This window comes from Tautonia marina, assembly GCF_009177065.1.
Taxonomy (GTDB): domain Bacteria; phylum Planctomycetota; class Planctomycetia; order Isosphaerales; family Isosphaeraceae; genus Tautonia; species Tautonia marina.
Map to the genome: position 1 here is coordinate 1 of NZ_WEZF01000021.1, position 115,343 is coordinate 115,343.

The following is a 115,343-nucleotide window of genomic DNA, read 5'->3' on the forward strand; positions in this document are numbered from 1 at the left end:
GCCAGCGGACCCCGGGCGGATCCGCATGGGCCAGCCATCCCCTGGCCCGGGGTCCGCTGGCGCGGAACCCGGGGCACCCGGCGTAGTCGGGAGATTGAGGAAAGGGATCCCACCGATCGGGATGTGGAATGTGGCACGAGGGTTTGCGTCGGTGCGAGGGTCTGCGTCGGTGCGCTTCCGGGTGCGCGGCTCGATGCGCGGTCGGTGCGCTGCGTAGGCAAGTCGTATCTCGTTTTCCAATCGACGGTTGAGGCCAATGGATCGGTTCGTTTCGGCAATCGGGCGATGGGGATCGGTGTGGTTGGGTCGGGTGGTCGGGCGGAACGTCGTTGCAGGCGGTGCGATTTTGGGTGCGCGGACGGTGCGCCGTCGGGTGCGCTGGCGGTGCGCCTAGGCGAATCAACGCTTCTCACAATGGGATTAGGGTTTACGACAATTCCCTCAATTCGTTTCGTCGATTCGGTGTCCGGGATCGGGTTCGTTTCGCGCCGAGCGATCGTTGGAGAAACGACGCTCGAGGTTAAGTGTGTTTCATTCGGAAGCGTGCTCGAAATCGGATTCGATACGCGCAGGGGTCTGCGGGCCGGGAAGAGGAGCGAGCCCGGGGAAGGGAGCGAGCAAGGGCAGGGGACGGCAGCGAGCATGGTGACCGGTCGTTGGGTGGCTCACAAAGGGGCAGAGCAGGTCCGGTCGGTCGTCGAATCAGACGGGTTCCTCGACAAGATCATCGAGAAATCGGGGGGCCGTAGTCACAAATTCCCCAGGTGGCCACCGATCAGGCAGGGGCCGGGTCAGGCAAGGGGTGATCCGATTGCACGAGCGCGGGCTTCCAAGGGCTGACGGAAGCCCCCGGCTGGCCAGCAACCAGAACGACCCAGGGAATATTGCCCGGGGAATATTGACAAGGAAAAGAATCCGGGTATTATTCGGAGGTGTCGAGAAAAACCCGGGTGTTATTCGGCGAGGATCGAGACGATGGACGAGGAACGCACGTACACAGCGTTTGCTGGAGTGAGGCGGATAGCCACGGCGGATCGGAAAACGATGCTGCTTGAGACGAAGGCGTATCTGGACGGGGGCAATCCGGAGCCGGTCTTGATCTTTGAGGATCAGACCGGCAAGCAGGTCGATTTCGACTTCCGGGGGACACCGGAGGAGGTTCTGGAGCGGGTCGACCCCTCCGGGTCGAAGCGACAGGGGCCGGGGCGGCCGAAGCTCGGCGTGGTCGCGAGGGAGGTCACGCTTCTGCCAAGGCACTGGGAATGGCTCGAACAGCAGCCGAGCGGGGCCTCGGCCGCCCTGCGGCGGCTGGTGGACGAGGCGAGGAAGCGGGAGCCACGAGCCGAGCGGGAGCGGAGGGCCCTGGAGGCGGCAGGCGCGTTCATGTGGTCGATGGCGGGGAACCTGCCGGGGTTCGAGGAGGCGTCTCGGGCGCTCTTTGCCAGGGATCGGGAGTGCTTCGACCAGCTCATCGACGACTGGCCGGCGGACATCCGCGACCACCTGCGGCGGCTGGTGGAGAAGCCGTTCCAGGGTGTCCACGAGGCGCCTCCGTCTGAGGAGCTCTCGGCGGGGACGTGAGATGGTGGACCGAAAAAGGGCGGGCGAGCGCGGATTCCAATGGATCATCCCGTCCCGATCGGGGGACGGAGCCCCCTCCTACGGGAAGAGAAATCTGCGCTCGCCAAGAGGACTTACTGGCTGACGGGACCGGCAGTCCAGAACTCGTCGAGGTGGCGGCGGGAGAGGTCGTGCATCGCGAGCATGGCGGCGCGGATGGCGTCGAGGCTGGAGCCGACGAAGCGCTCGGCGACGGCGGAGGCGATCTCGAAGGCGACGACGGATTCGAGGATGACGCTGGCGGCGGGGACGGCGCAGACGTCGGAGCGCTCGTAGCTGGCGGGGGATTCCCCCTTGGTGGCCATGTTGACCGAGGGGCCGCGGGCGGCGAGGGTGCTGATCGGCTTCTTGGCGGCGCGGACGACGATCGGCTCGCCGTTGGTGGTGCCGCCTTCGATGCCGCCGGCGTTGTTGGTGGGGCGGCGGAAGCCGAAGCGGCGGTCGGAGGGGTCGTGCTCGGGCTCGAAGCGGATCGGGTCCATGACCTTCGAGCCGGGGCGGCGGGCAGCCTCGATGCCGAGGCCGATCTCGACGCCTTTGATCGCCTGGATGCTCATGACGGCCAGGGCGAGGCGGGCGTCGAGCTTGCGGTCCCACTGGGCATGAGAACCGAGGCCGATCGGGCAGCCGGTGACGACGGCCTCGACGACGCCGCCGAGGGTGTCGCCGGCCTCTCGGGCGGCGTCGATGGCGGCGACGATGCGGGGGTCGATCTCGGGGTTGCAGGAGTAGACGGGGCTGGCGTCGCGGAGGGCGGGGTCAAGCGAAACGGGGGGGGCGTCGATGCCGCCGAGTTCCCGGACGTAGCCGAAGACGTCGATCCCGAGGTCGCGGAGCAGGAGCTTGGCCAGGCCGCCGACGGCGACGCGCATGGCCGTTTCGCGGGCCGAGGCCCGTTCGAGGACCTGGCGGATGCCGGTCTGGTAGGCGATCGAGCCGGCAAGGTCGATGTGGCCGCCGCGGGGGGCGGCGGGCTCCTTGAGGCGTTCGAGCTTCGCGTCGTTGTTGATCAGACGCAGCGTGATCGGCCCGCCGGTGGTCACGCCGTGGTAGGTGCCGGAATCGACGATGACGCGGTCGGTTTCGAGGGTCTGCCGCTTGCCCCGGCCGTAGCCCCCCTGGCGGCGCTTGAGGTCGATGTTGATGAACTCGGCGTCGAGCGTGATGCCCGAGGGGAAGCCTTCGACGATGGCCGTCAGGGCCGGGCCGTGCGATTCACCGGCCGTCAGGTAGCGGAGCATGGAGGTGTCGGACCTTCTGGGGTCTGTCGGGGTTGTGTTGGCTTTTTTAGTCGTTGTCGATTCGTGGGTTGAGTCGGGGAGGATCAATCCCTGAGCCGAACGTCGAGGTTGAGCAGGAACCAGCCGAGGAGCGTGAGCGCCCCGGTCATCACCACCAGACTGAGGAGGATCGAAACCAAAGCGCTGATCGACGACCACCCGGAGCGAAGCCAGTCGAACGGGCGGACCTGGCCGAGCGGTTCCCCCGGCGGCCGCTCTCGGAGTGCTTGAATACCGATGCCGATGGTCCAGGCGGCGGCCGGAACGGGTAGGCCGAAAAGAACGACGAACAGAAGGAGGCCAAACCAGGAGGGCAACGCCCCCACCACGGCCAGAATCATGATCGTGGCGGGGAAGATCAGGATGAGAGCGCCGACCCAGAAGGGGAGCGTGGGACCCATCCGAACCTCGATGCCCTGGTGATCCATTGCCGCCTTTCGGGGCGGGTGTTAACGCTTCGGAAACGATTGCCCGGTCAACAGTTCGAAGGCTTGAATGTACTTGGCTCGGGTCTGTTCGACAATTGCGTCGGGCAGGGCAGGGGGTTCGCTTTGCTTGTCCCAGTCGGTCGAATCGAGCCAGTCGCGGACGAATTGCTTGTCGAACGAAGGGGGGACGACGCCGGGCTTGTAGGCGTCGAGCGGCCAGTAGCGAGAGCTGTCGGGCGTGAGCACCTCGTCGATGAGAATGAGTTCGCCGCTGGAGGTGTCGCGGCCGAACTCGAACTTGGTGTCGGCGAGGATCAGGTTGGTGGAGGCGGCGTGTTCGGCCGCCTGGCGGTAGATCTGAACGCTGAGGTCGCGGAGTGTTTCCGCGAGTTCGGGGCCGAGGTCGGTTGAGAGTTCTTCGAAGCTGACGTTCTCGTCGTGCCCCTCGTCGGCCTTGGTGGCGGGGGTGAACAGCGGGGGGTCGAGCTTGGCGGCCTCGACAAGGCTGGTGGGCAGGCGCTCGCCGCAGACGGTCCCTTTGGTCCGGTACTCGCGCCAGGCGCTGCCAAAGAGGTAGCCCCGAACGACGCACTCGAAGGGGATGACCTCGGCCTTGCGGACGAGCATGACCCGGCCGTCGAGCTGGGCGCGGTCGTCGGCCGAGAGGTCGAGCCCGGCGGCGTCGAGATCGGTCGAGATGAAGTGATGGGGCGTGTTGAGCCGACCGAACCAGAAGACGGAGAGGCCGGTCAAGATGCGGCCTTTGTCGGGAATTCCGTTCGGCAAGACCCAGTCGTACGCACTGATGCGGTCGGTCGCGACGATCAAGAGACGATCGCCCAGGTCGTACACGTCGCGGACCTTCCCCGATCGCTTCGGGAGACCCGCGAGATTCGTTTCGAGCAAAGCCGACACGTCAACACACTCCCTATCCGTCTCGATGGCGCATGGAGCAGAACTGGACGATCCACCTTATCGGATCGGCGCACTCCTCGACAACCCGAGCAGTTCGGCCCACCCGGGCAGGGCCGGGCTCACGAGGTTTGACCCGCCATCGCCGGTACGATAGCCTGGAACATCGGTTGAACCGTCACCCGTGCGCCGAGTGGACGCTCCCCCCGACGTTGTCCTGATCCGGAGTTGAGGTCTCTGCCATGTATCGGCTCGATGCTCGCAAACCGGCCCATTTCTGCGACGGACTGACCCGTCGGGATTTCTTGCATGCCGGCTCACTCGCAACCCTGGGGCTCTCCCTGCCCGGCCTGCATGCGCTGGAGGCCCAGGGGGCCGTCAAGCGCGACCAGGACATGAACTGCATCATGCTGTTTCTGGTTGGCGGGCCAAGCCAGCATGACACCTGGGACATGAAGCCCGATGCGCCGAGCGAGATTCGAGGCCCCTTCCGGCCGATCGACACGAACGTGCCGGGCATCCAGATCAGTGAGATCTTCCCGAAGCTGGCCGCCAACATGGACAAGGTGGCCCTTGTCCGGTCGGTCTATCACACGGCGACCGCCGTGCACGACACCGGCCACCAGATGATGCAGACCGGCCGACTCTTCGGCAACGGAGCGATCAAGTACCCGCACATGGGCTCGGTCCTTTCGTACCTGAAAGGCCCCCGAGGAGACGTGCCGCCGCACGTCTTGCTGCCCCGGCCGATCGGCAACACCGGCGGCAACATGCCGCACGGGCAAGACGCCGGATTCCTGGGCAAGAGCTACGATCCGTTCGTACTCGGCGCCGATCCGAACGCCCCGGACTTCAAGGTGCCCGACCTCTTGCCGCCGGAGTACGTAACGCAGGTCCGGGAATCGCGTCGCCGTTCCTTCCGCAACGCCATTGACGGCGCGGTCCGGGACTTCGAAGCGTCGGAAGACGCCCGGTTGCTCGACGAGAACTTCCAGCGCGCCTACGGCTTGATGTCGAGTGCCGAGGCCCGCGAAGCTTTCGCCCTCGACGCCGAGCCCGAGGACCTTCGCAACCGATACGGCCGAACCCGGTTCGGCCAGAGCTGCCTGATGGCCCGCCGCCTGGTCGAGCGTGGCGTGCGGTTCGTCACGGTGAACATGTTCGAAACGGTCTTCAATGAGGTGACCTGGGACATCCACGGCTCGTCGCCGTTCAGCGCGATCGAGTCGTACCAGAACGAGATCGGGCCGAATTTCGACACCGCGTATACCGCCTTGCTCACCGACCTTTATGAGCGAGGAATGCTAGAAAACACGATGATCCTGGCGTTCGGCGAGTTCGGCCGGACCCCGAAGATCAACCCCGCGGGCGGTCGAGATCACCACCCGGCCTGCTGGACCGTCTTGTTTGCCGGTGGCCCGATCCAAGGCGGCAACGTGGTGGGAGCGTCGGACGAAATCGGCCACTCGCCGAAAGATCGGCCCGTTTCCACGGCCGAGATCGCCGCGACCGTCTATCATGGTCTTGGGATCGACCTCGACACGGAACTGCCCGGCCCTCAAGGGCGACCGCTCCGGGTGGTTGATCACGGTGTCGAGCCGATTCACCCCTTGTTCTGATCAACCCGATTGACTTGAGGACGTGATCGGCGGGCCCGAAACCTCCCCCCCCCAGGGCCCGCCGACCTCGACCGAGCGAACACAACCCGTACATGAGCCGACCCGTGCCTTCTTCCCATGACCGGGCCGTTGCCTCCGCGTTCGATGCTCAGGCGGATCAGTTTGAACGGGCTCCCGTGCAGACCGATCCCGCCGCGCTTGCCCGGCTGCTTGAGGTGGCCGATCTGGAACCCGAAAGCCTGGTGCTCGACGTCGGCTGCGGCCCCGGTCTGGTGGCCGAGGCGTTGCTCGAAGCCGGGCACAGCGTGGTCGGCATTGACCTGTCAACCGAGATGATCGCCCGCGCCCGCCGTCGTTGCGAACGATTTGGGGATCGGGTGGTCTTCCTCGTGGGGTCGCTCCAGGACCCTCAGCCAGCCGAGTTCGCCCCGTTCGACGCCTGCCTCTCGCGCTACGTCTTGCATCATATTCATGATCCGATGCTGTTTGTCGCTCGGCAGGCGGCGTTGCTTCGCTCCGGTGGGGTGCTGGTCCTGAGCGATCAAACCACTGATCCGTCTCCGGAGTCGAGGTCGTGGCACCAGGGGGTCGAGCGGCTTCGAGACCATTCGCATACCTCCCACGCCACTCCGGGAGAACTGGCCGACCTGCTGACCGTTTCGGGCATGGAGTCGGTCCACATGCAGGAAGAAACGTTCGTGCTCGACTTCGACGAGTGGTTCGACCGCGGATCGCCTCAGCGGGAGAAGGCGTTCGTCCGTCACGTGGTCCTGTCCGGCCCGCCGACTCACGGCTTCCGTCCCCAGGAACAGACCGACGGTCGCATTCGGATCGAGTGCTGGCGCGCCACGGCCCGAGGCGTCAAGAGCGGCCGATAAATTGATGTGTTTTCGAAGCGAACCGACCCTCCTGGCTTGCCCCCTTTGACGAGACAACCGCATGAGCAACCCTCGACGATTCGGGACGGCTCTGGCTTCGATCCTGGTTTGTTGTGTCACCACCGCCGGGGCAGACGACGCGGTGACGCTCGTGCCCTCGACGTTGACGCTTGACGGGCCGAAGGCATCGCAGCGGGTGATCGTCGAGCGATGGAATGCGCACGGTGTGGCCATCGGCGAGCCGACCGAGGCGGTGTCGTTTGCCATCAGCAACCCGAACATTGCCACCGTCTCGGCCGACGGAACGGTGGTGCCGGTCGCCGACGGTGTGACCACGCTGACGGCGAGCCTGGGGGATCAGACGATCTCGGCTCCGGTGCAGGTTCGCAACGCAGGCCGAGACGAACCCTGGAGCTTTCGCAATCATGTCTTGCCCGTGCTAACCAAGGCGGGCTGCAATCAGGGGTCGTGCCACGGAGCGGCGGCCGGGAAGAACGGTCTGCGGCTCACCTTGCGGGGCTATGGCCCGGAAGTCGATTACGACACCCTGACACGCCAGGCCCTGGCCCGTCGCATCAACAAGACGGCACCTGCCGAGAGCCTGCTGCTGCTGAAAGCAACCGGTGTGATTGAGCATGGGGGCGGTCCGCGATTTGCGCCGGATTCGCTGGATTACCGGATCATCGCCGAGTGGATTGGGGCCGGGATGCCCGCGCCGAGCGAGGAGGACGCCCGGATTGACCGGGTCGAGGTGATGCCCTCGGCCGTGACGCTCGAACCCGGACAATCGCAACAGGTGCTGGTTCGAGCGGTTTCAGAGGATGGCCGGATCGCCGACGTAACCCGTTGGGCGAAGTTCGGGACCACCGACGAAACCGTGGCCACCGTTGATGACTCCGGCCGTCTGACCGTGGTCGGCCACGGCGAAGGGGCGATTACGGTCTGGTTCGATAGTCAGGTGGACCTGGCGACCGTGACGGTCCCCTACGATCGAGCGATTGATCGGGAGTTGTTCGCCTCGGCACCGAGATTCAATGACATTGATACGATCAACCTGGAAAAACTGCAATCGCTGAACATTCCTCCGTCCCCCTTGAGTGACGACGCGACCTTCCTGCGCCGAGCGTTTCTGGACACGACCGGCACCTTGCCGGAGGTGGCTGAAGTCGAGGCGTTTCTGGCGGACGACGATCCGGAGAAGCGGGCAAAGCTGATCGATCGACTTTTGAACAGCGAAGAGTTCGTCGATTACTGGTCGTACAAGTGGTCGGATCTCTTGCTGGTTTCGTCTCGAAACTTGCCGAAGCCGGCAATGTGGAGCTTCTACCGCTTCATTCGAGAGAGCGTGGCCGAGAATCGTCCCTGGGACGAGTTTGCTCGGGAGATTCTGACCGCGAAGGGGAGTACTCTCGATAACGGAGCGGGCAACTACTTCGTGATTCACCGCGATCCGATTGAATTGACCGAGAACGCGAGCATGGCGTTTCTCGGCCTGGCGATGACCTGTGCGCGGTGTCACAATCACCCGTTGGAAAAGTGGACTCAGGACCAGTATTACGGGTTTGCGAACCTGTTTGGCCGGGTGAAACTGAAGGACGGGGATCGCGGGGCCGCGCAAGGAGATGTAGAAATCATTCCGGCCTCGGAGGGAGAGATTCTTCACCCGCGCCGGGGGATTGCGATGGCACCGCAACCGCTCGATGCCCAGGCCATGCCGCTTGAATCTCCCGGCGATCGTCGCGAGGCGTTGGCGGATTGGCTTGAATCGCCTGAGAACCCGTACTTCGCCGCGGCTGTGGTGAACCGGGTCTGGGCGAACTTCTTCGGCCGAGGACTCGTTGATCCCGAAGACGACCTCCGATCGACCAACCCGCCGAGCGACCGAGCCTTGATGGACTGGATCGTCGAGGACTTCCGGGTGCACGGCTACGACGTTCGGCACCTGATCCGGACGATCATGACCTCGGCCGCCTACCAACGCTCCGCGACGCCGGTGCCGGGAAACGAAGGGGACACGAAGTTTCTCAGCCGCTATGTTCCTCGTCGCCTCCCGGCCGAGGTCCTGATCGACCTGATGGCTTCCGTGACGGAGGTTCCAACCCCCTTTCCGGGTTATCCGACCGGCTGGAGGAGTGTACAACTGCCCGACGTTCAGGTGGCGAGCACTTTTCTTGATGCGTTCGGCCGCCCCGAGCGAAACGACACATGCTCGTGCGAGCGATCGTCGGAACCGTCGCTTGCCCAGGCGCTACATCTGGCCAACGGTGACACCTTAAACGAAAAACTGAGGAGCGAGAATTCGGCCGTAGCGCGGGCCGTGGCGTCTGGAGAGTCGTTTGCGGTGCTGCTCGACGGTCTGTTCAAGGCCGCGCTGTCTCGCCCCCCGACCGAGGCCGAGGCGTCTCGGATCCTTCCCGCGCTGGAAGCCGCGGTGGCCGAGGCCGAGACGGAGGAGGAGCGAGCCGCGCTGAAGCGCCAGGTGATCGAAGACCTCTACTGGGCGACCCTCACCGGAAATGAGTTTCTGTTCAACCACTGATTGTTACTCGAAATTCATCACATGCCCGATTCGGGTCGAGTGATCGTCTCGACGCTGGCAGGAGACCCTCGCGCATGACTGTGCTGAGTTGCCTGGCCGCCTTGCCGTGGATAGCCCTGGCGACGGATGCGGAACCGGTTCGGTTTCGAGATCAGGTCGCGCCGATCCTGGTTGCCCGATGCCTGGGATGCCATCAGGATGACGATGCGCAAGGCGGGCTGAACATGAGCACCTTCGCCAAGCTCAGGGAGGGAGGGGCGATCGAGGGGGACCTGATCTTGCTGCCGGGAGAGGCAGAGGAGAGTCACCTCGTTCGGGTCTTGCAACCGGATGCCACGCTCCGCATGCCCTTGAAGCAAGCGCCCTTGACGGACGAGGAGATCGACCTGATTGCGCGATGGGTGGACGAGGGAGCGGTCTTCGATGGTCCTTCGGAAAAGGTGCTCCTGTCGTCGCTGGTTGATCCACTGGCGAATTTGCCCGAGGTGGAGGTGACGGCCGAGGTGGCCGATCCGGTTTCGGCCGTGGCCTATGCGCCGGATGGTGGTCGGCTGGCGGCGGCACGAGGGTCTGCCATTTACCTGTTCGACGCGAATTGCAGCGATCCGACGGCGTTGCTGGAAGGGCACGAGGGAGGGATCAACGCCCTGGCCTTTTCGCCGGATAGCCAACGGCTGGTCGCCGCTGGAGGCCGGCCGGGACTGTTCGGTTCGGTCGCGGTCTGGGACGTGGAAACGGGAGAGCGGCTTCGCTCGTGGAAGGGGCATGCCGACACGATTCTCTCGGCCGTTCTCTCGCCGGACGGAACAACCCTGGCCACGGCAAGCTATGATCGCATGGTCATGCTCTGGAATCTGAATTCCGGAACGGAAATCCGCACGCTTAAGGAGCATACCGACGCGGTCTATGGGCTTGCCTTCTCGCCGGATGGGACCCGGCTGGCGTCGGCGTCGGGAGATCGGACCGTCAAGATCTGGGAACCGGCAACGGGGAGGCGACTGGAATCGCTCGGCGATGCGACCGAGGAACTGTATGCCGTGACATTCGCCGACGAGGGATCGAGCTTGCTGGCCGCGGGAGCCGATCGAACCATTCGGCGATGGCTCCTGGAGGGAACGACGGGGAGGCTCGACCGATCGGCCATTGCTCATGATGGAGCGGTGCTCGATTTACTGGTCACGGGCGATGGAGCTTCGCTCATCTCGACCGGAGAGGATGGGGCCATCAAGCGGTGGTCGTTGCCGGATCTGGCGCCGCTCGACGTGTGGCCCCGACAACCGGACTGGCCCCTGGCGGCGGCCCTGAACCCTTCGGGATCGCAACTGGCGCTGGGCCGGTACGATGGGGCGTTGGTTCTGCTGCCCGGCTGGCCAGACGCCGAGGCTCAGGACACGTTTCAGGTGACGCTGCTGGACGCTCCCGAGGCCGAAGCGGAGCCCCCGACGACGCAGGCTGAACCGGACACGAAGACGCCGGAACTGGTCCGCCGCCCTTCACTCGGGCCTCCCAGCCCCAGGGGGGCCGAACGGGGTCGGACGTTGACCGTGAACCTGTCGGGCACGGGGGTCGGCCAGGCAAACGCGGTGGTGTTCGATGATCCGCACCTGGCGGCCACCATCTTGCCGAGTGAGTCGCCCGATCCGAACAGGCTCCAGATCAATGTTTCGATTGCGGAGGATGCGCCGATCGGTCGTCACCTGATTCGGGTGCAAACACCGCTTGGCGTTCCCCCGGCGCAAGGGTTCGCGGTTTACGAAGGTGCCGAACAGGCCGAGGTGGAGCCGAATGACACGCCAGAGCAGGGGGCAATCGTCTCCTGGCCGACGACTCTTGCCGGAACGATGGCGGCGCCGGGAGACGTGGATCACGTCCGATTTCGCGTGGCTCGGGGTCAGACGATCGTGTGTGCCGATCGTGGTGGAGGGCTCGGCTCGGCGCTTGATCCGGTGCTGGAGCTGAGGAACGACGCGGGGCAGGTGGTCGGACAGGGGCAATCGGTCGTGTCGTATCGGGCCGACTCCGACGAGCAACTCACGCTTCGCATTGCAGATCGGCAATTCAGCGGATCAGGGAATCATTTCTATCGGATCGAACTTGGTGAGATTCCCAGGCTTGAGGATGTGTTTCCGCTGGGAGTTTCGCAAGACGGCTCCGCCGAGGTGACTGTCTCTGGGGCGAACCTGGGAGAATCGGTCGTAACGGTGTCGGCCTCGGCGACCGAAATGCCCGGATCGTTGCGGAACGTTCCGGCCACCGATCGGCACGGCCGAGCCGCGGAGGGGAATGGAAAGGTCGTCGTCGCTGAAGGGCCTCAGGTCGTTGAGCACGAACCGAATGACACCCCACAGGAGGCGATGGTACTGGAGGTGCCCGGCGGCGTTTCGGGGCGGATCGACCACGAGAGGGATCTCGACCAGGTGGCGATCTCCGTGGAAGCTGGTCATCCGTTGGTCGTCGAGGTCTTCGGGGATCGGCTGGGGACCGAGATCGACCCGGTGATCGAGATTCTGGATGCCGAGGGGACCCCGGTTCCCCTGGCGGTGCTGCGCCCGGTTGCTCGATCGTCGGTCGCGTTTCGAGACCATGACGCGAGCCAGGATCGGATTCGCCTGACCCGATGGGATGAACTGGCCCAGAATGATTATTTGCTGATTGGTCGAGAGCTGACCCGCCTGTTCGCCCTGCCTCGCAATCCGGATGACGACGCGGTGTTCTGGTCCTCAGGAGGGCGACGGCTGGCGTACCTCGGCACCACTCCGGAGCAACACCCGCAGGATCAACCGATCGAGAAGGTTGAGATTCATCCCCCCGACACAACCTTCCCGCCAGGAGGAGCCTCTCCGGTCACGCTGGTTTACCGGAACGACGATGCTCCCGGACTGGGCAAGGATGCGGCCCTTCGCTTCGATCCCCCGCAGGACGGGACGTACCTGATTCGGGTAGGGGATGCGCGCGGGCTCGGGGGGCGCGGGTTCGGCTATCATCTGGTCGTCCGGGAACCACGGCCCGACTTCGGCGTGACGCTCCGGACCGAGCATCCCGACATTCCCCGAGGCGGAGCCACGGTCGTCTCGGCCATGGTGCAGCGGATTGACGGGTTCGACGGCCCGATCGACCTGCGGGTGGAAGGACTTCCGCCGGGAATCCGAGCGACCTCGGCGCAGGTGGAAGCGGGGCACTTGACCGCCGATCTGTTGCTGATGGCCGACCGAGACGCGCCGACCTTCTCCTCGACCTCGTGGCGAGTGGTGGCCGAAGCGTCCAAACGCGGGACGAACGGCGAGGTCATTCGGCATGAGATCCGTCCGGGAGGCGACCGATCTTCCTGGATCACCGTGACACCGGAACCCGACCTTCGTGTTTCGACCGACCGGGATCGGGTGGTGATTCGCCCCGGAGATCAGGTCGAGCTGACCTTCCGCGTTGATCGTTCGGCGAGCTTCTCCGGTCGTGTCCCGATTGACGTGCGCAACCTGCCGCACGGGGTTCGCGTGCTGAATATCGGTCTGAACGGTGTGTTGATTACCGAGTCGCAGACCGAGCGAACGGTGTTCCTGTACGCCGAGCCGTGGGTTTCGCCCACCGAACGCCCGTTCTTCGGGGTCGGTCGGGTTGAGGCGGCCGGGACCGAACACAGCACCCCGCCCATCACCCTGGTCATTTCAGACGAATCGACCGAGGGGTCTTCCGCCAAGGACGACCAGCCCTGACGGACACCCTTCGGAAGACAGTTCCGGAGATCGAGCGATACGGCATCACCGTTTGATCCCACTCCGAGCCTCGGCAATGACTCGGAGTGCGGAGGTGAGAACACAGGCGATGCCTCCCAGCTCCAGCAGCCAGTTCATGCGGATTCCCAGGATTTCATCCTTGAGGAACGCATCGACATGATGGAAGGAGGCGGCACGAATCAGGACGAATCCATAAAGAAAGACCAAGCCGATGGCCGCCAACGGCCTTCTCAGCAGGACCGATCGGAACAGAACGGCGAGCAACGCAAGGCCTCCTGCTCCCACAATCGCCACACCGAGGATAAAGGCACGCTGAACGACCTGGCGATCTTGATACCACCCTTGCTCATGAGCAAGGCGGCGACCAACGGCGGTCAGGAGGCTCTGTAGATCGAGCTGTTTGTTGATCCCCAGAACGAGCATGGCCAGCAGCAAGAGCCACCAGAAAGAGGCCCGGCGACCGGGTGATTTTGCTCCGGTCGTCGGTGCGATCCGGAACTGGTCGCTCTTCCAGAAGATGGGGTGAACCGTGGAGCCCCCGACGTGGAGCCGCCGCTCGGCTCGGGCCGCGAATCCGCAGGCAATGGCCGCGGCAAAATACGCCGCGACGGTCAACCACCCCATGATCGAGGGGTCGCCAATCCGAGGGCTCCATCCCAGTTCAACGCGTTCGGCAAACAGGATCAAGCCCATTGGTAACATCTTGTTCTGAACATTGGTGGTGACATTCAAACCGTTCATCCATTGGAGCTACAGTCTGTCAAATGGGGGGCATGCCTGTCAAACTTGCCTCGGTCTGCGGCAATGCCTCTCATCGCGGGGAGGGATCGGCCCTGGATTGCCGTCGTTGCACAAAGCGTTGGGAACGCCCCGCTATCCGGGAGCGTGTGAGTCATGAACACGGATCGCTGGAATCTCTGGCTTGCGATCATCACGTTTCTGGCAACGGTGGTGGTGCTGATCGTGGCCCGGTCGGCCTCGCGTCGCAAGGCGGTCTGGAGGATCGCGGAAGTTGCCCGCGAACTGGGGCTCGCCGAGCAGGCTCCGAACGATCCGGAACTTCGATCGTGGCTGGACCACCCGTATTCTGGAATCCTGGACAACGACCGGTCGCTGGTCTGGGCGCTTCGTGGGTCGTATGAGGACCGCGAGGTGGTCTTGCTCGGCATCCACGAACGTTCCAGCCGAAGCGTTGCCGGGCGATCGAACGACGATCGAGCCCGACGGTTCCCGTGGTTCCGCCGGTATTGGACCAGGGGTCCCGCCGTGGCGAGCGACGTGAATCAGCTTCTGGTTGTCCTGGTCGAAGCGTTGCCGGGTCTGCCCGATTTCCGGATCGGGCCAGACGCGACCGCGGCGCGAGGGGCAGGGAGCCGGTCCCGAGGCTCCGCACCGCGATTCCTCGTCGATCGATCGGCGAGCGTTCTGTTTGAAGGGCTGATGATTGATCCTGAAACGGCTCTTGGAGAGTTGCCGCAAACGTTTCTCGATCGGGCGGCTCGGGTGCTCGTGGGGCGACGACACCCGTGGACGATCGAGGGGTTTGACGAACGCATGAGCGTGCGGATCGCTCGGTGGCGATCGCCTTCCCGAGTGCGATCGTATCGGGCCGTGCTGGATGATGCCCTGTCACTCCGAGCGGCCTGGGAGCTGCGGGCCGACCGCTCGGACGATGCCGAAACGCACCGATCCATCCGGTCGGCTCTTGAGCGCATCCGCCAGGCGTCTGAATCCTCGGAATCGGACGGAGGATCGTTGCAGGAAGACCGAACCTGACAGGGGAGGGACGAACCGTGTTACCGCTTGGGACGGTAGCGTTGGGAGTCGCCTTCAACCGGCTCGATCCAGAGTTCCTTGGCGCAGCGTCCGAGCCATCGCGCGGAATGGCGGAGGGGCAAGCCGACGGCATGGAACATGGATCGGGCGTCATCGCGGTTGAACGGGTCGGGCAGCAAGGCGAGCCCAAGCGGACCGGCCTCGACCCCTTTGCGAAGCCATTCGAGGGCGTCGTTCAGGATCTGGGCATGGTCGAACGCGAGGGGACGATCGGGGGAATCGGCGATGATCCAGGAGGCTTCGGCGGCATCGTCTCCGCCCGAGGGCTCGGGCGGGGGAGGGGGAAGCACGGTGGCATAGGCCAGGCTGATCGTTCGGCCTCTCGGATCGCGACCGGGAGCCGAGTAGAATCCGAGCGGTTCGAAGGGCAGCGAGGGCTGGACCTCGATTCCGGTTTCCTCGAACAGTTCGCGGCGGGCCGCGGGTTCGGCGGCCTCGTCGAGGTCAAGAAAGCCACCAGGCAAGGCCCATTGTCCTTCAAAGGGCGGCTGTCCCCGACGAATCATCAGGACACGAAGCGCCGAGCGATCGACCGCGAAGGCCACCGTATCGACCGTAACGGCGGGTCGGGGAAAGTCGTAACAGTACGATTGCGTCATGAGAGTTGCATCCTGCCCGGAAGTCTCCGGCTCCACTCTGTCTGGCCGAGAAGCTTCCCGTTGTTCATCATAAAAAGACTGGGAAGATCGTCTACTGCCAGTCTTCAAGGTCTCTGAGCCGTTGCGGACCCCTGCTGCGAATTTCGGACCTCAACGTTTAACCCAAGCCAAGCCATGACCGACCTTACCGACGATCCCCTGGCTCGTCTCGACGACCCGGCCGTTACCGAACTGGTGGGCCGCCTGACCACCCTCGACGGCCCGGCCGATGCCTCGGACGAGTGGCCGGAGCCCTTGTGGTCGGCCTTGAGGGAGTGTGGCGTGCCTCGCTGGCCGGTTCCTCGGACCTTTGGAGGAGACGGGCTGGACCGGGTGACGATGGTCCGTCGAGAGGCCGGGCTGGCCGAGGGAAGCCTGACGGCCGCGTTCATCTTTTCGCAGTTCAATGCGGCAACCCGCCGACTGGTCAGTGCGGCCGATCGGGGGCACGAGGGGGCGGCAGATTGGCTTCGGGCGATTGCTTCGGGCCAGGCGTTTCCGACGATCGGCACCTCGCAACTGACCACGTCTCGACGTCGAGGCCGTCGCGCCCTGGTTGCCGAGCCGATTGCGGGAGGCGGCTATCGGCTCCAGGGAGCCATGCCGTGGGTGACCGCGGCCACCAAGGCCGATCTGTTCGTTGTGGGGGCAGTGCTTGACGATGATCGGCAGGTTCTCATCGCCTTACCGAGCGATCGAGCGGGGCTCTCGATCGGAGCGCCGATGCCCCTGGCGGCCTTGCAAGCGTCTTGCACCACGGAAGTGGCGTGCGACGCCGTGCACGTGGAGCCTTCCGAGGTCCTCTTTGGCCCCGAGCCCGACGTGATGGCCGTGGCCAGCGATGGGGGAGGAGCCGGCAGCCTGGAAACCTCGGCCCTGGCGATCGGCCAGGCCCTGGCAGCGCTGCGGGCCTTGCGGGAGCTGGCGCCCTCACGAGACGATCTGGACGAGCCGGTCGAGGCCCTGGAATCGTCGTGGCAAGCGATTGCCGATTCCCTGCTTGCCGCGGCCGAGGGTCGGGCCGACGCTCCCTCGTCGGCCGACCTGCGAGCCGAGGCCAACCGCTTCGTGCTGCGAGCGACGCACGCCTATCTGACCGCTCGACGAGGAACCGGAATGCTGCGGACCGAGCCGGCGCAGCGTTGGGTCCGGCAAGCGATGTTCTTTCTCGTCTGGTCCTGTCCGGGGCCCGTGGCTCAGGCAGCGCTGCGCGATTTCGCGGGGATCTGTCCGGCGTGAGCACCGAACGGCCCGAAGCGATTTCGAACGCTGCTCCCGTCTGGGGAAGCACCTGAAGCGAGGGAGCGTTCACCTTCGATACGCTCCTGGTCCGCAACGACGGACCGAGGAGCGCGGAGGGGAGACTTGACCGTCGATTGACGCGGGCACGCCACGTGGTTCGGTCAGGTTCCGGCCGAGTCGGCTTCGGGCGTTTGCGCGACGGGAGGATCACCGGGGGGGCCAACCTGGGCCGGATCGGCTCCGATCGGTTCTCCTCCGGCAATGGCGGCGAAGCGGGACGGGTCGATGGACGAGGACTTGAGGGCCGAGGGGTCTCGAAGTTCGACGAGCATCTGCACCGAGTCGTCCGTTCCTTCCGAGCCGAGGGCATCGGTCCAGGAGTCGAGGTTCGTCGGCGCGTTGTCGGGAACGGACAGGCCATCGGACGCCGAAACCAGCCAGGAGGCTCCCTGGAGATCGTAGCGGTTTCCCTCTCCCGTCCATTTCAGGCCGGAGGGGAACGGAGCTCCCTCGGTCGGTGGGGACCAGCAGAGCAGGTGATCGGCACGGATGCCTGACTCTCGGACGTGAATTTCGAGCGGCTGATCGGCAAGCAAGCTGGTGGTTTCGAGGAATCCGGTGGCAAGAAACACCGAGCAGCGGTCGATGGTCACTCGGCCGGGTCGGGGCTGGTTGGCAAAGCGACTGGCAACCCGAATCGGCCATCCCGACGGACGACCGGGCGTGCCCTGAGTCCAGACGAAGATGCTGTTCGAGATCTCGTGACGCACCCCGCCGAAGACAACCAGGTCGAGTGGGCGGTCGAAGCCTCGGAACAGGCAACCGTCGATCCGAACCGAGGAGCCGAACGACTGAACGACGCTGGAGCCAAGACTCGGCCCCGACTGGACCAGGAAGGTGCAGCGCCGGAGGGTCAGCTCGCCGTTCGATTCGATGACGGGAGGTCGAGCGGTTTCGGCCGAGGCGGAGCCGCCGTAGCGGACCACCACGGTGAGGTCTTCGAGCGTCAGCCCGCCGACCTGCTGGCGGAGCCAGGACTCCCGGCCCTCCAGGGTGATTTGGACCGGGGCTCGTGAATCGGGATGCGGGCGAATCACGATTCCGGAGCGGGGAATCAGAGAGGCAGAATCTCCCTCGGCCATTACAAACGGCTCGGTGAGATCGCCCAGGTAAAGGACCCCGCCGTTATTCGGAGCCATCATCATGGCATCGTAAAACGTGGGGCAGATGCGCATACCCCGGCCGTCTGAGCTGCCGACCGAGAACTCGGGTACCGACGCCGGCCGATCGACCGGGGGTGGCGTGGCCTCGGGAATGGTCTCGACGATGACATCGCTGTCGTCGGAACGGAGGCTTATCCCGATCAGGACGATCAGCAGGAGGGCCGCGACCGAGCCGATGACCCCCGCCACGATCCAGATCCGTTTTCGACGCTGATCCTCGCGTTCCGCCGATTGCGGCTCGGTGGAGGCGGGGGTGACCTTGTCGGTGTCGGACGAACCGGGATCGCTCGCCGATCGAGACATCGAGGAGCGGGATCGGCTTCGAGACGCCGCCATCTCGGTCAAGGAGGGTTCAGGTCCAAGGTCGATCGGCAGCCCAAGACCACTCGCCATTGGAGACGACGAGACGAGCGGCTCGGGCTCGGTGGTGGGCAGGGCCATTTGAGGCGCAACGGGTTCGCGAGTGCGTTCGTCGTCAGAGGCGTGGTCGGAATCGGCGTCGGAGTGGGATCGAATCGGTTCGATTCCGCTGTCGGCCGGCCCTCGGGGCTCGGGCTTCATGGCCGAGGCAGTGCGGGTGGGTGGGGCCTCGTCCTGATCCGGGCCGGCCTCGGGCTCGGGTCCGGGGCCGGGGCCGAAGCGGTAGCCGTTTGGGTCGGAAGCGTCATCAAACGGGATTGCGCCCGGAACCGGTCGCGCCCCCTGAGCCGGTTCGGCGGCATTGCGAACGGCGGCGATCTGCTCGGCCACCGAGGACGCCCCCTCGGCAAACGGAGCCAGCGCCTCAGCCAGCGCCAGAGGGGTGGGGAAGCGGTCATCGGGAGACTTCGCCATCAGGCGACGGACGATCGCCTCCAGCCCCGGAGGAACCTCGGGAACCAGTTCCGAGAGGGGTTCCGGCTCGTGCAACTGGTGGGCGTAGAGCTTCTGCGGCAGGCTTGCCTCACGAAACGGAACCGAACCGGAAATCATATGGTAGAGCGTGCAACCGAGCGAATACAGGTCGCTCCGAGTGTCAACCGACCGAGGATGGCGGGCTTGTTCGGGGCTGATGTAGTCGAACGTGCCGACGGTTGCGCCGTCTCGGGTGACGACATCATCGGGATCGCCCAGGTCGATGGCCAGGCCGAGGTCGGTGAGCTTCGCGGTGCCATCCTCGGTCACGAGGATGTTCTGCGGGTTGACGTCGCGATGGATCAGACCTTTGAGCCGGGCGTGTTCCAGCCCGAGGGCTACCTGCCGGGCAATGGAGGCGGCCAGGGCGGGGGAGAGCCGGCCGACCTCGGCGAGAATCTGAGAGACGTTGCGTCCCTCGATGTATTCCATGACCAGGTAGCGGAGGTCGCGGTACTCGCCCTCGTCGTAGATGCGGACGAGGTTGTCGTGCTGAAGCTGGGCGCCGACCTTGGCCTCGCGCTCGAAGCGGGCCACGGCGCGAGGGCTGGTCATCCGTTCGCGAGAGAGAATCTTGATGGCGACCAGGCGGCGGAGTCTCGTGTCACGCGCCAGGAAGACCAGGCCCATGCCTCCCTTGCCGATGATGTCGAGGACGATGTACTTGCCCATTTTCAGGGCGGCGGCGCGACCGGCGACGATTTGCTGGCCTTGCCAGAGCGTCAGATGTTGCGACGCGATGGCCTGACGCGCGAGCCGGCGGTCAATCGCGTCGGGGTCCTCACGCTTCTCGGGAGGAATGGCATCCCAGCACGACTGCAGGGTCGCTTCATCGAGCAGTCCATAGCGCAACGTCTCTTTCCAGAATCGAGACGTTCGCGGGTCGATCGACATGGCTCGGGTCAATTCCGGGCGCCCGCATGAGAACGCAAGGCAAAGAGTGGGCGCAGGCGAGGTGGATGTCAGTGCTTGGTCGGACACGCGAGATGCCCCAGTTCACTAGTTTAGCCCCCAGTCCCGGCGGGTCGCAACCCATCGGTTCTCACCGAGACAGTGGCTTGGGTTCTCTCCTGGTTCCGCAAGGGCGAGTCACCCACCCAACAACCCAAACGGACCGATTGTTCGCTAAAATCGTAGTTCGCGTTTGACGATTCGCGCGACGTGGGCAAGGCACGACGGAACCCGACAAGATGAGGGTCAGGTGGGAATCGGGCTCGATCCGACAAAGAACGCTGCGCCCATCCCTCATCAACGCGACCACCCCGGCCCTTCCAGCTTCGTCGCGGCTCACTCCAAAGTTGGGGCCGACCGGGAAGGGGAGGGAGACGTCGTCGCCAGGTTCAACCGCGACCGGGCGACCAGTAACCGATCGCAGCGTTCATCGACCGGGGCCGGTTGAGGGGGAGGTGAGAGTCGAGATCAGGTCCGCCAGCTCGCGGTCGTCGGCTTCGGGCGGGGCTTCGGATCGCTCGTCGGACGACGATCCGGCAAACTTGGCCCGATCGGCGTCGGCGAGGATCGCCACGACCCGCGCCGATCGCTCCGGGCCGAGCCGGGTCAGCAGGGCGGGATCGGCCGCGATTTCCTCGGTCGTCTTCGCGCTCCAGTTCGGGCCGAAGGCGGTGATCAGGGCGTCTCGAAGTCTCTCAGCGCGGCGAATGCGGTGGTCAATGGGAGAAGGGAATGCGGGGGGGCGGTTTTGACCGCGTTCGGATTCTGGGAGTTGAGCGCGACGTCGATTCCTTCGCCATCGCATCCAGAGACCAGAAGCGAGGGCAACCAGCAGGATTAGTCCGAGGAAGACCAGGCCCCACCCGTTGCCTTCGCTCGAATCGAGCCAGGGTTCCGGGCCGAGATTGGGACGGGGCGGCAAGACCGGCTCGGCGGTCGGCGGCGGGGTGGGGCCGGGCGGTGGTTCCGTGATTTGCGTCACTCGCGGGGTCATCGGGGACCCGTCCGCCGTCGAGCTCGTCCTCGGAAGATCCCGAGCAAGGGTCCGATGGGATCGAGTTGGGTCGAGAGGTCGAGCCCTTCGATGGACGTAGCCTCGCACCAGGATCGGAAGGCGCGTTGCCGATCCTCGGCCATGCGGGCGTAGGAGGCTCGAAGCCGGGCCGACCCGGAATCGACGATCCGACGGCGGCCGGTCTCGACATCTTCGAGGGCAAGGATGCCGGCGTTGGGAAGCTGTTCCTCCAGGGGATCGACCAGGCGGAGGGCGACCACGTCTCCTCGGCTCGCCAGCTCTCGCCAGGGGGCAACCGGTTCCGGGTTCAGAAAATCGCTCAGGACAACGACCAGCCCGCGACGGGCAAACCGCTGGGGACGCGTAACCGCCGCCGTGAGGGAAGATCGCCGCGAGGTCGACGGGGAGGTGACGAGCATCCGAAGCAGTCGGGAGAGATGCCTCGGCCCTCCTCCTGGCGGCAACTCGGACTCGATCCGGTCGCTCACGAGGGTCAGGGCGGCCCGATCGCCGTTCTGGATGGCCGAGGCCGCCAGCAGGGCCGCGGCCTGCGAGGCCCGGTCCGACTTTGAGCGTCCGTCGGCGCCGAATCGGAGACTCTGCGAGACATCAAGAATCAGCCAGAGGCTCAGCGATCGCTCCTCGACGTAGCGACGCACGAACGGCCGACCCTGGCGTGCGGTGACGTTCCAGTCAAGATGGCGGACATCGTCACCGGGTTCATAGGCCCGAAGTTCGGCAAAGGTCAGTCCCGAGCCGGGCCGGGCGCTGTGATACGCCCCGGCCAGTTGCGCCACGGCCGTCGGTCGGACCCGGAACCGCAAGCGACGGGCGCGACGGACAATCGCGCCCGGGTCGAGGTCCGGGACCGGCGGCTCGGGGCGTTTGCGGGGGAAGAATCGCATGGAGGACAATCGATCCCGATCAGGCCTGGTGCCTCGTCGACAACTCCGGATCGGGAGAATCAGCCGACCACCGGGGCTCCCGCGACGCGCGAGGAGGGGGCAGGCCGGTGCGTCGATGCGGCCCGATCGGCCTCGGAAGGCTGGTCAGACGGCTCGGGTCGGGCCAGATCGAGCGACCAGGAGAGGCGGACGGTCCAGCGACGGGACTCGTCGGCGGTGATCCGCCAGTGGGGGATGACGGCGGTGCTCTGGTAAATCCCTTCGAAGCCGCCCTCGCTTTGGCTGGCGGTTTCGACCGGGAAGCACCAGAGGCTCGATGGGACCGACCAGCGCATCGAGACGCCCAGGTCGAGCCATTCGTCGGTCAGGTTGACTCCTTCGGCGTGCGGAATGTCGAGCTTTGCGTCGAGCAGGCCAAGCCGGTTGCCGTGGAGGTCGGAGACGAACCGATCCTCGGCGTGACCGGCCATCGCGGCCAGGTTCAGCTCGATGGCAAAGTGGACCGGCTGGCCGACGGGTAGGTCTTCAAGGATGTAGACGACTTCCAGGCCCGGCCGTCCGGCTTCCATGGCGATCGTCTTGTGGATGCGGATCAGGTGGCCGTCGGCCAGGCCCTGGCGTTCCATCATCAGGGCGATCCGCCCTTCCTCGCGGTGGGCCTTCGACAAATAGGTGCCGGTGGCGAAGTCGCCGCGTTCAATGTCGAGGCAGGAGGTCAGGTCGTCGAGCGAGGCGTCGATCGGGAGGAAGTGATCGACGAGGGCCTTGCGGGGGGCCCGGTCGTAGACGAGCAGCTTGTCCATGCCTTCCTGCTTGAGGATCACCCGATCGTGCAGGTTCGATGGGCCTTCGAACGTCTCGCCCGAAGGCTCGGCCACGGCGGCCGAGGCGATGGCGCCGTGATACGACTCGGGACGGCGATCGAGCGTGGCCAGGACGTTGACCCCGGCCTTGCGCACGTCCAGTTCATAGACATGGCCGCCACTGGCCGGGCGAACGTAGGCGATCAGGCGATCGTTTTCGAGCCGGGCCTCTTGGCGGGCGTCGAGATTGTAGTCGGCCACGTCGAGCGCCACGCGGGGGCCGATCTTTCCTTCGGCGCGGTCGAGGGCGTCGTGGCAGGCGATCAGGTGCTTGAAGATGGCGTTGCGAAGATGAGGCAGATACAGGCCGCCGAAGGCCCCGTGCCAGTAGGGGCAGTTGCACTGACCGCGATAGAGTTCTTGACGGGCGAGGTCGAGCGCCTCGGCATCGGCGTCGCCGGACTCTTCGAGGGTGTTGAGCCGATGGGAAAGCTCAAGCATCCGGGCGTACATCTCGTCGGTTTCGATGTACTTGTTCTTGAAATTCCGCCAGAAGCCCCCGGCGCGGACGAAGGGGCGAACGTGATCGACGGCGGTCACTCCCTCGGACCCTTTCACCGCGGCCTCGAAGGCCGAAAGCTGGGTGGGGGGGAGGACCCACTCGGTCATTTCGCGGTAGGAGCAGTCGGGCAGGTAGACCTTGCCCAGCGGGACGGTCGAATCAACGACGGAGGCAAAGGTCGTCGGTTCGAGCCAGTCGCGGTTGCCCCGGATCATGTCGCAGAAGCGACGAAGCCAGCCTTTGGTGAAGATGTGCTCGTGGGTGTCGGGCCAGCCGCCAAACTTCTCACCGTCGTCGGCGCAGACGACCACGGCATCGGGCCGGGACTGGCTCAAGCCGCGGAGGTACTCGTACGAGGCATGGGGCTCTTGCCAGGGGACGAGGTAGCGCATCGACTCGCTATTGGGGAAGACCTTCAAGAGGTGGCCTTCGTCCTCGGTCAGGTAGTAGCCGAACAGGTCGTCGGAGGCGGCCCCGGCGCGCTGGAAGTGGAAGTCGTCGAGCACGGTGAACTCGATCCCCGCCTCGACCAGGGCCGAGACGAGATGCTGCTCCCAGACGCGTTCGGCGATCCAGGCCCCTCGGATCGGCTGTCCGAAGAGGCGTTCGAGGTAGTCGGAGTACGACCGGATCTGCCCGACGCGGTCCCGGTGGGGGATCATCGTGAGGATCGGCTCGTAGAATCCGCCGCCGAGGATCTCGACCCGTCCGGCGGAGACCATCGCCCGCAAACGTTCGATGTACTCGGGACGGTGAGCCACCAGCCATTCCATCAACGGACCGGAACTGTGCAGACTGAAGGGCAGTTCGGGGTACTGCTCCATCAGTTCCAGGAACGGCAAGTAGCTGTCCCGGTAGGCGGCCTCGAAGACGTTCTCGAAGTTTCCGACCGGCTGGTGGTCGTGCAGCGCGAGGATCAGGCGAACGCGCGACATGGTGCGACGGGTCCCAGAGCGGGGGAATGCCCGTCATCATGACGGGCCGGGGCAGGGCAGGACACTCCGATCCGGAGGAACCGACGGCTCGGAACGGTTGGTCAAGATGACCGACGTTGCCATTATCAACAGAATGGGCCGATTCTCCAATGGAGACCGGCCCGAATCGTTCGATCGAGTTGAACGGTCAGACGGATTACACGGCTGGCCGCAGCGGCCGGACTCGGCGTCGCCAGGCCAAGACCCCGACCAAACCCGTGAGCCCCACGGCCAGTTGAATCATGGCGGCCGGTTCGGGAATGGCCCGAATCTCGGGGCCGATCGGATCGACCGGGGGCGGTGTCACGTCGGGACCATCCGGCGATCCCGGAAGTTGCGGCACCTCGGACTCTCCCGGACCCGAAGGAAGCTGATCGAGCGGCGGTGGCACCGTGGGATCCGTGAAGGTTTCAGGAACAATCGGGGGTTGCGTCGGTTCGGGCGTTTGGGGCGAGACAGAGCCGTCGGGAGGAGGCGTGGGGCCACCGTCCTGGCCCAGTCCCGGCCCTTCATCCAACGGATCACCCACGGTTCCCAGCCCCGAATCGGGATCGACGTCCGACAGCAAGTACGCGAGAAACGGATGGTAGAAGTCGAACCGCTCGGGATTCAAGGCCCGACGAGCCTCAAGCCCCTCAAGCCCCAGGCTCAGGGCGGAACCGAGCCGCTGATGATAATGATCGAATCGACGGGGAGCTTCCGATCGCCGATCGACCAGGTCGTGAATCGTCCAATCCTGCCCCTGAAACCGCAGGGCATTCATGTCGTCCTTGCGGGTCAAACGACTCCGAAGACTTTCGGCCTTCGCCGGGGAAGTGATCCCGAACAGGATCAGTCCCAAGAAGCACATCACGATTCGGGAAGACGCGACTGAAGGAGTCATTTGAGGGACATCTCGGGAGGTGCAAGCGGATCAAAACACTTCACACGCCCTTGCAGCGGGTATCAGAATCCGAATGAATGGAACCAGTCAAGGGAGTTCCACAAATTACGGGCCCACTTTTGCTCTCGTGACGGTTCTTTCGAACGTGACGTGAGCGCATTTCCGCTTCGCCCCTCAGGAAAGGTGGCTGCCGGCGCGACGGAGGCGAGCGGTTTCATAGAGCCGAGCGTACTGTTCGGCACTTCGGTGCCAGGTCCAGTCGGCGTGCATCCCGGTCGAAACGAGGCGGGACCGGGCATCGGAGTCTGCGTAGAGGGCCAGGGCGCGATCGACCGCCCGGATCAGGGCCTTCGCGGTGGGATCGGTGAAGCTCACGCCTGTGGCGGTCTGGTTCTGGAGGGTTTCGTCCGTCGCATCGACGACCGTGTCGGCCAGGCCACCGGTGGCCCGGACGACCGGAACCGTCCCATACGCCAGGCTATAGAGCTGATTCAAGCCACACGGTTCGTAGAGACTGGGCATCAGGAACAGGTCGGCAGCCGCTTCGAGTTGGTGAGCCAGCGGTTGCGAGAATTCGAGGTACACGCGCAGATTGTCCGGATACTCCTGAGCGAGTTGCTGAAGGGCCATCTCGTATCGAGGTTCCCCAGTGCCCAGGATGACGATCTGGAGATCTCGCCGAAGCAGCTCTCCGGCGGCGTCGACCACCAGATCCCAGCCTTTCTGAGGATCAAGCCGCGAAATGGCCGCCATCAAGGGGACGTCGGCCCGTTCGGGAAGCCCGGCCAGGCGTTGAAGAGACGCCTTGTTGGCTGCCTTGCCGGCCGGCCAGGTTTTCACGGTGTAACGCGCCGTCAGGTGAGGATCGATCGCCGGGTTCCAGACCGTGACATCAATGCCGTTGACGATCCCGTACAGATCGGCCTGTCGAGCGCGAAGCAGGCCGTCGAGCCCTCGGCCTCCTTCCGGAGCCTGAATTTCTCGGGCGTAGGTCGGGCTCACCGTGCTGATGAGATCCGCGTACACCAGCCCGGCCTTCAGGAAGTTCAACCGGCCGTAGGCTTCGAGTCGATCGGGCGTGAACAGAGACCAATCGAACCCCGTTAAGGGCATGTCGAGATGCCAGAACGATCCCTGATAGGCCAGGTTATGAATCGTCATCACGGTACTGACCTGGCGAAAAACCGAGCCGGGCTGAGGACGATACACTTCCTCCAGGTAGGCGGGGACGAGGCCGGTTTCCCAGTCGTTGCAATGGATGATCTCGGGCTGAAAGTTCAGCATCCGGATTCCTTCCAGCGCAGCGCGCTGAAAGAAAACGAAACGCTCGCAGTTGTCGGGGTAGTCAACCCCCTCTGCGCCGTAGATCCCGGTGCGATCGAAGTACGGGGCGTAATCGATCAGATAGACAGGCACGTCGGAGCCCGGCAAGGAGGAGACGAGAATCCGTCCTTCCAGGGTTCGATGGCCGATCGGCACGCGGACCCGGACACCCGTTTCCCGGATCGGTCGTCCGGCATACAGCGCACGGCGATAGCCGGGCATCATGATGGCGACCTCATGACCCAGATCGTTCAGAGCCTGAGGCAGTGAGGCGGCAACATCAGCCAGGCCGCCGGTTTTGGCAAACGGCTCGACCTCGGCAGAGAGCAGAAGGACCTTCATCAGAGCTTGCTCATTCGAATTCAAGCCGTTTGACGCATCGTGCCGAACCGAGCGACAAGGAATTCTTGGGAATTGAGTGCCGTTCCGGGCACGAATTGTTCCGTGGAGTGAGAGGATTCCGGGATGCTCAACCTCCTTTGTTCCAGAAACCTGTCCACGAACGACGCCCAGGGGGCCACAACGTTCGAAACACGCGTTGTCATCGTGCCGCTGATCCGTCGGTCCTCCTGAGAGGAATTACTCGCTCGCCGATCGAATCTCGGACGCGTTGAAGGTGACTCCGAGCACGGCGGTCGTCTCGGGAGCGGTGCGCAATCGAAGCCGCCAAAGCAATCGGCCGTCGAGGCGATTGGGGGAATCCGTATCACTGAGAACCACGGTCTCGATCTGTTCCCCGGGGCGAAGTTCCTGGAAGGTTTGCCCGGCAATCTCCCACTCGCTGGACACTGGAAGGCGATAGGCATAAATGCGCGTCCCGGAGGCATCCTCAACAAAGGTCTCCGGAAGCCGACGATCCGGCTCTCGCACAAACGCCTCATCCAAGGGGGCAAAGATGACATCGTCCGACGTGTTTCGCAAGCGAAGATGCAGTCGCAAGGCGTCGGAACCGCCGTCTCGACGCTCGGTCCGGCCATCGACCCGCGTCCGTTTCAGCTCAACCGGTCCGACTGAAACCCGAAGGGGCTGAATCTCCAGAGCGTCAACGCTCAGGAGCTCACCCAGGGGAACGATGCGATCCTCGGCGATCGGCTCGGCGGGTTCGACGACGGCCGAGCCTTCCTCTCGGCGACCGGCATCAATTCCCGGTTCCTGACCCGCGTCGAGGCCGGCGGCCCAGACGGGAGCCTGCTGCCGAGGCGGTGGGTTCCGGTGCGAGGTCCACCAGAGCCAACCACAGGCGATCGTCATGGCACTGGCGTAACTGCCGAGCAAGGCCATCGGCCAGGCAGATCGATGGTGGGAGTGGTCCTCCGAGTCGTCGTGATGCGAGTGGGATTCTCCCCCCTCGGCCGGAGAAGACGGCCGGAGGGATGGCCCAGGCGGAGCAGCCTGGTTCGAATCGGCCGAGGCGCCGAGGCCGAGATTGATCCCCAGTGTCGAACTGAGGGTCGAAGCGTGGTCAGGCTTGCTCGGCACGTCGTCGTCGGACGACACAAGAGCCGCCGCGGCGATCGGGTCGGGGCTCGCCAGGACATCGGTCAGGCTTTCCCCGGAGAACGGCATCGGCGCATCGTCATCCCCCTTCTCCCCGGGTGAAGACCGGGACTCGGTGGGCTCGGAACGAGGGACGTTTTCCTGCGATCCGGACTCGGAGGGGGAAGGCGGAAGATCAATGCGCACGCCACAGTGCGGGCAGACGACTGGAGGAACCATCAGCGGCCAATCCTTTCCCGGCCTCGACCACGCCATCGGTGGTTCGAGACCGGGCATCATGCGGAGCATCGACGGAGGCAGACAGAGGGCGTTCCACCACTCCGGCCTCTTGCCCGAGGATCGTTCATCGCACCGGTTCCGCAAGCGAATCGGCGCGATGGGAAGTTCCTCGGGGTCATCGAGGAACCGGCCGCCACGTGTCACCAGAGACGATCCGAGGCGCGGCGGCTCGTCCTTTCCATTTTAGGTCGGGCCGTCCTCCGAGCAAGGCTGTCGGGTCCGATCCATGCGGGACTTCCACCAGCAAAGGGACATCACCGAGCCATCGAGACAGTTCGATCGGGTTGGTTGCCTCGGCCACGGGATCCCCCGTCGGCTCCGATCCGTTCAGGATCACACCGGCCACACGGAGCCCTCGCGAGCGGGCTGCCTCGACGGTCAGAAGGGTGTGGTTCAGCGTCCCCAGGCCTCGGCGAGCCACGATCAGCAGGGGGTAATCCAGCCTGACGGCAAGGTCGGCCAGGGTCGCTCCCTCGGCGATCGGGCAGAGCAGGCCGCCCACGCCTTCGACAATCATCAGTTCCGCCCCTCCGGGACCGGCCCACCAGGCGATGGCCTCGCGGGTTGCCTCCAGGACGCGGTCGAAGGCGAGCGGCTGACCCGCCAGACGGGCGGCAACGGGAGGAGCGAGTGGAGCCTCGAAGGTGATCGGCGTGACCCGATCACGCGGCACGTCTCGACCGAGGGCGGCGATCAGGCGTTCCGTGTCGTCCCAGCGCAGGTGTCCCTCGACCCGATCGGCCCCGCTCGCCAGGGGCTTGAGCACCCCGACACGCTCTCCCTGAGCCACCAGGGTCGCCACGATGGCCGACGAAACGCGCGTTTTGCCCACAGCGGTATCGGTCCCTGTGACCAGGAGCCCGCGAAGTCCGGTCATCGGTGAATGATCCTCACAATTTGCGTGTTGATTTAAAACCACATCTCCATGCGAAGTCCGCGGGAGTCGGTCGGCGGTTTGTCGGGAATTCGGCGTGCGATCCCTTCTGCAATCCGATTCGCCGTCCAGCAGGCGGCCATCGCGTCGAGCAGGTCGTCGTCGGTGGCGTCTTTCGGGGAGATCGCCTGGCGAACACTCGGGAACGCCTCGGGGCCGAACGCGGCGTCGATCACGGCTCGCCGAGCCGCGATCCCCTCGGGCGAGTGCTTTGAGTGAGGCATCGGCCGATCGCCGTTGAGCGCAAGAAACGAAAGCTCGGGATGGACCTCGACACAACGCGTTTGCTCATCCGGGCCGATGAGGCAATCGAGCGACAGCACCCGCCGATACAGGCCCCACGCCTGCGCCCCGACCCCTCGGCCGACGATCGCCCGGCTGATCGCGTCGGCCCCTTGCTGCGTGACCGCCACCAGGCTCGGGCGGATCGGCGCGGGGAAGACGCTCGACCGTCGAGGGCCGAGGAGCGTCCGGGCGATCCGGTCGCAGTCCCGATCGCCCGCGTCGGGCAGGCCGATCGGCATGTCGATCGCCAGCACGGAGGGCTCAGGGCGGATCGTGAGCAATTCTTCGCTCGAGCGGCAGAGCAGTGGAGTCACGGCTGATGTCTCCCGATCGAGCACGATGCAGATCCAGCCCCCCGGGCAGCCATCGGCCCCAGCAACCTGCCCCAGGGGATCGCGAGGACGAGCCTCCATCAATCGGGCCACTCTCCGGAGAAGACCTCGGTGGCCGGGCCGGTCATGAAGACAGAGGCATCGTCGCTCGGCCACTCCAGCTCCAGGTCGCCGCCGGGGAGGTGGGCGAGGATCTTCCGATCGGTGCGCCTCGTCAGGACCCCGGCCACGCAGACGGCACACGCCCCGGTGCCGCAGGCCAGGGTGATCCCCGAGCCGCGTTCCCAGGTCCGCATGCGGACCTCATCGGGCTTCAGGACCTGGGCGACATGGACGTTGACCTTCCTCGGGTAGTGCGGGTCCTTCTCCCAGAGCGGGCCGATCTGCTCCAGGGGGAACCCGATCACGTCGTCGACGAAGGCCACCGCGTGCGGGTTGCCCATCGAGACGGCCGTTTGGGGAAGGACAATTTTGAGGTGTTCGTCGCCGATCTCGACCGGCACATCGACCGGAGGGTCGCCGGGCAAGGTGGTCGGGATGTCGGACCCCTGGAGGATCGGCGTTCCCATATCCACCCGAACGCGCCGGGCCTTGCCCCCTTGGATCTCCAGGTCGAGCGTCAAGACGCCTCGGCCCGTCTCGATCGTGATCTGATCCTTACGGGCGATCCCGTGATCATACACATACTTCGCCACGCATCGGATGCCGTTGCCGCACATCTCCCCCTCGGAGCCGTCGGCGTTGAACATGCGCATTTGCGCGTCGGCGCGTTCCGAGGGGAGGATGAGGATCAGGCCGTCGGAGCCAATGCCGAAGTGCCGGTCGCTCATCGCCTGCGCCAGTGGGGCGATCGCGCCGGGGAGCTTCTGGTCGAACAGAGACACATACACGTAATCGTTGCCGAGTCCGTGCATCTTTGTGAAGCGGAGGGGCATGAGGTCCTCGATTGAGTTGATCCGCGACGCGGGTTTCTTCCCGTCCTTGCGATCCCAGTTATCTCCCGGTGGTCGCCAGGTATGCGCCGACGGTACAGAGCAACGTCCAGCCGAGCATGACGATGAGCACCAGCCAGGCAAGGAGCATTCGCTTCAGGCGGTTCGTGATCCAGAACGTCGCGACGAACGCCGCCGCGGTGATGATCAGGTGGGTGGCCATGAGGACGTAAACGGCCCGGATCGGCCACGGGATCGACGGATCGTCCCAGGGGAGCGGTCCGTCCGGCCAGGGGCAGTTGTTCAGTCCGATCGAACGATCTCGCTTAAACCCTGCTCCGAGAAAGATCAGCAGGACGGAGCACACTGTTAATGCCAGGAACCAAAGGGACCAGGAACGGCGACCATCGAGCCTCCCCCGGCCGGAGTTCCCCGGTCCGGAGGCAGCGAGGTGGCTGAGCGGTGGATCGTAAGGATTCGACGTGTCCATGAGGCATTCCACGCGGAGGAACCGGCAGGCCTACCTACGACACTGGTTACAAATAATGACCCATTGTTCCCATTCCTCCCGCGAGCCAGCACAATGCCGACCAGGCCAGAAGGAATAAGATCAGAAACCAGGCAAAAAGACGCTTCCCCCAACTCCAGGTCATCGGAAAGGTGGCCAGGAACGCCAATCCGGAGAGGACGACATGGAAAATCCCAAGTGCGTCAACGACCCTCGTTGGCAAGGGTTTCGGCTCGGTTTCGAGGGGAATCCACTCCTTTGACTCATATCGAATCCCGACGTAAAGCATCAGCACCCAGCAGAGGTTCAGCGCAACGATCAGGAGTGCCCAGGAAGAAATCGTATCGTACTTCGATCGGGGCCGGTCGTGTGGTACGGTCGGATAATGATCTTCCCGAGGTGCCTCGTAAGGGTTCATCGAATTCATCCCCCCACCGAGAAGACCAATCAGGACGACGCTTCCGCCCGAGCCACATCATACCATTCGACGCCCCCCGGCAGCGGCGCCGAGGCGAATTCGAGATGGATCACGCGCCGATGGTCGGGCGAGGCGGCCGAATTCGAGGCGTGCAAGATCAACGGTCGCATCAGGACAACTCCCCCGCGATCGACGACGCACTCGACCGGCCGGACGCGATCGGTCCACGAACCGACCTCGGTCGGCGCGGTCCCGCCCAGCCGGTGGGAACCGGGCAAGACGCGCAGGGGGCCGTTGTCGGGTCCGGCGGGGTCGAGATGAAGCCGGACGGTCAGCATGGCCTCCAGCACCTCAACCGGGGCGAGGGCGTGGGGAATGCCCGCCTTGACCGTCCAGGAGGAGAAACCGGGGGCATCGACGCGCCTTCGGGCGGCGATGGTCAGGTCGCGGTGCCAGGGGAGGTTCCAGTTCGCCTCGCTCGTCTTGTCGAACCAGAGCCCGCGGACGGCGAAGGCGTCGGGGCCGAGGACCGGCTCAATCAAGGCTCGGATCGGCGGAGAACCGGCAAGGCGGCGGACCTCGGGGACACGCCCGAGAAGATCGCGCAGGCCGTAGGCACTCTGGCCGCGACGGAGGGAGGCGGGATCGGCGTCTTGATTGGCGGCGGCCTGAGCGCGATCGACAGCGAGGATCAAGCACTCGACCTCGGCGGCGTCGAGGACGTTGGGGACGATGGCGAACCCGTCGCGGTCAATTTGATCGGCAAGCGTCTCATGGGCGATCATGCGACCTCCTCGCCGTCGCAGCCGATGGCCTCGACGGGGCATTCGTCCATGGCGGCTCGGCAGGCGGCTTCCTCCTCGTCGTTGCGGGGTTGGAGGGTGACGAACGAGTAGCGGCCGGCATCCCAACGAATGAAATTCTCGGGGGCGGTTTCGCGGCAGAGTTCGCAGTCGATGCAGGTGTCATCGACGTAATAGCGCCCAGCGACGTTCTCGGGGACTTTGTGATTTGGGTCGGCCATGAAACGGTGACACTTCGCAGGAGGTACTGGTTGGAACCATTGAACTTCATTTTAGAAGGAGCAACGGTCGGCGTCATCCTCGATCAGCCGGTGGCGGATCATCCATGACTTCGCCATTGCGGCCGGATAGAATCGCGCGGAGCGATGCAACGGGAAGACTCTCCGCGTCGGGAAATCGACCTTCGTTGCCCCAACCGCTGCCAGGGAGAAGACCGCGATGAGACTCCGATCCACCGTCACCGCCCTGTGCGGAACCGGCCTGTTGGCCCTCGTGTTCGGCCCCCTCTCGGCGACCGCTCAGGACGAACCGACCCCCGAACCCGAACGTGAGCAGCAAAGAGGACAGGCCCGCCCCGGTCGAGGTGGCGGCCGTCCCGCCGAACGGGGAGGTCCGCCGATCGATCGTTTGCGGGACGAACTGAACGAACTGCGGCAGATGCTTGAGCAAGAACGCGCCGCCCGCCGTGAGGCCGAGGAACGGTTCGAACGCTCCCAAACCGAGGAAGGCCGAGGCCGCCCCGGTGATCCCGCCGATCGGGAACGACGCGAGCGCATGGAGCGGGAACGCATCGAGCGTCAGGAACGCGAACGGGTTCGTGATCGAGAACGGGGCGAACGCCGAGAGGCTCCGGGGGTCGTTGCGATCGCCGAGGCCAAGGTCGAGGCAGCCCGCGCCGCCCTGGAAGTCACCGAGATTCGTGCCGAGGCCGCCCGTCGAAAATTTGCGTCGGCCGAACGGAACGAGGGCCGACCGATGACCGACGACGAGGAACTGGTCGGGCGACTCGCCATCGCCGAGACTCAAGCCGCCGTCGCCGAGGCCCGCGCCCGTCTGATCGAGGCCGAGTTCAAGCTCGGCCAGGCCCGACGCGTTTCCGAGGACACCGGGGAAGACGTCGTCGTGAAGGTCGAGTCCGAATTCGGGGTTGAGGATGCCCTGGAAACGGCTGAGCAAGTGATCGACATCCTTCGCCGTTTCGAGTTCGACAAACGCCCTCAATGAGTGCCCGGCACGCTCGAACTCGATCGGATTGACCGTTCGACTCCTCCGAACGAGCCTCGCCTCCGATCGTACGGTCCCAACCTTCTCCCCCGCGAGCGAGCGGGGGAGAAGGTGACCGAAGGTTCGGTGAGAGGGACCTCAACCACGCCTCACCGCAATACCCTCGCGGGAACTGCTTCAGCCGCTCCACTGCGTGATTCGCTTCCTCACCCCTCGTCAGACCGGCTCCGATGGCGCAGCACACGATTCCCGACCTCGGAGCCACATCTCGAAGCCGAAGTGATCCGACCAAACCGTTCGTTCCCGGCTGGCGAGGAACGCCGGGCAGGGTGCCTCCGCTGGCACCGGTGGCGTTGGCGATGGCGTTGGGGATCATCACGGATCGGTTTTTCGAAGGGTTCGAGACTGCAACGTGGGCCGTGATCGCCTTGCTGGCCTCGGTGGTGGCGATGGTTGGCTTGCGATGGCGAGGGGTCTGTTACCCCGCACTCGTGGTGGCATTCGCGGCAGTGGGAGGCGCCTGGCACCATTGGCGGTGGTCGGACCTGGCGGTGGATGATCTGGCCAGGGTCGTTACCGAGGAACCAAGGCCGAGCTGGGTTCGGGGGGTCGTGTTGACCGTTCCTGAGCATCGGGTCAGTCCGATCGCCGAGGAACGCCCGGGAGACGACGGCTACACCCGGTTTGAGTTGCAGATCACCTCCGCCAGCGACGGCCAGAACTGGCACCGCGCCTCGGGTCGGGCCCTGGTGTCGGTGGGTGGCAATGAGAATCGCTTCGGCATGGGAGACGCGATCGAGGCGGCCGGATCGCTGGCGTTGCTACCCGGCCCGCTCAATCCCGGAGAAACCGACCCGAGGCTCGCCCCTCGCGCCCGGGGCATTCGCCTGCGGCTCTCGGTCGAAGGACCGGACGGTGTCAGGCTCGATCCGGAGGGGACACCGTCACTCAGACTCCGATGGCTTGGCTGGGTCCGGTCGTCGAGCGACGCGCGGCTGGCCGAACTCCTCAGCGTTCGGACGGCGCCGGTCGCGGCGGCCCTGCTGCTCGGCAGACGAGGGGGGATCGATGGGGAGACCTCCTCCGCGTTTTCCCGGACGGGAACGGCCCACCTGCTGGCGATCTCGGGGCTACACCTGTCGGCCGTGGCCGGGGTGGTCGGATTGCTCGCGGTCGTGCTCGGATTCAATCATAAAGACGCGGCGAAGATTGTGCTGACGGCGACGATCGCCTATGCCACGCTCGTCGGCTGGACCCCTTCGGTCAGTCGGGCGGCGGCGATGGTGGGGGCCGTCTGCGTGGCCGCGATCATCGATCGCAGTAGCAAGCCGGCGAACACGATCACACTGGCAATCCTGTTCACGATCATCGTCAACCCCACCTCGCTGTTCCGGATCGGCTGGCAACTGTCGTTCCTGGCCATCGCGGCCTTGATCCTCGGCGTGCCGCCGTTGATGCGATGGATCGAGCGCAGGATGATCAATCCCGACCCGGACGGCGACCCGCTCGACCTGCTGGAGCGGAAGCTCGAACCGGCCTGGAAAGGGATCGCCCGGCGCCTGGCCCTGGCGCCGGTGTTGGCCCTGGTGGCCTCGGCGGCCGTCTGGCTGGTGACGATGCCGTTGATTGCCTGGCAATTCAACGTGGTGGCACCCATCGGCATTTTCTTGAACCTGCCGATGATTCCGATGGTCAGCGCCGCCGTCATTCTGGGAGGGCTGGCCCTGATGGGCTCGGTCGTCTGGCAGCCGCTGGCGATGCCCGCGGCCTGGCTCTGCGATTGGCTGCTGGGTGTTTCTCTGACGATCGTCGATTGGGCCGAGTCCATCACCTTCGGTCACGCCTTCGTGCCGACTCCCCCAACCGCCTGGGTCATCGCTGGTTATGCAATGCTGGCGGTGGCCTGTCGAGCGTCGGCGGCGCGATGGCCATTGCCGATTCGACGGGCCTCATGGGGAGGGGTAGTGCTGGTCGGGCTCTTCGGGGCAGGGGTGACAATCACTCCGCAGCGACCGTCGTCGTACGAGGTGGAATTCCTGGCAGTGGGGCATGGCCTGACCACGGTGATCCGGGGACCTGACGGGTCGGCCTCGCTCTATGATTGCGGCCGATCGGGCGACCCGAGCGTCGGCCGACGGATTGCCGCCCCGGCGCTCTGGGCTCGGGGAATCCGACGGATCGACCGTCTGGTGATTTCTCACGCCGACGCAGACCACTACAACGGCGTTCCGGACCTGATCGAGCGGTTCACCATCGGTGCGATGGTCGTTCCCGATGGCTTTGACGAACAGAACAATCCCGGAGCCAGGACACTCCTTGAACACGCCCGCGCCCGGACGATTGCCATTCACGAAGTGGCGAGCGGTGATCGATTCGAGCTGGTTCCTGGGTTGGTTGCGGAGGTACTCCATCCTGCCCGGGGCTGGCTGCCCGACGCGAGCGATAATGACCGCAGCCTCGTCCTGGATCTGACGGTCGGATCGGATCATGTCCTGCTGAGCGGCGATCTCGACGGCGCGGGGCTGGCCGAACTGCTGGCGATGCCTCGTCGGCCGGTTACGGTCATGTTGGCCCCGCATCACGGCGGTCGGTCGGCCAATCCCCCCTGGCTCTACGACTGGGCCAAGCCCGCCGCGGTCGTTTCCAGCCAGCGAGCCCCCCGCCCCGGAGCGTCCGACGCGCTGGTAGGGCTCGCGGATCGAGGGATTCCGGTGCATCGGACCTGGCAAGAGGGGGCCATTCGCGTCTCCTGGGAGGCGGATCGAGGGGGAAATGGTCCAAAGCTGGACGCGATCGGTTCGCCCGGGGTGAGGGGTCAGATGGTTTCGGCCTCAATCGGGCCGAGCCGGTCGTCCTGGCTGCTGCGCGGGGTGGTCGGTGTCGGCGGGGTCTTGCTGGGACTCTGGCTCTGTGGAGCCACCGCGGTGATGCACTGGGGAGCGTGGTCACTTGTGCTTCCGGGTCGAGGGAACGGTCAGGAGGTCGCGTTTCCGGACCCGTGGCAATTAGTCTCGATCGTCGCTCGGGATGGCGTCCGGCTCCGAGCATGGCGGCGAGGACCGGAGGGGAACTCAGGCCCGTGTCGGATCGCCCTCATTGCCCATGGCCTGGCCGAAGCCTCGCCGAGCATGCAAAGCCGGGCCGAGTCCCTTGTCCAAGGGGGCTGGACGGTGTTGCTCCCGGACCTGCGAACCTTCGGGCAGAGCGAAGGCAATCGCGCCTCGTTCGGGGCCCGAGAGGCCGACGATCTGAAGCAGTGGATCGATTTGATGCGTGCCGAATCTCCCGAAGCCCCGGTCGTCGTCTGGGGGCGATCCATGGGGGCAGCCGTCACGTTGAGGGCCGCGGTCGAGGATGACCGCATCGCGGCGATTGTGCTTGAGGCCCCCTATGCCGATCTCCGCGAGGCCCTCGCGGCGCGGTTGACGCGACTCAAATTCCCCGGGGCCGCGCGGCTCAGTGGACTGGTTCTCTGGCAAGCGGCCCGGCTCGCCGGCGATCGGCTCGATCGCCCCCGGCCGGTCGATCTGGCCCCTCAATTCCATCGGCCGGTCTTGATCCTTCAAGGAGAGGCCGATACCGTCACACCCGTCCCGGCCATTCATTGCCTCGTGAACGCCTTCCCGGCCGACCGCCGCCCCGAGGTCGCCAGCATTGCCGAGGCCGAACACAGCGAGGTCTTCGACCGCGGAGGCCCGACCCTGGTCGATCGCATCCTCGGCTTCCTTGACCGAGCCACCAATCGATTCCATCCTCTGGAAGTCGATCAGGAGTCGGTTTCCTCCAGAGACGAGCGGAGCGATCGGATCTGATCGGCCGGCCCTTCACCTTCGAGGTCGGACCACTGGCCGAACACCAGAACCGTGCGTTTCGGAGTCCGGTAGCATCGGATTGAGCAGGAGTTGGTCGCGTCGAGGCTTATAAACTCGACCTCATGGCCAACCGCCTGATGGCCGTCGATCGACTCGATCACGGGGAAGGCATCGAGATCCGGGTACTCCTGTTCCATCGCGTCGAGCGCCTGCCCGGCCACCTCCGACGGCTCGGGGCATGTTTCGTCGAGGGCGACCAGGGCAAAGGCAACGCCGTTCGGCGAGTGAACGGCGACGGTGGTTTTCTCACCGTCGGAATCGACCTCGACACTCCAGTCGGTGGGATAGTCGAATCGAATCCCGTGTTCGTCAAAGCGACCCGTCATGGCCAGGGGCTCCTCACGGGCCCCGGCCCCGAGACGCCCCCTGCGTCCGGATCGATGCGGCCCGAGCGCGATCAATCTCTCGTCCCTATCTTATCGAGGTCGAGCTGGAACCGCGACCTGGCCGACGGTCTTCCGATCTCCTTCGGTTGGCCGATCGGCGGCGACCTTGCTAGAGTGAAAGACCGTGTCGCGTCGGCCGGTGCGGCCGACCCGGTCGGAGTGCGCTTCGGCCGTCGAAGGTCGAATCGTGGATGATTGATCGATCGATCGAAGAGAGCCAAGTACCGATGCGAGTCCTGTCGGGAATCCAGCCATCCGGCCCGTTGCACCTGGGGAATTACTTCGGGGCGATTCGCCAGTTCCGCGAACTGCAACAGGGAAACGAGGTCTTCTACTTCGTTGCCAACTACCACGCCCTGACCAGCACCCGAAACGCGGAAAAACTCCGCGAATACACCGATGACGTGGTGGTCACCTTGCTGAGCCTCGGCATCGACCCCGACACCGTCACGCTCTTTGTGCAGTCGGACGTGCCCGAAACGACCGAGTTGGCCTGGCTCCTGACGAGTGTCACGCCGATGGGGTGGCTAGAGAAGTGCGTCAGCTACAAGGATAAGGTGCAGCAAGGGATTCCCGCCGAGCACGGCCTGTTCGCCTACCCGGTCCTTCAGGCAGCCGACATCTTGCTCTACGACGCCGACCTCGTTCCCGTCGGCCAGGACCAGAAACAGCACCTCGAAATCACCCGAGACATCGCCGAACGCTTTAACCACACCTACGGCGAGACGTTCAAGCTGCCCGAGCCGTACATCCTCAAGGACGTGGCCGTCGTTCCCGGCACCGACGGCCGGAAGATGTCCAAGAGCTATGGCAACACGATCGACCTGTTCGATGATCCAAAACTCATCACCAAGAAATGCAAGCGACTGATTACCGATAGCCGCCCCCCCGAAGAACCGGGCGACCCGAGCAAGCTCGACGAGTTCCCCCTGTTCCTCCTGTTTCGCCTGTTCGCCACGGCCGAGGAATGGGAAGACGTCAAACGTCAGTATCTTGAAGGGGGCCTCGGCTACGGCACGGTCAAGGTTCGGCTAGCGGAGTTGATCATCGATCGCTTTGCCGAGGCCCGCGAACGCCGAGCCGAGCTGCTCGCCCATCCGGAACGAGTCGCCGAGGTCAAGGCCGCCGGAGCCGCTCGGGCTCGTCAGGCAGCCCGGCAGGTCCTCGACCGCGCCCGCCTGGCCTGTGGCGTGGCCTGATTGCCGACCCAATTCGAGGCAGGCGGCACGAACGCTCGGTTGCGCCGCCTGCCCTGATGGTTCGTCAGACGATCCGGCCCCGACGGCGCCGGACGATCGCGACCGCTCCGGCCAGACCGACACCGAACATCGCAATGCTGGCCGGTTCGGGGATGACAGAGAATCGGATCGAGAAGTCATCCATGGCGAAGTACGCCGGCGTGTTCATCCCAAAGGTTCCCACGTCTGAGGAGGTGAGCCGGAACCCGATGCTGCGAGCTCCGATCAAGGTTGACAGGTCCACGGTGGTCCAATCCTGGACAATGGAATCGAGGCTGCTGTCGTCGAACCGGAAGTCGGCCAGGTAGAAATCGACCTCGCCGATAATGTCTCCCGAAGCGCCAAGGCCCGAGTAGCCTACGATCGTCAGCAGGAAGAAATCGGGGTCGTTGCCCGTCGAACCACCGAATTTCTTGCTGAAGGCGTCGCCATTCTGCATTGAAAGGGCCGCATAGGTCGTGTTGGTAAAGCTGGCGGACATGCTGACCGGCGACCGATGCGGGTCCAACTCGGGCAGGTCGAACCGAACCGAGGACGGAGACTGGCCATACGCGACCGCGTAGATGCCATCGCCCGAGGCGTCACCACCGGCAAAGCTGCTGAACTGATTCCCAAACCCTGCGGTGGTGTTATCGGTCTGGTTCGAATACGACCAGCCGGACCAGGTCTGCCAGGTCGGATTGTACGAGTTGCGGAAGAAAACACCGTTGCTCGAAAAGCCACCCGCACCGTCCGATCCATTGTTGAATGACTCGCTTCCCAGGGTCAGGTCGCTGAAATCGACCGACAGGCTCTCGGCTCGCGCCGCCATCGGAGCGAGCACCAGCCAAAGCGCAACGGCGAGCGAGAATCGTGAAACCATCATGTCAAAATTACTCCTTGATTTTTCATTCCAGACAGGGGACCGCGCGTCTCGGAATGATTGCAACGGCACGATGTTAGAATTCGTCGGCCGAGACGATCTCTCCGCCGGCCCGGGTGCAAAGCGCGGCCAGGGGACGCAACGCGATCGTTTCCTTGAGAAATCGCGCCGATCCATCGGCGAACAACGCGTTCGCGCCGCCGGAGTGCTCGCTGCGAATGTCGTTTTCGAACGCGGGGGCCTTGTTGATGGGAAAGGCCTGATCCATCACATTGCGGGCGTGAAGCCACTGGCCATCGCTGAAGGCTGAATCTTCCGAGATGAGCAACGTGCTCGACGTTCCATCCCGAATCATCGAGATCGAAATGGGGGTATCGTAGAGCATCGTTCCCTTCGGCGGGTTGTTCGGACTGGTGATCCGTTCGCCGTACATTCCGCCGTAGTCGCAGCCTCCCCGCCCCTCGATCCGAGGTTCGGGCCTCGACGAGCTGGGACAGAGGTACACGGCAAGCACCGTCGCTCCTCCGGTGGCGTTGGTCGGGTCATCGTAGGGAAGGTCGATATTCAAGCTTTCATAGAGCGATTCTTGCTCGATGTGGGGCAGCAGCAACGCCGACCAGGCGATCCAGCGCAGGTTCGAAGTCGACCCGCGAAGCCAACCGCCCGGCGCAAACGTGCGGTGGACATCGTGATAGCCGTGGAAGGCAATCCCCATCTGGCGAAGGTTGTTCAGGCACTGGGAGCGGCGCGCCGCCTCCCTTGCCGCTTGGACAGCCGGAAGCAACAGCGCAATGAGGACGCCGATGATCGCAATGACCACCAGCAACTCAATGAGCGTGAAGCCACCAGCCTTGACCGGATGCATGCGGGCACCACGGCGAAGGTCGTTTTGATTCATGGGTGGGAAAATCCGGGGGGAACGATTCGCCGGTGCTCCTTCAGAGTCGACCTTGCCCGATTTCCGAAGCCATGCCAGGATGGCGACGAAAACGAGTCACAGGCAAACGCCTTCGGAAGTCCCGGTCATCGTGACCCGGTAGGTCCTCGGAACGGGGGTCGAAACGAACTCTCGACGCATTCCGTCCGGTGGGCTCGTCCCTCGCAGAGCCGGGGCCGGATTCGACACAAGGTAGGTCTTCTGACTCCCGGGCTTGAGGCTCCGAGCCTTCTCATCGAGCTTCGGCGCCGCAACGCCGACACCAACTCGACAATGGCTGAAGGAGGGGTTAGAGCCTCTTGGAACGCCCGGTCACAGCGGCGGGGCCGTCCCGGATTCTCACCGGGTTCCCTGTTCACCGTTCCCGCAGGAAGCAGGATCGGTCACCTTGGGCCTGTCAACGGAGATCGGATGGTAACGCCCATTCTATGCACCCGTCAATCGGTTGACCAAAATCGTGGAGAACTGCAGGAACCATCGGACCATTCGCGATTCTCAAATTCTTCCTCAAAATCCTCAAGCTCGGCCGGTGCTCTTGCCGATTCCAACCGATGATCCTTGAAACTCCCTTCGCTGAGGTCGGGCGAAGGGCGATCCCTCGGGACCCGTCAGGAGAGGAGGCATCATGCGGCGGTCGATCGTGAGCATGGGATGGCTCGTGATCACCGTCTCCGGCTGCGCGGCGATGGGCCCGGGGCCCGGCGCCGGCCCCGATTCCGAAGCCTGGGAACTGCGTCGCGAGCTGAGCCGAGAGGCCCGCCAGGCCACCGAGGCCCGCGATTTTCCTCGCGCGCTCGATCTGCTTGCCGAGTTGGCCGAGACCGACACCCGATCCGCCGATGCTCCTGCCCGAATGGGCCGCATCTATGCGGAACTCGGCCAGCTCGATGAGGCCTCCGAAGCCTTTCAACGGGCCCTGGATCGTGATGTCGATGACATCGATTCCCTGATCGGGCTGGGTCGCGTGAAACTGGCGAGAGGGAAGACGACCGAGGCCATCGCCCGCTTCGACGAGGCCATCGAGATCGACCCGGGACAGGCGACGGCACACATTGGCCGGGGGCAGGCCCTGGAATCTCTCGGCCGAACCGACGAGGCGCTGGCCGCATATTTCCGCGCCTTGCGGCACGAGCCCGATGCCGCACCGGCCCTCAGCCGGGTGGCCTCGATCCAACTCGATCGGAACCAGCCCGAGTCGGCCCTCGCTCGGCTCGATCACCTGGTCGAGTTGTCCTTCGAAGACCCCGAGACGCGCATCCAGCGCGGGCGGGCTCGTCTGGCGCTCGGCCTGACCGACGAGGCGATCGCCGATCTCCGCTTCGCCTCGGAGCACTTGCCCGATCGGGCCGATGTCGCCTACCTGCTCACCCTGGCTTTCGAGCAGGCCGACAAGACGAAGGACGCCCGAACCGCCGCCGATCGGGCCCTCGAACTCGACCCGAACTCGGTCCTTGTCCGGGAACTGGCCGAGCGATTACACCGCTGAGGAATCGACCGAGTCCGCAAACCGACCTGGACCGGAGGCTCTCGTGGGCTGGAAGGCATCTTGCATTCTCATCAACGATCGGGAACCGGGCTACCTCGGCTCGCTCCCTGAGCATGACCCCGAGGCGGCTCGACAACTCATTGACGATCTTCGACTCGGCCCGGTTCTCAGCAAAGGAATCACATCCTTCGATGAAGGGATCTTTCCACGTCACCTGGTGGTCGGGGCCTACGAAGGTGCGGCCGTCCTCGGCGCGCCCACGATTGCAGACGATTGCTTCTCGCTCGGTGATGACCCGGTGATGCGTCGGGTGATCGATCGATTTCCGGAGGCCGAGGTCGCCCGGTTCGGCCTGCATAGCGTGGTGAACTTCTGGAGTTACGAGTTCTTCGATCACGGACGATTGCTGCGTGCCTATGGAGGATCGGCCGACGATGGCGTGGTGGTCGATCTGGGGAACCTTTTACCTGAAGAACGTCCCCACTTCGAGCGATCTATCATCCGAGACGGTGAACGAGTCTTCATCACGGAGTTCAACGGAGTGACCGAAGAGTACGACCCATCTTCGTACGGAGAGGAACTTGTATTTGAACTGATGGGTCGGTTTTTCGGCCGCAACATGGCCCAATGGAGCGGGGAAGACAATCCGTACAGCCTTGTCATGGAAGGCTTCGATCGACTGCAACCCCCGCGCTGGTGGTGGCCGTTCTCGAAACCCTGAACCGCCCGGGATCGCCTTCCTCAACGCGTTTTCGTCACCCGAGGCATCCGGAAGATCCGGTCATGCCCGGTATCGACCACGTAAAGCGAGTCTCCCTCGACACAGACGCCGTGCGGGTGGAGCAAGGTAAGCGACGGGTGGCCAAAGCCTCGTCCCAGCACGGTGGAAACGGTCTTCGTCTCAGGATCATAGCGACGGATCGCGCCATTCACATCATCGGCAAGATAAACCGAATCGTCGGGCGCCACGGCGAGATGCTTCGGTCCATTCAACTGGGCTTCGAGTGCCGGACCATCTCGAAATCCAGCTTCCCCCGTACCGGCGACGGTTCGGATCGACCCATCGGTTTCGACCACGCGCAGGGCATGGCCGCCACGTTCAAGGATATAGACACGCCCTTCAGAATCGACCGCGACCGCTCGGGGATCGACGAGAGGCGATGAGAGCGCGGGTGCTCCATCGGTCGGAACGCCTTTGCGACCGTCTCCCGCCACGTTGGAGACACGACCCGTCGAGAGGTCCACGACCCGAATCCGCCGATTATTCAAATCAGCAAGATAAAGGCGTTCATGATCGGGAGAAAAGGTAATACACATAATAAAGTTGAACGTCGCATCCGATGCCGGCCCGCCATCTCCCGAATCCCCCGATTCACCCGTCCCGACGACTGTGGCGATGGTGCCGTCGTCGGGATCAATCCGGCGCACGCAGTGGTTCCAGCTATCAGAGATGTAGATCGCATCATCCGGACCCACGGCGACATTATGAATGCCGTTGAACGTGGCCGCGCGGGCCGGTCCACCATCGCCGTCGTAACCGGTCGAGCCGTCTCCGGAGATGGTCCGAAAACCCCCATCCGGCGCGAAGGAGTGGACCCGACCGCCTCCCAGTTCGACGATGATCATGGTGCCGTCGGACTGAAAGTCCACCCCGAACGGCTCCTTCAAGGGGCTGGGAGCGGCATCGGCCGCGCCTCCTTCTTCGGGCAAGAGGTGGCCGAGGATTAGCTCAACCTCCGACTCCGAGCCGGTCGGTTCGTCGCTTGCGGAGGCCTGAGGCCCGACGATCACAGTGACACAAACGGCCAGGATTCCGAGCATTCTGAAGCTCATCACGGGTACTCCGGATCGATCAATTCGGGAGTGAGGATCTAGGCACGCGACGACGGGTTGCGGAAGCCGTCACACGTCGCACAGGGCGACAGCCTCGGCCAGACTCGTCAAGGGATCGCGCTTTGGCATGAATTCCTGGGCAAGGTATCCGTCGAAGCCGGTGTCCACAATCGCCCGGCAGATGGGAGGATAGTTCAGCTCCTGGGTGTCATCCAGTTCGTTGCGACCGGGGTTGCCCGCCGTGTGGTAATGGCCGAAATAGGGATGGTTCGCCTCGATCGTCCGGATGATGTCACCTTCCATGATTTGCATGTGATAAATATCGTACAACAACTTGAAATGATCGGAGCCGACGCGTTTGACCAGTTCAACTCCCCAATCGGAACGATCACACATGTAGTCCGGATGATCGACCTTGCTGTTGAGCAATTCCATGTTGATGATCACCCCGGCTTGCTCGGCCACGGGAACGATCTCACGAAGTGCCCTGGCGCAGTGCTCCAGGCCGGTTCGGTCGTCCATGCCGTTGCGATTGCCGGAAAAGGTAATGACGTTACGCCACCCTTCCCGAGCGGTTGCCTCGATGGCGTTGTGAATCGCCTTGAGGCATTGCTCATGGTTCTTCGGATCGTTCAGGCCCACGGTCAAGCCATGCGTTGAGGTCATCGTGCAAACGAGGCCGTGACGCTTGAGGGCGTCGAACTCGTCGGGCCGCATCAGATCGAGCCCAACCAACCCCATCTGCTTCGCTGCTGCCGCCAGTTCGTCAATCGGCAGTCGGCCGTAGCACCACCGGCAGGCCGATTGCTTCAGCCGTCCCCGGGTCACGGCGGTTCCCTGGGGTCGATCGTCCGACCGTGCGGGTCGTGCAGTGCCCAGCACTCCGACCGTCGTGGCCGCGGCAGCGGTTGATTGCAGCAAAGTTCTTCGGGTTATCGGCGAGCGGTTGCGGTCGTCCTGGCGACGCATGGCAATCTCCCTCGATGGGCTTCTGAGAACGATCAGCCTGGCCGCGACTCCGCAGCGTTGGCGCCCCGACCGCCCCAGTATAGCCAGACCCATCAGGGCTGCCACCTGTTCCCCTCAGCTCCCGAGGATGCCGAACCCTGGCTTAATCGTGACCGGCATCCACGGGCTTCCGATCGGGGTCGAGGTCGTCGTGGTGTCGATCGACAAACTTCCGATAGTCGTCCGGCCTGGGTTCGCTTGCACAGGGAATTCCCTGACGATATGCCGCCCTCGTCAGCAAGTGAATTGCCGCTGGGGCCGTGATCGCGAGGAACAGAAAGGCAAGAACACCCTTGGTGATCGTCTCAACATCGGGGAACTCCATCACCAACGCGATGAGCAAGAACATCAGCCCGAGCGTCGAAGACTTCGCGGGGGGATGGACGCGGTGAAAGAAGTCGGGCAGGCGCAACACGCCGAGCGAGGCGACGACCATCAAGAATGTTCCCAAGATTGTCGCCATCATGATCAGGAGGTCAGTCACCGAGCCGGCCCTCAAGATATGCGGTCAGCGTGATCGTCCCCAGGAAGCCGAGCAACGCAATCACCAGGACCACATCCATGAACACCCCGGTATCGAAGAGAATTTCGACTAGAAGAATCGCCCCGATCACGTCCAGCCCCGCCGTATCGAAGGCCAGCACGCGGTCGTAAATCGTGGGGCCGATGATCATCCTCACCCCGCTGAGGACAACGCCCACCAGCAGTGCGACGATGGCCGCCAGAATGACGAACTCTTTCATCAACCTGCCTCACGAAGGGCCTGGGACGGTTCTCGACCTGTTAGCCGAAAGACCTGCCGGGCAAATCGCCGATAGTCTCGCTTCATCGTTTCCACGTCCTGCGCATAGATCGTGTGAATGTAAAGCGTCTCGCCCACGGGATCGAAGTCGATCACGAGCGAACCAGGAGTCAGCGTGATCAGATTTGCGAGCAAGGTGGATCCCGCAGGACCAAGGCCAGGAACCTCCAACGCGAAAATTGCAGGAGTCAATTGAGGTGCCGGGCTGAGGACATCGCGAGCCATCATCAAATTGCATGCGATTATTTCATAAGTGTAGTACCAGGCAAGTTTGACCAGGGACCAGAGGCGTTGAACGATTCCCACCGAGGGTCTCGTCGTAGCGTCTGCGTTCGGCTCGCTCGCATCGCTCCCAAAGACCGAGCGGCTCAGCCTGATGGCGGCAACGCCGACGATCAGACCCACCACGAAGGTTAGCCCATCGAACTGCCCGAACAGAAGCATCCAGAGTCCCGACAGGAGCAGGACGCCAAGCACGAGTCTCATGAAGGCAACTCCTCAAGCCCTTCACCCGAAGTCGGACCAAGCACCGCGTCGATGTACGGGGTCACGGACAGAAGCTGTTCGGCCACCTGCCCACAGCAGAGCATCAGCGGAACGACACAGAGCCCGATGAGCAGGGAGAGCGCCGCCAGTCCAAGCACCCCGGAGAGCATGCCGGGATCGTACCCCAGTTCGGGCCGACGCTGCCCCTCGGGCTTGCCCCAATAGCTCGCCCGCCAGATCTTCAGCATCGAGGCAAGTGTCAAGAGGCTGACGACAATCGCGGTTGCGGTCGTAATCCAGTAACCTTGACGGAATCCCGCGATCGCCAGAAAGAGCTTCCCCCAGAATCCGCTCAACGGCGGCATCCCGGCCAGTGCCATTGCCGGAACGAAAAATCCGGCCGCCGCCCAGGGGTGTGTGGTCGCCATCCCTCTCACTTGCTTCAGTCGATCCGAGCCACCCACTCGCTCGACCATGCCTCCCGCAAGAAACAATCCTGATTTGACTACAATATGATGAACGACATAAAACAGGCCCGCCGCCACCCCGGCCGGACTGAACAGGGCAAGACCAAAGGTCATGTAACCAACCTGGCTGATGATGTGAAACGCAAGGATTTGCCGGATTCGATCGCGGCCCAGTGCTCCCAGAACCCCCAGGACCATCGTCGCTGCTGAGATGCCCGCCAGCAGGCGGAAAAACTCCTCGTCCGCCTCGGTCAACACCAGGGGAACGACCCGATACAGCGTGTAGACGCCCACCTTGGTCAGCAGGCCGGCGAGCATCGCGCTGTTCGGAATCGGTGATTCCGGATACGATTCCGGCAGCCAGAAGTAAAGCGGCACCAGTCCGGTCTTCAAGGCAAACACCGTCAAGACCAGCCCGATTCCTCCCCAGAACTGCGGCGGCAACTCCTCCTGAGCGATCAGCCTTGAAAGCGAAGCCAGGTTCACCGTTCCACTCGTTCCGTACACGATTCCAACGCCGGCAAGAAACAACAAACCACCAATGAAGTTGATGACCACGTAGGGAAACGTCTTCCTGAGCTGCCTCGATCGAGAACCCATTGCAATCTGGACATACGAGGTGGTCAGCATGACCTCGAAAAAGACGAACAGATTAAACAGATCGCCGGTCAGAAAGCACCCCTCGACCGACGCAACCATAACCTGATGCAAGACGAGGAAATAAGGGACCTCTCGGGGTGCTTTCAGTCCATTCGGAGAATACACGAGCACAGCCAGGCCAACGATCGCCCCCAGCACCGTCATGATCGAACTCAAGCCATCGGCCACCCAGACGATGCCAACACGAGGATTCCAACCACCCATCGAAAGGGTCAGGATCTCTCCTCGCCAGGCAGCATGGTAGGCCAGCAGACCCACCACTCCGATCAAGACGACCTGACTTGCCAGCGCCACCCCAAAGCGCACGCGAGGCCACCGCCCCAAAGCAAGCACGAGAAGCGCCGTCACCAGTGGAATCAGGACCGGCAGGCTGACCAGGATCTTCACGCGCCCGGTCCCCCCTCGACGATGTCCGATCCGGTTTCCCGGAAGATTCGGGAGGCCAGCACAATCAAAAAGGCGGCGTTCCCCAGACCAATGACGATTGCCGTCAAGACAAAGGCATGAGGCAACGGATCGGTGAGCGTCCCGATCGACGGATGGTCCAGTAATGGCGGAACCGCATCGGCCGACAGCCCGGAAGACACCAGAATGACCAGGTTCGCCGCGTTCGAAAGCACAACGAACCCCATGATGATGCGTTGCAGATCACTCGACATCATCAAGTACAGGGACACCGCTGTGAGAAGCGCGATGAACAGTACGCCCAAGCCGATCATGACGCCACCCTCGTCCGTTTCGAACCGATCATCACCACCAGTGCCGTACCGATCGAACCGATGATCACCAGCACCACTCCCACATCGAACGCCAGAGTCCCGGAAAGCTTCAATTCATTGCCTCCCGGCAAGCTGTACTTCACTTGCGAGAATGTGAATGGCGGATGTCCCCAGATCATCGGCACCAAACCTGACCCCAAAGCGATCGCCAGGCCAATCACCAACGAGGGACGCAGCATCAGTCGATACCGGCGTCGAGCCGCCTCGGCGCCGAACGCAAGCATCTCCAGCACCACGGCCATGCTCAGTACCAATCCCGCGACAAACCCGCCACCCGGCTGATCATGCCCTCGCATCAACAAGTAAAGTGCAAAGACGACCGCGGCAGGATAGACGGCTCGGGTCACTTCTCGAAAGATAAACGAGTTCACGAACCACGCTCCTGTGCCGCTCGCTCTTTGATTCGGTTCGCTCGCCCTTTTGCACGGTAGAGCACCACGACTCCCAGCGCGGCCAGGGCCAGCACCACAATTTCCCCCAGGGTATCCACGGCCCGGAAGTCGGTCAGAATTACGTTCACGACGTTCTCACCAAGTTTTTGCGACTCGGAAAGACGTAGATGCTCGGCACCGGCTCGCTCGCTCGGCGAGTGCGAGGCCGCTCCCCAGGTCAGGCCCGCCAGAGTCAGGCCCACCAAAGCGGAGACCGTTCCATGCACCACTTTCTGACGGTTCGACCGCGGGTCAGGCCCGAGGTCGGGCAGTTGCCGGAAGATCAAGAGCAAGAGAATCAAGGCGACCGCCTCGGTCAAAATCTGGGTCAACGCAAGATCGGGTGCCTGATAGATCATGTAAACGACCACCGTACCGTATCCGGCGACCGTCAACATGATGAGCTTTGCGATGCGCCGCCGGAGGACAAGCAAAAAGACTGCGGCCGTCACGATCATCAACGCCGGGATCAGGCCCACGAACGAATCCGGCCCCCAGGGACCAACCAAATCGGCCAGGCTCGCCCCGCCGTACCCAAGCCCGAGTATTCCGGCCGCCACGAAGGTCAGCAGAATGACTGACAGATAGCGGGGATGCCCCCCCTCCTGGGCCACTCGCGTCCACCATTCGGCCAGGGTGATCGTCCCATTCGAGAGTGTCTCGGCGGCAACCTTTGGCCCCGGCACCCCGGGCATCTGTCGAGCCACATGCCAGCCGAGAAACAACACCAACCCTGCGGCGTAACTGACCAGGCTGATCACCAGTAACGCATCCACGTAATGCCAGATGGCCGGGCTCGCCGGCCATTCGTGCCCCGGAGAGAGCACCTCGCTGAGCAACCAGTGCGGCGCCAGGCCGCCCACCACTTGCACCGTCAACAAGATGCCCGGCACGATCAGAAGCCATGAGGAACGCTTCTCGGGCGGCACTCCCTGCTCGGCCGAGGGCACGTGGCTCCCCAAAAAGACACCGATGAAAATCTTCAAGGAATAGGCAACCATCAATGAACTTCCAACAATCACGGCGACCAGCGCCGGGGTCAGCCGCTCGAACTTGCCTCCCATGACGATCTCATAGAATTCTTCCTTGCTCATAAAACCCAACGTCATCGGCAAACCGGCCATGGCCAGTGTGCCAATCCCGAACAGTACCGCCGCCGGCCGACTCCGGCTCCACCACCGCTGCGACTCAAGGAGCCCGAGATCCCTCGTCCCCGACGCTTTATCCAGCCAACCCACCAGGAAAAAGAGCGCCGCCTTGTAGGTTGCATGATTGAGAATGTGCAGAAATTCTGCTGACGATCCGTCACGTCCCGCGTAGCCGTAAAAGGCCGTGATCAGTCCCAGAAACCCGGCGGTGCTGAACGCCAGCAGTTCCTTCAGGTCGGTCGCTCGCAAGGCAAGCCAGCCGGTGATGACGTAGGACGCCAGGCCCACCGTGGTCAGGACCGGCAACCACAGCTCCGATTCACCAAAGACCGGAAGCAAGCGGCCGATCAGCAGGATGCCCGCCTTGACCATCGCGGCCGAGTGCAGAAAGGCACTAACCGGTGTCGGGGCCGCCATTGCGCCGGGCAACCAGAAGTGAAACGGAAACTGGGCCGACTTGGTCAACGCTCCCAGCAGCATCAACGCCAGGCCGATCCGGTGCATCGGGTCGGCCAGGATCGTCTCCTTTTGCGCCGCCAGGGTCGAGAGGTCAAACGTTCCCGCCCGGCCACCGATCAGGGCGATTCCCGCCAGCAAGGCCAAACCACCGGCCCCCGTGACCAGAAACGACTGCACAGCCCCTTGCCTCGACCCCTCCTCATCAAAGTGCATTCCAATCAAGAGGAACGAGGTGATCGTCGTGACTTCCCAGAAGACGAACAGCAGAATCAGCGAATCGGCCAGGGCCAGGCCAATCATGGCTCCCATGAATGCCAGCAAGGCCGACCAGAACAATCGAGACGACTTCTCGCCGAAATACCCCCGCGCATACTGAACCGTCGCCAGGCCAATCCCGGCGGTCAGAAGCACGAAGAAGATTCCCAGTTGATCGACCCGCAGATTCAGCGAGAACAGGTCCGGAAGCCCCCCGATCGGCACGATCCGGGTCGATCCCGCCGCGACGACCGGCCAGTAGCGAACCGCCATCCCGAACACCCCTGCCGGGGCCAGCAACGCAACGGCTCCCGCCCATCGCAACGGCACCACCAACGCGATCAGTGCAAGACAAAACGGCAGCACGATGATCGCGATCAGGGTTTCTGTCATGATCAAATCTGCGTTCGAACCAATTGATCGAGCCACAAGAGACTCATCGTACCGCATTCCTCGTGCCAAGACGAGCGCCTCTCCTGCCAGATTCGAACCGATCGGCATTGACGGTTGAGGCGTCCTCGGGCATAACGCGGTTTTGTCTGCGCACGGCACCGTGCCGAGGTTGCCGGCTCGAGCCGTTCCGACAGGAGGCAAGGATGCGAACCCTGTCCCGACCGCACCGTCAGGTGCTCTTTACCCTCGGGATGATCGTTGCGACGATGGGTCCGACGGCCTTCGTTGCATTCACCGCCTGGCAGGTCAACCGCCCCGGTCATCGCCACGAAGTTGAGGCCGAGTTGGGCCGCCAGCTCGGATTGAAGGTCACCCTCGAAGGGGTCCGATACCCCCGGCCCGGCACGATCGTTTATACCGGCGCCGTCCTCTGGCAACGCGAGCCGAGACGCGAGAAACAGCTCGTCGAGGTCGCTCGGGCCGATTCGCTGAAACTTTCCCGAGAAGGCCGACGCCTCGTGCTCCGGGCCGAAGGATTGGCCCTGGCCGCCGAAGGCCCTCGGCACGCCATGGACCAGGTCGGAGAACTGCTCAGCCGGGCCGCTGCGGATGAGGCGTGGGATCATGTCGCCGTCTCGGCCGACTCGTGCGCGATCGACCTGGGCGATGGACTCCATTACGACCTCCGCGATCTGGCCGCCTCGTTCCGGATCGACGCCGGAGCGCCGACGGTCGAGGCCAGCTACCGTGTGGTCACTCCGTCCGGGTCGGCCAACCGTTGCGAGTTGGTCCTCGTCCGAGACCGACGGGGGAACGAGCCCGAGACGATTCTGACGCTTCGAACGGCCGAGGGGCTCCCGTTGCCGGCCTCGGTGCTTGACTCGTTCTTCTCCTCGGCCGACTGGATCGGCACCGAGGCCCAGATGCTCGGCGAGCTTCGTCTGGCTCGGATCGGCGCGGGGGACTGGCGGGCGAGCTTTTCGGGCGAGTTGATTGACGTCGATCTCGCCACCTTGGTCTCTGGTCGGGTCTCTGAGCATCGGCTCGATGGCCTGGCTCACCTGGTAATCGACGAAGCCGAGTGGGGACCGCAGCCGGTCGGCCCCGGTTCCGGCTGGCGATCGGTCTCCGGAGAGTTGCGGGCCGGTCCCGGTGCCATCAGTTCCGGCTTGCTCCAGGCCCTTCAAACCGAGATGCGGTTCCCCCTTGCCGAGCGATTCCAGCTCAGGCAGACATCGACATCCTTCGATCAATCCATCCCCTTCCGCGACCTTGGCGTTCGGTTCGCGATCGACTCCGACGGCTCGGTTCACCTGGCCGGGGCCCTTGGAGATACGTTTGAGCCTGGCGCCGTCATGATTGAGCCCGACGGCCTGGAACCGATCGCCTACGCCCCGGCGAGCCAGGCCGACGTCTTCGGCCTCCGCCGAACCCTCGGTCCCGTCGATCCGGGCAATGCGGTCCTGGTCCCGGCCGACCCGGCCTTGAAGTTCATTGACTATCTGCCCCAGGGTGGCGGCGATCAATCTGAAGTGATTCGGGCCAACTGACGCCCTTGCACACGCTCAATCGTCGTCGAGCGGGACGAGATCCCCGGAGTCGATCTCCGGGGTTTCCGCCTTGGGAGCCACGGGTTCCGATCCTTCGTGGGAAGATCGGGGCCAATCAAGCCGGAACAGGATCGGGCCGATGGCGATCTCGTCGCCATCTTCGAGCGCCGCTTCCTCGATCCGCTCGCCATTGATGCGGACCCCATTGTGGCTGCCGAGATCTCGAATCACCAGGCCCCCGGCAATCTGAGCTACGCAACAGTGACGCCGAGAGATCCGAGAATGAGCCACCTGAGCATCACATTCCTGGTGGCGACCAATCAACACGACCGGACGTTCCAGAGGAATCGGTCGAATCAGCCCGGAGACGAGGGGGACGAGTCGGGCGGGCATGACGCGTCGGGCTCCGAGGGCTGTGAATCCAGAGGAACATCAATCTCGGCCAGATTACCGTTTTCGGCAGGCATTTGCACAATCACCTGGATCCGACAACGATCAGCCACTGAAGCAGGTAACATCTCGCGGACTGCGGCGGCCAGGGGATTCTCCCCTGGGGTTGCCACGGCTGGAGCCACGAACGGGCTCGACGATGGAGGTTCGGCCGCCGCGTCCCGAGCCTGATGATCGGCCGGAATTGTCTCGGCCAGCGTCAGTTCCTCGGAATGGCCCACTTCCATCCGGTATCGGAGATGTGCGATTGAAAGCTCGTCGCCCGGACGGAGGGTTCCTTTCTCGATCCGCTGGCCATTAATCCGAATCCCGTTCGTGCTGCCAAGATCACGGACGATCACGTCCTCCGTGTGCTGATCTTTCATCATGCAGCAGTGGCGCCGAGAGACCCGGATGGATTCGAGCCTGGCGTCGCACTGCGGATGACGCCCGACCATCACCATGGCCCGATCAATCACAATATCCGAGCCCTCGTCGAGGGCCACCAATCGTATGGGCATGAAACAAAGCCCCCGGCCACCCGGCCTGTAGAATCAGAGAGCCCCAGCCCGGGAGAGATGGCCGCTAGCGATCACAGGATCACAATCAGCGGGTCATTCTAGCCAGTCCCATTCCCGGTGTCCAAGAGGAAAGGGATTCGAATTCGAACGCAATTCAATGATTGAGAAGAACTGCGAGACGTGGGTATCTCGATTCGGTCGTGCCGATAAAGAATCTTGCATCGCAGGAGCAATCCGTCAAGGAGATTATGCCGGATTTTCGAGCAAATCGCGTGCCGATTTTCCACCTGCCGGTGGAAGCGTTCCTCGCTCGCGGTGCCAATGCACCGAATCGGCCAGCGATTCCCGGATCCCTCTTGGTGTCAGGCCGAGGGCCTGAAGGCTTCGAATCGGATCAAAATGCATGGTTCGCCGTGTCAGTCGAACACCTGTCAGGGTGGCTTGTGGAGCACGTCCGCTCACATGATCAGCCCAGAACTCACTCGCATACGCCGATACCAGCGCGACCGGATACGGCACCCGCAGGCGGGGAGGCCGAACGCCCGTCAATTCACCAAGAATGCCGAGCATTCCGAGCAGCGTCAGGTTCTCCGCTCCCAGTAGGTATCGTTTGCCTGGCGTCCCGCGTTCCATGGTCCGCGCAAGTCCTTCGGCCACGTCCCGAACATCAATCAAGTTCAGGGTGCAATCCATCACCGCCGGAAGCCGGGCGTTGCAGAAATCCAACATCAGGCGGGTCGGCGGCGAGTGTCCGCGATCGCCGGGGCCGACGGGCATCGTTGGGTTGGCGATCACGACTGGGTGTCCGGCTCGGGCCCGTTGCATAGCGGCCTGTTCGGCCCGGAGCTTCGAGAGGCAGTACGGGCCCACAGCGTCGGCCTCGGTGATCTCAACGTCCTCGCCGATCGGGCCGGTCGCTCGTGCTCGGGTCAGGATACTCTCGGTGCTGCAATGCAAGACCCGCTCGGCTCCGGCCGCCAGGCTAGCGTCGAGGACGTGAACAGTCCCGCGATGGTTGACCTCATCAAAGTCCCGTCGATCCCGAACCCAGAGGTTCGGGTTGGCCGCGAGATGGTAGACCCATCGCCCGCCGACGACCGCTCGATCGACGGCCGATCGGTCCCGGATGTCGGCGAACACCACCTCGACGTCACCGGGCAGATGCCCCACCTCCGCCCCCGGCCGCTCGACCACCCGAACACGGCGGCCATCGGCCACAAGTCGATCGACCAGGTGACTGCCGATAAACCCCGCGCCGCCGGTCACAATCGTCAGGTCGTCCATGCGTGTCTTGATTCCTCAAGGGGTCCCGGACGGATGGAGGGGAACCTGACTCGTCGCGGGGGAAGGAAAGCGTCGGGCCAGGAGCGCCTCGATTGCGTCGCTGGCGACGGCAGCCCCATTCTCCTGACGGACACGGCGGCCAATCTCGGCCGCACGATCGGCAGGCCCTGGCTCGTCGAGCAACTGCCGGAGCGCCCTGGCAACCCGATCCGCGCTGTATCGATCCTTCGGGATCATCCGGGCGATCCCGAGTCGTTGGACCCGCGCCGCATTGTCCTGCTGATCGAAGCCGAAAGGGACGACCACCATCGGCCGTCCCGCCCGCATGGCCTGGGCGGTCGTGCCGACTCCTCCCTGGTGGACGATCGCCGAGGCTCTGGGAAAGAGGCTTGAATACGGAGCGTAACCGAAGGCGGCCACCCCTTCGGGTAACGGTTTGGGCAGGGCGTTGACCCCTTCCGGGCCAATCAGAAGGATCGCCCGAGCCTTGAGCCGGCGGATCGCCTCCAGGCTCTCCGCGTAGAACGATCCCGGAGACCAGACGGCCGCCGAACCGAGCGTGAAGACCACCGGAGGAGGCCCGGCCTCAAGGAATCGCTCGACCTCCTCCGGGGGCGCCTCGTGGGCGCCGTTCCGATCGAAGTCGCAGAAGCCGGTGACCACTGTTTGCGGCGGCCAATCGGCCTGAGGACGGGCAAGGTGTTCGGAGAACAAGGCCAGGACGAGGTCGGGGGAGTGCTGCCCCTCGAAGATCGGGTTCTCCCGGGTCGGCGGCAAACCCAGTTCGGCCCGCAAGGCGTGCCAGGGTTTCGCCCAGGGAATCGTCTGCCGCCGGCCAAGTTGGAACAAGGCCCGGTGGAACCGGGGGCCGAGCCATCGGAACCGCTCCAGCCACGACATGATCGGCAGGACCGGCGGATCGAGGCTCGACAGGAACGAAAGCGGCGCCAGGACCGACGAGGCCCAGGGAATCCCGTCCAGCTCCGAGATGAGTCGGACCGAGAAGGTCAAGGGGTGGGCCACCATCAGATCGGCCCCCTCGGCCGCGCGACGGGTGTCGTCGAAGCTCTCGCGGAGGACAGGCATCATCAGCTCGGACAGGACGATTCTTGCCCCTTCCCTGGTGTCGAACAGACGGGCCAGAAACGCCCTTCGTTCGTCCAAATCTTCGACAGCATCGGGACGAACCGGAGCGAAGTCCAGACCTTCGGCCTCCACCTTCTCCCGCCAGTACTCGCTCGTCGCAATGACGGGAGAATGCCCGCGCCGCTTCAGCTCGAGGCCGATGGCGAGGTACGGGTGCAGGTCCCCAAGCGAGCCGAAGGTCACCAGAGCAATCCGCTTCCCGACGGGTCGAAACGCAGGGGGACGGTGGGAGGATTCTGGCGGAATCGCTGGTTCGGTGTCGGCGTTCATGGCGATGACCGGTTCTCGGGGGGAGTGTTCGGCAACACAACGACGCGGTAAAGAAGGTGGTTCGGCCCCATCGGAACAGGGGGGGTCAACACCCGACTCGACACGAGGTCTTCAAAGAGGGTTCGAGTCACGACCGGAGAGAAGCTGTAACCCCCGGGCTTGCGGTGCCGCTCGATCTCGGACCAATCGACATACACATGGCTGATCCCCTGTCGGCGCAGTTCATCGGCGATCTCGGCAGGGGATCGTCCGGCGATGATCTCAGCCAGACGTTCCCGGTTAAAGACGGTGTTGTAGAGGATCGGATGGTCGATCGAGAAGACCCCGGCCTGGCCGATCACCAGGGTCGTCGAGCCGTCGGGCAGGGCGGCGTCGAGCCGGGCGAGCGCGGGCGTGGCCGTTTCCATCGCCTCTCGTCGCAGGCGGTTGAGGTCGGCCGTCCACGCCGTCGGCCCGCAAAGCGGGGTGGTCAGAAAGACCAGGTTCGTTGCCGTGACCAGACCGAGCAGGACCGCCAGCCAGGTCGGCCAGGGCCTCGACCGGGTCCAGTCGGCTCCGATCCCCGCCAGCACCGCCGCCGCCGGCAATAGCGGGAGCCAGAAGCGGTCGAGCCGGTGGGTTAAGAGAAACCAGGTGGCGAACAGGTACAGGACATATGCCGAGAGCGGGAGAACCAGTCCCCGAGCGCTTCGCCTCAGCAGGGCTAGCGGAACGAGCAGGGCATAGAAGGGCGCGTGCCAGTCGGACCGGCCGATCACATCAAGGGTTGAGGACATGATCGCCGCGGTGGTGATCGGTCGGGGACCGTGGGCGTTCTGCCAGCGGGCGTCGAGGTCCGCGTCCCATTCCGAACCGCCGAAGACTCCGTAAGCGAGCGGGTAGACCGGGTTCCCGGTATCGATCACGTTCCTCGCCAGCCAGGGACCGACCGCGACCATCACCCCCAGCCCGAACGCCACCGGCAATCGCCACGACCGCCGTCGCCAGGCATCCGCCAGCGCCACCAGTCCGAAGGGAACGACCGCTGAGACCAGCCCGGGATACTTGCAGGCCATCGCCCCACCGGCCAGCAGGCCGACGAACAGCCAGGAGGCGACCGATCGCCTCGGCTCCTCGCGCGGGATCGTCCAGGCCATCGCCGCCATGAACACTAGGGCCGCATGGTAGGAGCAAAGCGGCCCCTCGACGAACGGGAAGGTCGCCAGGCGGAAGACCCAGGGGGTCGTCAGGTAGACCAAGGCAGCAACCCAGGCCGATCGGCCCGAGGCCCACCGCCAGGCCGTCGCGGCGATCAGGGCCGCCGTCATCGGGGCAAAGGCGGCGATCAGGAGCTGACCGACCAGTGCCCCGGTCCACCAGTCATCCAGCACGAGCATGCCGAGCAGGTGGAGCATCTCGACAGCCGAGGGCATGCTCGTATAAACATTGTGGGAGAGGAAGGCGATCCGGCCGGTCTGATACGCTTCCTTCGGCCCCTGGAGGTGGTACTCCAGGGCGTCGTACTCGATCGTCGGCTGCATGGCCCCGAGCGCCATCAGGGTCAGGACCGGGGCGAGGATCAGGGCCAGGGCGATCGGTCCGAGGGGGAAGGGACGGCTCGGGGGTCGTGATCGGTTCGGGGGTCTGCGGAGCAGGTCGCGGCCCCAGAGGACCAGCCCAACCAGCAGCAGTCCCCCGAGCCCCGCTCGAACCGGCCAGGGTTCCAGCCCGCCGGCCCGGCCGAGGCCGAGCGTCAACGCCGACAACAGGGTCGCCCCCGAGACGAAGGCCAGGGGCCATCGGGCCAGGGAGGGAAGACCTCGGACGAGCCCCAGCAGGCGAAGCACCCCATCGCCGAGCGACACGGCCGCCCCGGCGATCAAAAGGGCCGCCAGGACGATCGGCAGGCGCTGGCCGAGGTGCTCGGGATCGGAGAGGTTGGCCGCGGCCCTGGCCAGGTGCTCGTCGGCGGCGAGCAGGAAGTAGGCACGGCGGAGGCTCTGGAGAGTCACGCCGGAGGGATCGCCGGTCGCCTCGGCGCGGGCCTGGGCGTCGAGCCTCTGGGCCTCAATGCTCGGCAGAGGGACGACCATCAACCAGGCCAGCGCCGCGGCCTGCACGGCGATGACCAGGGCAATCGTCCAGGGAGCCCGCGGGGCGGGGGGGGTCAGCGTCAGAGTGTCGGCCCGATCGACCACGGAGCGAACTCCTCCTCACCGACGCCCTGCAGCTCGCTCTTCGTGGGTGAGCCGTCGGCAACGTCCAGGATCAGATCAAACAACCGCCGGCCAACCTCCTCGACCGGTTCTCCGGCCAGGACGGTCCCGGCATCGAGGTCCATATCATCGGGCAATCGCTCGAACATCGGTGTATTCGTTGCCACCTTGATGCACGGCGACGGCTTCAGGCCCGAGACGCTGCCGCGGCCGGTCGTGAAGACCAGCACGTTGCATCCGCCGGCAACCATGCCGGTGAGGCTCGCGGGATCATATCCGGGGGTATCCATGAACACGAGGCCGGGGGTGGTGACCGGTTCGGCATACTGGAGCACATCGACCAGAGCGGTCGATCCCCCCTTGGCCACCGCGCCGAGCGACTTCTCGTAGATGGTCGTCAGGCCCCCTTCCTTGTTGCCGGGGGAGGGGTTGTTGTTGATCTCGGCACCGAAAACGCTGGTGTACCATTCCCACCATCTGATGCGTTCCAGGAGCTTGCGGCCGACCGCCTCGCTGACGGCACGGCGGGTGAGCAGGTGTTCGGCCCCGTAGATCTCGGGGGTCTCCGCGAGGACGGCTGATCCCCCCTGGGCCACGATCAGATCGGCCGCGACCCCGAGGGCCGGGTTGGCCGTGACGCCGGAGTTCCCGTCGGAGCCGCCGCATTCGAGGCCGACGACCAGCTTCGAGGCCGGTTGATCGGTCCGCTTCCAGGAATCGGCCGCAGGCATCAGGCGGCTGACGGCCTCGACAGCGGCCTCGACCGTCCGGGCGATGCCCCCTTGCTCCTGGATGTTCAGGACCCGAGGGGGTTCCGCGCCGTTCGATTCGCCTCGTGATCGGGCCCCGCCGAGCGTGACCAGGTGGCGGGACTCGACCAGGTGGCTGGCGAAGCCAACCTCGCAGCCGAGGCCGATCAGGACGTAGGCGGCCACGTTCGGATGGGTGGCGAACCCGGCCAGCACGCGTTGAAGTTGCTCGTGGTCGGGGCCTTCGAACTGGAGCCCGCAGCCCCCTTTGTGGGTGATGGCGAAGACGCCGTCGATGTTCGGGTAGTCCCGTTTCCAGGTTCCGTCGCGGAAGCGGTCGGCCACGTATTTTGAGACGCTGGCCGAGCAGTTGACGGTGCTGACGACCGCGACGTAGTTCCGGGTGCCGACGCGGCCGTCGGGCCGAAGGATGCCGCGGAAGGTCCGAGGGCGTTCGTTCGCAGGGGGCTCGGGCCGCTCGGTGGCGAAGGCGTAGTCGCGTTCGAACAGGTCGGCCCGCAGGTTGTGAACATGCACCCAGCTTCCGGCAGGGATGTCGGCCGAGGCGAAGCCGATCACCTGGCCATACTTGAGGACCGGCTGGCCCGATCGAATCGCCGTCAGCGCGACCTTGTGGCCGGGCCGGATCGGCTCGGTCGTCTCGACCGCCAGGCCGTCGATCGTCAGGAGGGTTCCTGCGGTGATCCCTCGGGCAGCGACGGCCACGTTATCCTCCTCGCGGAGCCGGATCACCGCCGGTGCCCGATCGCCGATCGCCGTAGCCATGCCGAGGTCCTTCGAGATTCCTGATCGCCTGAACGACCCAAAGGGGGCCAGGTCCGACCGTTTGGGTTGGACGCAGAACTTCAGTCTATCGCTCCGGGCTCGTCACCGCGAGGGGGCCATGAACGGACAGGGGGCTCCACGATCCGATCCGGGACCAACGCTCGGGGTCCTCCAGAGATCGGACCCGCCCGTCACCGGCCGATGCGCCTCGGTGCGCCCGGGAAAGTGGGGCTGGTGCGCCTGGCGCGATTGCCAAAACATCTTTCACACCAAAAGTTTCCGCACGAAACCACGATTCGTTTCGGCAATTCGCGGGGCCTGCCTGGCGGGGCGTTTCGGGAAAGGACCTGCTCGCCTGGTGCGCTCCTGGGTGCGCGTTCGAGTGCGCTTCGGCGCGTCTGCCAGGATCGGCGGAATCGCTGATTTCCAAAGAGGTTCCGATGATAACTCTTGTTCGTTTCGGTGATCTTGACCACGGGAAGACGCTCGGAGGTGGAGGGGCCATCGGTTCCGCGAAGGCGAAAGGCGGTGCGCCCAGGGTGCGCGGTTCAGTGCGCTGGAGGTGCGCCACACCGATTCAACGCAACCCTTTGTTGATCATTCGATTGCGCCGATCATCCCAGGTTCGTTTCGGGAAATGGGGCGTCTCCGAGGAGCAATCAGTGCGGCCTGGATTTGCGATTGCCTCGGAGAGCGGGGCGATCGGGGAACCAGTGGGGGGAGGTGATCCCGAGCCACCCGAGGACATGATCGTCGAAGGTCGGAGGGCGGAGCATGCACCAGAGTCGGGAGCGGGTCGATCCGATCGGGAAGTGGCGGACCTTGCGCCCGAGATCGGTGGATTGCCGATGCGGGCCGGGTCGGGGAGGGAGTCCCTCCCGGGGAGTCGGCATGATGGACGCTCCCGGAGCCGGGATGGGAGTGGTCGAGTGGCCTGGGAGGTTAGACGCCTCGGCAATCCGAAGGTTCCCGGCGCCTCCGGGATTCCTCCCTCGGTGGGTGAACATCCGGGGTCATTCTCGCCTGGACTCATCTGTCGAATTGCCAAGGAGCGGCTCTCGATCGCAGAGAAATCGACCGAGGGGGAGGGGGGATCGGCACTCCCCATGACCAAGAGTATCGAGGAATCAGGCCGCGGCAGTCACTCAAAATGGCGTTGGAGGGCGACGGCGAGGGGCTCGGTGGTGTCGGAGGCGGAGTCGAGCGTGTTGTTGTCGGCGGCCGATCGGGAGAGGACCACGTGGACGGCTCCCCAGAGGAGATCGTACCGGACGAGGCGGAGGGAAGACTCGGTGGCGTCGGGGTCGAAGCGGTAGCGGCGGCAGACCTCGACGTCGACCGAGTTCTCGCGTCGGCAGTTGACGGGGCGGGCCTCGTAGGCGAGGCAACGGCCGGCGGCCTCGTCGAGCATGGGGCACGGTTGCCGGAGGCGGGCCAGGGCGGCGCGGTGGGCTTCGGGGGTCGGGGACTCGGCGGCGAGCTGGCGGAATTGCCTCGCGTCTCGATCAACCCGATTCCGGAGCGCGGCGAGCTGGTCTGGGTCGAGGTGGATTCGGACGTGGCGGGCGAGGATCTCGGCTTCCAGGTCGGTCACGGCGACATGCTGATAACAGCAGTGGTCGCATCCGACCTGACAGGCCGGTTCCTGGATGATCGCGAGCCCCCGAGCCTTCCTTTCCTGTCGCCAGGCGTCATCCCGATCGCGGACCCAGGCATCGAGGACCGGATACAACCATTGGGTCAAGGGCTCGTTCGGACGCTCCGCGGCGACCGACGCCACCCGCCCTTCGATCTCGGCGACAAGAACCTCAAGGGACCAGGGATCGGGCGGCGGGAGCGTCGGGGAAGGCCGGAGGCGTCGGGCGCCGGGGCGATCGGGGCGTGCGGGGTCGGGTCGGCGGCGGGGCAAGGGGCAGAACTCGTGTGCAAGGTGTCGGGTGGTGTCGACCGCAGCGACGAACGGTCTCGGTGCGCGCTGCGCTCGACACCACCCCAGTACCGATTCCACTCACAAATGGTGGTTTTTTTCTGGGTGGCCCCGGTTGCTCGTCAACCGGGGTCGCGGAGCGACGAGCGGTCTCGGTGCGGCCTCCCGTCGCCTCTCGCGGCTGCGCCACCCCGGTTGGCGAGCAACCGGGGCCACCCAGGACAACGGGGCGACGCATCATCTGAGCGTAGAAGCGGTACTCGGGCACCTGTCTCGGAGACTCGATCAGGCCAGGGGGGTTTCGGTGTAGAAGATGGCGCGGAGGCGGCCGGGGGTGGTTTCGTCGGGGACGAAGCGGTCGACGATCAGGTCGCCGGAGCGGCCGTCGGAGAGTTCGAGGGTGTAGAGGACGCCCGGCTCCACGGCGGATTCGTCGGAGACGAGGAGGTAGCCGTTCCAGTTCGATCGGGTGCCGTCCTGGGGGCCGAGATATTCGATGTAGACGTTGGCGGGGTCGAGCCGGGGCTCGGAGCCCTCTTTGAGGATGCCGCGGAAGTGGTGCATCGTCCGATCCTCCGCCGGTCGGGCGGGGCTCCCAACGCGGTGAGTGGTCGGGAGCGTCGCGGGTCCGGGTCGTGGGTCGAGGAGGTCAGTCAGAATCAGAAGGAGTCACACTCAATGTAGGCGTTGATGACGGCCAGCTCCCCTTCCTTTCCGGGGAGGGAGTTGCCGTGCTCCATGCCGATGACGCCGTCGAACTGCTTGGCATGGATGTGCTTGAAGATGTTGGTGTAGTTCATCTCCCCCGTGGTCGGCTCCTTGCGGCCGGGGTTGTCGCCGGTCTGGAAGTAGGCGACCTCGGACCAGGCGGCGTCGATGTTGGGGATGATGTTCCCTTCGCTGATCTGTTGATGATACAGGTCGAACAGGATCTTGCACGAGGGGTGATCGACGGCCCGGCAGATCATGTACGCCTGGGGAATCTGCCAGAGGAACATCTCGGGGTGGTCGCGGAAGTGGTTCAGGGGTTCGAGGACCATGATCAGGCCGCTCGGCTCGAAAATCTCGCAGCAGCGGCGCAGGAGTTCGATGGCGTTGGCGGTCTGGTAATCGAGCGGGAGCCGGTGGTCGAAGGTGCCGGGGGCGATGGTGGTCCACTTCGCATTGACACGCTTGGCGACCTCAAGGGCGTTGCGGACGTCGGCCAGGACCTTCTCGATGTGCTCGTCCTTGCCGGAGGTGAAAATCGGGTCGGAGAAGCTGGCGGTGGTGACGAAAACCCCCATCTCCATGCCGAGACGTTCCATCTCTCGGGCGATTGCCTTCTGCTCCTCGACCGGACGGCGCATCATGCCGTTGTCTTCCAGAGCGCGGAAGCCAACGTCGGCCATGAACTTCAACTCGTCGAGAACGCCGCCGGGGGCATGATTGCGAAACATGCCGAAATGCGGGGCGTACTTCAGGCGAAAGTCGCGGTGGGGGACATCCTGCGCAGCGGCCGAGGCACGCGGGACCGATCCCAGGGCAGCACCGGCGGCCAGGCCGGCGGCAACGAAATCACGGCGATTGAGGGGCATGAGTGCTTCTCCATCCGTCGATCGGCCGGGAGCGTTGTCACCGAACCCGACCCGAGCAGATCGGTGGACAACGCGGCCGTCATCTTTCTTTGAATGTACCAGGCAGATCGGCCGCGACAATGGGCCGTCGCGGAAGGCGGGCGGTGATCGCCGGACTTGCCATTCGGCGCCGGGCGGAGAATGTCACGATCCGCCTTGGCAAGATCGGGCGTTTGGCTATGATCGCGAACAACCCCCGATCGAGCCCGTCTCTTGAGAAGGCAGGCCGACTCTTTGTTCCGTCAGGGAGGACGGCATGAAGGCCCTCGCCCTGGTCGAGGCTCCCGACCACGTCTGCTGCCGATACCGTGTCCGAGCCTTCGCGGAGGCCCTGGCAGCGGCCGGATGGTCGTTGACCATTGAGGGCCTGGCCCGAGGGGCACTCGCCCGGCCGAGGCAATTGCGCAGGGCTCGGCAATTCGATGCCGTGATCTTGCAACGCAAGCTTTTAAACCCTTGGGAGATGGCATTGCTGCGGCGCGCCAGCCGCCGCCTGATCTTCGACCTCGACGACGCGGTCTTCTGGCGAGACTCGTACCACCCGAAAGGGGTGCGGTGTCCCTCACGTGAACGGCGATTCGCGCACCTGGTCCGACAGGCCGACGCGGTGCTGGCCGGCAATGACTTTCTGGTCGGCAGGAGCTTGCTCGCCGGGGCGGCTCCGGAGGTTGTTCGACGGCTGCCGACCTGTGTCGAACCGGGGCATTACCCCATCCGCGTCCCTGAGCCGGGATCGCCCGTTCGGCTCGTCTGGATCGGCTCGTCGAGTACGTTGCGCGGCCTGGAGGAGCAGCAAAGCCTCTGGGACCGGATCGGTCGGGAGGTGCCGGGGGTGATTCTGCGGATCATTTGCGATCGCAAACCCGAGTTCGGCGCCTTGCCGGTCGAGTTTGTGCCCTGGTCGGAGCCGACCGAGGCCCAGGCGCTGGCCGAGTGCGACATCGGCATCGCCTGGATGCCCGACGACCTGTGGAGCCGAGGGAAATGCGGTCTGAAGGTTCTGCAATACCTGGCGGCGGGGCTGCCCGTGGTGGCCAATCCGGTCGGCGTTCACCCGGAGATGGTCGCCTATCACCATTCGGGAATTCTGGCCGCGACCGAGGATGACTGGGTCGAGGCGGTGACACGACTGGTTGGCGATTGGGAGCTGAGGCGCCGGATGGGAGCGGCGGCTCGGGAGATCGTAGAGCAATCGTACGCGGTCGATCGGTGGGCCTCGACGTTTGTGGAGGCGGTGACGGGGTCGTTGGGAGGAATGCCGGCGCGACCGCATTTTGATGCGATCGGAGGCGTCCGGACGCTCCCCTCGGGCCGGGTCGAGGGGACAGGACGATGAGTACGGTCGATCGCGGAACGGAAACGCGGCGAAGTGCCGCCGAACGGCTCAGGCCGCACGGCCCTGAAGGACGGTTGTTCCAGCCACCCGACTGGCAATGGGCCCATGCGGGGGACGTGGGATGGTGGGTTCGGCCCGACTGGCGATCGGTGCTGCTCACCCCGGAAGGGGCCTTGCGGCTCGACGAATGGCGGGCAAAGGGCTGGGTGGAGACGATCAAGACGGGGCCGCACCGCATTGTTTCGCGAGTCGCCCTGCCGACCGGGCCGATCTACGTAAAGGAATTCCTCGTGCCGACCTGGCGGGAGATCCTGCGCCAGTGGTTCCGCCGGGGAAAGGGTCGCAATGAGGCGAAACAGGCAAGGAAGCTGGCGGCGATTGGCGTGCCGACCATCCGGCCCGTCGCGCTCGGCGAGCGACGCGTTCGCAAGTTCTTGTTTGAAAACACGCTCATTTCCCCTGAAATTCCAGATGCGATCCCTCTCGATCGATTCCTGCGAGATGTTTTGCCGACGATGGAACGGCGACGGGCGGTGATTGTCCGGCATCGGCTGGCCGAAGCCCTTGGCGCCTTGACGGCTCGCCTGCACGACGCGGGGATGAGGCACGACGACTTCCATCCGGGAAACCTGCTGCTGCGGCTCGACCAGGCCGACCAGCCCTGGCTGGCGATGATTGACCTGGATGCGATGCGGGTCGGTAAACCTCTGAGCGCGAAGGCGGCGGCGGCGAACCTGGCCCGGCTCAATCATGCGTCGCTCTTGCTGGCGACCCGGACCGATCGACAGCGGTTCCTGCGAACTTATGTTGACGTGCGAGGAGCGGTGATCGGCGATCTGGGACCGTTCACGAAGCGCGTGGTCGGACTGACCCGGCGCTGGGCCGAGCGGCTCTGGAGGCGTCGGGCGCGGCGGTGCGTGGGGTCGAACACCGACTTCCAGGCGATCCGGGAACGGGACCGCTGGGTGGTTGCCTCACGAGCAATTGATCGGGAGACGTTGGAACATTTCAGAGCGAATCCGGACGGACCGTTCTCCGATCCTGACGCGGTCTTGCTAAAGCATTCACGAACAACCACCGTTGTTGAAGTGTCGACCCCAGTTGATGGAGTACCGACGCGTGTCGTGTACAAGCGGTTCAACCGAAAGAAGCGGCTTGAAGCGTTGTTGACGGCGGTTCGGCCGTCGCGGGCCTGGCGGGCCTGGCGGGCGAATCATCACCTGAGAAGCCGAGGGTTGCCGACGCCTCCGGATCTGCTGGTGCTGGGGCGCGATCACCAATCGGGGCGAATTCGGTTGCCGTCGGGGCCGAGCGAAACGTACCTGATGACGGTGAAGGCGGAGCCGTCGATCACGCTCAGCGATTTCCTGATCGCGGAACTCCCAGAGCGTCCCGAGCGGGATCGGATCGCTTCTCGCCGCCGGCTGGCGGGAGCGTTGGGCCGACTGCTCAGGGACCTGCACGACCGGAGCCTGTCGGATCGGGATCTCAAGGCATCGAACATTTTGATCGAAGGAAATCCTGATGCGACCCGGCCGAAATTGAGTCTGATCGACCTGGTGGGGGTGCGGCTCATCAGCCCCTTACCCAGGAATCGCCGGGTGCAAAACCTGGCCCGCCTGGTGGCAAGCCTGGGTGAACATCCCGAGTGGACACGCACCGACTCGCTCCGCATGTTGCAGGCGTATCTGCCTCAGCATGAATCGGCGGCCGGGCGCTGGAAACAGGTCTGGAGACGGATCGAGCATCGTATCCGCCGCAAACGAGCACGCAACCTGAGACGGGGACGACCACTGTCCTGACCCCACTCCACCCCACCCGATCGAGCAACTCGGACCGACGAAGGAGCCATCCATGACGCGACATCCCCAGACGCAAGCAAACTCCTGTTTCAAAGGTCTGCGTTCGAGTCTCGTTCGATCGGTCCCCCTGATGTTGCTCTTGCTGACGGGTGGATGTTCGACGCTGACAACCCGAGACTGGCCGGGGGGTGCGGCAGGTACCTCGTTGATTCCGACCCGCTATCAGGCCGACGTGGGGGCGTTTCGGGTGGCCTCGAACCTGCCCATGAACGAAGACGACCCCGCGCTCCTGACCCTGGCGGGGTTGGAAGCGCGCCTGGAGCGGGTGCTGGGCCTACAGATTGATGAGAACGAACCGCCGATCGATGTCTATATTCTTGATGATGACCAGGCATTTACGACCTTTTTGACGTTTCATCACCCGGAACTTCCTAATCGTCGGGCGTTTTTCCTGGCGGTGGGAGACGTGGCCGCAGTCTACACGGCCAGAGGATCGCACCTGGAGGAGGACCTGCGGCACGAAGCGACTCATGCCCTGTTGCATCGGGCCGTTGGCCATGTGCCCCTCTGGCTTGATGAGGGGTTGGCCGAGTACTTCGAGGTGGAATCTCAGGCGCTTCCCGCCGAGGCGATCGCTCGCTTCCGAAAGCTCGCGGCGTCGTATCGAGAGGGGTGGCGGCCTGATCTGAAGCGGCTCGAATCGGTCGAGAATGTCGCGGTGATGTCACCGACCGACTACCGGGAAGCCTGGGCCTGGACCGTCTTGCTCTTGCACGGCCCTCGTCGGCAGACCCTGGTTGCGCATCTGGACGAACTTCGAATCGAAGGGGACACCACGCTTGCGATCTCGGAACGGTTGCGCAACGACCTCGATCAGCTCAATCGGCAGTTTCTCGCCCAGGTTTCGCCGAACGCTCAAGGAGACGCGCCAAAATTGACGCGTTTGCAAAGTCCTTCGACCTCTCCGAGAACGGTGCCGAGGCGTGAGGAATCCCCCTCCCCACGCGTGATCGTACTGGAACCTTCTGATGCAGGACGACCCTTCCCGCTTGAGCCACCGAGAGGTCCGATTGGCCGGTTGCGGGAAGGGATTGGGAACTTCTTCGACCGGCTCATCCCTTGAGTTCGATCGGGAGTTGATTGATTTTTGCCGCGAGAATGAAGTCATTCTCGGACAATCCGCCAATCGCGTGCGTGGTGAGTTCGATTGTGATCTTCCGGTAGCCGACAAGATGCAGGTCGGGGTGATGCCCGTCTTCCTCGGCCAGCGCGGCGACCTTGTTCAGAAAGTCGATGGCGGCCATGAAGTTCCTGGCCGTCCATTCGCGGCGAATGAATTTCCCATCCGACGATATCGACCACCCCTCGACTCTGGCGGCCAGTGCGTTCGCCTCGTCAGGGGTTAATGGGGGAACGCCGCCCTCGCACGGGAGGCATCGCTTTTGGGTCAGTTCCTCGGCGGTTGTGGGAGTCATGTGGAAGGCTCCGTAAGGGTTTGAACATCCATCGACACACGCGATCGACTGCGTGGCAGTCGTTTCCGAGGTGTCCGAGTGAGCGTCAGGGTGTCCCCTTCTGCTCGATCATCCGTCTCAGTTCGCTCGCAGCCGCATAAGGGGGTTTCTTGTCCTCGTCGCGGTCGACAAGGCCGTTGGCGGACCGCATCATTTCTTCATCGATCGATTCGACCAGGGGAGTCAGCGCGTTGATGATGTCGTCACGCTCGGCGGCCTCGGGGGAAAGGAGGAGCAAGGCATCGTACGGGGGGATGGCTCCGAGGGGGTCGTCGAGGAGCACGAGGTCGTAGGTGTCGATGCGTCCATCGGTGGTGAAGGCGGAGATGACATCCACTTCGCCTCGGTAGGCGGCCTCGTACATGAAGGTCGAGTCGTAGGTGACCTCGCGCTCGAAGTCGAGACGGTAGCGGCGCTGGATATCGAACCATTCCGGGCGCTCGAAGAATTCGTAATCACCGCCGATTTTGAGGGAGGGGGCGTGACGAGCGAGATCGGCGATGGTCGAGATACCGAGTTCCTCGGCCTGTTCGCGCCGCATGGCGATGGCGTAGGCGTTCTCGAACCCGAGTCGGCCCAGCGAGCGAATCCCCAGCTCAGAGGAAAGCCATTCGGAAACCTCGTTGAGCACGATTTCGCGGTCGGCCGAGGCGGGGCGATTCATCGCATTGGCCCAGATGGTGCCGCTATAGTCAACGAAAATGTCGATTTCGCTGCGGGCAAGAGCATCGAGCCCGACACTGGACCCGAGGCTTTCGTTCCGTCGCGCGGCAATCCCAGCGTCTGCAAGCACCTGCTCGAACAAGGAGGCGAGAATATACTGTTCGGTAAAGGTTTTCGCGCCAATTCCGACCTGATCGGATCGGTTCACACCGCGCAGGTAGGCGAGTAGGTTCGGCGCGACGAGCCCTCCACCGAACACCAGAGCGAGCGCGACCGTCGAGGCGATGGCCATGGCGCGCCGACGCTCGGCGGTGGCCTTCTGCAAGGCACCGATGAGGAAATCGAGGATCACGGCAAGCACGGCGGCGGCAACGCAGCCGAAGAGCACGGCCACGCGGTTTCGGGTCTGGAGTCCACTGAAGATATAATTCCCAAGCGATCGCTGACCGATGGGGGTGGCCAGGGTGGCCGTGCCGACGACCCAGACCGTGGCCGTTCGCAAGCCGGCGACGATGACCGGCGCAGCCAGAGGGAGTTCGACGCGGAGGAGCGTCTGGCGAGGGGTCATGCCGATCCCCTTCGCGGCCTCGGTCAGGGTGGGCTCGACCCCGAGAATGCCCGTGACCGCGTTGCGGACAATCGGCAGGAGACTGTAGAGCGAGAGTGCCAGCACGGTCGGATAGAAACCGAAAAAGGAAAAGCCGGTGCCCACGGTGCGCTCGGTCAGGTCGCTGAGCATGGCGAGCAAGGGAACCATCAAGGCCAGAAGTGCGAGACTGGGGATCGTTTGAATCACGCCGATGATGGTCAGAACCGGGTAACGAAGCCTCGGCCGTCGAGCGATCAGAATCGAAAGCGGCAGACCGACAATGACGCCGACGGCCAAGGCAATGACCGTAATTTTCAGATGATGCGACAGATTGAGCGGCAGAATTTCAAGCTGCCGGGCAAGGTTCTGATTCATGAGGAACTCCCGGTCTGACCAATCAGATGTCCGAGCCGATCGGCCTGGCGCCGGGGGGTTTCCATCAGTTGAGCGACATAGGGATCGCTCGGCGAGGCGATTAATTCGGCAGGCTCGCCGAGTTGACGGAGCGTTCCGTTGCTCATCACGGCGATTCGGTCGGCAAGCAAAAGGGATTCGGTGATGTCGTGCGTAACCATCACGGTGGTGAGACCGAGATCCTGGTGGATTTTCAGATACTCAAGTTGTAAATGATCGCGAGTGATCGGGTCGAGTGCGCCGAAGGGCTCATCCATCAGAACGATCTTGGGCCGACCGGCCAGCGCTCGGGCGATGCCGACCCGCTGACGTTGACCTCCGGACAGCTCCGCGGGGGATCGGGACCGGTAAGTGGCCGGGTCGAGCTGAACGAGCGCGAGCAACTCATCGACGCGCTGCGTTCGATCAGCCCGGGGCCAGCCGAGCAGGCTGGGCACCATGGCGACATTCTCAGCAACGGTCAGATGAGGAAAGAGCCCGATCCCTTGAAAGACGTAGCCGATCTGACGACGGAGGGCGACCTGATCGACCGTGGCGATGTCGCGGCCGTCGACGACGATCGATCCGGAGGACGGGTTGATCAGACCGTTGATCATCTTCAGGGTCGTCGTTTTTCCACTTCCTGACTCGCCAAGGATGACCAGAAACTCACCGGCTCGGACATCGAGGTCGAGTTCGGAAACCGAGAACGTTTGGCCGTTGTCAAAGGACTTCGAAACGGACGAGAGGGAGATCATGGTGGTCGATTCAGCGATGGTTCGGACTCCCAGTCGAGGGGGTCGATCACAACGGGGCGGAGACCAAGGGTGGCCCGGCTTGGTCTTGATCAATTTCAGGTTGGATCGTATGGTTTCGGCCATCGTGGAACAAGCCGGGATCGATTTGCGCGATCGAGTCGGGACAGGGAAGGCCCATTCGAACCATTGCGATGCGCATGATTGAGGTAAGGAGACCAGGTCGCTTGCGAGGGGATCGCCTCGTCGTGACGACCCTGACGGTATGCGTGTTGCTGCTCGGGATATCGGGGTGCGCCTCCATGAGGCGATTGAACCTCAACCGGGACCTGCGGCCGTGTACCGACGGGTTTGCCCAGACGGCGGACGGATGGATGCTCGGCATCCGTCATTATCACCCGGAGCGACCAGACCCCAACAAGTTGCCGGTCGTGCTTTGTCATGGGCTGGGTCTGAACGGGACCTTCTGGACCATCACCGAGGGGCATTTACCCTCGAAACTGGTTGACCGCGGCTATGAGGTCTTCGTGGTCGACATGAGGGGATCGGGGGGAAGTTATCGGGACGGGACGCTCGGATGGGTCAACTCGGGATTGCGACAAACGTTCATTCCTGAGCTTGGCAACGACGAGTGGACCATGGACCACCAGGCCTTCTACGACGTTCCCGCCATTCTCGACTACGTGGAGCAGCAGACCGGGCGGTCTCAGGTGAACTGGATTGGGCATAGTCTGGGAGGAATGCTGATGTTCGCATTCCTCGAAAAATCGGGGCAGGCCGAGCGCATCGCGAATTTTGTGGCGATGGGGAGCCCAGCCTGTGTTGCTCAATCCACCGAGGCCGAGCGCATGCTGCGCGCGAATCGGGGGCTCCGCGTCTTGATGATGGCCATCAGCACCGGGCGAATCGCGCGACCGATGTCAATTGCCCGGCCTCCGGGACTCGACCAGATTGACCGATTTTATTACTCGGCCGACAACGTGGACCGAGAGACCGTGAACCGGTTCTATGGCTCGACACTCGAAGACCCGGGGCCGGGGGCATTGAAACAGCTTGACACCTATCTGGAGACGGGTCGGCTCAAGTCGGCGGACGGAACGATCGACTACTTCGAAGGGCTGCCGGAGGTGAAGACGCCGACCCTGTTCATTGCTGGTGACGGGGACATTCTCGCCGATCTTCATTCGAAGTGGCGAACCTATCAGAGCCTCGGAAGTTCCGACAAGACCTTCCTGCGATTCGGACGGTCGGAGGGACATGTGGCCGACTATGGCCATTGCGACCTGGTCTGGAGCCGGCACGCAACGAACGAGATCTTCCCGGAAATTCTCGACTGGCTCGAACCGCGACAGGCAAGGGCGCAGGCCAGTCCTCAGCACTGAGAGGCCCCCAAGGGAGGCGTTGCATGTTTCTCGCCGCCGCTGTGCAGATGAATGCAACCGCCGATCCCGAGGCGAACGAGGCTCAGGTCGTTCCGCTGATCGAGCGAGCCGCCGGATATGGAGCCCGGTTCGTTGCGACGCCGGAGCATACCCGAATGCTGGCGACGATGCCGGAGATGGTCCGCGCGGCGGAACCGCTGGATGGGCCGACCTGTCAGCGATTCGGGGCGCTGGCCAGGAGACTGGGGATTGTGCTCCTGATCGGTTCGATCAACGAACAAGGGTCTGATCCGGACCGGTGTTCGAATACGAGTGTGCTGTTCGGTCCAGAGGGAACGATCCTCGCGGTCTATCGGAAGATCCATCTGTTTGATGTCGATCTTTCGGAATCGGTCCGATCTCGGGAGTCGGACCATGTCATGCCGGGCTCGGTCCCGGTGGTGGCTAGGACGCCGCTGGCAAGGGTCGGTCTGTCGATCTGCTATGATCTGCGGTTCGGAAACCTGTACCGGCGCCTCGTTGGCGAGGGAGCCGAGGTGCTTTGCGTGCCGTCGGCCTTTACGCTCACCACAGGGCGCGCGCACTGGGAGGTCTTGATCCGCGCTCGGGCGATCGAGTGCCAAAGCTTCGTGATCGCGCCGGCTCAGTGGGGACGACACGAGGACGACAGCCTTCGGGAAACGTTTGGTCATGCGATGATTGTTAATCCGTGGGGGCAGGTGATCGCCACGGCAGCCGATGGGCCGGGGCTGGCGATTGCGGAGATTGACCTCGACCGGGTTTCGCAGATCCGGCGCGCGGTTCCGGTGGCCAATCATTTTCGTCCGAATCTCTGATCCGTCCCGATCGTGGTGATCGGATCGGTTGTGAGAGGGATTCGCGTTTGACGGTCGGCTTGTGTGGAACGAGTCGTCGAGGATTGAACGCGCACGGGGATCACGGTCGAAGGGTAGTCTGGACGATCGTGCTCGACAACGATCGACCGACGGTCCTGGAGGCGGGGGGATCATCGTGGGGGTGATTGCCCGGTCGCCGATCGCTCGGGGGCGATCCGATGCGGCTGTTCGCGCGAGCACTTTTCATCGGCGCATACATAAGTGGTCTGATTTATGCAACCTTGATTCTGAGTCCGCAAGCCGATCCCACACCGAATCTTGAACCGCTGCGAACGATTTCCGCGTGCTGGTCGATGGGAGGTGAAACCCTGGTGGTGAACCTGCTGGGGAATCTCGCCCTGACGGCACCTCTGGGAATCATCGGTCCGTGGTTCTGCGACCAGGCGAGGTGCGGGATTGGATTGAGGGTGCTGCTCTGTGGATTCGCAGTGAGCATCGCCATTGAAGCGACCCAGTACGCCTGCGATCATCGCATGGCGGATGTAGATGATGTGCTGCTCAACACGATCGGGGCGGGGATGGGATATGGAGCCATCCGGGGCTTCGAAACCGTACGTCGGCTCGGTACCGTAGGGCTTTGGTCCCTGATGATGGAGACGACGGAGCGAGACGGAATGTCTGATCGTGCGTCGACGATCGGCAAGACGATCGTGATTGATCACCCCGATTGACGAGGTGATCAATCCGGGAGAATTCGTTGCTCATCAGTCGATCGGCAGAATCTCGACCCGCCGGAACTGCGTCGGATGGCTCTCGGCCTGCAGGGCGATGTGCCCACCGGTGAGGATAAGATTGTCTCCTTGAATGAGGCGCTGGGCATCCGGATCGCCAGGGTCGAGCTGGGGCTTTTCGTATTGCAGCACCACCTCGCCATCAACGATGTGGCGAATGACCTCACCGCCTCGGACCTCGATTTCCACCGTGACCCACTGGTCGCCGCGATAGGTCTTTGAGGAGGAGTTGGTGCAGTGTCGGGTGAGGAGTTCCCCGTCCATGACCACGTGTGTGCCGGGGGTGCAGAGGTTGGCCGTAGGACGTTCCCCTTCCTCGCCGCCGCCAAGCAGTTGAACCTCGATCGAGACCGGGAAGTTCTGATCCCGGGTCATGCTCTCAGCGGCCTGAGCGTGGAGCATCAGACCGTTATTTCGAATGGCCCAGCTCGGCCCACCGGGGCACTGATCGCCGATGAAGCGGTACTCGGCGCGGAGGCGATAGTTCGAGAAGGATCGATCGGAAATGAGATGACCGAATCGGTTGTCGAAATCGTCATAGTCATCATAGGAAACGGTGAGCAATCCATCGACCACCTGAAAGGTGTTCTTGAAGTTCTCTCCGGCCTCGGCACGTGCAAACTTGGGAATCCAACCTTCAAGGTCGGTGCCGTTGAACAGCGGGATCCACGTCTCCTCGGAGGTGGGTTCGCTGGCGATGGCGAGGGACGAGCAGGTGCCCACGAGGGCAAGGGACAACAGGGACGATGCAATGCGCGTCATGATGGGCCTCGGGGTCAGAAGTCAAAATTATCAATGTTGTCCGTCGTGAAGATAAATGGTTCACCGAGGAGAATGTTGTCTCCCCGGAGATTGACCGTACCGAGCCGGCCGGCCTCGAACTGTTCATCGCCGGGCTTCAGGGTTCCTTCCTCAAGCGCCTTGGCGGCTTGAACCGTGAGATAGCCGAGGTCCATCGAGTTCCAGAGGATCACGGCCTCGGTAATCCCTTCGTGAACATAGCGGCGGTTGTCGTTGGGAAGGCCAAGGCCGATCACCTTCACATCGTCTCGACCGGACTGCTTGACGGCCTCGGCCGCGCCGGGGACAGCGGGGGTGCAGATGGCCATGATGAGTTCGACATCGGGGTAGGCGTTCATGATGTTGTTCGCCTCGTCGTAGGCCTTTTGCTGCAGGTCGTCGCAAGGGCGAAGCACGGCCATTTCGATGTCGGGGTATTCCTCGGCACGCCGCAGCTCGATCTGTTCTTGCCAGGAAATCATGTTCGCGGCGGTGAGTGAGGCCGTGATGATGGCGAACTTGCCGGACCCGCCCATGATTTCAGCGGCGGTGTCCATGAGGGCGCGGCCGATTCCTTCAGGGGTGGCCTGGTTGACGAAGAAGGTGCGAGCATCGGTCGCGGCGTCGGCATCCCAGGTGATGACCTTGATGCCGCGATCCTGGGCCTTCTTGAGAACCGAGGCAATGCCGTCGCGATTTTCGACGGCCACGGCGATCACGTCGACCCCTCGGGTGATCCAGGTGTCGATGATTTGATTCTGGCGAGCGGGATCAGGGTCGGTGGGTCCGTCCCAGATGAGGTTCACGCCGAGTTCCTTGGCAGCCTCCTCGGCCCCCTGGCGGCAGGCGATGAAATAGGCGTTCCCTTTGCTCTTGGGCATCATCGCCACGGTGATTGGTTGATCGTCGGAACGGGTGGCCTGGCTATCCGCGTTCGAAACGGCATCTCCCCCACCCATCAGGCGATCGGTGAGAGTTCGAACCACATAAACGTTACTGGCCGCAATGATGACCCCGGCAATCAGGATCACGCCGCAGATAACGGCCACCTGTGAGTTTTTCACGGTCCACTCCCCTTCGGAATCGACTCCTGGTTGATCGTTCAATGGTGGCGAGCGCGTGGGTCGGCGATCGAGACCGATGGCGGCCAGCAGCAGGACACCGGTCAAGACTCCCGAGAGTTCGCCAGGCTGATCCGCCAGCCTCATCCCATTTTGCAAGACGGCGATGGCAAACAGGCCGAGCAAGGTGCCCAGCACGCTGCCCCGGCCGCCGAAAATCGAAGTGCCGCCGAGCACGACCGCCGTGATCGCCAGCAGTTCATAGCCCAGGCCCGCGTCGGCCTTGGCCTGGCCAAGGTGAGCCACATAGATGATGGCCGCAAGGCCGGAGGCGGCCCCCGAAAGCACATAGACACTCCAGACGAGTCGATCGACCCGGACCCCGGCATGACGCGCACCTTCGGGAGAATAGCCGATGGCGACCAGCCCTCGACCGACCGTGCTGCGATGCAGGAAAATCCAGAATCCGATGGCCACGGCGAGGAAGATCGGGACCTGGGTCGGGATGCGTCCGAACACATACCCCTGTCCCAGGAACAGGAACGATTCCGGGAACTGAGTGAAATTGTCGACCCCACCGGTCATCCCTTCGGCCAGCCCCCGAAACAGGGAGAAGGTGCCGAGCGTGACGATGAGTGGAGGGATTCGGAGGCGAGTGATCAAGAGTCCGTTCAAGGAACCGGCCAGGGCGGCCAGCACCAACGTCAGGGCCGCGGCGAGGGGGATCGGCAGGCCGGCGTCACGCCAGAGTTTCCCAAAGATGACGGCGGAGAGACCCATCAAGGAGCCGACGGAGAGGTCGATCCCGCCGCTGACGATCACCGGCGTAAGGGCGACCGCAAGTAGGCCGATCTCGACGCTGAGACGGAGAACCTCGAACCCGTTGGCAACGGTGAAGAAGTTGGTGCCGATCAATCCGAAGATGATCACTTCAACCGACAACAAGACGATCAGAGCAATCTGGGCGGGTTCGAGGCTGTTCGGATGGGCAAGCCGAACACCGCCGATGGTGGATTCGGTGGTCATGGCCATGTCAGCGTCCTCCCCGGTCGAGGGCATCGGTAGCAACGGCCAGGAGGATGATCATGCCTTGAATCGCCTTTTCCCATTGCGGTTCGATCCGAAGGAAGACGAGGGCGGGGCCGATAATCCCGAGCAAGGCCACACCGATCAAGGCGCCGAGCGGCATTCCGCGGCCTCCCGAGATGGCGACCCCACCAACGACGACCGCGGCAATGACGCGGAGTTCCAGGCCCATGCCGGCATTGGGATCAACATCCACGAATCGGACCGCGCTCAGCAAGGCTGCCAGTCCGGTGAGGGCTCCCATGACCATGAAGACGCTGAAGACGACCCAGGTGGGCCGGACCCCGGCAAGGCGGGCCGCCTCGGGATCGGAACCGGTCGCGTAGACCGCCCGACCCGCCGCAAGATTGCGTAAGGCCCAGGCGAAGGCGAGGAAGACGACCAGCGCCGCGCCGAGGATGATCCACTGGCCGGCGGTCTGACCAGCGCCGAACCATTGGAACTCGGAGGGCAAATTGCGGACGAACTGCCCCTGACGGCCGTAGCGCAGGGCCTCGCGACCAATCACCATGGTGGCCAGCGTGACGACGATCGAGGGCAGACCGGCCCGGGCAATCAGCCAGCCGTTGACCGCGCCGAACGAGGCCCCAACCAAAAGCGTGCCGAGCAGAACCACGGGAATCGGCAGGCCCGCCTGGGCCATCAATCCCGCGGCAACGCCACACAAGCCGAATTGAGAACCAATGGAAATGTCAATCTGGCGGCAGAGGATGACCATGGTCATGCCGATGGCAGCCACGACGACAGGGGCATTGCTGACGGCGGTGGCCATCAGTTGTTCCGGTCGAAAGAACCGCGGAGCGGCCACGGCGAGCAGCACAAGCACTCCAACAAAGGCCACGAAGACCGAAAGTTCTCTCCGATAGCGTCCGAGCCTCCTCATTGTGGGGCGGCCTCCCCGGCAGGATGACCGAGCGCGAGGTGGAGGATCTCCTCCTGGGTGGCGTCGGCGCGGTCGAGGGTTCCCACGATGGTCCCTCCGTGCATCACGGCGATGCGGTCGCTCATGCCGAGAATCTCAGGAAGTTCTGAAGAAATCATGAGAATGGCAAGTCCTGACTGAGCCAGTTCTCCCATCAAGCGGTGGATTTCCGCCTTGGCCCCCACGTCGATTCCCTGGGTCGGCTCGTCAAGAATGAGCACGCGGGGCTTGCACGAGAGCCACCGCGCGAGGGCGACCTTTTGCTGGTTGCCGCCTGAGAGATGGCCGACGGGAGTGGAAATTGACGGGGCCTTGACGCCCATCCGGCGCGTCATGGTGGAGGCGAGTTCCCGTTCCAGGGTGCGGTCGATCAGGCCGCCCTTCGCAATGGTGCGGAGGGTGGCCAGCGTGGTGTTCGCAGCAATGGTCATCGGCGGGATCACGCCGTGGTGGCGGCGATCTTCAGGAACATAAGCAATCCCCAATGCCACGGCTTCATCGGGAGCGTTGATGGGTTCAGGCCGACCGAGGAGGCGGATCGTCCCCCGATCGGCCGGGGTCAGGCCGAAGAGGACGCGAGCCAGTTCGGTTCGACCCGCTCCCACGAGTCCGGCGATACCGAGAATCTCACCCGATCGGACGAGAAGATTGACCCCGTGGACACCCGACGCCTGGCAGCCGAGCCCCTCGGCCGACAGCACAACCTCGCCCAGGGGGACATCGACCTTGGGAAAGACGGCGGCGAGCTCTCGGCCGACCATCATGCGAATCAAGGCGGCCCGATCGACCTCGGTCATCGGTTTTGTGTCGACGAGGTGCCCGTCGCGCAGGGCCGTCACTCGATCGGCAACGAGCGGAAGTTCTTCCAGACGGTGAGAGATGTAGATAATTCCGACCCCTTGCGCCTTCAGTTCCTGGACGACGCGGAACAGGTGCTCGACTTCCTGGTCGCCGAGGGAGGCCGTCGGCTCGTCCATGATGAGAATGCGGGCCTCAGCGCCGAGGGCTCGGGCGATCTCGACGAGTTGCTGTTCCGGCATGGTCAGGCGGCGGACCTCGACCTCGGGGTCGATCGCCGCGCCGATGCGATCAAGCAGCAAACGGGCCCTGCGGTGGCGCTCCGCCCATCGGATGCGACGCCAGGGGCCGCCGGGTTCGAGACCGATGGCGATGTTCTCGGCCACGGTCAGGTCGGGAAACAGCGCGGGTTGCTGGTAAATGGCGGCAATGCCCAAGGAGCGGGAGCGGACGGGGTCGTTCTCGGTGATGATCCGACCGTTGACCTCGATGGTCCCCTCGTCCGGATCGTGAGCGCCGGTGATGACCTTGATCAGGGTGGACTTGCCCGCGCCGTTCTCACCGACCAGCGCGTGAACTTCACCGGCCCGCAGGTCGAACGACACGCGATCAAGCGCCTGCACTCCTGCGAACGATTTGCTGATGCCGCTGAGACGGAGCACAGTCTGCACGGTCACGCCCTCGCACCGGACCGATGAACAAGCACGTCGCGTTCGTAGGATCGAATCGTGTCCATCCAGTCGAGCCCGACGGGTACGCCTTGACGGAGACAGTAGGCATCCCAGACGGCCCCCGAGGGGAGCAGCTTGGCCTCCTCCAGCAGGGCCAGCCGGCCGGTCAGGTCGCCGGAGGCCTCCATCGATCGAAGAAGCTCGATTGGTTCGAGCAAGGCACGCAGCAGGGCTTTCAAGAGGTTGCGGGTGCCGATCACCCAGGCAGCGACGCGATTGATACTGGCGTCGAAGAAGTCGAGGCCGAGGTGGACGCGGTGCAGAGAGTCGCCCCGGACAAGCTCCTGGGCAATGGCGTCGAGTTCATCGGAAAGCGTCACGACATGATCACTGTCCCATCGAACCCCTCGGCTGACGTGAAGCAAGGCCTCGTCGAGGAACCCGAGGACGGCGGAAATCTTGTCGGACAGGACCTCGGTCGGGTGGTAGTGCCCGGCGTCGAGACAGAGCAAAATCCCTCGGCTCACCGCGTAGGCCAGGTAGAACTCGTGCGAGCCGACGGTGTAGGCCTCGGCCCCGATACCGAACAGTTTGCCCTCGACGGCGTCTCGATTGAAGGTCGGCGCGATGTGGTCGGCAAAGACCGCATCGAGCGATTCGAGCAGGCGTTCGCGGGGGCCTTTCCGATCCACCGGAGTGTCTTTCGAGCCGTCGGGAATCCAGACGTTAGTGATGCACGCCGAGCCGGTCGCCCGGCCAAACGCGGCACCGATGTGGCGGCATGCGATGCCGTGGTCGATCCAGAACCGGCGGATCGTGGCGTCAGGGTGGGAGAGGGTCAGACCGTCGGCGGCGAGCGGGTGGGCGAAGAAGGTGGGGTTGAAGTCGAGGCCGATCTGCCGGTCGCGGGCCCAGTCGATCCACCGGGCGAAGTGGTCGGGAGTCAGGGCGTCGCGATCGACGGGGGGTCCGGAGTGTTCGGCGTAACTGGCGTGGAGGTTCAGGCGGTGCGAGCCGGGGATCAGGCGAAGGGCCAGATCGAGGTCGGCCCGCAGTTCGTCGGCGGTCCGGGCTCGGCCGGGATAGCGGCCGGTGACGGCGAGACCGCCGCCCAGCTCGCCGGCGGTCCCTTCGAAGCCGGCAACGTCGTCTCCCTGCCAGCAGTGGAGCGAAACGGAGAGGCGGCCGAGAACATCGAGTGCCCGATCCACATCGACGCCAAACTCGGCGTAGCGCTCACGGGCGATCGAGAACGCGTCGTCAATCTTCCGGTCCATCGGCCCGACCCCTTCGCACGAACGACTCTCAGAGAAGAGCCTCAGTTTAAGGGGATCGGGCCTCCGATGCGAGCAGTCAGGCCGGCCGGTTGCGAATCAGGCGAGCAATTCGTTCACGACATGACCGTGAACGTCGGTCAGGCGGAAGTCGCGCCCCTGGAAGCGGTAGGTGAGGCGTTCGTGATCGAAACCAAGCTGGTTGAGGACGGTGGCCTGCAGGTCGTGGACGTGAACGGGATTCTCGACGATCGAGAAGCCAAGCTCGTCGGTCTCGCCGTGCGAGTAACCGGCTCGAACGCCGCCGCCGGCCATGAAGATGGCGAAGCAGTCGGGGTAGTGGTCGCGGCCGAGGATGTTGCCGCCGGAGGTTCGGCCTTCGCGGAAGGGAGTGCGGCCGAATTCGCCGCTCCAGATGACGAGCGTCTCGTCGAGCAAGCCGCGGGCCTTGAGATCCTTGATGAGGGCGGCGACCGGGCGATCCATCGTCGCGCACTTCTTGGTCAGGCCGTCGCGAAGGTCCTCGCCGGGGCCGGTGCCGTGGAAATCCCAGCCCCAGTCAAAGAGCTGGACGTAGCGGACCCCTTGCTCAACCAGGCGGCGGGCAAGCAGGCAGTTGTTGGCGAAACTGGCCGCGCCGGGCTGGGCGCCGTAGGCGTCGATGGTGGAGGGGGTTTCGCGGCTGATGTCCATGACTTCAGGAACGGACATCTGCATCCGATAGGCCAGTTCGTACTGAGCGATTCGGGTGCTGGTTTCAGGGTGGCCCAGTTCCTCGGCCTGAAGCGCGTTCAGTTCGTTGAGCGCGTCGAGGCTGCGGCGTCGGAGGGTGCGGTCCATGCCGGGAGGGTCGGAGACGTAGAGGACCGGGTCCCCCTTCGATCGGCACTGCACCCCCTGGTAGACCGAGGGGAGGAAGCCGCTGCCCCAGGCCCCCTGGCCGGCGCTCGGCTGCACGCCGCTGGAGATGAGGACGACGAAGCCGGGGAGGTCCTGGCTCTCGGACCCGAGGCCATACGTCACCCACGAGCCGAACGACGGGCGACCCTGGCGAGGCGAGCCGGTGAACAGCAACAGCTCGGCCGGGGCGTGGTTGAACTGCTCGGTATACATCGACTTGACGAGGCAGATCTCGTCGGCCACGTCGTGCAGGCGGGGGATGGCGTCGGACATCCAGATGCCCGACTCCCCGCGGGGGGCGAAGGTGCGGGGGGTGCCGAGCAGCTTCGGCGTGCCGGAGGTGAAGGCGAAGCGTCGCCCTTCGAGGAAGCGGTCGGGGCAGTCCTCGCCGCTGTGCTTGACCAGTTCGGGCTTGTAGTCGAACAGGTCGAGGTGCGGCGGGGCGCCCGACATGTGCAGGTAGATGACGTTCTTGGCCTTGGGGGCGAAGTGCGGCGGCCGGAGCGCCATCGGATCGCCCAGGGAACGATCACTGGCACGGGCCTCGTCGTTGAGCAACGACGAGAGCGCGACGGCGCCGAGGCCCACGGGCATCCCCTTGAGGAAATGCCGGCGGGTGACGTGCTGCAAGCGTTCGGTGCGCGGGTCCATGGCGAACGTCCTCCGGGCTTCGGCGCGGTCGATTGAGTGATTAACGCTTCAAGACCATTTCATCGAGGTTGAGCAGCACATTGGCCACCACGGTCCAGGCGGCCAGCTCGGCGGGGGATTGGCCCTCGGGCAGGGGGCCGAGCGGGTCGGTGGCCATCGAGAGTGCGGCCTCCTCGTCGTCCGAGAAGGCGAGCCGGGCATCCTCGACGAGGGCAAGGAGGTGTTCACGCTCGGCGTCCGAGGGGTCTCGGGCGAGGCAGAGCTGGAACCCGCGACCGATCCGGCCCTCGGCCGTCTCGCCCCCCTCGCGGACCATCCGGCGGGCGAGGGCCTGGGCGGCCTCGACATACACCGGGTCGTTCAGAGTCACGAGGGCCTGGAGCGGGGTGTTGGTACGCTCGCGCCGAACGATGCAGACCTCGCGGTTGGGGGCGTCGAAGGTGGTCATCGACGGATACGGATTGGTGCGACGCCATTCGGTGTAAAGACCACGACGGTAGCGATTTTGGCCGGTGCTGGTTTCGCGGTCGATGGCGCTACCGAAGGCGGCATTCAGGCCCGTGGCCGGTCGCGGGGGATTGACCGGGGCTCCGTGCAACTTCGGGCTGAGCAGGCCCGAGACGAACAGAGCCTGGTCGCGGATCATCTCGGCCGAGAGGCGGAACCGGGGGCCTCGGGAGAGGAAGATGTTGGCCGGGTCCCGTTCGAGCAGGTCCGGAGTGACGTGAGAGGATTGACGGTACGTGCTCGACGTGACGAGGAGCTTGAAGAACGCCTTCAGATCCCAGCCGGAGCGCACCAGTTCGGTCGCCAACCAGTCGAGCAATTCGGGATGGGTAGGGGGTTCCCCTTGCGAGCCGAACTCCTCACTCGTCGGCACCAGGCCCTGGCCGAACACCTGTTCCCAGCATCGATTGGCGATGACTCGGGCGGTTAGGGGGTTCTTGTCGGAGACCAGCCAGTGAGCCAGGCTGAGCCGGTCGGGCTCGGCCCCTTCGGGCAAGGGGTGGAACGACTCGGGGACACCGGGAGTGACCTCCTCGCCGAGGTCGAGGTAGTTGCCACGCCGCTGAACACGGGTCGTCCGTCGCTGGTCACCTTGCAGTTCCCGCATGATGGGGACGGTCGTGTACGGGGCGAGCCGGGCGTCGAGTTCGGCGAGTCGGGCACGCTCGGCTTGCAGCAGGGGGGTGATCTTGAGGAAGTGGTCGGACAGTTGCTTCGCCTGCTCGTCCGAGCGATCGGCCGCGTCGATGCGAAGGATGGCAAGGATCGCATCAGGAACTTTCGGCGCGTTCGGGAAGGGCTCTTCCCCGGCGAGGACCGCACGTTCCCAGTCCTGCTGGGCGTCCTTCAGTTCGGGGGTGAGATTGGCGAGGGTTTCCCGAAGGGAGCCGGCTTCCGCTTCCCACTCGGCCTTGTGGGCGAGCTGTTCATCGGTGAAGAGGGGGAGCAACGGGGCCTCGTCGCGGAGGTCGGCGTCTGCGGTGTTGTTTAGAATGGCATAGAGGCGGAAGTAATCGACCTGAGAGATCGGGTCATATTTATGCGTATGGCACTGGGCACAGGCCATCGAGGTGCCCATCCAGACGGTCATGGTCGTGTTTACGCGATCGACGACGGCGGCAGAGCGAAATTCCTCGTCGTCGGTGCCACCTTCGCTGTTGGTCATGGTGTTGCGGTGGAAGGCGGTGGCGATCAGTTGCTCCTCGGCGGGGTCGGGCAACAGGTCGCCGGCGATCTGTTCGATAGTGAACTGATCAAAGGGCATGTTGGCGTTGAAGGCGTCGATGACCCAGTCGCGGTAGGCCCAGATGGTCCGGGGGGGGTCGTCGGCGTATCCGGCCGAGTCGGCATAGCGGGCCAGATCGAGCCAAAGCCGGGCCTGATGCTCACCGTAGGATTGCGAGGAGAGCAGACGATCGACGAGACGTTCGAACGCTCCGGGAGCGGAGTCGGCGAGGAACTCGGCCACCTGCTCGGGAGTGGGCGGCAGTCCGGTCAGGTCGAGCGAGGCGCGCCGAATGAGGGTGGCTCGATCGGCCTCGGGAGCCGGAGCAAGCCCCTCGGCGTGCAGGCGGTTGAGGATGAAATGGTCGATCGGGTTGCGAGGCCAGGAGGGGTCGGAGACCTCGGGCAGATCCGGCCGTTCGGGAGGGGCGTAGGACCAGTGGACGGCGTACTCGGCCCCTTGCTCAACCCAGCGCCGGAGGAGTTCGGCTTCCTCGGGAGTGACAGGATTGCCGACGGAGGGAGGGGGCATGACATCGAGCGCGTCCTCGGACTCGACCCGATAGATCAGCTCGCTCTCGTCGGGATTGCCGGGGACGATCGCGGCGTACCCTTTGCTTGCGTCGAGGGCATTATCGCGCACATCGAGCCGGAGATCGGCTTTCCGTTCCGCCTCGTCGGGACCGTGGCAAAAGAGGCACTTGTTCGAGAGGATGGGCCGGATGTCGCGGTTGAAGTCGATCGGATCGTCGGCAGCAAAGGCCCCGGAGGTGGTCAGGGCGATGGCGGCCGTCACGGTCCCGATGAGTGAGCGAACGATCATGCGAGCAACTCCTCGACGACATGGCCGTGAACATCCGTCAAACGGAAGTCTCGTCCCTGGGTCCGGAAGGTCAGGCGTTCGTGATCGAGACCGAGCAGGTGGAGAATCGTCGCCTGCACGTCGTGGACATGAACCGGGTGATCGACGACGTGGAAGCCCAGGTCGTCGGTTGCGCCGAGCGTGAGCCCAGGTTTGACCCCTCCACCGGCAAACCACATGGTGAAGGCTTGCGGGTGGTGGTCTCGGCCCAGGCTGCGGCCGAGCGTGGCGTTCGATTCGACCATCGGCGTGCGGCCGAACTCGCCTCCCCAGACGATCAGCGTGTCATCCAACAGTCCCCGGCGCTTGAGGTCAAGCACCAGGGCCGCCGCGGCGCGGTCGGTCTGACCGCACTGATTGCGGAGGCCCCCCTCGACATCGGAGTGATGGTCCCAGCCTTCGTGATAAAGATTGACGAAGCGGACCCCGCGCTCGATCATCCGACGCGCCAGCAGGCAATTGTTGGCAAACGACCCCTTGCCGGGAGTGACACCGTACAGGGCGAGGGTTTCCGGAGACTCGCCGGAGAGGTCCATCAGCTCCGGGGCACTCGACTGCATCCGGTACGCCATCTCGTACGAGGCGATCCGACTGGCGATTTCGGGGTCTCCCACCCGCCCGAGCTGGCGATCGTTCAAGGTCCGGATCAGGTCGAGCGAGTCGCGTTGCAGTTGCTCATCGAATCCGGAGGGGCTGGAGACGTTGAGGATCGCATCCCCCTGCGATCGAAACACCACCCCTTCATACGAGGTGGGCAGAAAGCCGCTCGACCAGTTGGCCGCGCCGCCGCTGATGCCGCCGCCGGAAGACAGAACGACGAAGCCGGGCAGGTCCTCCGACTCGCTTCCGATCCCATACGTGACCCAGGAGCCCATGCAAGGACGGCCCGGCAAGGGAGAACCCGAGTTCATGAAAATCTGAGCTGGGGCGTGATTGAACTGGTCGGTATGCACCGACCGGACGATGGCGATGTCGTCGACCACCTGGGCCAGATGGGGGAGCATCTCCGACAGCTCGGCGCCGCATTCGCCGTGGCGAGCGAAGCGGAAGCGAGGAGCCATCAGGCTCGCATCAGGCCGGATGAAGGCGTAACGCTGATCCTTCACCACCTCGGCCGGGACCGGCTGACCGTCGTACTTCGCAAGGGTCGGCTTCGGGTCAAACAGATCGAGCTGGCTGGGAGCACCGGCCATAAAGAGATAGATGACCCGTTTGGCCTTCGGGGCAAAGTGGGGGGCTCTGGGCGTGAGAGGATTCGTCACGTCGAACGCGGGGACATCAGAGCCCACGGCTCGACCGCCTCCGGCGAGCATCGACGCCAGGGCAATCTTGCCCAGGCCGACGCCGCAATCACGGAAGAAGTGGCGTCGGGTCAACGCTCGCAGGGTTTCATGCGCGGCGAGGGCTTGGAGGTCGCGGTTCCGCGAGGGCATGACTCACTCCACGGTGATCGTTTCATCGAGGTTCAGCAAGGCCCGCGACACGGTCGTCCAGGCAGCCAGCTCCACCGGATTGTCGGATTCAGCGGTCCCGGCGAGGGTCTCGGCGTCCAGCTCGCCGGCTGCGATCCGATCGCGCTGGGCCTCGTAGAAATCGAGGATCGCGGCCAGTTCCGACGCATCGGGCTCGCGGGAAAGACAGAGTCGGAACGCCCGAGCGGCTCGAGCCTCGGCGTTCCCTTCGGGCAGTTCCGCGACGATCCGGCGGGCGAGAGCCTGGGCGGCCTCGATGAACACCGGATCGTTGAGCATCGTGAGGGCCTGGAGCGGGGTATTCGAGCGCTCGCGACGGGTGCAGGTGACTTCCGACGTCGGCGCGTCGAAGGTCGTGAACGCGGCGTAGGGGGCGGTGCGTTTGGTGAACGTGTACAGGCCGCGGCGGTAGCGATCGGGGCCGGTGCTGGTCGGCCAGCCGGGACCTCCGTAGGCCAGCGCGGTCACCCCTTCGGGTTGAGGCGGGTAGACGCTTGGGCCGCCGACGGTCGGAGTCAAGAGTCCGCTGGCGGCGAGGGCGAGGTCACGAACCAACTCTGCCTCCAGGCGGAAGCGAGGCCCCCGGGCGAGCAGGACGTTTTCGCGGTCGCGATCGAGGAGCGACAGGGGCACGTCGGACGATTGCCGGTAAGTGGCGCTGGTGACAATCAATCGGTGGATCGCTTTCTGGCTCCAGCCCTTGTTGACGAAGGTGACGGCCAGCCAGTCGAGCAGGTCAGGGTGCGACGGCGGCTCGCCCCGGGTGCCGAAGTCGTCGAGCGTGGGAACAATTCCGCGGCCAAAGTGACCGGCCCACAGGCGGTTGACCGTGACGCGGGCAACCAGGGGGTTGTCATCGCTGACGAGCCATCGGGCCAGGGTGAGACGATTGAGCGGCTCATCCTCGGGAAGCGGATGAAGGACCGAAGGAACCCCCGCCTCGACCGGATTGCCGGTCGCTTGCAGGAACTCACCGCGCTGGTGGATTTGAGTGGTCCTTGCGTGTTCGGGACGACGCTCCTGCATCACCATGGTGGTCGGCAGCGCGGGCATCGCCTTGCGCAAGGAGGCGATGCGCTGGTGCTGCTCGCTCAGTTCGGGAGCAACCATCAGGTAATACGCCGTCAACCGGTCGAGTTGTTCGGCGGTTCGCTCGTCACGAGGGATCTGGACGATGGTTTCGATCTCGGCCGGAAGGCCGGACGCTCGGACGGGCCGGGCATCGGTGGTGACCGAAAGGCGGAAGCGGCCGATGGTCATCTGGTGGATATATTCTTGCCGGAGTGTCAGGACAAGCCGCGTTGGATTTCCCTCGCCGATCGGCTCGGCAAAGGCGAAGACCGCGGCATGAGGCTGGCCGATGGCCCCCTTGACGTTCCAGCCGGTATCGTAGACGCCGTCGATCGCCTTCGCGGCCGGGTGGCCCTTCTCGGCGTAGTCCTCAGAGGCATGGGCAATGGCGACCCGTTCCAGGTCCGCCCCTTCGGGACCGGCCTCGACCTCGAATTCGGTCAGCAGGAAGTCGCCCACCGAGAACAACGGGGCGCGGCCGGGTCCGCCGTCGGGGAGACTTTCATGCGGCAGGACTTCGAGGCGGAGCCCGGTTACGCCTTTCAGGTCGGTTTCGAGTTCGACGGTGTAAACGTCTTGATTCGGCTTGTCGCCACTGACGAGGACCGAGCGGTCGTCAAGGACTTCCATCGTCGCGCCGTTTTTCGAGGCGAGGGAAGAGGGGGGGATGGGAGTCCAGTCGAAGGTCGAAAGGTCTTCCTCCCATCGGGCCATTGAGGCGGCCAGGTGCTGCCGGCGGCGTTCGTCGTCGGTCACCGCGTCCTCGCCGGAGGGATCGTCCGGAACAGGGAACAGCGAGGGAAGGGACGCGACAATGGTGTCGATTTCGGCCTGGATCTCGGCCCGGCGGCGAAGGATTTCCGGATCGGGCAGGGCGAGTTCTGGCTCATCGGCGTTATTGAGGAAGGCAAACAGTTGATAATATTCGCGCTGGGTGATCGGGTCGTACTTGTGCGTGTGGCACTGGGCACAGCCGACCGTCAGGCCGAGCCAGGTCGATCCGGTGGTGGCGACGCGATCGACAACGGCGGCATAGCGGAATTCTTCGACATCGATACCGCCTTCCTCGTTGATCATCGTGTTCCGATGAAAGCCGGTGGCCACCCGTTGATCGATCGAGGGGTCGGGCAAGAGGTCGCCGGCAAGCTGTTCGATGGTGAACTGATCGAAGGGCAGGTCGTTGTTCAGGGCGTTGATGACCCAATCGCGATAGGGCCAGATGGAGCGCTGGCGGTCCTTCTCGTAGCCGTTGGTGTCGGCGTAGCGGGCCAGGTCGAGCCATCGGCGTCCCCAGCGTTCCCCGTAATGAGGCGACGAAAGCAGGCGATCGACAAGGTGTTCGTAGGCGTCGGGGCGGGGGTCGTTGACGAAGGCGTCCACCTCCTCGGGAGTCGGCGGCAGGCCGATCAGGTCGAGCGAGAGGCGGCGAATCAAGGTGGTGCGGTCGGCCTCGGGAGCAGGGTTCAGCCCCTCGGCCTCCAGGCGAGCCAGGATGAAGTGGTCGATGGGGTTTCTTGGCCAGGACACGTTCTCGACGACCGGAGGCTCGGGCATCTTTGGGGCCTGAAAGGCCCAGTGATCGCTTGTCGGGGCTTCGGCCGGGGCGCCGGCCTCGGGCCAGTCGGCTCCCTGGTCGATCCAGGCACGCAGGAGGCCGATTTGCTCGGCGGAGAGTGGATCACCCGAGGGGGGCATGGTCGAAAGCGGATCAAGCCCGGCCACCTTCTCGATCAGGTAGCTCAGGGTGCTGTCGCCCGGTTCGATCATCGGGCCGGAATCGCCGCCGGCCATGCCGTCGGTCGGATTGTCGAGCCGAAGCCCTCCCTTGCGCTGGTCGGGACCGTGGCAAGAGATGCAATGGGCCTCGAAGATCGGCCGGATGTCCGCCTCGAACTCGACCTGGCGATCAGCCGGAGGCGGGAGGGTCGGAGCCTCATCCTGAGCCATTGCAACCCGCCACGCCGGTGCTGAGATGAAGATCGCCAGCGCGAAGAACGAACGTTGGAGCCAGTTCAAAACCATCGGTCCACCATGCGTTTGGTTCAAACCAATCGGAATCATGCGCACAAAGGAGGGACGAAGCGCGTGGGTGAGCCGGGGAAAAAGGGGGGAGGCTCTCATCACTGGGATTCTTGGATTATTGTCGGACAATTCGCCGGGAGTTTCAATCACGATCCTTTCAGGTTCGGGATTGTTCGAATCCTTCCCTGTCTCATCAAGCCCCGGCGAGGGTTCCGCAAGCGGCCTGAATTTCGGCCCCTCCCGAGTAGCGCCGGACGACCGGTTGACCAAGATGCTGGGTGAGCGCATCCCGGAATCGGGAAAGCTCGTCGGGCGAGGGGGGCTGGAAGCGGCCGGTCGGGTCGGTCACGTCAATCAGGTCGAGCCGAATCGGGGTGTCGCCCACGAGCCGGGCGATGGCCTTGGCGTCGTCTTCGCCAACATTCAGGCCGGAGATGCAGACGTAGGAGATCATGACCCGCTCCTTGCGCGCCTCGGCATGACGGCGGGCGGCGGCCATCACCTCGACGACAGGGGTACGGGCCGCGAGTGGGACGAGCAGGTGTCGTTTTTCGTCGATCGCCGCCCCAATGCTGATGGAAAGCCGCATCGTGCGCCGCTCGGCGGTAAAGCGGTCGATTTCAGGCACGAGGCCGACCGTGCTGACCGTCATTGCCTTGGCCGAGAGGGAACCGCCGAAGGGGCATCGCAAGAGGTCGGCAGCGGCCATGACCCGATCATAATTGAGAAACGGTTCTCCCATTCCCATGAACACGGTGCCGGTCACGCGGCGGCCTTGCGATCGGGCCAGATCGCGAGCCTGGACCCACTGGTCGATGATTTCCCAGGTCGCCAGGTTGCGGCGGCGTTCCATTCGGGCGGTGGCGCAGAAGGCACAGGCCATCGGACAGCCAACCTGAGACGACAGGCAGATGCTCACCGCGCCGGGCTTGTGCAGGGGGATGAGGACCGTCTCAACGGCCAGGTGATCATGCGTTCGGAACAAAATTTTCTGGAATCCATCGACGGCGGAGGTCTCGATGCGCTCCTGGGTCAATCGGGGCAGCGGAGGCCAGCCGTCGAACAGGCGGCGAGGGAGCTGGAAGCGCTGATTCCAGGCGATCGGATCGTGTTCCCCGTGACCGAGGATCGCCGCCAGAAGCCGACGGGCCGCCTCGGGAGGGGTCTGGCGGGTGGCGGCAAAGGTGATGAACTCCTCAGGCAGACAATTTCGGGGGTCAATCATCACCGAGGTGTCGCTCCAGTTCATCGAGAGGGTCTGAAGATTCCTTCCACATTGCCCATTGGCCCGATCTTCCTATAAGTATGGAAGGTGACCGAAGGTCGAACAATGGGAGTCCAGACTTCCGAAATGGATTGCCGATCAAACCTTCCTGGATCGACGATCGTAACGGAAGAGAACTGGCGACATGAAGGCCCGTCCAGTGCCGGGGTCTGCTTTTCGAGAATTACCATCGACCGTGCCGCTCGATCCCGAACGTTCGGATTGGGGTCAACAAGGCCGATCGCCAGCGTTCGTTCATTCAGGAGAATTCAGCGTATGAGACGGAACACAGTCGCCTGGGCGGCACTGGTCGTTTCGACCGTCGCCCTGATCGGATCGCAGAACTGGTCTCGCACCGTCCCTGCCGGCCCGCAAATGCCGCAGGAAGGGCTGGAGGAAGCCAAGAAACTGTCGCAAGCGTTCGAGTCGGTGGCCGACTTCGTCAGCCCGTCGGTGGTGCAAATCAGCGTGCAGCGCGTTCCTCAGATCCGAGGAGAAGGCAACGAGAACGGCCGTCCTCCTCGGGGAGAGGGGATGCCTCGGGAAATGACACCGGAGCAGATGGAAGAATTCATGGAGCGGTTCCGGCGCTTCTTCCCAGAAGGTGGCCCCGGAATTCCTGAGGAATTTTTCCGCTTCGAGCCACAGCAAATGCCGATCGAAGGAACCGGCTCGGGCTTCATTTATGATGCTCAGGGGCACATCCTGACCAATAACCACGTGGTCGAAGGTGCCGGAGAGGGAGACATCGTCGTCAGCTTCTCCGACGGCAGTTCAGCGAAGGCGACCATCGTCGGGCTCGATCCGGCGACCGACGTGGCGGTCATCAAGGTCAATCCGGCCGAGTTACGGAACGAACCAAGGCCCGCGCAGATCGGCACGAGCGATGATCTGCACGTCGGCCAGTGGGTGCTGGCCATCGGTTCGCCGTTCGGCCTGAGCCAAACGGTCACGGCCGGGATTATCTCGGCGACGAACCGGCAGGCGGTCGGCATCCTCGACCCGAGAGAGGGGTATGAGGACTTCATCCAGACCGACGCCGCGATCAATCCCGGCAACTCGGGCGGACCGCTGGTTGATATCGAAGGCCGAGTCATCGGCATCAACTCGGCGATCGCCACGCGAAGCCGGGCGAACGCGGGGGTTGGTTTCGCCATCCCGATCAAGCTGGCGTCGTATGTCGCCGACAACCTGATCGAAAACGGCAAGGTGCAGCGGGCCCGCCTCGGCGTGGTCATCTCTCCCTTGACCCCTGAACTGGCCGAGTCGTTCGGGATCGATCCGAACCTCGACGGCATTCTCGTCAACGAGATCGCCCCCGGCAGCCCAGCCGACAAGGCCGGATTGCGGCCCGGCGACGTAATCGTCGGCTTCAAGGGGCGAGACGTTCGCAGTGTTCCGGGCTTCCGCCTGGAAGTCTCGACGAGCGCCTTGACCGAAGGGCATGAGCTGACCTACATCCGCGAAGGTCAACGCCAGACGGCCGTCATCAACCTGGCTCCCTCCGAGGAGGTCGAAATCGCCGGGCTCAATCGAGTCCCGAGCCGAGGAGGCCCTCGGGAAACCCCCGGCGTTGAGCTGAACCGCTTCGGCCTGGAGCTTCAGGAACTCTCTCCGGACCTGGCCGAGCAGTTCGGCTACGACGCCGGGACCCAGGGCGTGCTCGTCCGCAACGTCGCCCCCGATTCGCCGGCCGCCACGCAGGGGATCGAGCCGGGCGACCTGATCACCAAGGTGATCAAGGACCGCAAGCCGCAAGACGTCACCAACCTCGACGAGTTCGAGGCCATGATCAACGATTCGGACAGCCTGGCCGTTTATGTCCAGCCGCCCGATGCCGCCGGCCGATTCATCGTCTTGAAGGCGACTGAGCCGGACGAGGAGAACTGATCGACCCGAGACGAGCCTCAACGCTCCGTGCTCTCAGACGCCCGGCCGGTCGCGCCGATCTTCACCCCAGAGGATCGGCGTTGACCGGCCGGGCGGTTTGCGATACGGTCCCCCCCTGGATCCGGAAGCCCCGGCGTGCTGAAGGCTTCAGGACCTTGAGGAGAGTCTCCCCGATGTGCACGGAAGCGACGGTAGCCCGACGATCGGTCAGGGTGATCATCCTGGCCCTCTCTGGCCTCGTCCTGCCCCTGGCCGTTGGCTGTGGCAGTACCCGGATGACGAACACCGCGAGAACCGGGACCGAACAGCTCTTGCTGACCAATTCCTGGGACCAGGCGTTGCGGCAGGTCGACTTTCGCCCGTTGATCGGTGTGCCGGTCTTCCTCGACACCACCCACGTCGAGGCGGTCGATAAGGGATGGGTGACCTCCAGCCTTCGCCAGGCGTTGCTCTCGCAGGGGGTCTTGCTCCGCGAAACAAAAGAAGATGCGCAATGGGTGGTCGAGGCCCGAACCGGAGCCTACGGCACCGATGACTCACAGCTCCTCATCGGTGTGCCGCAAATGAACATCCCGATGACGATCCCGGGCATTCCGGCCGGAAGTGTGCCGGAAGTCCCCCTCATCAAGAAAAGCGATCAGCAGGCGGTCACAAAGCTTGCCCTGTTCGCTTACGACCGGGCCAGCGGGCAACTTGTTTGGAACTCGGGGACCGTGCTGGGGACCTCGGATGACAAGAACGTCCACATTGGTGGGCTCGGACCGTTCCAGTCCGGATCGCTTCGCGGCGGCACCGAATTCATTGGCATGACGATTCCCTTGACCGAGGAGGAGCGGGATCTCCCCCCTCAGGAACGCAGCGGAGGCGCCGTTCCGTTTACCGACCCGGCCATCCAGGTGCCCGTAGGTGTGCTCGACCGCGATGATTTTCTACCTCGATAACCGGATCAGAAGACCCCGGCTCCACCCCATCGGCCGTTCTGGTTTTTGAATCGTCGCCAACCGAAAGCCGGGGCCTGTTCACGGAGACGGAGAGCCACCTCCGCTTCGTTCGGATGAGGAGCGCGAGCTGGCTCCGTGCGCGGTCTGCTGGTCCACGCTCCGGTCCTCCTGGAGCGGCACGACTCGACGCGAGACGGGGAATCGGCCTATAACGATCGCGGGGGGAACCGTTGCGACCACCTCGGCCGACCTCCTCGTTCTGATGCCTCGACCCTCGCCAAGGACCGCCCCTCGTGATTGCCCTGCTGCTCCGGGCTCGACTCATCCTGTTTGCCGGCACAACCCTCGCGCTGGTCTTGCTTTGGCTCTTCGGCAAGGAGGTTAACTACGATCAGTCGATCGAATCCTTCTTTGCCGCCGACGATCCGAACGTGGTCGCCTATCGCCAGGCGTCGTCTCAGTTCGGCAACGATCAGTTCGTCTTCATCGCCTATCACGACCCTGACTTGCTGACTCCCGAGGGGATCGCTCGGGTCGCTGAGCTCTCCGGCGCGATTCAATCGGCCGAGATCGAGGGGGTGGTCTCGGTCCAGTCACTCGATGCCATGCCCCTGTTCTGGCAGCTTGACGATGCACTGCTGGCGCTGGAAAAGATCCCCGAGAAAAAGCGCCTCTTTCTGCCGAGCCGGGCCGAGGTGCTCGATCTCATCAAGCAAGGAATCTCCGGAGAAGGGGGGGGCCAGTGGGCCACGCCGACGATCTCCGGCGCCCTGCGATCGACGGCCGATCAGCCCGATCGGCTGGCCGATCTGCGCGATCGGATCACCGCGCATCCGTTGCTCCTCGGGACGCTCGTGGACCGATCCGGCACCTACACCGCCCTGATGACCCGCCTGAAGTCGGCCGGAGAGCATGACGTCAAGATCACCGTCGAGGCACTCCGAACGATTGCCGACGACTTCGCCGAGCGGCACGACCTCGACCGAAAGCCGGCCGTCGTTGGGCCTCCGGTCTTGCTGGCCGACGGCTTCCGGGCGATCGAGATTGACGGCCAACGGCTGGCGACCGTCGGGATGCTGTTGATCGGTGCGGTGACCTTGATCGCCACCCGGAGCCTCTGGTGGGCCCTTGTTCCCTTGATTGCCGGGTGGACGGTCTGGCTGGCAACCTCGACCCTTCTGGGCGTGCTCGATCTGAAGCTCTCGCTCTCCAGTGGACCGATGATCGCCCAGATCATCGTGCTGACGATGCCGGCCGCCAGCCACCTGGCCCTGCACTTCCGCGAAGATCTGCGCCGCATGGCCGATCGCCGCGACGCCGCTCGGGAAACCTTGCAGATCGTCTCCGAACCGATCTTCTGGTGTGCCCTGACGACCACCATCGGCTACGGCGCCCTCGCCACGAGCAACGTGATGCCGATTCGACAGTTCGGCACCGTGCTGGCCATCGCCACCGCGGCGGCGGCCTTGCTGACCTTGCTCATTTCTCCCGGAGCGATGATCCCCCCGTTCCGGATCATGGAGATCCCGGTCCGATTCGGCTCGACCTCCCGGATCGCCGGGGCGATGAGCGGCTTGATCGCTCGGGTCTATCGACGCCCCGCGCCGATCGTTTTCGGCACCCTGATCGTCGTGACGCCCCTGGCCGCCGGGATGCCGTATCTGCAATACGAATCGAACTACATCAATGCTTTTCGATCCTCGACCCGAGTGGTCCAGGACTACCGCTTCATCGAGGAGCATCTGGGAGGGATCGGCCTTGCCGGCCTGATCGTTCCGACCGAGGGAGAGCTCACGCCGGAAACCCTCGACCGGATCCGGACCCTCGACCGCGCCGTGCTGGAGATCGCCCCGCCTCGCAACAGCGAAGGAATTGCCTACGTCACCTCGCTCGCCACGGTGCTCGATCCGGATGAACGCCTGGCGGAACTCGACCCCGATCGGGCCGCCTGGCTCCTCTCGACGAAGCTCGACCTGATCTCGGCCACGCCCCAGGCCGAGCTGCTCGGGAGCTTCTGGGACCCGGAAACCGGCTGGGCCCGCTCGATGGTCCGCCTCTCCGAGAGCCAGCCGGCCCCGGCCAAGATTTTCCTGTTCGACCAGGCCGAGGAACTTGCCCAGGATCGCTACGACGATCGGGCGTATCTAACCGGCCTCTCCCACCTCTTGACGCAAACCACCCGAGGAGTGATCGCAACCCAGTGGACAACCCTGGCCCTGGCGACCACTGGCATCCTGGTCATGCTCACGCTCGCCTTCCGGGGGCCGAAACTGGCCGTGCTGGCCATCTTACCGACCATGCTGGCGGTGGGTCTGGTGCTCGGGCTGATGGGATGGCTCGGCGTGAAACTCGACCTGGCCACGGCCCTGGTGGCGAGTGTCGCGCTGGGTTTGTCGATCGACGACACCTTTCACTGTCTGCTCCAGTTCCGCAGAAGGAGACAGACCCAGTCGTTCGAAGACGCCCTGTTTACCAGCTACACCGTGACCGGGCCGGGAGTCTTGCTGTCGAGTCTTGCCGTGGCGCTCGGGTTCACAGTCCTCTGGTTTAGCGAGTTCGTGCCGTTCGCCACCTTCGGGTTGATGGTCGCCATCGCCACGGTCGGCAGCACGATCGGCAACATCATTCTGCTTCCCGCATGCTTGAGCCTGGCCCATCGGTGGCGCAACGAATCGGGTGCAGACGGCTTCGACGTTCTCAAACCCGAGGCCGAAAACATCACCCCTGCGCAACCGACTTCGTCACTCCACCGCCCCTGAGCCCGCCGCCGGCGAACGGCTCAAATCCCGAGCCGGATCATCGCGCTGGTTCCGCATGAGACGGGGGCGGACACGACCCATCGACGCGTCCGTCCCTGGTCATGCCTTGTATTGCACATCTTGGCGGATTCTACTGGGAACCGGCACGACGGGGAGCCGCCCAGAGGGTCGGGCGGAAAACCTCCCTGGATCTTTGGGTGAGGCCCGAGCCAGCGCATCGTTCGAGGCGATCGCATTCCGGAACGAGACATTCGCCTTGGAATCCGATCGGGTCGGGCCTCGTGCAACTCCTTCGTGAAAGGATCTCCATGCGTTCGCTCTTCCGAACAGGCGCTCTGCTCGCCTCGATGCTTCCGCTCGGTGCAATTGTCGGGTGTGGCGGCGAGGCGCCAACCATCGAGAATGACACCCCTGCGCCGGTCGTCGAGCCCGGTCAGGTCGATCCCGGCCCGCCGACCGCCGCCGAAGGCGGAGCCTATTAAGGTCCGCTCGACATCCTCTCCCCACTCACTGCCGCGAGCTGGGGTCCACGCCTGAGGAATCGGAACACCGATCCTGTCGCCCAAACCTCCAGGCATTCTCCGTTCCGGGCGGATGGGCGCTGCATGGCCTCCCCATCCGCCCGTCCGGTTACATCTCTCGCTGAAATTGCCGGCTCAACCGGCGTTTGAACAAGATCCTGCTTTAGTTCCAACGGTTTTGTGCAGCCATTTTTGGCTTTTTCTTCTTGACCCGGTCGTCGGGTCGCATTCCAATCAATGAGGTCGATCACATTTCATCATCCTGATATTCTTTCAGGAGGTCGTGATCGATTTATGAATGGTTGTGCGCAACCCTTCGCCAGAGGGGGCAGTCGAGGTTGCGCGCAGACCGAACCCGAGCCAGGGGGAATCGATGCGACGAACCAATGTGCCTCGCGGCTTCACGCTGATCGAATTGCTGGTCGTCATCGCCATCATCGGTGTGCTCATCGCGCTGTTGCTGCCTGCTGTGCAGTCAGCCCGCGAAGCGGCTCGCCGAGCCCAGTGCGTGAACAATTTCAAGCAGATGGGCATCGCGCTACACAACTATCACGACACCATGGGCTCGTTCCCCATCGGGCGGATGGGGGTCGGGTACACCTACCCGCCGACCGTCACCGGGGTGCCCCAGCGACGGACCTGGGCGTTCAGCGTTCTGCCTTACATGGAACAGACGAATCTTTTTGGTGCGATCAACTTCGACCTGCCGTTTTACTTTGCCCAGAACACCACGGTCATCCGAACTCCCTTGTCGATGTTCCAGTGCCCGAGCGATTCGCCAAGCATCCAGGAACCCGACACCCCCTATCCGCGCGGCAAGGGGAACTTCGCCGCCAACTGGGGCAACACCCACTTCTGGCAAGACGAGCGACCAACCGAGCCGAACGGCCTGAACCCCTGGAACACCGGCCCGCTCGGAGTTCAGGGAATGCCGGTCGGCGCGGTCGACCTTCGCTTCACCGGTGCGCCCTTCATGGGCAACCGCGCGACCGGTTTGCGGAACTTCCGCGACGGCACGAGCAATACCATCCTCATCGGCGAGGTCATCATGGGGGCCAATGCCGCTGGTGGGGCCTACGACCACCGAGGCGACATCTTCAACGACGACCTGAATTGCACCATGTTCAACACCTACACCCCCCCCAACTCCCAGATCCCCGACTGGATGGGCGGCGATGCCAACGGCCGACCTTGGTGCAGCTTCGGCTTGATCGGCGGGGTGCCCCCGTGCACAGGGGGCCAGCCATCCTTCAATGCAGCCCGGAGCCGGCATCCCGGTGGCGTCAACGTTCTGCTCGGAGATGGCAGTGTCCGGTTCGTCAAGAACACGGTCGATGTGATGACCTGGAGGGCGATCGGCAGCCCCGCCGGGGGTGAAGTGATCAGCGCCGACAACTTCTGACCCAAAACCGGTGGCCTGCCCCCCTCCCGAACACCCTCCCCGTTCTCATCCAGGGCACCGGTTTCCCCATCCCGAAGAGACGTCGAGCCTTCGGGGGCGCTGGCTTCCAATCGCCCCCGATCGCCCGACTTCTCGGGCCGATCGACCTCGATAACCCGTTTGGTCTGCCAACCGCCTTGGTCAGGGACCGCTCGAGGGCGACGGATCAAATCGAGCGGACGAGCGCAACGAAAAAACCCGCCAGAAGGCGGGTTTAGCGTGGAGCTACGATCTTGATCGATGGTTGGGGAAAAGCTCCCCGACAAGGACTCGAACCTTGAACCTAGCGGTTAACAGCCGCTCGCTCTACCGATTGAGCTATCGGGGAATCGACAGGGGAAAGATACAGGATCGGGACGCGTGAATCAAGGGGGCAGTGCCAGGAGACGGTCAATCCGAGAGCCATGCGTCGACCGATCGCTTCCATCGTGGTCTACTTCGTCGAGACGAAGGACGATGGAAGCGATGCGAAAGCCAATCAGCTGGAGAGGTTCTTTTCTTTCGAACCGCTCTTGCTGTGCTGTTCAACCGCCTTCTCCAGGAGACCGACGATCAGTGCGTTCAACGACGCCTTATCTTCCTTGGCCCAGCTCGCCAGTTGTTCGTGAAGGGCTGGAGGCATCCGAATTTGAAAATGAACGACTGTCTCTGGCATCGATATGCCTCCTTGAATCAGGAACCGGAAACGGAGGGAGGCTTAACTCAGGAACACGCTGAGAATTCCTCGGCATGGCCAGTTCGAATCGGCTGGCAACTGAGGCAAGCCAGGATGGGAGAATGTCATCTATTCTAACCTCTGATTTGCGTTCTCGCCTAGTATCTTCTAACCTCGATTTTCCCGATCGGTTGATGAGATCCGACGTTGTGTTCCTGGGTGCCCGCATCATGCCGCGCGAGGCACCGTGCCTGAATGAAGTCATTGAGTCGTTGAGCTCTTTCGGGCATTTCGACTTCTGCCCCATCGCGATGACAGGACGGTGTTCAAGCATGGCGGAGTCTTCCGAACCTCTCGCGTCAGACGATCCGGATCTCCCCCGGGAGACCCCGGCCGAGGCGGCGGTCATCCGCCAGTTCGTCGAGCACTGGGGGATGATGGCACGCTCCTGGGGCATCAATCCCACGATGGGAGAACTGTTCGCGCTGCTCTACATTACCGGAACCGACTGGACGGCCGATGGGCTGCGACATCGGTTGAAGGTTTCGCGGGGAAACGTGAGCATGAACCTCCGCGAGTTGATCGCCTGGGGGGTTGTGCACAAGGTCCACCGCCAGGGGGAACGACGCGAATACTTTCGGGCCGAGACGGATATCTGGACCCTCTTTCGCCGCATCCTGCTCGAACGCAAACGGCGAGAACTCGACCCGACCCTGGTCGTCCTCGATCGCGCTGTCGAGCAAATTTCCGGAGATCCCGAACTCGCCCCGCGCTACCTGAAGCGAATCGGTGCCCTCCGGCGCTTTTTCGCCCTCGTCCACGCGCTGGCGGCCCGGGTCGATGCCCTCGGTCCGGCAGAACTCGAAGACCTGGTCATGCTCCTGGAACATCACGACTCGGCGGATTCCGACCCTTCCGTGGCGGATCCGTCCGCCTGATCGGCTCGATCCACGACCTCGATCCCTCCCCGTAGCATTCGCCCTGATGGAGGGTTATGTCCGACGGTCCTCCCTCACCCCCGCAAACCGTCGAAAGAAATTCTCTGAAAATCGAACTGACACCCTTTTCAGACGCAATTGAACGTCTAAAACGAAGTCATGCCCGAAAGGGGCGACACGAACCAGCGAGCGAACGGTTCCCGTCAGGTCGCTTGCACGTTTTGGGCGGAAGGTGTGAGCAACTCACCTCGGGGGTGAGGACTTGTCGGGACCGTAACGATCCGGGGGGCTCGGCTGCGTGAGATCACGCACCAGCCCCCCGGTTTTTTTGTGGCATGAGCGGGTTTTTGAGGACGGTGACGGGGTCGCGTGCAGCGATCCCACGGTTCCTGGCGGGTTTAACTGGCAGAAGGCTCCGGGAGTGCATAAACTGGTGCCATAATGGCTCGACAGCCACGACCATCCCCGGACGAGCATCGTTCGTGCGTCATGCCATGCGTTCCTGATCGACCTGCGGGTCGACGACCTCGGAACGCGTACTGACGGGTTCTGGTAAAGAGGCATCCGTTTGCCTCAGCTCGAATCCGTGGGGATGCTTTTGTGTGGCGGTCGTCCTCCCGGCCGTTGAGGCCCGGAGCATTTCGCGTCGGAATTTCCTGGAGCCGAGCCGAGATGAGTAGCGCGTCGGAGGACAACTTTTTCCCCGGTCTTGAAGGTGTGGTCTCCAACGAGACGGCCATTGCCGACATGCAAGGAACGGAAGGTCAGGGCGGCCTGGCCTACCGGGGATACGCGATCGAGGATCTCGCCGAGAAGGTTTCGTACGAAGAAGCGGCCTTCCTGCTGCTTCACGGCGACTTGCCAACCCAGTCGCAGCTCGACGAGTTCAACGGTCGGCTCCGGGCCTCCCGGTCGATTCCCGACTCGCTCGTCTCGCTGTTCCGAGCCGTGCCGAGCAACGTTCACCCGATGGACACCCTACGGACGGGCGTCAGCGTTCTGGCCCACTACGATCAGGACGTGAACGCCGATCCCAAGGATCACGACGCCAACGTTCGCAAGGCCGAGCGGCTGATCGCCCAGATGGCCACCGCCGTGGCCGCCGCCGCTCGGATTGCCCGAGGTCAGGACCCGATCGCTCCTCGGGCCGACCTGAGCCACGCCGCCAACTTCCTCTACATGCTCAACGGCAGCGAACCGAGCCCGGCCGAGACCGACGCGTTCGACCTCTCGCTGACGCTCTACGCCGAGCACGAGCTGAACGCCTCGACCTTCGCCGCCCGCGTGACCGCCTCGACCCTCTCCGACATTCACTCGGCAATTGTCTCGGCCGTCGGCACCCTGAAAGGTGCCCTGCACGGTGGGGCCAACGAGCGATCGTGGGAAGTGCTCGAACGGGTTGGCGCTCCCGATCACGCCGAGCAGTGGATCAAGGACGCCCTGGCCCGCAAGGAACGGATCATGGGCTTCGGCCACCGCGTCTACAAGACCGGCGACCCCCGCGCCGTGATCCTCAAACGGCACTGCCAGCTCGTCGCCAAGGAGATCGGCGATGATCGCTGGGAACGCACCGCCGAGCCGATCGAGCGCGCCGTGACCGAGCAAAAAGGCTTGCCCCCGAACGTCGACTGGCCCAGCGCTCGCCTGTACCACTACCTGAAGATCGAGGTGCCGATCTACACCCCCATCTTCGCCATGGCTCGCGTCGCCGGCTGGGCCGCCCACGTCATTGAACAGCTCGACAGCAACCGCCTGATGCGTCCGAGGGCCCGCTACGTCGGCGCCCCGCAGCGATCGGTCAAGCCCATCACCGAGCGCGGTTGATTCGCACCGAACTGCTTTTGATCCGGATGTCTGGGGTCAGAATGACATGACCCCAGACATCAGCCTGCCGACGCTTCTTCGAGCAATTCCGGCTCTGCGAACGGCAGGTCGACAACCTGCGATACCGGCGAGAGCCGGTCGTAGCCACCGAGGTTCCAGACCAGCTCGGTGTAGTGCTGCACGTCGAGCATGGTCAGGGTCTGAACCGCCCGGAGCGTCAGAATCTGGTCGCTCCAGAGATCGGTTCGAAGCATCACCTCGATGAATCGGGTCCGAAGCGTTTCGATCGGGTCCGGCCCTCCCTGGCCCCGGATCACCCGGACCCATGCGCGCACCGCGCGTCGGTGCCGTCGCAGGTACGCCGTGATCCGAAGACGTTGATCGGTCTCGTACTTCGGGAAACAGGGCAATTCGAGCAGGTCGTCCATCGGTCGTCGGACATCCTGGAGCCGATGCCAGAGCGGCTCACTCAAGTTCGGAGTCTCGGGCAAGCCCTCGGGAAGCTGACGGGGATCGGCCTTGGGATCGGCGGCATGGGCCACGACCCTCCGCATGGCCAGAACGGCCAGACCGAGCGTGGAGACGTCGTCGTGGTCAGCCACCCAGGCGGTGACAAGAGCCCGGATTACCTCGCCTCGGCGGTCGGTCAGATGAGGTAGGTCCCGTTCGAGCAGTTGGAGGAGATGCTCGAAGTTCCAGTCAAACTCGGCCAGCAACTGGTTGAGCCAATCGACCCGACTGCGCTGCCGGTTGCGAAACCGCTCGGCCATGACCCGCTCATGGCGAGAGGCCCCGATGAAGTCGAGGTCAATCTCCATCAAGGAATCGCTCCCGACACTGATGGGGACCTGCGGCAGCGGCAGCCCCAGATACTCGACATCGAACCGCGCCCGCATCCAGAGCGCTTCGAGAAACGCCGGCTTGCGCATCCGGTGAATCTTCCGAACGGCCGCCTGATACGATTCGCCCGGCTCGTCGGGAGTGGTCGAGACGGTCGGGTTGAGGATCTCCCGAATCACCTTCACGATCCGAACGGCCATGTAGCCGACCCCTCGGAACCCCCACCAGATCAGGCGAAAGGGCAGGATCAGCAGGCGACCGCCGGCCAGATACGACTCGTAGAGATGGAAGAGGTTGATGGTTCGCTGCGAGATCGGAGCGCGGTGCAGCGGCAGGCTCCGAAACGCGCTTCGGAGGTTCCGCTCACGGTCGCTCTGAAGTAACGAGGCCACGGCATCTCCGTAGCGGGCTCGGATCAGCTCGTCTCGCTCCGGATCAGCAATCAAGAAATCGACCGCCGTGAAATCGACGGTTTCGAAGAATTCGTCCGCCTCCGGCCGTCTTCGGCTCGGGGCGAGTCGTTCCACGAGCGGAATGCGGCCCTTCGGCTCCGGCAAGAGAATCTCATCTTCCTCCTGGTGCAGCCGAGCGGCCAGCCACTTCCGGTAGCGCTTGCGAACCCCCTCGGGACTGCTGGCCAGTCGGTCGAGCGGCACAGCATTGCGGTTGTAGTCGATCAGGAGCTTGGCCGTCTCCTGCACGATCATCCGCGTGATGTAATCGAACCAGAGGTACGGCCCCCCGAGCAAGCTCGCCGTCGCCCGACTCATATCCAGCCGATCGAGCCGCCGACGCCCCCTGATGAAGTACGGCAGATTGCTCAGGCTCAGGTTTCGCAGCGCCAGGTTGCCGAGGAGCTGGGTCGACGCCTTCGTGTCGTTCCGGTGAAACGGAGAACCGTCAAGGTAATCCTGATACAAGAGCTTGAGCGTCGAAAAGAAGTCCGTTTCCGAAGGCTTCAGCCCCAGATTCTGGATTTGACCATCGAGCGTCCACGACTCGTGGGCACGCTCAAACCCGGACAGACCGAGCGCCCCCTGCTCAACGTCGGCCGTCACGTCGTCGGAGGTTCGCAGCCGGATCTCAGGAAGGATGACCCGCTCATCCAGAAATCGCTGATCGCGTTCCTTGAGTTGCCGCTTGAGCAGCTTTGTCTGGGCGGCAAACTGAGCCTCGACGACCCGTTCGCAAAACTCGGCCGCCTGGTTGGCGATCTTGCGGAACCAGCCTCCCAGTTGCATCAACACGAAGCAAATCACGCCGATGACGATGACCGGCAAGCCGAGCTTGTCGGCAAACCATCCCAGCATCGCCCGCAGCCGCAGTCCGAACCCGTGCAGCAGACCGACCTCTCGGGTCGCCTCTGCGGCCGATCCGGCCACCACCTCACCCGCGTCGCTGGGAACCAGGAGGTAAACCAGAGCATACAGGGCCGCGAAGGTCAGGCCGAAGCTCAGCAGGCGAATGGCCGGGCGCTTCGTGGCAGAGATGATCGTCCGTCCCAGCTTGTCGAGAAAGAGGGGGGGAGAAACCGTTGCCTGCAAATCGGCCACGTAGTAGATCACGTCGAGCGTGCGCTGCATGAGATGGCCGAGATAGTTGGCCGCCAGCGCGACGGCCTCGGCCGAGCCTTGCTTGCGATGTTCGAGGACCGGACGGATGATCGGCAAGCGACGGATCACCGGCAAATCGAGCAGTTGCAGATAATGATCGACCGAGTTGACGAAGCTTTGCCCCATCTGCTCGATCAGCTCCTCGGGGGTCAACTCGATGAGCCGCTCGACAACCTCCTCGATCGGAATGTCTCGCGTCTGGTCGTCCACGCGTTCCGACCAGTCGGCCGAGGGAATCTCGGCCACCCGAGCTTCCAGATCCTCGATTGCGGCATCGGTCAACCCGAGTCGATCGGCCTCATCCAACGTGTTGAGATGCTCCGGGGCCCGTCGGTCGTAATGACGCCGGATCACATGGAGCAAATGGTGATTGCGCGAGTCTTCGCAGATTTCCGGCTTCAACTCAAACAAGATGATGTTTCGGTTGAAGATCCGAGCATAACGCCGCACCAGGCGATCGGTGAAGCGGAGGGCGAAGATGACAAGGCGAACAAACCGAATCAGCGGCCGCATCACCCGCAGGAATCGCAGCAATCGGGGAACTCGGAGCAACCGGAGGATCTGAATGTTGGCAATCAGTGTCGGCCCCGACAGGGCAAAGGTAATGAACCCAAACGGAATCGACGGCAACAGGTCGATCACGAAATGCCGGGCCAGATACCTCAGCCGCCCCGTGACCAGTGCGATCTTCAAGGCAAATTCCGAGAGAAAGACCGCGCAGATTGCCAGGTCGGCCCAGGCAAACACAGCTTCGAGCCGGTGAGTCATCCGTCCCGACTGGTCGATGGCCGTCTCCACAACGAGCAAGCCCGTCAGGAGCAAGATCAACACCAGGATGACCGCATCGAGCCGCTTGGGGAACCTGGGTCCGAATTTCGACTGCATCCGGGCGGTCAGGTCTTTTTCCTGCCACTCGTTGCGAGCGGTGCGGGCCATCCGGCCGAAGCGCCGAGCCACCCGGCGCAGGTGGCCGATCGCCGGAGGATCGAGCCCTTCCGCGGCCCCGTCGTGCCCTGCGGCCAGGCAATCGTCTCGCAACCGGAGCATGTCTTCCCGAGAGAGGCTCAGCAGCCGGCCGCCCTGCGCCGAGTCCACCTCCTCAAGCATCGAGAGGATTTCGTTCGCCTCCTCCCGAGCATCCGACAACAGCTCATCCCAGGCGGTCAATCTCGCTTCGGGAGAGAGACGATTCAGCTGCTCGACCGCCGAGACGGCCAGTGCCTCACGACGTTCCACCAGGGCGGCGACGTGGCGTCCCGGTCCAGGAACACGCTGATCCGCCTCCTCGGATGCGTCGGCAGACGGCGGCATGGGAATGGTGTCGGGCAGGCCCTCGACTTCCGCCTGAAGCCGGGAGAGCAAGAACCGCCGCGACCAGAGTTCCTCGGCCGTTCCTTCGGAAACGGTCCCTTCGAGTAACTGGCTGACTCGGCGATCGAGGAGCGACAGCCGCAGCCGGCTCGCTCGATGCTCAAGCTGCCGACGGATCGGGTCGAGTGAGGGGGTCCCTTCGGCTCGGAGCTGATCGTTCAAGCGATCCAGCTCGATGACCGCCGAGACGGCCGGATGCACCGGCACGTTGCCATCAACCAGCGCGACCAACTCGGAGAGCCAGGTCAGGTCTCTCCGGAATCGGTCGAGCAGGGCGGCGCGGCGGATCGGTTCCAGATCGGGGCGAGTGAGCAACTCAGACAGATAGGCTTGCTCGGCTCGGAGCCACTTCGCGGTTTGCGTCGAGAGTTTCGGATCGGGCCCCGACCCGGCGCGCAACACGTCCGCCAAACGATCCGTTGTGGTATCTCGAAGCTGTTCCAGCAGCGCATCGACTTCAAGATCGCGGGGATGGATCGGGTCGGTGGCCAGCTCGTGGAGAATCCTGCGGAGCCGGGTGCCTTCCTGAATCGACTTGAGCAAGCGCGACGGCGAAACCTGTCCGTTGCCTGAAATGACCTCAGAGGTCCGAGCGAGCCACGAATTCCGCCACTGAATCGGATCACTCAACGTTCTACTCCCCGAGGCAACCGGCGCCGACGTTCCAGAATCGCCGGGCGAGACCTGGTCATTGTCCTTTGATCTCAGATCAGGGTAAACCCCTCGAACCCTTCGATCGATGTCGCCGGGCGACACCCCGGACTCAAGCTCTGCTTGTTCCCCAGGCTGGGAACGACTAGCCTAGTCGAGCGGAGCCGAGCGTCCCCCGACCCTGTCCCGTTTCTCGATTCATCTGTGAGGATTCTTCGCGTCGTGAGCCATCCTTTTGAACACGAACGAGCGGTCGCCGCCCAGGCCGTTCAGGAAGCCGCCCGGCTCTGCCGCGCGGTCCGTGGATCACACGGCCCCGATCCCGTCGCCAAGGGGGACAAAAGCCCCGTCACCGTTGCCGATTTCGGCAGCCAGGCGCTCATCTGCGCGACCCTCAAGGCCGCCTTCCCGGACGATCCGGTGATGGCCGAGGAAGATGCCGCCGAGCTGCGATCGCCCGACCGCGCCGCCGTCCGAGACCGCGTCGTGGCCGAGGTCAACGCCCTGCGCCCTGGTTCCGACGCCGAAACGGTTCTCGGCTGGATCGATCATGGCAATCTCAACCGCTTCGCCCCTCGCTTCTGGACGCTCGATCCGATCGACGGCACCAAAGGCTTTCTCCGAGGAGAACAGTACGCCATCGCCCTGGCCCTGATCGTCGACGGCCGCATCGAAGTGGCCGCCCTGGCCTGTCCGAACCTGGAACAATCACGATCGACGGTCGGCCCGGTCGGCGCGGTCTTCCTGGCGGTTCGGGGAGCAGGGGCCACCGTGATCCCGCTTGATGGGGGCGACCAGGAACGCGCGATCCAGACCTCGGATCGAACCGATCCCTCCCGCGCCCGCCTCTGTGAATCGGTCGAATCGGGCCATAGCGCTCATAATGAATCGGCCGTCGTGGCGGCTCGCCTCGGGGTCACCGAGCCTCCCGTCCGGCTCGACAGCCAGGCCAAGTACGCCACCGTCGCCTCCGGCGAGGCTGATGTCTACCTTCGCCTGCCGACCCGCGCTGACTATCAGGAAAAAATCTGGGACCACGCCGCCGGTGCCCTCATCGTGACCGAGGCCGGCGGCACCGTGACCGACATCGACGGCAAACCGCTCGATTTTACCCTCGGCTCGACCCTGGCGAACAATCGCGGTGTCGTCGCCACCAACGGCCCCTTGCACGATCGGGTCCTGGCCGCCCTGCGCGGGTGAGCCTCATGCGAGAGGGTGTGGGGGACCGCCTCGCCGGCTGTCCTCCGCCCTCCGCTTGGGGTGCCGTGGGTTCGCGTCGCCTCGGTCCAGACTTGCAACCCGTCCGAGATCCGGAGAATTCCCCATGCGATCACGTCGCCGATTGCTGATCGGTCTCGGAATGCTCGGCATCGCCTCGCTGGCCATGGCCAGCCGTTCCGGAGTGCGCGCCCGAGAAGTGCCCGAGCGGCCGAACGTCCTCATCATCCTGGTCGATGACCTGGGCTTCGGCGATCTGTCCAGCTACGGGGCTCCCGATCTTCAGACGCCGAACATCGATACCCTGGTCGCCTCCGGCCTTCGGTTCTCGAACGCCTATGCCAACTGCCCGGTCTGCTCGCCGACGCGAGCGGCCCTGCTCTCGGGCCGAACCCCGGATGTCGTGGGAGTTCCCGGGGTGATCCGAACGCACGAGCGGAACAACTGGGGGTTCCTCGATCCCGACGCCTCCCTCTTGCCCGAGTTGCTCCGCGAGGCCGGTTATCACACCGCGATCGTCGGCAAGTGGCACCTCGGTCTCGAATCGCCGAACACCCCCGGCGAGCGTGGGTTCGACCACGTCCACGCCTTCCTTGGCGACATGATGGACGACTATTACACCCATCGCCGCCACGACATCAATTACATGCGCCTCGGCGACACCGAGATCGACCCCGAAGGCCACGCCACCGACCTGTTCTCCGACTGGGCCATCGACTACCTCGACTCCCGCAAGGGGGCAACAAACCCCTTCTTCCTCTACCTTGCCTACAACGCGCCTCACACGCCGATTCAACCCCCCGAGGATTGGGTCGAGCGCGTCCGCAAGCGCGAGCCGGGGATTGACGAGGCCAGGGCCCGCCTCGTCGCCCTGATCGAGCACCTCGACGACAACATCGGCCGCGTGCTCCAGGCGCTCGACGCCAACGGCCAGGCCGAAAACACGCTTGTCCTCTTTGCCAGCGACAACGGCGGCCAGCTCAACGTAGGCGCCCGATGCGGCCCCTACCGAGGGGGGAAGGGGGATCTTTACGAAGGCGGCATCCGCATACCGATGGCCGCGCGCTGGCCTGCTAAGATTGAACCCGGCTCCTCAACCGATCACGTCACCTTGACGATGGATCTGATGCCCACCGTCTGCGACCTGGCCGGCGCGCCGATTCCTGAGGAAACCGACGGCCAATCGCTCGTCCCGTTGCTCCTGGGTCAATCCCTGCCCGAGGTCGATCGCTCGCTCGTCTTTGTCCGCCGAGAGGGTGGCCCCCGCTATCTCGGTCAGGACTACTACGCCATTCGTCAGGGGCCGTGGAAGCTCGTCCAGAATCACCCCTTCGAGCCGTTCCAGCTCTACCACCTCGGCAACGATCCCCGCGAACAGCACGATCTCATTGCTAAGGAACAGGAGGTCGCCGCCTCACTGGCTCAAACCCTGATGCAGCGCATTCAGCAAGCCGGTCAGGTCCCCTGGCAACGACCGAAGACGCTGAAAGGCGAAGCCGCTCGCTGACACGGATTCCATCATCGAGACGAGATCAGGGGCCGGAGACGGAAGAGCCCCGGCCCCCCTTCACCGAACATCAACGAGGCTCAGGAGCCCGTGTATCGAGGACGGGGCGGAAGGTGGCCGACCTTCGGCTCGATGTCGTCCTTCCAGTCTTCGAGCCGAGGCCCCTTCAGCGGCTCGGCGCGGGATCGCAGGGCGGCCATTTGCTCGTCGCCGAGCCGCTCCAGGGATTGAGCGATCCGGACGTCATCCTCAAGCTGGCCGAGCGTCGTGCAACCGACGGCCGTGCAGTGGATCGGCAGATTCAGGACGTAGCTCAGGCAGTCTCGCACGCTGAAGCGCTGCAACAGCTTCGCATTGGCGAAGTTCTTCATCCCCTGAATGCCCAGCCCTTGCTCGACGGCCAGGGGGAGCACTTGCTGCTCGAAGCTCAGATAATGCGGATCGGCGACGTGCAGGGGCATCAAGATCGTGTCCCAGCGGTCGAAGGTCCGGAGCATTGCCAGGTGCGCCGCCGGGTTGGTGTGACCGGTGAAGCCGATGAAGCGGCACTTTCCCGCCTTCTTGGCGGCCTCGAACGCCTCAATGGCCCCGCCGGGAGCGAAGACCTTCTCGACATCCTCCTCGTCCTGAATGCCGTGGACCTGCCAGAGATCGACGTAGTCGGTCTTCAAGCGTTTGAGCGAAAGATGCAGTTCCTCCTCGGCCCCTTTTTTCGTCCGGTTGGTGGACTTGGTGGTGAGGAAGACCTGATCGCGGCACGCGGGCAAGACCTCGCCGAAGATTTCTTCCGAGTGGCCGTCCCAGTAGTTGTGTGCCGTATCGAAGTAGTTGATCCCCAGTTCCACGGCCCGACGGGTCAGCGCGATGGCCTCCTCATCGTTGCCGATCACCGGAAACCGGCCGCTGGCCAGGCCGATGATGGTCAGATCGACCCCGGTCTTGCCGAAGGTCCGCTTCGGGATTGCGCCGGGTTCGTCCGAGCGCATCGGGCGAGCCCCGATGGCCCGACTCCCGATCCCGGTGGCCAGGCCCCCGACCAGTCCGCCGATGAGCGTTCTGCGTTTCATCGTCCGATCCTCCGGTGGGATGGGATGTCAGGAAGCGATGCGCGAGCCGCGATCGGCGCGCATCGGGCAGGCAGACGGCCGGGGATTCGACCGCCCACGCGTTCGCCGGGACCCCCAACGCCCTCGCGTCGGGGTTCCCGATGGGCAAAACCCAGACGGCCTCAGCTCAGGTGCGTGTTGGCCAGTTGAACCAGGTTGGCCACGGGCAAGCCGTGCGGGCAGGCCCGTTCGGCGGCGGCGAGGTCGGCCTTGGCCAGATCACGAGCCTCAGCGGGTAGGGCCTGATAGAGCGCCCGAGCCTCAGACCGCTTGCCGTAGGCGGCGTAATAGCGCAGATAGCGCAAGACGGTGGCGACCGGAACTCCCCTCGCGGCGGTTTCGCAGAGGTGGCCGCACCCGTGGCAGTAAAGATTGGCCGTCTTCTGCCGGTGTTCTTCCAGCAGGCGGGCCTCCTCGATCGTCAAGGGCTCTCGGCTGGCGGCGACGTTCTCGCGGAGGTCGCTGAAGTTCGTCATCTCCGAGACAACCACCTGCATCCGGTCGTCGTACCAGACGGATTTGACCGCGGCGACCTCCTTCTTGACCCCCGCCTCTCGCAGTCGCTTCAGCGCCTGGTCGATGTCGAACAGCTTGCCGTCGTTGTCAATCGCATCGACGACCGCGTCGGCCCCGCGCTGGGTCTTCATGGCGACGAGGCCGATGTTGGCCTTTGAAGCCTTGTCGATGGCCCGCTGCAGCTTGTCGTGATCGACGGCTCGGAAGCTGTACTGGATCATCACCTGATCGATCCAGCCGACCTCGGCCGCTTTTTCGAGGATCTCGGGGAGCATGGCATCGTGGCAGGAAAGCCCGGCAAAGCGGATCTTGCCGGCGGCTTTCAGATTCTCGAAGGTCGCCTTGATGCTCGGGTCGGAAAGCATGCCGATGTCCCGGCCCGCGATGCCGTGGATGTAGTAGGCATCGACGTAGTCGGTTCGCAGGCGTTCGAGGCTCTTTTCCAGCTCGCTCGGAAACACGGCGGCCTGGTCGGGCACGCCTCGGTAGCGGGTCGTCTTGGTGACGAGGTAGGTGTCCTTCCGCAGGCCCGTGCGTTCGAGGACCTGGCCGAGAACCTGTTCGGTCCTGGTGTTCTCGTACGACTCGGAGGTGTCGATGAAGCGAACCCCCGAGAGCAAGGCCGCCTGCACGAAGCTCGGCGACACGGCCCAGCTCGTCCCCATCCCCAGCTTCGTCACCTTCTGGCCGGTCTTGCCGAGCGTCACGAGCGGGACCTTCGGTTCATCGGCGGCCGCGTCCTGGCCGAAGCTTCGCAGGGCCGGTGCCGATGCCAGGGCCGCTCCCGTCGCCGCGCTGGTCTTCAGGAACCGTCTCCGGCTGCCGTCGCAGGTTCCGTGCATTGCCAGTGCCTCCTCAATTCAAAGGAAAAAGGGAATCCGACGGACGTGACACCGGTAACGGCGTCTCAATCACCCAGCCGACCGCAAGCAGTCGCTGGCCGCTCATTGTCGTCGGACAATGCTCGCCGGTCAACAATTCTTGAACCAATGCCCGGCACTCGGTTCGATTTGGCACGACCTCCGACTCCCGACGGTCGGCTCACCCCGCTCGCCTCGAGTCAACGACACGGGGGCGGACCCGCCACGACAGGCCCGCCCCCGCAAGGGACGCAAGAACGAGGAGAGGAAGGACGGCTGCTCGCCAATCACCCGCCCGGGGGCAGGGGTGGCAGGTCGATCGGCGACGTTTCTGGGATCGACTCGCTCGGCGGCAAGGGCGGTAAGGCCCTGGTGTCCGCCGGGAGTGATCGCGAGGGGAGGGGAGGGAGCGAGGCAGGGTTCGTCACCGGTGCCGTCGGGGAGATCGGCACCGATCGGCTGGCCGGGGTCAGTTCCCCCGAGGCTCGGCTTACGGCCGGATCAACGCGCCCCGGGATCTCGGCGACCGGCTGGTTCCGGTTCCGAGCAGGGTTCGTTCCCGAGGCCAGGCTCGGGGTCGGCTGGGCTCCCACGGTCGAGCCCGATCCGGAGTCCCGCCCCGGTTGGGTCGAGGAGAGCGGAACCGGATCGCCCACCGGAGTCGTCGGGCCGACCGGCATGGCCGGTGGGCCGAAGCTGCCGTATGGAGCCGGGAAGAACGGGCTCGGTTCCGGGGGCGTCGAGCCGGGGGGCGACATCGGCGGCAAGGGGTCCTGGATCGGCGGGGCAACCACCGGCTTCGGCGCGACCGGGCCTTCCGGCTCGATCGGAATGCGGCGGTGGGCCTTCTGCTGGTCGATCGCCTGCACATACGCCTTCGGCGGTTGCGGCCCTTCAGCCACGGCAATGTTGTTGTAGGCGAGCAACGTCCCCTTGGCTTCTTCCAGGGCGGCGATCGCCGTGTTGTAGCTGGTCTTGTATCGAGCCTCGATCGCCACGGCGTTCGACCAGCGGTTCACGGCGTCGAGGTAGCGGTCGATGTTGATCGTCCCGGCCTCAAAGAACGCTTCCTGAGCCTTCAAGCGACGCTCGGCCGCTTCACGAAGCTGCCCGGCGTACTTCAACAGCTTGTAGTTCGCGTCCACCTCGACAAAGAACCGCGCCAGGGCGTGCACCGACTGGTGAACGGTCTGCTGGAGGAAGGCCCGCTGACGGAGCAGGGCGTACTGAGCCTGCCTCGTCTCGGCCAGGGGGCCTCGGAAGCCAATCGGCATCGAGAAGGTCAGGCCGACCTGCCAGGTCTGGAAGTTGTTGTGGAACGTAGGGGCCGGATTCACCCCCGCCGCCGCCTGTTGCTGTGCGATGATCGGGTCGATCGCCAGCACCGAGCGGCCCGTCATAACCGCGAAGGCTTCGTCGAGGTCCTCGCCGAGGCCGTTGAACTGATACAGCATGTCCAGGTTCAAGGCCGGCAAGAGCTGGTTGCGAGCGAGGAGCAACTGCAGTTCGGCCACCCGGACCAGAAGCTGTTGCTGCACGATGTCCGGCTGATAACTGATCAACTGCGCGAGGCTGCTCTCCCAGTCCGGCTGGACCCGGGCGGTCGTCCAGTCGGTGACGGGCACAATCCGCCGACCGTCGTACGGCGGCAGGCCGAGCAGTTCGCGGAACTGGCGCTCGGTGGTAATCAGGTCGGCGGTCGCCTGCACCAGTTCGAGCTGGAACTGGCGGAGCTGTTCCTCAGCCTCGGCCACGTCCGGTTCCGAGCCGGTGCCGACCTCTCGCTTCACCACTTCCCGCTCGTAAATCGCCTCGCCGAGCCGCACCGCCTGCTGACGGCTCCAGTACTGCACCTGCTGCTGCGAGAGGGCCCAGTACTGCTGCTCGACCGAGCGAACCATCGCCATCACCTCGGCCTTGAATCGCCAGACCGAGGCGTCGGCGTTCAGCCGCTGAATGACGATGGGCGCCCGGTTGGCTTCCAGGCCGCTCGGCCCGGTCTGGTCGGTTCCGCCCAGCAACGGCTGGCTGAATTGCAAGGTCGTCCGTGCGCCGTAGGCCGACGGATAGGTCTGAATCGGCGAGTTGCCGTAGGTGTAATCGACCTGGTTCGCCACCCGGAACGTGGCACCCGTGGCCGTTCGCTTCGACAGCGCCGCCTCAAAGCTGGGAACGCCCTGGGGCGCTCCTCGCTGCCGGACGAGGGCCAGGACGTTCGTATCCGCGTCGAAGAAACCGGCCTGAATCGAGTTGTTGACCAGGAAGTCGCGGCTCTCGTAGAAGAATCGGGTGGTGAGCTGACCATCGAAGACCGACAACGCCCGGGCAATCTGGGTTTCCTGGATCGCCGGGTCATAAATCGTCGCCAGCGTTCCGGCACCCAGCGCCGCCCCGGCCTGGGTGTTCAAGGGGGTCGGGGCGAACCCTTCGACCGGAATCCCCTGAGCACCGAGCGAGATCACGCGGATGACCTCCGAGTTATCCATCCCGAGCTGGATGGCCTCCTCCAGCGTCATCGGCCAGGGTTCCATGGCCTCGGCATTGTCCGGCGTGCGTGGGGGCACGATGTCGGGCAACTGAACGGGAAGATCACTAAAGAAGGCCGCCTGCTGAACGGCTCGGTCTTCATCGGCCACGGCGGAAATCGGGTCATGCGGGACCTGCTTCGTCTGGTCGATGTAGGGGATCCTTTGGCAACCGGCCAGGGCCAACCATGCCACGGCCACTGCCGCTCGCACGTACCGGTTACCGAATCGGGTCAATCGCATGGCCAGACCGTCCTTGTGATTCGCGCCATGGGACGAAGGATGTGACCCGATCGGCCGGGTCTTCGCGGTTCAGACCGCTACGAGCCTTTTCCGGCAACGAGCGGCCTCGCGGTCCTTCGGTCCGCCGCCCGCAGACAATCCGCCGTCAGGCATTGGGACTGGTCGTTCCAACACCCTTGGGCCTGATCGCCGTCTCTCGGGTTTCCCTCAGTTCGACCAGGGGATGAATCGGTCGAAACAGATGTGCGTCTTGAGGGGACCCGGAGGATTTTAACGATTTTCCGGGTCGTGCCTAGGGCAACGGTCAACCGGATCGCGCAGTGCGCACGCCCGGCAATGTCATCAGGACAGTGAAGCCCATCGACTTCCCGAACGACCTTCGGAAAATCGAGCATCCTTGCTTCCGATCACCAGCGCACGGAGCATCGTCGTCCCGGCTCGCGGTCCGATCGGCATCTCTCCGCGTGGTTCCGGACCATACCCGGCGCAGACGGAGAACCGGCCGGCTCTCGAAGGGAACCTTCGTCTCGTCCTCGCCCCGTCCTGGCGATCGGGCAGATTGAGCGCGACCCCGCGCCCCGCCTGATGGATGCGTCCCTCAGCCGGTTGGGCTCAGGGTTTCTTCGGGTGATGGTTGTTGCTGGGGGTGGGGCTGGAGCCCGACTCGTCGATGGCCTTCTGGATGTCTTCCAGGGCGATCGCGCCGACCTCGTTGCCCAGCAAGGCGCTGAGTTGAAGACCGACCAGCGTTTCGCTCGGATGAGAACGATCGCCGAGCATTTGCAAGAACGGTTCAGCACCCACCAGAACCGCCCGAGGCCGTCCGTGGACCGTCAGGACGTAGCGAACGTCGGGGTGCTGAAGTTCGTTGAGAATGGTCGGCAGATTCTGGTGCAATTCCCGACTGCCGATAATACGGACGGGGGAATCGGCCTTCTTCTGGCCTGCCATGAAACCCGGCCTCCACCGAAGTGTGCAATCACAAAGAACAAAAGAGTCCGGGCCGTCCCTGAATCCAAGCAAGCGACCCTACCATCCTGAGCGAGACGCAACCGAGCGATTCGGTTCTCTCGAACACAGCGGCCGAATGGCCTTGGGCCTTAACCCAAAAACGCCGGAACAAGAAGTCCGGCGATGGATGAAAGTGATTCGAGTGGAGGATAGGGGACTTGAACCCCTGACCTCTTGCATGCCATGCAAGCGCTCTCCCAACTGAGCTAATCCCCCGTGCGTTGTGTTGGTAAGGTATCAAGTCGGTTTGGGAAAGTCAACGGTTCGCAGGCCGAAGGTTTTCATCTTCTGCTCGTTTTTCGAAAAGAACCGCCCAAAATCGCCCGAACATGGCACCCCCTGAACCATCTTCCCGCTCCCAGAAGGACGACATTCATGGATCGAGCCCAGTCTTCCGAAGTCCGCGTTCCTCACGCCCATCTGGTCCTGACCAACGACGACGGCATCGACGCTCCCGGCATCGACGCCTTGCGCCTGGCGGCCGAACCGCTGGGCGAGGTCCGCGTGGTCGCCCCGGCCGATCCCTGGTCGAGCAAAGGCCATGCCGTGACCGCCGGCGGCGAGCCGATTCGGGTCGAACGGCGCGGACCTCACCAAATTGCCGTGGGAGGAACCCCGGCCGACTGTGTCCGCCTGGCCTTGCATCATCTGGCGCCGGGCCCAGCCTGGGTTCTGGCGGGGATCAATCGAGGGGGGAATCTCGGGGCCGACATCCATCACTCGGGCACGGTCGCGGCGGCCCGCGAGGCGGTCTTGCACGGCTACCCGGCCATTGCCGTTTCGCATTACATCCGGCGCGATCGGCCGTTGGACTGGCAACGGGCCGCCTCCTGGACCCGCCAGG

At 64.2% G+C, this 115,343-nt stretch carries 90 protein-coding genes, 2 tRNA genes and 1 riboswitch (1 of these 93 running past the window's edge); of the genes, 30 read left to right on the forward strand and 62 right to left on the reverse strand.

Annotated features, from left to right (window positions below; all coding sequences use genetic code 11):
• The first annotated feature begins 975 nt into the window (after positions 1-975).
• Positions 976-1,581 (forward strand): DUF2239 family protein, encoded by a 606-nt coding sequence (locus tag GA615_RS21545; protein ID WP_152053401.1) that lies wholly within the window; start codon positions 976-978, stop codon positions 1,579-1,581.
• A 113-nt stretch (positions 1,582-1,694) separates the two neighbouring features.
• On the opposite strand, the gene aroC is transcribed toward GA615_RS21545, so the two are convergent.
• The 3 genes from aroC to GA615_RS21560 all read right to left on the reverse strand — a co-directional run bounded on the left by aroC (position 1,695) and on the right by GA615_RS21560 (position 4,243).
• Positions 1,695-2,861: a chorismate synthase gene (gene aroC, locus GA615_RS21550; RefSeq protein WP_152053402.1), complete on the reverse strand. Its 1,167-nt coding sequence runs from the start codon at positions 2,859-2,861 to the stop codon at positions 1,695-1,697.
• 83 nt (positions 2,862-2,944) lie between these two features.
• A complete protein-coding gene (locus GA615_RS21555) occupies positions 2,945-3,301 on the reverse strand; it encodes a hypothetical protein (RefSeq protein WP_152053403.1) in 357 nt (118 codons plus the stop codon).
• A gap of 48 nt (positions 3,302-3,349) precedes the next feature.
• Complete coding sequence (locus GA615_RS21560) at positions 3,350-4,243, reverse strand: phosphoribosylaminoimidazolesuccinocarboxamide synthase (RefSeq protein ID WP_152053404.1); 894 nt, start codon at positions 4,241-4,243, stop codon at positions 3,350-3,352.
• A gap of 239 nt (positions 4,244-4,482) precedes the next feature.
• Between GA615_RS21560 and GA615_RS21565 the strand changes: the two genes are divergently transcribed.
• The 4 genes from GA615_RS21565 to GA615_RS21580 all read left to right on the forward strand — a co-directional run bounded on the left by GA615_RS21565 (position 4,483) and on the right by GA615_RS21580 (position 12,986).
• Positions 4,483-5,859, forward strand: coding sequence for a DUF1501 domain-containing protein (locus GA615_RS21565; protein ID WP_152053405.1), 1,377 nt, complete (start codon positions 4,483-4,485; stop codon positions 5,857-5,859).
• Positions 5,860-5,963: 104 nt separating this feature from the next.
• Positions 5,964-6,737, forward strand: a complete 774-nt coding sequence (locus GA615_RS21570; RefSeq protein WP_235905604.1) for a class I SAM-dependent methyltransferase — start codon at positions 5,964-5,966, stop codon at positions 6,735-6,737.
• Between the two features lie 61 nt (positions 6,738-6,798).
• The gene (locus tag GA615_RS21575; protein ID WP_152053407.1) at positions 6,799-9,276 is read left to right on the forward strand and encodes a DUF1553 domain-containing protein; all 2,478 of its coding nucleotides are present in this window, start codon (positions 6,799-6,801) and stop codon (positions 9,274-9,276) included.
• A gap of 74 nt (positions 9,277-9,350) precedes the next feature.
• Positions 9,351-12,986, forward strand: a complete 3,636-nt coding sequence (locus GA615_RS21580; RefSeq protein ID WP_152053408.1) for a c-type cytochrome domain-containing protein — start codon at positions 9,351-9,353, stop codon at positions 12,984-12,986.
• A 45-nt stretch (positions 12,987-13,031) separates the two neighbouring features.
• Here GA615_RS21580 and GA615_RS21585 read toward each other — a convergent pair whose 3' ends face one another.
• Positions 13,032-13,739, reverse strand: a complete 708-nt coding sequence (locus tag GA615_RS21585; RefSeq protein WP_201750276.1) for a hypothetical protein — start codon at positions 13,737-13,739, stop codon at positions 13,032-13,034.
• Between the two features lie 162 nt (positions 13,740-13,901).
• Between GA615_RS21585 and GA615_RS21590 the strand changes: the two genes are divergently transcribed.
• Positions 13,902-14,783: a hypothetical protein gene (locus GA615_RS21590; RefSeq protein WP_152053409.1), complete on the forward strand. Its 882-nt coding sequence runs from the start codon at positions 13,902-13,904 to the stop codon at positions 14,781-14,783.
• Between the two features lie 20 nt (positions 14,784-14,803).
• On the opposite strand, the gene GA615_RS21595 is transcribed toward GA615_RS21590, so the two are convergent.
• Positions 14,804-15,442 carry an NUDIX domain-containing protein gene (locus GA615_RS21595; protein ID WP_152053410.1) on the reverse strand — a complete coding sequence of 213 codons (639 nt, stop codon included), beginning with the start codon at positions 15,440-15,442 and terminating at the stop codon, positions 14,804-14,806.
• A gap of 174 nt (positions 15,443-15,616) precedes the next feature.
• Between GA615_RS21595 and GA615_RS21600 the strand changes: the two genes are divergently transcribed.
• A complete protein-coding gene (locus GA615_RS21600; protein ID WP_152053411.1) occupies positions 15,617-16,720 on the forward strand; it encodes an acyl-CoA dehydrogenase family protein in 1,104 nt (367 codons plus the stop codon).
• 164 nt (positions 16,721-16,884) lie between these two features.
• Here GA615_RS21600 and GA615_RS21605 read toward each other — a convergent pair whose 3' ends face one another.
• The 14 genes from GA615_RS21605 to GA615_RS21670 form a co-directional block, all read right to left on the reverse strand.
• A complete protein-coding gene (locus tag GA615_RS21605) occupies positions 16,885-19,734 on the reverse strand; it encodes a serine/threonine protein kinase (protein WP_152053412.1) in 2,850 nt (949 codons plus the stop codon).
• Positions 19,735-20,218: 484 nt separating this feature from the next.
• The gene (locus GA615_RS21610; protein ID WP_152053413.1) at positions 20,219-20,785 is read right to left on the reverse strand and encodes a hypothetical protein; all 567 of its coding nucleotides are present in this window, start codon (positions 20,783-20,785) and stop codon (positions 20,219-20,221) included.
• The gene (locus tag GA615_RS21615) at positions 20,782-21,711 is read right to left on the reverse strand and encodes a DUF58 domain-containing protein (protein ID WP_152053414.1); all 930 of its coding nucleotides are present in this window, start codon (positions 21,709-21,711) and stop codon (positions 20,782-20,784) included. The genes GA615_RS21610 and GA615_RS21615 overlap by 4 nt, the downstream gene beginning before the upstream one ends.
• 59 nt (positions 21,712-21,770) lie before the next feature.
• Positions 21,771-24,011 carry an alpha-amylase/4-alpha-glucanotransferase domain-containing protein gene (locus GA615_RS21620; protein ID WP_152053415.1) on the reverse strand — a complete coding sequence of 747 codons (2,241 nt, stop codon included), beginning with the start codon at positions 24,009-24,011 and terminating at the stop codon, positions 21,771-21,773.
• 196 nt (positions 24,012-24,207) lie between these two features.
• On the reverse strand, positions 24,208-24,813 hold the full coding sequence (locus GA615_RS21625; RefSeq protein WP_161602480.1) for a hypothetical protein: 606 nt from the start codon (positions 24,811-24,813) through the stop codon (positions 24,208-24,210).
• Between the two features lie 294 nt (positions 24,814-25,107).
• Positions 25,108-26,598: a glycogen synthase GlgA gene (glgA, locus tag GA615_RS21630; protein ID WP_152053417.1), complete on the reverse strand. Its 1,491-nt coding sequence runs from the start codon at positions 26,596-26,598 to the stop codon at positions 25,108-25,110.
• Between the two features lie 237 nt (positions 26,599-26,835).
• Entirely contained in the window at positions 26,836-27,822 is a 987-nt protein-coding gene (locus GA615_RS21635; protein ID WP_152053418.1) for a hypothetical protein, read from the reverse strand.
• A gap of 325 nt (positions 27,823-28,147) precedes the next feature.
• Complete coding sequence (gene bioD, locus GA615_RS21640) at positions 28,148-28,909, reverse strand: dethiobiotin synthase (RefSeq protein ID WP_152053419.1); 762 nt, start codon at positions 28,907-28,909, stop codon at positions 28,148-28,150.
• 32 nt (positions 28,910-28,941) lie between these two features.
• Complete coding sequence (locus tag GA615_RS21645; RefSeq protein ID WP_152053420.1) at positions 28,942-29,664, reverse strand: DUF429 domain-containing protein; 723 nt, start codon at positions 29,662-29,664, stop codon at positions 28,942-28,944.
• Positions 29,664-30,518, reverse strand: a complete 855-nt coding sequence (dapF, locus tag GA615_RS21650; protein WP_152053421.1) for a diaminopimelate epimerase — start codon at positions 30,516-30,518, stop codon at positions 29,664-29,666. The genes GA615_RS21645 and dapF overlap by 1 nt, the downstream gene beginning before the upstream one ends.
• A gap of 58 nt (positions 30,519-30,576) precedes the next feature.
• The gene (locus GA615_RS21655; RefSeq protein ID WP_152053422.1) at positions 30,577-31,005 is read right to left on the reverse strand and encodes a hypothetical protein; all 429 of its coding nucleotides are present in this window, start codon (positions 31,003-31,005) and stop codon (positions 30,577-30,579) included.
• 46 nt (positions 31,006-31,051) lie between these two features.
• On the reverse strand, positions 31,052-31,441 hold the full coding sequence (locus tag GA615_RS21660; protein WP_152053423.1) for a hypothetical protein: 390 nt from the start codon (positions 31,439-31,441) through the stop codon (positions 31,052-31,054).
• A gap of 29 nt (positions 31,442-31,470) precedes the next feature.
• Positions 31,471-32,226 carry a phytanoyl-CoA dioxygenase family protein gene (locus tag GA615_RS21665; RefSeq protein WP_152053424.1) on the reverse strand — a complete coding sequence of 252 codons (756 nt, stop codon included), beginning with the start codon at positions 32,224-32,226 and terminating at the stop codon, positions 31,471-31,473.
• The gene (locus GA615_RS21670; protein WP_152053425.1) at positions 32,223-32,465 is read right to left on the reverse strand and encodes a ferredoxin; all 243 of its coding nucleotides are present in this window, start codon (positions 32,463-32,465) and stop codon (positions 32,223-32,225) included. Before GA615_RS21670 ends, GA615_RS21665 begins: the two co-directional genes overlap by 4 nt.
• Before the next feature lie 217 nt (positions 32,466-32,682).
• Here GA615_RS21670 and GA615_RS21675 point away from each other — a divergent pair, with 217 nt between their 5' ends.
• Both GA615_RS21675 and GA615_RS21680 read left to right on the forward strand, forming a co-directional pair.
• Complete coding sequence (locus GA615_RS21675) at positions 32,683-33,468, forward strand: hypothetical protein (protein ID WP_152053426.1); 786 nt, start codon at positions 32,683-32,685, stop codon at positions 33,466-33,468.
• A 230-nt stretch (positions 33,469-33,698) separates the two neighbouring features.
• Complete coding sequence (locus GA615_RS21680) at positions 33,699-37,280, forward strand: ComEC/Rec2 family competence protein (RefSeq protein ID WP_152053427.1); 3,582 nt, start codon at positions 33,699-33,701, stop codon at positions 37,278-37,280.
• Here GA615_RS21680 and GA615_RS21685 read toward each other — a convergent pair.
• Complete coding sequence (locus GA615_RS21685; RefSeq protein WP_201750277.1) at positions 37,235-37,666, reverse strand: hypothetical protein; 432 nt, start codon at positions 37,664-37,666, stop codon at positions 37,235-37,237. The two genes, GA615_RS21680 and GA615_RS21685, sit on opposite strands and share 46 nt — an antisense overlap.
• A gap of 287 nt (positions 37,667-37,953) precedes the next feature.
• Between GA615_RS21685 and trpS the strand changes: the two genes are divergently transcribed.
• The gene (gene trpS, locus GA615_RS21690) at positions 37,954-38,925 is read left to right on the forward strand and encodes a tryptophan--tRNA ligase (RefSeq protein WP_152053428.1); all 972 of its coding nucleotides are present in this window, start codon (positions 37,954-37,956) and stop codon (positions 38,923-38,925) included.
• 64 nt (positions 38,926-38,989) lie between these two features.
• Here trpS and GA615_RS21695 read toward each other — a convergent pair whose 3' ends face one another.
• Entirely contained in the window at positions 38,990-39,829 is an 840-nt protein-coding gene (locus GA615_RS21695; protein WP_161602481.1) for a DUF4465 domain-containing protein, read from the reverse strand.
• Between the two features lie 73 nt (positions 39,830-39,902).
• Positions 39,903-40,724 carry a DUF1559 domain-containing protein gene (locus GA615_RS21700; protein ID WP_152053429.1) on the reverse strand — a complete coding sequence of 274 codons (822 nt, stop codon included), beginning with the start codon at positions 40,722-40,724 and terminating at the stop codon, positions 39,903-39,905.
• A gap of 213 nt (positions 40,725-40,937) precedes the next feature.
• Positions 40,938-41,169: riboswitch (cobalamin riboswitch) on the reverse strand.
• A gap of 219 nt (positions 41,170-41,388) precedes the next feature.
• Between GA615_RS21700 and GA615_RS21705 the strand changes: the two genes are divergently transcribed.
• A complete protein-coding gene (locus GA615_RS21705; protein WP_152053430.1) occupies positions 41,389-42,249 on the forward strand; it encodes a tetratricopeptide repeat protein in 861 nt (286 codons plus the stop codon).
• A gap of 43 nt (positions 42,250-42,292) precedes the next feature.
• On the forward strand, positions 42,293-42,970 hold the full coding sequence (locus GA615_RS21710; protein WP_152053431.1) for a DUF6928 family protein: 678 nt from the start codon (positions 42,293-42,295) through the stop codon (positions 42,968-42,970).
• Positions 42,971-42,990: 20 nt separating this feature from the next.
• Here GA615_RS21710 and GA615_RS21715 read toward each other — a convergent pair whose 3' ends face one another.
• The 9 genes from GA615_RS21715 to mbhE all read right to left on the reverse strand — a co-directional run bounded on the left by GA615_RS21715 (position 42,991) and on the right by mbhE (position 50,970).
• Positions 42,991-44,082 (reverse strand): hypothetical protein, encoded by a 1,092-nt coding sequence (locus GA615_RS21715; protein WP_152053432.1) that lies wholly within the window; start codon positions 44,080-44,082, stop codon positions 42,991-42,993.
• A gap of 69 nt (positions 44,083-44,151) precedes the next feature.
• Entirely contained in the window at positions 44,152-45,051 is a 900-nt protein-coding gene (locus tag GA615_RS21720; protein ID WP_152053433.1) for a hydroxypyruvate isomerase family protein, read from the reverse strand.
• Between the two features lie 142 nt (positions 45,052-45,193).
• Positions 45,194-45,574: a monovalent cation/H(+) antiporter subunit G gene (gene mnhG, locus GA615_RS21725; protein WP_201750278.1), complete on the reverse strand. Its 381-nt coding sequence runs from the start codon at positions 45,572-45,574 to the stop codon at positions 45,194-45,196.
• A complete protein-coding gene (locus GA615_RS21730; protein ID WP_152053435.1) occupies positions 45,567-45,833 on the reverse strand; it encodes a monovalent cation/H+ antiporter complex subunit F in 267 nt (88 codons plus the stop codon). Before GA615_RS21730 ends, mnhG begins: the two co-directional genes overlap by 8 nt.
• Positions 45,833-46,378, reverse strand: coding sequence for a Na+/H+ antiporter subunit E (locus GA615_RS21735; RefSeq protein WP_152053436.1), 546 nt, complete (start codon positions 46,376-46,378; stop codon positions 45,833-45,835). Before GA615_RS21735 ends, GA615_RS21730 begins: the two co-directional genes overlap by 1 nt.
• Complete coding sequence (locus GA615_RS21740) at positions 46,375-47,892, reverse strand: complex I subunit 5 family protein (RefSeq protein WP_152053437.1); 1,518 nt, start codon at positions 47,890-47,892, stop codon at positions 46,375-46,377. Before GA615_RS21740 ends, GA615_RS21735 begins: the two co-directional genes overlap by 4 nt.
• Positions 47,889-48,224, reverse strand: a complete 336-nt coding sequence (locus GA615_RS21745; RefSeq protein ID WP_152053438.1) for a sodium:proton antiporter — start codon at positions 48,222-48,224, stop codon at positions 47,889-47,891. The genes GA615_RS21740 and GA615_RS21745 overlap by 4 nt, the downstream gene beginning before the upstream one ends.
• Complete coding sequence (locus tag GA615_RS21750; protein WP_152053439.1) at positions 48,221-48,655, reverse strand: MnhB domain-containing protein; 435 nt, start codon at positions 48,653-48,655, stop codon at positions 48,221-48,223. The genes GA615_RS21745 and GA615_RS21750 overlap by 4 nt, the downstream gene beginning before the upstream one ends.
• Positions 48,652-50,970 (reverse strand): hydrogen gas-evolving membrane-bound hydrogenase subunit E, encoded by a 2,319-nt coding sequence (gene mbhE / locus GA615_RS21755; RefSeq protein ID WP_161602482.1) that lies wholly within the window; start codon positions 50,968-50,970, stop codon positions 48,652-48,654. The genes GA615_RS21750 and mbhE overlap by 4 nt, the downstream gene beginning before the upstream one ends.
• A gap of 203 nt (positions 50,971-51,173) precedes the next feature.
• Between mbhE and GA615_RS21760 the strand changes: the two genes are divergently transcribed.
• Positions 51,174-52,520 carry a hypothetical protein gene (locus GA615_RS21760; protein WP_152053441.1) on the forward strand — a complete coding sequence of 449 codons (1,347 nt, stop codon included), beginning with the start codon at positions 51,174-51,176 and terminating at the stop codon, positions 52,518-52,520.
• 15 nt (positions 52,521-52,535) lie between these two features.
• Here the strand turns inward: GA615_RS21760 and GA615_RS21765 are convergent, their stop codons facing one another.
• The 10 genes from GA615_RS21765 to GA615_RS21810 all read right to left on the reverse strand — a co-directional run bounded on the left by GA615_RS21765 (position 52,536) and on the right by GA615_RS21810 (position 63,404).
• On the reverse strand, positions 52,536-52,913 hold the full coding sequence (locus GA615_RS21765) for an FHA domain-containing protein (RefSeq protein WP_152053442.1): 378 nt from the start codon (positions 52,911-52,913) through the stop codon (positions 52,536-52,538).
• A complete protein-coding gene (locus GA615_RS21770; protein WP_152053443.1) occupies positions 52,877-53,470 on the reverse strand; it encodes an FHA domain-containing protein in 594 nt (197 codons plus the stop codon). Before GA615_RS21770 ends, GA615_RS21765 begins: the two co-directional genes overlap by 37 nt.
• Positions 53,471-53,716: 246 nt before the next feature.
• A complete protein-coding gene (locus GA615_RS21775) occupies positions 53,717-54,754 on the reverse strand; it encodes an NAD-dependent epimerase/dehydratase family protein (RefSeq protein WP_152053444.1) in 1,038 nt (345 codons plus the stop codon).
• Between the two features lie 15 nt (positions 54,755-54,769).
• On the reverse strand, positions 54,770-56,170 hold the full coding sequence (locus tag GA615_RS21780) for a glycosyltransferase (protein ID WP_152053445.1): 1,401 nt from the start codon (positions 56,168-56,170) through the stop codon (positions 54,770-54,772).
• A complete protein-coding gene (locus GA615_RS21785) occupies positions 56,167-58,347 on the reverse strand; it encodes a hypothetical protein (RefSeq protein WP_152053446.1) in 2,181 nt (726 codons plus the stop codon). The genes GA615_RS21780 and GA615_RS21785 overlap by 4 nt, the downstream gene beginning before the upstream one ends.
• Positions 58,323-59,900 carry a UxaA family hydrolase gene (locus GA615_RS21790; RefSeq protein WP_152053447.1) on the reverse strand — a complete coding sequence of 526 codons (1,578 nt, stop codon included), beginning with the start codon at positions 59,898-59,900 and terminating at the stop codon, positions 58,323-58,325. Before GA615_RS21790 ends, GA615_RS21785 begins: the two co-directional genes overlap by 25 nt.
• A gap of 659 nt (positions 59,901-60,559) precedes the next feature.
• Positions 60,560-60,793 carry a hypothetical protein gene (locus GA615_RS21795; RefSeq protein ID WP_152053448.1) on the reverse strand — a complete coding sequence of 78 codons (234 nt, stop codon included), beginning with the start codon at positions 60,791-60,793 and terminating at the stop codon, positions 60,560-60,562.
• 248 nt (positions 60,794-61,041) lie between these two features.
• Entirely contained in the window at positions 61,042-61,809 is a 768-nt protein-coding gene (locus GA615_RS21800) for a YkgJ family cysteine cluster protein (protein ID WP_161602483.1), read from the reverse strand.
• Positions 61,810-62,112: 303 nt separating this feature from the next.
• Positions 62,113-62,391, reverse strand: a complete 279-nt coding sequence (locus GA615_RS21805) for a hypothetical protein (protein ID WP_152053450.1) — start codon at positions 62,389-62,391, stop codon at positions 62,113-62,115.
• Between the two features lie 95 nt (positions 62,392-62,486).
• Positions 62,487-63,404, reverse strand: coding sequence for a hydroxypyruvate isomerase family protein (locus GA615_RS21810; protein WP_152053451.1), 918 nt, complete (start codon positions 63,402-63,404; stop codon positions 62,487-62,489).
• 295 nt (positions 63,405-63,699) lie between these two features.
• Between GA615_RS21810 and GA615_RS21815 the strand changes: the two genes are divergently transcribed.
• Genes GA615_RS21815 through GA615_RS21825 form a run of 3 tightly spaced genes read left to right on the forward strand, consistent with a single transcriptional unit; the run spans position 63,700 to position 67,704 of the window.
• Positions 63,700-64,779 carry a glycosyltransferase family 4 protein gene (locus GA615_RS21815; protein WP_152053452.1) on the forward strand — a complete coding sequence of 360 codons (1,080 nt, stop codon included), beginning with the start codon at positions 63,700-63,702 and terminating at the stop codon, positions 64,777-64,779.
• A complete protein-coding gene (locus tag GA615_RS21820) occupies positions 64,776-66,581 on the forward strand; it encodes a lipopolysaccharide kinase InaA family protein (protein WP_152053453.1) in 1,806 nt (601 codons plus the stop codon). Before GA615_RS21815 ends, GA615_RS21820 begins: the two co-directional genes overlap by 4 nt.
• Before the next feature lie 52 nt (positions 66,582-66,633).
• Positions 66,634-67,704: a DUF1570 domain-containing protein gene (locus GA615_RS21825; protein ID WP_152053454.1), complete on the forward strand. Its 1,071-nt coding sequence runs from the start codon at positions 66,634-66,636 to the stop codon at positions 67,702-67,704.
• Here GA615_RS21825 and GA615_RS21830 read toward each other — a convergent pair.
• The 3 genes from GA615_RS21830 to GA615_RS21840 form a co-directional block, all read right to left on the reverse strand.
• A complete protein-coding gene (locus GA615_RS21830; RefSeq protein ID WP_152053455.1) occupies positions 67,694-68,056 on the reverse strand; it encodes a 4a-hydroxytetrahydrobiopterin dehydratase in 363 nt (120 codons plus the stop codon). The genes GA615_RS21825 and GA615_RS21830 overlap by 11 nt on opposite strands.
• Before the next feature lie 85 nt (positions 68,057-68,141).
• Positions 68,142-69,722, reverse strand: coding sequence for an ABC transporter permease/substrate-binding protein (locus GA615_RS21835; RefSeq protein WP_152053456.1), 1,581 nt, complete (start codon positions 69,720-69,722; stop codon positions 68,142-68,144).
• Positions 69,719-70,498, reverse strand: coding sequence for an ABC transporter ATP-binding protein (locus tag GA615_RS21840; RefSeq protein ID WP_152053457.1), 780 nt, complete (start codon positions 70,496-70,498; stop codon positions 69,719-69,721). Before GA615_RS21840 ends, GA615_RS21835 begins: the two co-directional genes overlap by 4 nt.
• A 299-nt stretch (positions 70,499-70,797) precedes the next feature.
• Here GA615_RS21840 and GA615_RS21845 point away from each other — a divergent pair, with 299 nt between their 5' ends.
• The 3 genes from GA615_RS21845 (at position 70,798) to GA615_RS21855 (ending at position 73,444) form a co-directional block, all read left to right on the forward strand.
• Positions 70,798-71,877: an alpha/beta hydrolase gene (locus GA615_RS21845; RefSeq protein WP_235905605.1), complete on the forward strand. Its 1,080-nt coding sequence runs from the start codon at positions 70,798-70,800 to the stop codon at positions 71,875-71,877.
• Positions 71,878-71,900: 23 nt separating this feature from the next.
• Positions 71,901-72,713: a carbon-nitrogen hydrolase family protein gene (locus tag GA615_RS21850; protein ID WP_152053459.1), complete on the forward strand. Its 813-nt coding sequence runs from the start codon at positions 71,901-71,903 to the stop codon at positions 72,711-72,713.
• A 218-nt stretch (positions 72,714-72,931) separates the two neighbouring features.
• Positions 72,932-73,444 carry a VanZ family protein gene (locus GA615_RS21855; protein WP_152053460.1) on the forward strand — a complete coding sequence of 171 codons (513 nt, stop codon included), beginning with the start codon at positions 72,932-72,934 and terminating at the stop codon, positions 73,442-73,444.
• A 33-nt stretch (positions 73,445-73,477) separates the two neighbouring features.
• Here GA615_RS21855 and GA615_RS21860 read toward each other — a convergent pair whose 3' ends face one another.
• The 10 genes from GA615_RS21860 to rlmN all read right to left on the reverse strand — a co-directional run bounded on the left by GA615_RS21860 (position 73,478) and on the right by rlmN (position 90,030).
• Positions 73,478-74,266, reverse strand: a complete 789-nt coding sequence (locus tag GA615_RS21860) for a 3-keto-disaccharide hydrolase (protein ID WP_152053461.1) — start codon at positions 74,264-74,266, stop codon at positions 73,478-73,480.
• Positions 74,267-74,280: 14 nt separating this feature from the next.
• The gene (locus GA615_RS21865; protein ID WP_235905606.1) at positions 74,281-76,377 is read right to left on the reverse strand and encodes a substrate-binding domain-containing protein; all 2,097 of its coding nucleotides are present in this window, start codon (positions 76,375-76,377) and stop codon (positions 74,281-74,283) included.
• A 1-nt stretch (position 76,378) separates the two neighbouring features.
• Positions 76,379-77,314, reverse strand: a complete 936-nt coding sequence (locus tag GA615_RS21870; RefSeq protein WP_152053462.1) for an ABC transporter permease — start codon at positions 77,312-77,314, stop codon at positions 76,379-76,381.
• The gene (locus GA615_RS21875) at positions 77,311-78,822 is read right to left on the reverse strand and encodes a sugar ABC transporter ATP-binding protein (RefSeq protein WP_152053499.1); all 1,512 of its coding nucleotides are present in this window, start codon (positions 78,820-78,822) and stop codon (positions 77,311-77,313) included. The genes GA615_RS21870 and GA615_RS21875 overlap by 4 nt, the downstream gene beginning before the upstream one ends.
• A gap of 2 nt (positions 78,823-78,824) precedes the next feature.
• On the reverse strand, positions 78,825-80,099 hold the full coding sequence (locus tag GA615_RS21880) for an L-rhamnose isomerase (RefSeq protein WP_152053463.1): 1,275 nt from the start codon (positions 80,097-80,099) through the stop codon (positions 78,825-78,827).
• Positions 80,100-80,195: 96 nt separating this feature from the next.
• Complete coding sequence (locus tag GA615_RS21885; protein WP_152053464.1) at positions 80,196-81,647, reverse strand: DUF1501 domain-containing protein; 1,452 nt, start codon at positions 81,645-81,647, stop codon at positions 80,196-80,198.
• A gap of 40 nt (positions 81,648-81,687) precedes the next feature.
• Positions 81,688-84,201, reverse strand: coding sequence for a PSD1 and planctomycete cytochrome C domain-containing protein (locus GA615_RS21890; protein WP_152053465.1), 2,514 nt, complete (start codon positions 84,199-84,201; stop codon positions 81,688-81,690).
• Entirely contained in the window at positions 84,198-85,673 is a 1,476-nt protein-coding gene (locus GA615_RS21895; protein ID WP_152053466.1) for a DUF1501 domain-containing protein, read from the reverse strand. Before GA615_RS21895 ends, GA615_RS21890 begins: the two co-directional genes overlap by 4 nt.
• Before the next feature lie 3 nt (positions 85,674-85,676).
• Positions 85,677-88,904: a DUF1553 domain-containing protein gene (locus GA615_RS21900; RefSeq protein ID WP_235905607.1), complete on the reverse strand. Its 3,228-nt coding sequence runs from the start codon at positions 88,902-88,904 to the stop codon at positions 85,677-85,679.
• 94 nt (positions 88,905-88,998) lie between these two features.
• Positions 88,999-90,030, reverse strand: a complete 1,032-nt coding sequence (rlmN, locus tag GA615_RS21905; RefSeq protein ID WP_152053467.1) for a 23S rRNA (adenine(2503)-C(2))-methyltransferase RlmN — start codon at positions 90,028-90,030, stop codon at positions 88,999-89,001.
• Positions 90,031-90,345: 315 nt separating this feature from the next.
• Here rlmN and GA615_RS21910 point away from each other — a divergent pair, with 315 nt between their 5' ends.
• From GA615_RS21910 to GA615_RS21925, 6 genes are all read left to right on the forward strand, one after another.
• Positions 90,346-91,959, forward strand: coding sequence for a trypsin-like peptidase domain-containing protein (locus GA615_RS21910; protein ID WP_152053468.1), 1,614 nt, complete (start codon positions 90,346-90,348; stop codon positions 91,957-91,959).
• 173 nt (positions 91,960-92,132) lie between these two features.
• Positions 92,133-92,900 (forward strand): DUF6655 family protein, encoded by a 768-nt coding sequence (locus tag GA615_RS21915; RefSeq protein ID WP_152053469.1) that lies wholly within the window; start codon positions 92,133-92,135, stop codon positions 92,898-92,900.
• Positions 92,901-93,035: 135 nt separating this feature from the next.
• A complete protein-coding gene (locus GA615_RS27625) occupies positions 93,036-93,197 on the forward strand; it encodes a hypothetical protein (RefSeq protein WP_161602484.1) in 162 nt (53 codons plus the stop codon).
• Positions 93,194-95,659 (forward strand): efflux RND transporter permease subunit, encoded by a 2,466-nt coding sequence (locus tag GA615_RS21920; protein ID WP_235905608.1) that lies wholly within the window; start codon positions 93,194-93,196, stop codon positions 95,657-95,659. Before GA615_RS27625 ends, GA615_RS21920 begins: the two co-directional genes overlap by 4 nt.
• A 308-nt stretch (positions 95,660-95,967) precedes the next feature.
• Positions 95,968-96,141, forward strand: coding sequence for a hypothetical protein (locus GA615_RS27630; RefSeq protein ID WP_161602485.1), 174 nt, complete (start codon positions 95,968-95,970; stop codon positions 96,139-96,141).
• Positions 96,142-96,553: 412 nt separating this feature from the next.
• On the forward strand, positions 96,554-97,582 hold the full coding sequence (locus tag GA615_RS21925) for a DUF1559 domain-containing protein (RefSeq protein WP_152053470.1): 1,029 nt from the start codon (positions 96,554-96,556) through the stop codon (positions 97,580-97,582).
• A 294-nt stretch (positions 97,583-97,876) separates the two neighbouring features.
• Here the strand turns inward: GA615_RS21925 and GA615_RS21930 are convergent.
• Together GA615_RS21930 and GA615_RS21935 are read right to left on the reverse strand one after the other, a co-directional pair.
• Positions 97,877-97,949, reverse strand: a tRNA-Asn gene (locus GA615_RS21930).
• 150 nt (positions 97,950-98,099) lie between these two features.
• Complete coding sequence (locus tag GA615_RS21935; RefSeq protein WP_152053471.1) at positions 98,100-98,276, reverse strand: toxin-antitoxin system HicB family antitoxin; 177 nt, start codon at positions 98,274-98,276, stop codon at positions 98,100-98,102.
• Positions 98,277-98,608: 332 nt separating this feature from the next.
• Here GA615_RS21935 and GA615_RS21940 point away from each other — a divergent pair, with 332 nt between their 5' ends.
• Both GA615_RS21940 and GA615_RS21945 read left to right on the forward strand, forming a co-directional pair.
• The gene (locus GA615_RS21940) at positions 98,609-99,214 is read left to right on the forward strand and encodes a GbsR/MarR family transcriptional regulator (RefSeq protein ID WP_235905609.1); all 606 of its coding nucleotides are present in this window, start codon (positions 98,609-98,611) and stop codon (positions 99,212-99,214) included.
• Positions 99,215-99,886: 672 nt separating this feature from the next.
• Positions 99,887-101,038, forward strand: coding sequence for a citrate/2-methylcitrate synthase (locus GA615_RS21945; protein ID WP_152053472.1), 1,152 nt, complete (start codon positions 99,887-99,889; stop codon positions 101,036-101,038).
• A 59-nt stretch (positions 101,039-101,097) separates the two neighbouring features.
• Here the strand turns inward: GA615_RS21945 and GA615_RS21950 are convergent, their stop codons facing one another.
• Positions 101,098-105,492 carry an ion transporter gene (locus tag GA615_RS21950; protein WP_152053473.1) on the reverse strand — a complete coding sequence of 1,465 codons (4,395 nt, stop codon included), beginning with the start codon at positions 105,490-105,492 and terminating at the stop codon, positions 101,098-101,100.
• A gap of 243 nt (positions 105,493-105,735) precedes the next feature.
• Between GA615_RS21950 and GA615_RS21955 the strand changes: the two genes are divergently transcribed.
• On the forward strand, positions 105,736-106,713 hold the full coding sequence (locus tag GA615_RS21955) for a 3'(2'),5'-bisphosphate nucleotidase (protein ID WP_152053474.1): 978 nt from the start codon (positions 105,736-105,738) through the stop codon (positions 106,711-106,713).
• A 184-nt stretch (positions 106,714-106,897) separates the two neighbouring features.
• Positions 106,898-108,238: a sulfatase gene (locus tag GA615_RS21960; protein WP_390622254.1), complete on the forward strand. Its 1,341-nt coding sequence runs from the start codon at positions 106,898-106,900 to the stop codon at positions 108,236-108,238.
• A gap of 80 nt (positions 108,239-108,318) precedes the next feature.
• Here GA615_RS21960 and GA615_RS21965 read toward each other — a convergent pair whose 3' ends face one another.
• The 5 genes from GA615_RS21965 to GA615_RS21985 form a co-directional block, all read right to left on the reverse strand.
• Complete coding sequence (locus tag GA615_RS21965; protein ID WP_152053475.1) at positions 108,319-109,305, reverse strand: aldo/keto reductase; 987 nt, start codon at positions 109,303-109,305, stop codon at positions 108,319-108,321.
• A 161-nt stretch (positions 109,306-109,466) separates the two neighbouring features.
• Complete coding sequence (locus GA615_RS21970; RefSeq protein ID WP_152053476.1) at positions 109,467-110,702, reverse strand: aldo/keto reductase; 1,236 nt, start codon at positions 110,700-110,702, stop codon at positions 109,467-109,469.
• 305 nt (positions 110,703-111,007) lie between these two features.
• A complete protein-coding gene (locus GA615_RS21975) occupies positions 111,008-113,488 on the reverse strand; it encodes a TolC family protein (RefSeq protein ID WP_152053477.1) in 2,481 nt (826 codons plus the stop codon).
• A 612-nt stretch (positions 113,489-114,100) separates the two neighbouring features.
• Positions 114,101-114,439 carry a type II toxin-antitoxin system prevent-host-death family antitoxin gene (locus GA615_RS21980; RefSeq protein WP_152053478.1) on the reverse strand — a complete coding sequence of 113 codons (339 nt, stop codon included), beginning with the start codon at positions 114,437-114,439 and terminating at the stop codon, positions 114,101-114,103.
• A gap of 203 nt (positions 114,440-114,642) precedes the next feature.
• Positions 114,643-114,715 (reverse strand) — tRNA-Ala (locus GA615_RS21985).
• 159 nt (positions 114,716-114,874) lie between these two features.
• Here GA615_RS21985 and surE point away from each other — a divergent pair.
• Positions 114,875-115,343, forward strand: the 5' portion of a protein-coding gene (gene surE / locus GA615_RS21990) for a 5'/3'-nucleotidase SurE (protein WP_152053479.1). Its footprint extends 347 nt past the window's final position; 469 of the gene's 816 nt are visible here — the first part of the coding sequence; its start codon is at positions 114,875-114,877; its stop codon lies beyond the right edge, outside the window.

Excerpts from the sequence above, each read along its gene's own strand:
- GA615_RS21545 (WP_152053401.1), top strand. The coding sequence starts at position 976 with ATGGACGAGGAACGCACGTACACAGCGTTTGCTGGAGTGAGGCGGATA.
- aroC (WP_152053402.1), bottom strand. The coding sequence starts at position 2,861 with ATGCTCCGCTACCTGACGGCCGGTGAATCGCACGGCCCGGCCCTGACG.
- GA615_RS21555 (WP_152053403.1), bottom strand. The coding sequence starts at position 3,301 with ATGGGTCCCACGCTCCCCTTCTGGGTCGGCGCTCTCATCCTGATCTTC.
- GA615_RS21565 (WP_152053405.1), top strand. The coding sequence starts at position 4,483 with ATGTATCGGCTCGATGCTCGCAAACCGGCCCATTTCTGCGACGGACTG.
- GA615_RS21575 (WP_152053407.1), top strand. The coding sequence starts at position 6,799 with ATGAGCAACCCTCGACGATTCGGGACGGCTCTGGCTTCGATCCTGGTT.
- GA615_RS21580 (WP_152053408.1), top strand. The coding sequence starts at position 9,351 with ATGACTGTGCTGAGTTGCCTGGCCGCCTTGCCGTGGATAGCCCTGGCG.
- GA615_RS21590 (WP_152053409.1), top strand. The coding sequence starts at position 13,902 with ATGAACACGGATCGCTGGAATCTCTGGCTTGCGATCATCACGTTTCTG.
- GA615_RS21595 (WP_152053410.1), bottom strand. The coding sequence starts at position 15,442 with ATGACGCAATCGTACTGTTACGACTTTCCCCGACCCGCCGTTACGGTC.
- GA615_RS21600 (WP_152053411.1), top strand. The coding sequence starts at position 15,617 with ATGACCGACCTTACCGACGATCCCCTGGCTCGTCTCGACGACCCGGCC.
- GA615_RS21605 (WP_152053412.1), bottom strand. The coding sequence starts at position 19,734 with ATGTCGATCGACCCGCGAACGTCTCGATTCTGGAAAGAGACGTTGCGC.
- GA615_RS21610 (WP_152053413.1), bottom strand. The coding sequence starts at position 20,785 with ATGACCCCGCGAGTGACGCAAATCACGGAACCACCGCCCGGCCCCACC.
- GA615_RS21615 (WP_152053414.1), bottom strand. The coding sequence starts at position 21,711 with ATGCGATTCTTCCCCCGCAAACGCCCCGAGCCGCCGGTCCCGGACCTC.
- GA615_RS21620 (WP_152053415.1), bottom strand. The coding sequence starts at position 24,011 with ATGTCGCGCGTTCGCCTGATCCTCGCGCTGCACGACCACCAGCCGGTC.
- GA615_RS21625 (WP_161602480.1), bottom strand. The coding sequence starts at position 24,813 with ATGAATGCCCTGCGGTTTCAGGGGCAGGATTGGACGATTCACGACCTG.
- glgA (WP_152053417.1), bottom strand. The coding sequence starts at position 26,598 with ATGAAGGTCCTTCTGCTCTCTGCCGAGGTCGAGCCGTTTGCCAAAACC.
- GA615_RS21635 (WP_152053418.1), bottom strand. The coding sequence starts at position 27,822 with ATGCCGTTCTCCGGGGAAAGCCTGACCGATGTCCTGGCGAGCCCCGAC.
- bioD (WP_152053419.1), bottom strand. The coding sequence starts at position 28,909 with ATGACCGGACTTCGCGGGCTCCTGGTCACAGGGACCGATACCGCTGTG.
- GA615_RS21645 (WP_152053420.1), bottom strand. The coding sequence starts at position 29,664 with ATGGAGGCTCGTCCTCGCGATCCCCTGGGGCAGGTTGCTGGGGCCGAT.
- dapF (WP_152053421.1), bottom strand. The coding sequence starts at position 30,518 with ATGCCCCTCCGCTTCACAAAGATGCACGGACTCGGCAACGATTACGTG.
- GA615_RS21655 (WP_152053422.1), bottom strand. The coding sequence starts at position 31,005 with ATGGACACGTCGAATCCTTACGATCCACCGCTCAGCCACCTCGCTGCC.
- GA615_RS21660 (WP_152053423.1), bottom strand. The coding sequence starts at position 31,441 with ATGAACCCTTACGAGGCACCTCGGGAAGATCATTATCCGACCGTACCA.
- GA615_RS21665 (WP_152053424.1), bottom strand. The coding sequence starts at position 32,226 with ATGATCGCCCATGAGACGCTTGCCGATCAAATTGACCGCGACGGGTTC.
- GA615_RS21670 (WP_152053425.1), bottom strand. The coding sequence starts at position 32,465 with ATGGCCGACCCAAATCACAAAGTCCCCGAGAACGTCGCTGGGCGCTAT.
- GA615_RS21675 (WP_152053426.1), top strand. The coding sequence starts at position 32,683 with ATGAGACTCCGATCCACCGTCACCGCCCTGTGCGGAACCGGCCTGTTG.
- GA615_RS21680 (WP_152053427.1), top strand. The coding sequence starts at position 33,699 with ATGGCGCAGCACACGATTCCCGACCTCGGAGCCACATCTCGAAGCCGA.
- GA615_RS21685 (WP_201750277.1), bottom strand. The coding sequence starts at position 37,666 with ATGACGGGTCGCTTTGACGAACACGGGATTCGATTCGACTATCCCACC.
- trpS (WP_152053428.1), top strand. The coding sequence starts at position 37,954 with ATGCGAGTCCTGTCGGGAATCCAGCCATCCGGCCCGTTGCACCTGGGG.
- GA615_RS21695 (WP_161602481.1), bottom strand. The coding sequence starts at position 39,829 with ATGATGGTTTCACGATTCTCGCTCGCCGTTGCGCTTTGGCTGGTGCTC.
- GA615_RS21700 (WP_152053429.1), bottom strand. The coding sequence starts at position 40,724 with ATGAATCAAAACGACCTTCGCCGTGGTGCCCGCATGCATCCGGTCAAG.
- GA615_RS21705 (WP_152053430.1), top strand. The coding sequence starts at position 41,389 with ATGCGGCGGTCGATCGTGAGCATGGGATGGCTCGTGATCACCGTCTCC.
- GA615_RS21715 (WP_152053432.1), bottom strand. The coding sequence starts at position 44,082 with ATGAGCTTCAGAATGCTCGGAATCCTGGCCGTTTGTGTCACTGTGATC.
- GA615_RS21720 (WP_152053433.1), bottom strand. The coding sequence starts at position 45,051 with ATGCGTCGCCAGGACGACCGCAACCGCTCGCCGATAACCCGAAGAACT.
- GA615_RS21730 (WP_152053435.1), bottom strand. The coding sequence starts at position 45,833 with ATGAAAGAGTTCGTCATTCTGGCGGCCATCGTCGCACTGCTGGTGGGC.
- GA615_RS21735 (WP_152053436.1), bottom strand. The coding sequence starts at position 46,378 with ATGAGACTCGTGCTTGGCGTCCTGCTCCTGTCGGGACTCTGGATGCTT.
- GA615_RS21745 (WP_152053438.1), bottom strand. The coding sequence starts at position 48,224 with ATGATCGGCTTGGGCGTACTGTTCATCGCGCTTCTCACAGCGGTGTCC.
- mbhE (WP_161602482.1), bottom strand. The coding sequence starts at position 50,970 with ATGACAGAAACCCTGATCGCGATCATCGTGCTGCCGTTTTGTCTTGCA.
- GA615_RS21760 (WP_152053441.1), top strand. The coding sequence starts at position 51,174 with ATGCGAACCCTGTCCCGACCGCACCGTCAGGTGCTCTTTACCCTCGGG.
- GA615_RS21765 (WP_152053442.1), bottom strand. The coding sequence starts at position 52,913 with ATGCCCGCCCGACTCGTCCCCCTCGTCTCCGGGCTGATTCGACCGATT.
- GA615_RS21770 (WP_152053443.1), bottom strand. The coding sequence starts at position 53,470 with ATGCCCATACGATTGGTGGCCCTCGACGAGGGCTCGGATATTGTGATT.
- GA615_RS21775 (WP_152053444.1), bottom strand. The coding sequence starts at position 54,754 with ATGGACGACCTGACGATTGTGACCGGCGGCGCGGGGTTTATCGGCAGT.
- GA615_RS21780 (WP_152053445.1), bottom strand. The coding sequence starts at position 56,170 with ATGAACGCCGACACCGAACCAGCGATTCCGCCAGAATCCTCCCACCGT.
- GA615_RS21790 (WP_152053447.1), bottom strand. The coding sequence starts at position 59,900 with ATGGCTACGGCGATCGGCGATCGGGCACCGGCGGTGATCCGGCTCCGC.
- GA615_RS21795 (WP_152053448.1), bottom strand. The coding sequence starts at position 60,793 with ATGCCGACTCCCCGGGAGGGACTCCCTCCCCGACCCGGCCCGCATCGG.
- GA615_RS21805 (WP_152053450.1), bottom strand. The coding sequence starts at position 62,391 with ATGCACCACTTCCGCGGCATCCTCAAAGAGGGCTCCGAGCCCCGGCTC.
- GA615_RS21810 (WP_152053451.1), bottom strand. The coding sequence starts at position 63,404 with ATGCCCCTCAATCGCCGTGATTTCGTTGCCGCCGGCCTGGCCGCCGGT.
- GA615_RS21815 (WP_152053452.1), top strand. The coding sequence starts at position 63,700 with ATGAAGGCCCTCGCCCTGGTCGAGGCTCCCGACCACGTCTGCTGCCGA.
- GA615_RS21820 (WP_152053453.1), top strand. The coding sequence starts at position 64,776 with ATGAGTACGGTCGATCGCGGAACGGAAACGCGGCGAAGTGCCGCCGAA.
- GA615_RS21825 (WP_152053454.1), top strand. The coding sequence starts at position 66,634 with ATGACGCGACATCCCCAGACGCAAGCAAACTCCTGTTTCAAAGGTCTG.
- GA615_RS21830 (WP_152053455.1), bottom strand. The coding sequence starts at position 68,056 with ATGACTCCCACAACCGCCGAGGAACTGACCCAAAAGCGATGCCTCCCG.
- GA615_RS21835 (WP_152053456.1), bottom strand. The coding sequence starts at position 69,722 with ATGAATCAGAACCTTGCCCGGCAGCTTGAAATTCTGCCGCTCAATCTG.
- GA615_RS21840 (WP_152053457.1), bottom strand. The coding sequence starts at position 70,498 with ATGATCTCCCTCTCGTCCGTTTCGAAGTCCTTTGACAACGGCCAAACG.
- GA615_RS21845 (WP_235905605.1), top strand. The coding sequence starts at position 70,798 with ATGAGGCGATTGAACCTCAACCGGGACCTGCGGCCGTGTACCGACGGG.
- GA615_RS21850 (WP_152053459.1), top strand. The coding sequence starts at position 71,901 with ATGTTTCTCGCCGCCGCTGTGCAGATGAATGCAACCGCCGATCCCGAG.
- GA615_RS21855 (WP_152053460.1), top strand. The coding sequence starts at position 72,932 with ATGCGGCTGTTCGCGCGAGCACTTTTCATCGGCGCATACATAAGTGGT.
- GA615_RS21860 (WP_152053461.1), bottom strand. The coding sequence starts at position 74,266 with ATGACGCGCATTGCATCGTCCCTGTTGTCCCTTGCCCTCGTGGGCACC.
- GA615_RS21865 (WP_235905606.1), bottom strand. The coding sequence starts at position 76,377 with ATGGCCATGACCACCGAATCCACCATCGGCGGTGTTCGGCTTGCCCAT.
- GA615_RS21870 (WP_152053462.1), bottom strand. The coding sequence starts at position 77,314 with ATGAGGAGGCTCGGACGCTATCGGAGAGAACTTTCGGTCTTCGTGGCC.
- GA615_RS21880 (WP_152053463.1), bottom strand. The coding sequence starts at position 80,099 with ATGGACCGGAAGATTGACGACGCGTTCTCGATCGCCCGTGAGCGCTAC.
- GA615_RS21885 (WP_152053464.1), bottom strand. The coding sequence starts at position 81,647 with ATGGACCCGCGCACCGAACGCTTGCAGCACGTCACCCGCCGGCATTTC.
- GA615_RS21890 (WP_152053465.1), bottom strand. The coding sequence starts at position 84,201 with ATGATCGTTCGCTCACTCATCGGGACCGTGACGGCCGCCATCGCCCTG.
- GA615_RS21895 (WP_152053466.1), bottom strand. The coding sequence starts at position 85,673 with ATGCCCTCGCGGAACCGCGACCTCCAAGCCCTCGCCGCGCATGAAACC.
- GA615_RS21900 (WP_235905607.1), bottom strand. The coding sequence starts at position 88,904 with ATGAGAGCCTCCCCCCTTTTTCCCCGGCTCACCCACGCGCTTCGTCCC.
- rlmN (WP_152053467.1), bottom strand. The coding sequence starts at position 90,030 with ATGATTGACCCCCGAAATTGTCTGCCTGAGGAGTTCATCACCTTTGCC.
- GA615_RS21910 (WP_152053468.1), top strand. The coding sequence starts at position 90,346 with ATGAGACGGAACACAGTCGCCTGGGCGGCACTGGTCGTTTCGACCGTC.
- GA615_RS21915 (WP_152053469.1), top strand. The coding sequence starts at position 92,133 with ATGTGCACGGAAGCGACGGTAGCCCGACGATCGGTCAGGGTGATCATC.
- GA615_RS27630 (WP_161602485.1), top strand. The coding sequence starts at position 95,968 with ATGCGTTCGCTCTTCCGAACAGGCGCTCTGCTCGCCTCGATGCTTCCG.
- GA615_RS21925 (WP_152053470.1), top strand. The coding sequence starts at position 96,554 with ATGCGACGAACCAATGTGCCTCGCGGCTTCACGCTGATCGAATTGCTG.
- GA615_RS21935 (WP_152053471.1), bottom strand. The coding sequence starts at position 98,276 with ATGCCAGAGACAGTCGTTCATTTTCAAATTCGGATGCCTCCAGCCCTT.
- GA615_RS21940 (WP_235905609.1), top strand. The coding sequence starts at position 98,609 with ATGGCGGAGTCTTCCGAACCTCTCGCGTCAGACGATCCGGATCTCCCC.
- GA615_RS21945 (WP_152053472.1), top strand. The coding sequence starts at position 99,887 with ATGAGTAGCGCGTCGGAGGACAACTTTTTCCCCGGTCTTGAAGGTGTG.
- GA615_RS21960 (WP_390622254.1), top strand. The coding sequence starts at position 106,898 with ATGGCCAGCCGTTCCGGAGTGCGCGCCCGAGAAGTGCCCGAGCGGCCG.
- GA615_RS21965 (WP_152053475.1), bottom strand. The coding sequence starts at position 109,305 with ATGAAACGCAGAACGCTCATCGGCGGACTGGTCGGGGGCCTGGCCACC.
- GA615_RS21970 (WP_152053476.1), bottom strand. The coding sequence starts at position 110,702 with ATGCACGGAACCTGCGACGGCAGCCGGAGACGGTTCCTGAAGACCAGC.
- GA615_RS21975 (WP_152053477.1), bottom strand. The coding sequence starts at position 113,488 with ATGCGATTGACCCGATTCGGTAACCGGTACGTGCGAGCGGCAGTGGCC.
- GA615_RS21980 (WP_152053478.1), bottom strand. The coding sequence starts at position 114,439 with ATGGCAGGCCAGAAGAAGGCCGATTCCCCCGTCCGTATTATCGGCAGT.